Genomic DNA, 115,343 nt, shown 5'->3' with positions numbered 1-115,343 from the left:
GGGAGGGGCTGGAGTTCGGTGTACTCGGCCGGCAGGTGGCCGTCGGGGGGCAGATGATCACGCTGAAGGGGCTGGGCGGCACCTACGAGGAGATCTTCCTGCCGCTGCACGGCGCGCATCAGGCCCATAACGCGGCGGTCGCGCTGGCCGCGGTCGAGGCGTTCCTCGGCGGCGGGCGCAACCAACTCGACGTCGATGCGGTCCGCGCCGGTTTTGCCGAGGTGGACTCCCGGGGCCGGCTGGAGGTCGTCCGCCGGTCCCCGACGATCATTCTTGACGTGGCCGGCTCGCCTGTGGCGGCGGGCGCGCTGGCCGCGGCGCTCGACGAGGCGTTCACCTTCGACGTCCTTGTCGGGGTCATCGCCATCGAGCGCGAGGTCGAGAGTGCCGCCGCTCGGGACGGTGGTGGCGAGCGGGACGGTGCCGCCGAGCGGGACGGTGCCGCCGAGCGGGAGGCAGCGGAGCTCCTGGCCGTCCTGGAGCCGGTCCTGAACACGGTGGTGGTCACCGCCGGTGCTGGGCCCGGATGGCTGCCGGTCGACGGTCTCGCCGCGGTCGCCGTGGGTGTCTTCGGCTCCGACCGGGTGGAGGTCGTACCCCGGTTGGACGACGCGCTCGACGCCGGGGTGCGCCTCGCCGAGGAGGACGCCGATCTGGGTGGCGCCGGCGTGGTGGTCACCGGTTCGGCCTCCGTCGTGGGTCGGGCCCGGGCGTTGCTGCGTCCGTGACGTCCTCCTGGGTTTTCCGACATGTTCCCGACGCGTTNCTGATGCGGTTGCGGGGCGTTCCCGGGACGCCGCGGTCCCGTCACGGTGCGGACGTGGGCACCCTGTAAGTTGGCGAGGGATCCTTGGGTCCCTCGTCGAGGACGACGAAGTCGATGATCGAGAAGGAGTACCGTGTCCGTCGAGCGCACCCTCATCCTGGTCAAGCCCGATGGCGTCAGCCGTGGCCTCGTCGGTGAGGTCGTCGGCCGGCTCGAGCGCAAGGGGCTCACTCTGGTGGCGCTCGAACTGCGCACGTTGGAGCGGTCCGTCGCCGAGACGCACTACGGAGAGCATGCCAGCAAGCCGTTCTTCGGTGAACTGGTCGACTTCATCACCTCCGGGCCGCTGGTGGCCCTCGTGGCCGAGGGGCCGCGTGCGGTGGAGGCGTCGCGTGGGCTGATCGGCGCAACCGATCCGGTCAAGGCCGCGCCCGGCTCGCTGCGTGGGGACTACGCGCTGGAGATCGGCCAGAACCTCGTGCACGGCTCGGACTCGCCGGAGTCTGCCAAGCGGGAGATCGACCTCTTCTTCCCGGGCCTGAGCTGACCGCGTAGCCGTTCACACCGACCGGGGCGTTCCCGAGACGCATCGAGACGCCTCCGGTCGGATTTCGGGTGGCCTGGCCTGGCCTGGCCGGGCCGGGACCGTGGGCGTGTCGCCCTCGTGACTCATGGGTGTGCGCAGGGCGGTTCCGGCCCAAGGGTGACACGAAACCGGCCCATCACCGACCGGGGCGGCGAGGGGCCCGGTGTCGGTCTACCCTTCAAGTACTTGCCCGGAGCGTGTCCGGTGGGTCGCGGTAACCGACAGGGTCGTGGTCGGTGGCCGTGGTCGAATTCCCGGTGGGCGCCCGGGTCGTCTTGTCCGATCTACGAACTCTGTACGTGTTCCACGCGCTTCTCCGGCTCCTCGGTAGGCCGTGCCTGTCGGTCGCGCCGGAGGCGGCCAGGACCGCATCCCCCGGGAAGGTCGGTACCCGACGATGTCCAGTTCGCTGTCGTTCCTCGGTCGTGACATGGCCGTCGACCTCGGTACCGCCAACACGCTGGTGTACGTGCGTGGCCGCGGGATCGTCCTCAACGAACCGAGCGTGGTCGCGATCAATACCACCACCTCGGGCATCCTCGCCGTCGGAACCGACGCCAAGCGGATGATCGGCCGGACGCCCGGCAACGTGGTGGCCGTGCGGCCGCTGAAGGACGGCGTCATCGCCGACTTCGAGACGACCGAGCGGATGCTGCGCTACTTCATCCAGAAGGTGCACCGGCGGCGCCATTTCGCCAAGCCCAGGCTGGTCGTATGCGTGCCCTCCGGCATCACGGGCGTGGAACAGCGGGCCGTGAAGGACGCCGGCTATCAGGCCGGCGCCCGCAAGGTCTACATCATTGAGGAGCCGATGGCCGCGGCGATCGGCGCTGGTCTGCCGGTGCACGAGCCGACCGGCAACATGGTCGTGGACATCGGCGGGGGNACCACCNAGGNCGCCGTGATCTCACTGGGCGGCATCGTCACCAGCCAGTCGATCCGTACCGCCGGGGACGAACTCGACGTCGCGATCATCTCCTACGTCAAGAAGGAGTACTCGCTGATGCTCGGCGAACGCACCGCCGAGGAGATCAAGATGGCGATCGGGTCGGCGCACAAGGTTCCCGACGAGCCCAGCGCCGAGATCCGTGGGCGTGACCTGATCACCGGACTGCCGAAGACGATCGTGGTGACCGCGGAGGAGATCCGCAAGGCGATCGAGGATCCGGTCAACGCGGTCATCGACGCGGTGAAGGTGACCCTCGACCGCTGCCCGCCGGAGCTCTCCGGCGACATCATGGACCGCGGCATCGTCCTCACCGGCGGCGGGGCGCTGCTGCGCGGTCTCGACGAGCGGCTGCGGCAGGAGACCGGCATGCCGATCCACATCGCGGAGAATCCACTGCATTCGGTTGCAATGGGGTCGGGCAAGTGTGTGGAGGAGTTCGAGGCCCTACAGCAGGTACTGATCTCCGAGCCGCGGCGCTAGGCGCTTGCGCAGGGCCTTTGCCGATCCCTTCCCATTGNACCGATCCCTTCCCATTGGATATAGCCGGAGCGGTGCCTGGTGCCGCGTGGCCGTCGCCACGCGGCACCGGATCGCGTAAGAGTGTGTTCGGAGGGTGTTGTGGGCCGTGGCACGAGGCGATCTCGCCTGGTGATCGTCGCCNTGCTCATCATCGCCTTCACTCTGATCACCTTGGACTACCGGACCGGGAGATCGGNCACCGGAGCACGTGGGGTTCTGCACTCGATCTTCGGGGGGGTCGAGAACGGCGTCACGACGGTCACCCGCCCGATTGGCCGGACCGCCTCCTCCCTGACGCATCCGAACCGCTATCACGACCGGGCGGATCGACTCGCGGAGGAGAACGCCCGCCTGCGCCGCCAGATCGCCGACGACACCGAGATCGGCCGGATGTCGACCGAACTCGCCGACCTCCGGTTGTTGGCGGACAAGGGCCAGTACACCATCGTGCCGGCGAAGGTGATTGCGGTCGGTGACGTGACGGGGACGGACTGGACCGTCACCATCAACGCCGGCAGGGCCGACGGCATCGTGGTCGACAAGACCGTGCTCAATGCCGACGGGCTGGTCGGCACGGTGTCCGGCGTGACCGAGCACACCGCAATCGTCCGGCTGGCCTGCGACCCGGGTAGTCACATCGGAGCACGGCTCGAACGCACCCAGCTGCTCGGTGCCGTGGCCGGTGGGCAGGGACCGGGCACGTTGACCTTCACGCTGTACGACGCCTCATATCGGGTGCAGAAAGGTGATCGGCTGGTCACCTTCGGCAGTCTCGACTACGTCGCCGGCGTCCCGATCGGTATGGTCACCAAGGTCACTGACGTCGATGGTCTGTCGCGGACCGCCGAGGTCAAACCGTACGCGTCGGTCGGCACCCTGGACCTGGTCGGGGTGGTGGTCGGCAAGCCACCGGCCGACCCCGGCGACCGGGTGCTGACGCCCAGGCCGGTGCCGACCGAGCCGGCCGCGTCCGTTCCGCCGACCGCGTCCGTTCCGCCGGCCCCGCTGTCACCCACCGCTGGGTCGCCGGTGGGGGGATCATTGGCCGGGGCGGCATCCGGCGTCGGGGGCGGAGCGGGTTGAGCGTGATGTGGGGCATCGCCGGCCCTGAGGAGACCCTGCGCGGGCGCGCCGTCGTGGCCGCGGTCGTGCTCCTGACCGTCGCCCTGATCCTCCAGGTCTCCGTGATCGCCCGGCTGGGTCTGCCCGGTGGCCGGCTTGACCTCATGCTCGTTCTGTTGGCAGCGATCGCGCTGATCGAGGGGCCATTGCTCGGCGCGGTCGCCGGCTTCGTGGCGGGATTGCTGGCCGATCTGTCCTCCAGTCATGTCCTCGGTCAGACTGCTCTCGTTTTGTGTCTGATCGGTTACGCTGTCGGACTGGCGATGGATGCGGCGGAGCGGTCGGTGGTGGTTCCCCTGGCGGCGATCGGTGGGGCGAGTGTGCTGGGCACTCTCGGATACGCCGCCACCACCTCGATCCTCGGTGAGGCGGCGTTGACGGGAGGTCAGGCTGTGCTGCGGGCGTTGGTAGCCGGCGTCTACGCCCTCCTGCTCACCCCGTTCCTGTTCCCGTTGCTGCTCGCGGGCTCCCGGCGGCTGGCCGGCGGTCGACGGCGGGAGCCGCGGTGAACGACCGGATGCGGGTCCGCGTCCTGCTGCTGCGCGTGCTGGTCGTCTCCCTGCTCATCACACTCGGCGCGCGGCTGTGGGTGCTCCAGATCCTGGACGGTGACCGTTACCGCCGGGTTGCCGAGACCAACCGGGTCCGCGAGGTGGTGACGCCCGCGACCCGGGGGATGATCCTTGACGACAAGGGGCAGGCCCTCGTCCGAAACCGTACGTCGCTGGTCATCTCGGTGAACCGGTCGACCACGGATCGGCAGGCCGACCAGGGCAGGGCCGTCCTCGCCCGCCTCGCCGCGGTGATCGGCACCCCCGCGGACGAGCTCGCCCGGCGAATCCGGTTCTGTAGCGCCCAGGTGAAGCCGCCCTGCTGGAACGGATCGCCCTACCAGCCGGTACCGGTCGCCAAGGACGTCAGTCCGCGGCAGGCCCTCGCCGTCATCGAACATCCCGACCGCTTCCCCGGTGTCTCCGCCGACCTGCAGGCCGTCCGCGAGTACCCGCATGGCGCGCTGGCCGCGCACGAGCTGGGCTATCTCGCGCCGGTCAGTCAGGACCAGCTCGACAAGCAGGGGGATGAGAAGGGCTACCACCTCAACAGCCTGATCGGCGTCGCCGGTCTGGAGAGCACCTATGACGACGAGCTGCGCGGCACCGACGGGGTGGAACGCCTGGAGGTGGACCGGTTCGGCCGGGTGGCCGGTACCGCGTCGACCATCGCGCCGCTCAGCGGTGACCACCTGGTGCTCAACCTCGACCTCGACGTGCAGCAGGCGGTCGAGCAGGCGCTGACGGAAACGATCAAGAAGCTCGGGGGCGGCCCGCGCACCGCCTCCGCGGTTGTGCTGGACGTGCGCACCGGCGGGGTGATCGCGATGGCGAGCCTGCCGTCCTACGACCCGTCGGTCTTTAGCGGTGGGGTCTCGGAGAGCGATTACCGGGCGCTGTCCGATCCCGCGAACGGCATCCCGCTGCTCTCGCGGGCCTACCAGGGGTCGGGGCCGGCCGGCTCCACCTTCAAGGCCATCTCCACCGCCGTCGCGATGCAGAACCTGGGCGCCAAGGGGAACGACCGCTACGACTGCGCGCCCAGCCTGCAGATCGGTGACCAGGTCTTCCACAATTTCGACGGCGAGTCGGCCGGTCCGATCACCCTGCACCAGGCGCTGGTCATTTCCTGTGACGTCATCTTCGACAAGTTCGCCTACGACGCCTGGCTCGCGGACGGCGGGCTGCGTAACGGCCGTGGGCCCTACTCCCCCCCGAAAGAATACTTCGTCAAGATGGCCCAGGCGATGGGCTTCGGCCGGACCACCGGGCTGGATCTGCCCGGCGAGACGCGGGGCTCCGTCGTCGACCGCGCCGGCGCCAAGGCGATCTGGGCGGAGCTCAAGGACTCCTACTGCCGGCGGGCCAAGAACGGCTACCCGGAGGAACCCGACCCGGCCAAGGCCGAGCGGTACCGCAAGTACGCCGCCGAGGCGTGCGTTGACGGCTACCTGTACAACGCCGGTGCCGCCACCCAGTTCGCGATCGGCCAAGGCCAGTACCTGTCGCTGAGCCCGCTGCAGCTCGCCGTCGCCTACGCGGCCATCGCCAACGGCGGCACCCTGTACAAGCCCACCCTCGCCAAGGCCACCGTGTCTCCGGACGGCAAGGTCGTCAGGACCTTCGCGCCGCGCCGGGCCGGGACGCTGCCGGTCTCACCGGAGAACCTCGCCTACATCCGGGACAGCCTGCGCGGGGTGACGACGGAGGGCGGGGGCACCGCCACCGGCGTCTTCGCGGACTGGCCGAGCGACGTCGTCCCGATCGCGGCGAAGACCGGAACCGCCGAGGTTGAGGGTAAAGGGGACACCTCCTGGTTTGCCTCCTTCGCGCCGGCGAACGACCCCCAGTTCGCCGTCGTGGTCACCATCCCGGACTCCGGGACCGGCGCGGAGTTCGCGGCTCCGGTGGCCAAACAGATCTACCAGGCAATCTACGGTGTCGGCCGGCCGGCGGCGATGCCGGGTGGGAAACCGCCGGCCGGGCTGCCGAAGCTCAACCGGGACGGGACGATCGCGGCGGCGTCACCGCAGCCCGCCCCCGCGACGCTGGCCTCGCCGGCCGGATCGGCGCCGGGCCCGGCCGCCCCCCTGCCCGGCACCAGCGGCGCGGGCGTGACGGCGACGGGCCGGGCGCCGCCCTGACGGCCACCTCGTGCCGTGAGGACGGCGCCTCGGGATGGGGGCGGGGTCTCGGGGGATGGGGTGGGAGCCCAGGACGTGAATGTCGTGTCGGCGTGACGGTGGTGGCGGGAGGCGCAGTGGTAGACGAAGCGGGACCCACCGCACTTCGATCGTCTCCGGTGCCCATCCGGGGGCGGATCGGGCACCTGCGGGAGAGGGCTTCCGGGCCCCACTCGCCGCTGCGCCGGCTCGACTGGCCGCTGCAGCTCTGCGTCATCGCGTTGTCCGTTCTCGGTGCTCTGCTGGTCTGGTCGGCGACCCGCCAGCGGCTCAGCGAGGCGGGCAGTGATCCCAACACCTTCCTCGATCGGCACCTGCTGAACCTGGCCATCGGGCTGGTGCTCGGCGCGGTTGCGACCGTCATCGACTACCGGGCGGTGCGGGCCTACGCGCCCTTCGTCTATCTCGGCTCGCTCGTCGGGCTCGTCGCGGTACTCCTGTTCGGTTCGACGATCAACGGCGCACACTCGTGGATTGTGCTGCCTGCCGGCTTCCAGCTGCAGCCGTCCGAGTTCGCCAAGATGGCGCTCGTGGTCGGCGCGGCGATGATCCTCGGTGAGAAACACGAGGNCCGGCACACGGGAGTCCGGCGCGGCGCCCCTGGCCACGGTGACGTGCTGCTCGTGCTCGGGCTCGCCGTGGTCCCGATCGGCTTGATCATGTTGCAGCCGGACTTCGGTACCGTCATGGTTCTGGTCTTCACCACCCTCGGCATGCTGGCGGTCAGCGGCGCGCCGCGCCGATGGGTGCTGGGGCTGATCCTCTGCGGTGTGCTGTTCGGCGGCGCGATCCTCCAGTTCCATCTTCTGAAGCCGTACCAGGAGGCCCGGCTGACCTCGTTCGTCTCCGAGAACAAGGCATCGTCCGGCACGGGCTACAACGTCGACCAGGCGATGATCGCGATCGCCAACGGCGGAATCTCCGGACGGGGCCTGCTGCACGGCCAGCAGACCCAGGGCCAGTTCGTCCCGGAACAGCAGACGGACTTCGTGTTCAGTGTCGCGGGGGAGGAGTTGGGATATCTCGGGGGTGGCGGAATCATCGTGTTGCTCGGCGTGGTTCTGTGGCGGGCCCTGTCGATCGGCTTCGGCTCGCAGGACTCCTTCGGCGCGCTCGTCGCCACCGGGGNCGTCTCCTGGTTCACCTTCCAGGCGTTCGTCAACATCGGCATGTGCCTGGGCATCATGCCGGTCACCGGCCTGCCGTTGCCTTTTCTCTCCTACGGCGGTTCGTCGATGTTCGCAAACATGATTGCTGTCGGACTCCTGCAGAACGTGCGGCTGCGATCCCGATCGGACCCGTATGCCTCCTGAGCTCGCTCGGCGGCGCTTCCCGGGTCGGCGGCGCTTCCCGGGTCGGCCGCGCTTCCCGGGTCGGCCGAGCGTCGAGGTGGACCTGGCGCGTGCCGTAGGCTCGCATGCATGTCCGGACAGTCGCTGTTCGCTCGCCTGGAGCCGCTGCTCCCGCGGGTGCGAAGGCCCGTGCAGTACGTCGGAGGCGAAGGCAACTCCACGGTCAAACCCTGGGACTCCGCGGCCGTCCGCTGGTGCCTGATGTATCCGGACGCCTACGAGATCGGCCTGCCCAACCAGGGACTACAGATTCTGTACGAGATCCTCAACGAGCAGCCGGATGTGCTCGCCGAGCGCACCTACTCGGTGTGGCCGGACCTGGAAGCGTTGCTGCGCGAGCACGGGCTGCCGCAGTTCACGGTGGACGCCCACCGCGCGGTGGGCGATTTCGACCTGTTGGGCGTCAGCTTCGCCACCGAACTCGGGTATACCAACCTGCTGACGGCACTCGATCTTGCCGGGATCTCGTTGCACGCGGCCGAGCGCACCGACGCCGATCCGCTGGTCGTCGCGGGGGGGCATGCCGCCTTCAATCCCGAGCCGATCGCCACGTTCGTCGACGCCGTCGTGCTCGGCGACGGCGAGCAGGCCGTGCTGGGCATCACCGACGTGGTTCGCGCCTGGAAGGCGGCCGGGAGTCCCGGTGGCCGGGGCGAGCTGTTGCACCGGCTGGCCTGCCGGCGCCTGGTGTACGTGCCGGCGTTCTACGACGTCTCCTACCGGCCCGACGGCCGTATCCGGTCGGTCACCCGCAACCGGGACGACGTGCCGGCCCGGCCGAGCAAGCACACGCTGTCCGATCTCGACTCCTGGCCGTATCCGAAGGCTCCGCTGGTCCCGCTCGCCGAGACGGTGCACGAGCGGATGAGCGTGGAGATCTTCCGCGGCTGCACCCGGGGCTGCCGGTTCTGCCAGGCCGGGATGATCACCCGTCCGGTGCGTGAGCGCAACATCGCCACCATCGGTGCGATGGTCGACGCGGGGCTGCGCGCGACGGGCTTCTCCGAGGTCGGCCTGCTGTCGTTGTCGAGCGCGGACCACACCGAGATCGGCGAGATCGCCACCGGTCTCGCCGACCGGTACGAGGGCGCCAACGTCTCGTTGAGTCTGCCGTCCACTCGGGTGGACGCCTTCAACGTCACGCTCGCGAACGAATTCTCCCGTAACGGCCGGCGTAGCGGGCTGACCTTCGCCCCCGAGGGCGGCTCCGAGCGGCTGCGTCGGGTCATCAACAAGATGGTCAGTGCCGAGGACCTGGTCCGCACCGTTAGCACCGCTTACGCTCACGGCTGGCGGCAGGTGAAGCTCTATTTCATGTGCGGCCTGCCGACCGAGACCGACGAAGACGTGCTGGAGATCGCCGACCTCGCCAGGGAGGTCATCCGGGCCGGTCGGCGGGTCAGCGGGCAGCGCGACATCCGCTGCACCGTGTCGATCGGCGGGTTCGTGCCCAANCCGCACACCCCNTTTNAGTGGGNGGGGNAGGNGCCGCACGAGGNGACCGACGCCCGGCTGAAGCTGCTCCGTGATGCCGTGCGCGCCGATCGTGAGGTGGGTCGGGCGATCGGTTTCCGTTACCACGACGGTCGGCCTGGCATCATCGAGGGCCTGCTGGCCCGCGGTGACCGCCGGGTGGCTGCGGTGATCGAACGGGTCTGGCGAGACGGCGGCCGCTTCGACGGCTGGAACGAGTACTTCTCGTTCGAACGCTGGGAGTCCGCGTGCGCGGCGGAGCTCGAACCGCTGGGGGTGTCGCTGGACTGGTTCACCACCCGCGAGCGTGACGAACGCGAGGTGCTGGCCTGGGATCACCTCNACGCGGGCCTCGACCGGGACTGGCTGTGGGCTGATTGGCAGGATGCGCTGAGCGGGAATGAGCTCGATGACTGTCGCTGGACACCCTGCTACGACTGCGGGGTCTGTCCAACGATGGGCACCGACACCCAGATCGGCCCGACCGGACGTCGGCTGCTCCCCGTGCTTGCGGTGTCGAACCTCCAGGGCCCCGGGTCCGGGCAGGCCGAGCGACCGCAGCCGGCCATTCAACCCGATCCCGCGACCACGCCGCGGCTCGCCCCGGCTCCGGTGGGCAGTGGCGCGGCGACCTGAGGGGCCGCCGCCTCCGCCGGTGGTCGAACGGGTGCGACTTCGTTTCGCGAAGCGGGGCCGGCTGAGATTCCTCTCACATCGGGACGTGGCGCGAACGTTCGAGCGCGCATTGCGCCGCGCCGGGGTCCCGATGGCCTATTCGGCGGGATTCAGTCCGCATCCGCGGATCTCGTGGCTGGGTGCCGCGCCGACCGGGGCAGCCAGTGAGGCCGAATACGTCGAGCTGGCCCTGGCAGCCTCGGTCGATCCGGAGGCGCTGCGGGTCGGCCTGGACGCCGTTCTTCCGCCGGGGCTGGACGTGCTCGCGTGCCACCGGGCGGAAGGCGGCAGCCTCGCCGAGCGGATCGACGCCTCGCGGTGGTCGGTACGGTTGCCGGGTGCCTCCGGTCCGGAGGTCTCCGCCGCCGTGCGGGAGCTGTTGCGCCGCGACGTGGTCGAAGTTGAGCGGGCGACGAAGGACGGCAGGCGACGGTTCGATGTGCGCGCGGCAGTGGTCTCCGCCGTTTGCCGCGCAGAGAACGACACGTGTGCGATACTGGAGATGGTCGTGCGGCACACGACGCCCGCTGTACGACCAGACGACGTGCTGACCGCCCTAGGCGTGGTAGCCGGCCTGCGCTCGTCGGCGCCGCCCGAGTCCACCCGGCTCGAACAGGGCCGACTGTGTGAGGACGGCACTGTGGCGGACCCGCTGGCGCAGGACCGCAACGGCGCTGGCCGGCTGGTGGGTTGAACCTCAGCGTGTTGCAGGGCGTCGCAGGATTCCCCGGCGGTACCCGCGCCGGACCGAGACAGTGGCTTCTGCGCGGTCGCGACTGCATGAGCAGCGCGCCCGGGAGCCCGAGAGGCTTCTTAACCCGTGCCCGACGACGATCTGACCATCCAGACTGAATCCGAGCCCACCCGACCGGCGGCGCGTAGGCGCAGGGCCGCGGGACGAGCGGCAGGCCCACCCGCCGACGACCATGCCACCGCCGGGCCGAACGTGACCGATGTGGCGCCAGCCGGGAATCCGGTTCCGGACGACCCGGCCGTCGCACAGGTCCCGGGCGGGCCCCTTCGAGACGAGACCTCCGGCGACGCACCCTCGGCGCCGGCCGAGGGCCGGCGCCGTCGCCGGGACGCCGGTTCGACCACCCGCGCCCGGATGACCCGCGGCTCCGCCAGGGCCAGGATGGAACCGGCGGATACCACCGAAGCCGACGCTCCCTCGACCACCCCGGTCGGCGAACCAGGTCCGGTCGATAAACCCGCCACCGTCGAATCCGTCACTGTCGTCCCGGCCCGGGACGACACGGCCCGGGACGACACGGTGGAGGCCACCGAACCGGTGCCGGCGCGGCGCACCCGGGCGGCACGCAGCCGCCGCGCGGTGCGTGAGGTGACCGAGGTGCCGGTTGCCCCTCCCGCCGAGGACGCCCCTCCCGCCGAGGACGCCCCTCCCGCCGAGGACGCCCCTCCCACCGAGGACGCGCCGCGGGACGTCGTATCGCCGGACGTCGCTGCGAAGCCGAAACGGACCAGGGCCCGTCGTGCCATCTCCGGACTGATGACGCCCGCTGCCGCGGTGCCGGACCCGGCCGGGTCCGGCACCGCGGCGGCCGGGCCGGTCGCCGCCGGGCCTGGCGATGCGACCATCCTCGGTCCGGCGATGCCGGATGTCGGTGCGACCGGGTCCGTCGGTGTACCCGCGGGTTCGACCGCCGCCGTGGCGTCGGCTCCCGACACGCCCGGGCCTACGGACACATCCGGGCCTACGGACACGCCTGGGCCCACGGAACCGGAGTCCGCGCAGCCCGGGACCGACGAGCCCGGCGTCGCCGAGCCGGCGGCCCGGGAGTCGACCGCTGAGTCGAGATCTGCCGAGCCGAGCTCTGCCGAGCCGAGCTCTGCCGAGCCCGAGGCCGGCAGCACCCGGAGCGCGGCGACAAGGGCCAGGCGGGCGACCGCTCCGACCTGGGCCGGGATCCATAACGAGCCGGTCGTCGAGACGATGATCCGTCCCGTGCTCCGGCGACCGGCCGCCATGGTGACCTTCCAGGCTCCCGAACCGGCGGTCGTGGAGGCTCGCTGGCGGCGTGCCGCCGAACTCGGATCCGCCGCCACCGCGGTGGATGCCGTGGCGGGCACGGCGTTCCCGTCCGCCGAGCGGCGGCATGCCGAGGCACCGGCTCACCCCCGGGACGAGGCGGACGTGGCCACCGATCCCGACACGACCGATCCCGACACGATGGGCGACCTCACGGGCGGCGAGGAGGACAGCGAATTCGACGACGACCCGGATGGGGGCGGCTCGGCCTCCACCCGCCGTCGGCGCCGTGGTCGCCGTGGTCGTGGTCGGGCCCGGGGCGACGAGGACGGCGTGGAGTCCGGCCCGGAGGACGGCGCCGCGGCCGCGGACGACACGGGTCGCGAGGGTGTGGCACAGGACACGGACGGTGTGGACGGCTCGTCCGTGGCCGGGCAGGGAACCGGGTCGGTGCCCGCCGTCGCGTCGGATGAGGGCGCCGAGACGACCCCCGGCGCGGCGGAGGAAAGTGCCGAGCGTGACGGTGAGGACGAGGACGACCGGCTGGGAGGGGCCCGCCGTCGGCGGCGGCGGCGCCGTCGCGCCGGCGGCGACGAGCCGGCGCTCGCCGACGACCCGCCGAACACGGTCGTCCACGTCCGGGAGACCCGCAAGGACGAGGACCTGGTCCGGGGGCTGAGCGGGTCCACCCGTCTGGAGGCCAAGCGTCAGCGGCGCCGGGAGGGCCGCGACAGTGGTCGGCGTCGGCCACCGATCGTCACCGAGGCGGAGTTCCTGGCCCGGCGGGAGTCGGTCGAACGCCGGATGGTCGTCCGCCACGCGGGGGAGCGCACCCAGATCGCCGTGCTGGAGGACGGGGTACTCGTCGAGCACTTCGTGACCCGGGCGAGCTCGTCGTCCTATGCGGGCAACGTCTACCTCGGCCGAGTACAGAACGTGCTGGCCAGCATGGAGGCGGCCTTCGTCGACATCGGTAAGGGACGCAATGCCGTCCTCTACGCCGGCGAGGTCAACTACGACGCATCCGGGCTGGACGGTCGGCCTCGCAAGATCGAGCAGGTGCTCAAGTCCGGTCAGTCGGTCCTGGTCCAGGTGTCCAAGGATCCGATCGGGCACAAGGGCGCGCGGCTCACCAGCCAGATCAGTCTGCCGGGGCGGTACCTGGTGTTCGTCCCGGACGGACAGAACGCCGGGATCAGCCGCAAGTTGCCGGACACCGAACGAGCTCGGCTCAAGAGCATCCTGAAGAAAATCACGCCCGAGGACGGTGGGGTCATCGTGCGCACCGCAGCCGAGGGTGCCAGCGAGGCCGAGCTGGAACGCGACATCGAGCGGCTCGCCGCCCAATGGGAGGACATCGAGCGCAAGGCGAAGAAGGCGTCGGCGCCCTCGCTGCTCTACGGCGAGCCGGACCTGGTCGTCCGGGTGATCCGGGACATCTTCAACGAGGACTTCACCGAGCTGGTCGTCCAGGGCTCGGGTGAGGCCATCACGATCGAGGAGTACATCGACACAGTGGCTCCCGACCTGCGGTCGCGGATCCGCCGCTACACCGGAACCGGTGACGTCTTCGCCGAGTACCGGGTAGACGAGCAGCTCGCCAAGGCCCTCGACCGCAAGGTCTGGCTGCCCTCGGGTGGATCGCTCGTCATCGACCGGACCGAGGCGATGACGGTCATCGACGTCAACACGGGCAAGTTCACCGGCAAGGGCGGCAACCTCGAGGAGACGGTCACCAAGAACAACCTGGAAGCCGCCGAGGAGATCGTCCGTCAGCTGCGGCTGCGGGATATCGGTGGCATCATTGTCATCGACTTCATCGACATGGTTCTGGAGAGCAACCGAGAACTGGTCCTGCGCCGGCTCACCGAGTGCCTTGGCCGGGACCGTACCCGGCACCAGGTCGCCGAGGTGACCAGCCTCGGGCTGGTCCAGATGACCCGCAAGCGGGTGGGGCAGGGCCTGCTGGAGGCGTACAGCGAGCCGTGCGTGCACTGCAACGGCCGCGGGGTGGTCATCCACCTCGACGGCGGCAGCGGTGCACACGCCGCAGCCGGCGTGCCGAGCGGGACCATTGTGTCCGGTGCCGGTCAGCCGACTCCGGTGGCGGTGCCCGCGCCGGCGGAGGGGTCCGGGTCCGGTCGTCGGGTCCGCTCCTCGTCCGCGAGTGCCGTGTCCGCGAGTGCCGTGTCCACGAGTGCCGTCGACGGCCCCGCGATCATCGCCGCCGCGTCGGCCGAGCCTACGTCCGCATCCGAATCCGAGGCGTCCGGCGGACCTGGCGAACCCATCGGATCCGCCGCATCATCGACGCCCGACGCCGCGGAGAACGTCGCCGTGACGGCCGGCGAGGGTGCGATAGCCACCGCGGGCGTCACCGCCGCGGATACGGTGCCCGCGCCCGAGCCCGCGCATGCGGCCGACAGTGCGGCGGGGCCGGCGGGCGGGGCCGCAGCTGCCGCCGCCCCGGGACTCGGGGCAGCCGGTTCCCCAGCCGGGTCGAACGGGCATGTGCCCGCTGGCGGTGGCTCCGGCGCGGGCGGCCTCGAGGAGGCCCTGCCGCCGGTGTACGCCAACTCCGATGATCCCGACAGCCTCGCGACCGCGGACAACGCCTTGTCCACTGTGGGCAAACCGGCCCGGGGCCGACGACGGCGGGCCTCCCGGCCGGTGTCCAAGCCGGCCGAGTCGCTGGAGTCCGTGCCCTCGGCGGAACCCCCGAGCGCCTGACCCGCCAGAGATCCGGTGCCGCTGGTCCGTCAGCTTGTCTCTGGAGCGGAAGGACCCCGCGGCGTCCGGCGTGGGATGCTCGTCGTGGGCGCCCCCAGCTGATCGAGGCTTGGCGGAGAGCCGGACCGGCCGTTCAGGCGGCGGTCGGCCCGGCCCGACTCGGCCCGGCCCGACTCGGCCCGGCGGCCGGGCCCGGGCGCACGAGCCCGCGGCCGGCATTCTCCCGCAGTAGCAGGTCGAGGGTGGCCCGGGAACGGGACAAGGCTACCTCGATCGCCTGACGGGCCCGTCCTGGGTCGCCCATCTGCAGGGCATAGGAGGCGATGGTCAGCGACTGCACCAGATCGTCCTGATCGGCGAGGTTCGGGATCATCCGACCGCGTAGGACCGGCTCATCGGCCGCGTAGGCGGGATCGGCCGCCTCTCCCGGGTCTCCCGCCTCTCCCGCCTCTCCCGCCTCGAGACCACCGGACGGCCGGCCCTTCATCCCGGAATCGGGCAATCCCCACGCGGATGGACCCCGCCGGCGCAGCGCGATCCATCCGGCCGTGGCCGCGGTGCCCAGCGTCCAACAGGCGCCTGCCCAGGGCGGTAGGCCGGCGAAGGCCGTGAGGGTGAGACCGACGACGACCAGCACGGTCAGCGCGCCCGTCGCGGCGGGGACCGTGCCGGGAACCGAGCCGTAACGACGGGCGGCGGTGGCCGCCGGGCGGCAGACGACAGCCAGAGCGACGGCGGTACCGGCTCCCGCGGCCCAGATCACCAGCTGCCAGTACATCCTCGTCACCCCCGACGCGATCTCATTCCCGGCGCCGAAGCCTCACGATCCATCGTGGAACTCCGCCATGTGGACGATCCATGCTTCTCTCTCCTCAGTGGCCTACACCATGGCCCGTCCGGGTCATCCCTGGATATGACCCGGACGAGCGGGGCGAGGACCCGCGATGAGATCCGCCCGGCGGGCCCGTCGGGTGCGGGACACGCGACCGCCGTGCGGGGGATGCGCGGGACGGAATGCGCGGTATGCGGCGGGCGCTCCTTCGCTCCGCTCCCGATGACCTGTAAGGTGGAGTCCGCATGCTCATCCGGATGGGGCGATGCTCGCTAGCGGGCAATGCTCGCTGGATGACCGCTGATCGTCCGCGTTCCGGTCGATCGCGGCCCATGCGCACCCAAAGCTCCGCGGGGAACGCCGTTTCGGGTTCCGTGCGGTCACAGCGGCATAACAACAGCAGGGAGATCTGGTGTACGCGGTCGTTGCCAGCGGCGGCAAGCAGCACAGGGTCGCCGTCGGCGATGTCGTCGACGTCGAGCTCCTTTCCGGAGAGCCGGGCGCGGCCGTGAACCTTCCGGCGCTCCTGCTCGTCGATGGCGAGTCGGTCACCCACGACGCCGACGCTCTCGCGTCCGTCGCGGTCACCGCCGAGGTCGTCGGCGTCGTCAAGGGTCCGAAGATCCGGATCCACAAGTTCAAGAACAAGACCGGCTACCACAAGCGCCAGGGTCACCGCCAGAAGCTGACGCGTCTCAAGGTGACTGGCATCGAGACCGGGAAGGCCTGAGCGGGATGGCGCACAAGAAGGGCGCGAGTTCCTCGCGCAACGGGCGGGATTCGAACGCGCAGCGGCTGGGCGTGAAGCGCTTCGGCGGCCAGTACGTGAAGGCCGGCGAGATCATCGTCCGTCAGCGCGGGACCCATTTCCACCCGGGTGATCTGGTCGGGCGCGGCAAGGACGACACGCTGTTCGCGCTCTCGCCCGGGCACGTGCGGTTCGGCCATCGGCGGGGCCGTCGGGNCGTGAACGTGGNGGNCGAGGCGGCGGNACCCGCTTAATCTGATCGTCAAGGCCACGCCGTCGGTTCGACGGCGTGGCCTTGGTTGCCGTCAGATGGCGATCATCGGCGATCACTGGTGAGCCAGCAGCCGCGCGTACCACCGCCCTTCCGGGCGTGGTTGCGCGGCTTTGGCGCCTCTCTCGCGGGGAGGGATGTAGAGAGGAGGCGGTGATGCCGACGTTCGTCGACCGGGTGGTGCTGCACGCGACGGCCGGGGACGGCGGTCACGGCTGTGCCTCCATCCACCGGGAGAAGTTCAAGCCGCTGGGCGGGCCGGACGGCGGTGACGGCGGCCGGGGTGGTGACGTCCGCCTCGTGGTGGACCCGAGCGTGNCCACCCTGCTCGACTTCCACTTCCATCCGCATCAGCGCGCCTCTCGGGGACGCCCCGGCCAGGGGTCGAACCGGCACGGAGCGGACGGTGCGGACCTCGTCCTCCCGGTGCCGGACGGAACCGTCGTGCTGACAGAGGACGGCGAGCAGATCATCGACCTGGTCGGACCGGGCAGCGCGTTCGTACTGGCCCGCGGCGGCCGNGGGGGGNGGGGCAACGCGGCGCTCGCGTCGGCCCGCCGCAAGGCCCCCGGGTTCGCCGAACTCGGCGAGCCCGGCGAGCAGCTCGACGCCGTGCTGGAACTCAAGACCGTGGCCGACGTCGCGCTCGTCGGTTTTCCCAGCGCCGGCAAGTCCTCCCTGGTGTCGGTGCTCAGCGCGGCCAAGCCGAAGATCGCCGACTATCCCTTCACGACGCTGGTGCCCAATCTCGGCGTGGCGCAGGCGGGTGATCGTCCTCCTTACACGGTCGCGGACGTCCCCGGCCTGATTCCGGGCGCCAGCGAGGGACGCGGGCTGGGCTTGGAGTTCCTCCGGCACATCGAACGCTGCTCGGTGATCGTGCATGTGCTGGACTGCGCCACCCTGGAACCGGGTCGTGATCCGATGACCGACCTCGACGTCATCGAGGCCGAGCTCGCCGCCTACTCCGCCGATCTGTCCGACCGTCCCCGGCTGGTCGTCCTCAACAAGATCGACGTTCCGGACGCCGCGGAGCTCGCGGAGCTCGTCGCTCCCGAGCTGCGAGCCCGTGACCTCGCGGTCTTCGCGGTGAGTACCGCGACCCGACGTGGCGTGCACGCGCTGTCCCTGGCCTTGGCCNACCTCGTCGCCCAGCACCGGGCGGCCGCGCCGGCCCGGGCGGCGACCCGCATCGTGCTGCGTCCCCGCGCGGTGAACGAGCCCGACTTCACGGTGCGCCCCCTCGGCGACGGTTTCCTGATCACCGGGTCGAAGCCCGAGCGCTGGGTGCGGCAGACCGACTTCACCAACGACGAGGCGATCGGCTTTCTCGCCGACCGGCTCGCCCGCCTCGGCGTGGAGAAGGAGCTCGCTCGCCTCGGCGCCACCGCGGGAGCGGAGGTGACCATCGGCGAGGTCACGTTCGACTGGGAGCCGACGCTGAGCGGCGGCGGGCTGGGGAACGGTGGGCTGGGTGTTGATGATCATCCGGGTGGCGACGGGCTCGCCGAGACCGGTCCGGGTGGCCGCGGGCCGGCCGGCACCGCGGCCTCCGGTGCGGCACCGTCACCCGGCCGAGGTGGGGACACGGGTTCCTCGGTGTCCCTCGGACCGCGCGGGACCGACGACCGGTTGCGGGCCTCGGTGCGGTTGACCCGGGCCGAACGGATGGCTCGCCGCGCCGCCGCCGTCGTCGACCCGGCGGTACGAGGAGAACCGGCGGGTCGAGGNGAAGAAGAAGGATGAAGGCGTGCGTCCGTTCGTGACCGACGCGCGCCGGGTCGTCGTCAAGGTCGGTTCGTCCTCGCTGACGACGGCCGCCGGCGGTCTGGACGTCGACCGGCTTGAGGCGCTGGTGGCCGCGGTGCTGCCCCGGGCCGGACAACAACTGGTGCTGGTGTCCTNCGGGGCCATCGCCGCGGGTCTCGCCCCGCTCGGCCTGGCCCGGCGGCCGCGTGACCTCGCCACCCAGCAGGCGGCGGCGAGCGTCGGCCAGAGCTCGCTCGTACACAGCTACGCGGCGGCGTTCGGACGGGCCGGTCACCAGGTCGGCCAGGTGCTGCTGACGGCGACCGATGTGATCCGCCGCACCCACTACCGTAACGCCCGGACCGCGCTCGACCGGCTGCTTGAGCTCGACGTCATCCCGATCATCAACGAGAACGACGCGGTGGCCACCCAGGAGATCCGGGTCGGCGACAACGACCGGCTCGCCGCGATTGTCGCCCATCTCGTGTCGGCGGATCTGCTGGTGCTTCTGTCCGACGTGGACGGCCTGTACGACGCCAACCCCAGGCTGGGCCCGGCGACCATGGTGCGCGAGGTGCGTTCGGATACCGACCTGGACGGGCTGACCGCCCGGGGCACGGGCACCGCCGGTGTCGGGGTCGGCGGGATGGCTACCAAGATCGAGGCGGCCCGGATGGCGGCTTCCGGCGGCGTCACGGCGATCATCACCTCGGCCGCGAACGCCGCACCGGTGCTGCGGGGGGAGGAGGTCGGCACCGTCTTCCACCCCACCGGGTCGCGTCGGGCCTCCCGCCTGCTCTGGCTGGCGCACGCGACCGCACCCGAGGGCCGGCTGCACTTGGACTCCGGGGCGGTGGCCGCGGTGGTACGGCGGCGGGCGTCGCTGCTGCCCGCCGGGATAACCGGCGTGGAGGGGGACTTCGCCGCCGGGGACCCGGTGGACCTGGTCGACCCCGACGGGCGGTCCGTNGCGCGGGGGCTCGTCGCCTTCGACGCGGCGGAGCTGCCCGTGATGCTCGGGCGTTCGACGGCCGACCTCGCCATGGAACTCGGACCGTCGTACGAACGTGAGATCGTCCACCGCGACGACCTCGTGCTGCTGCTGCCGGCCCGCTGACCCGGCCGGCTACTCACCCGACCCGGGCTGAGGTGACAGCCAGGCGCGCCGGCCCGGGACAAGACCGTCCAGATAGCTATCCATATAATTAGACATATCGGATTGGGGATGGCTTTGACGACGATATTCCAGTGGAAACCGGCGTCTATCGCGCCTCGTGGCCCGGAATTCGAGAGAGCCCGTCAACAGTTCTTTCCCGGCATTTCACCCCGGCTACCCGGAAAGCCGCCGATAAAACTGAAGGGGTCTCGGCGCAAAAAATAGCGACGGCGGCGAATAGCGCTTCCGGAGTCGGGTAACCTTCCCTCGGCGGGCAAGAGGTCGAATCTGTTGAGAGAGGTTATTTCGTCATGAGAATGCGTAGGACCGTGGGTCTCCTCGCCTCGGCCGGAGCCGCCGGCGCGCTGACGCTGGCATCGGCCCTTCCCGCGAGCGCGGATTTGAACAGTTCGAATGTCTTGATCGGCGGCGTCGCCAGGTGCCCGGCCAGCGCCGCGGCGGGCGTGGCGGTCCGCACGACGGCCGGCGAGTTCGACTCGTCCGGCGTCGGCGCCGGCGGCTTCTACAGCCTGAGCCTCCAGCAGGTTCCGGTGGCCGGCACGAGCGCCACCTTCAGCGTCCAGTGTTCCGACAGCTCTGACAACTACAGCCGTANCTTCCCCCTCCAGAGACCGTTCAGTGGAAAGTCGGTCACCATAAACTTGTTCTCGTAACCGGACATCTCCGTTGAAGACTCGATGAAATGATCTGATCCCTGGTCCGCTCGGCAATGCCGAAATGGCCGCCACCGGAATCCGGTGGCGGCCATTTCCGATCCCGGGTCCTGGCCTGGGGGCGGTTTTCCCGGCTAGGCCAGCCGAGTAGTGGTGTGCCCGGGTCAGTGGNGCGTCCGGGTCAGGACGTGGTCTCGACCCGGCTGCCGCCGACCCCTTTGACGACCCGGATTTGGTTCGGGATGCGCTGGCGCAGCTCGGTGACATGGCTGACGACGCCGACGAGCCGGCCGCCGGAACGCAGTTCGTCGAGAACGGTCATCACCTCGTCGAGGCTGTCCGGGTCGAGCGTGCCGAAACCCTCGTCGATGAACAGCGCGTCCATCCGCCGGCCTCCCGCCTCGGCCGTCACGACGTCGGCGAGCCCGAGGGCCAGTGACAGCGCCGCCTGGAAGGTCTCCCCGCCGGACAGGGTGGCGGTGTCGCGCCGCCGGCCGGTCCAGGCGTCGTCGACCAGCAGCCCGAGGCCGGCGCGCCGACGCTTGTCGCGGCTTTCCCCCGCGTCGTGCACCAGGGTGAACCGACCGCTGCTCATCGCCGCGAGCCGATGGCTGGCGGCGGCGGCCACCTCTTCCAACCGAGCCGCCAGCACGAAGCTGGACAGCGGCATGCGCTCGGTGTTGGCACCCCGCCCGGCGGCCAGATCGGCGAGGCCCCGCAGCTCGTCCGCCGCCTCCCGCAGCGGATCCAGGGTAGTGAGCTTCTCGGTGAACTCCGTGACCAGCGAGGCCAGCCGTTCGGCCCGTTCCCGGGCGCGTGCGGCCGTGGCGAGCGCGCTCTCGTGGACCTCGCGGGCGTCGGTCACGGCCGTCTCGTGGTCGGCCAGCGGGACCTCGGTGTCCGGATCGACGGCGAGATCCTCGCCCGCCAGCCTGGCCCCGACGGCGACGAGCTCGTCCCGATGGGCCCGGGCCTCGTCCGCGGCGCGGCGCATCCAGTCGGAGTCCCGCACGGCCTCGGCGGCGTCGTCCAGGTCGGAGAACCCCGCCTGCCGCGCCTGGTCGAGGGCGGCCGTCCCGGCGCGGATGTGTTCGGCCCGGGCCTGCTCGGCAGCCAGGGCCGCGGCCTGCGCGGCCTCGTGATCGGCGGCGAGGGCGGTGACGGCACGGCGGCGCGCGGCCAGGGCGTCGGGGTCGCATAGCTCCGCCGGAACGCCGGCGAGCCGTCGGGCGGCGCGGTCCCGGGCGTCCGCCGCGCGTTCCCGGGCCGCCTGCGCCGCGGTCCGTGCGGCGGAATGGCGGGCCGCGGTCTCCTTCTCGTTCTCGTGGACCTCGCGCAACGCGGCCTCCGCCGCGGCGAGCTTCTTCGCCGTCCGGGTCCGGGCGCGGACCGCGTGGGTCAGCACGGCGGCGAGTTCATCGAGCCGATCCGCGACCGGCGCCCCGGAGCCGCCCAGCAGCGTCGCGACCGGAAGCGCGCGGATCTCGGCGAAGGCCGCCTCGACGCGGTCGTCCGGGTTCGCGCTGTGGTCCGGGTTCGCGCTGTGGTCCGGGTCCGTTGGGCCGACCAGGTCGGCGTGCAGCGCCCGGACCCGGGACTCCCAGTGGGCCACCGCCCGGCTCGCCCTCGTCGCGGCGTCGGCGAGCCGGTCCGCCTCCTGCCCGGCCGCGGTCTCGGCGTCCTTGCTCACATGGTCGGCCCGGGTCTCGGCCGGGTCGGGATGCTCCAGGGCCCCGCAGACCGGACAGGGCGTGTCATGGACAAGCGCGGCGGCGAGTTCGGCGGTGATGGCGTCGAATCGCTGCTGCCGGAGGTCGGATGCGTGGGTCCGGGCCGCGGATGCGTCTCGTTCGGCCTCGTCGGCCACGGTCCGCACCTGCCGCCCCTCCCGGACGGCGGAGGCCAGCTCCTTGGCCCACCGGGCCCGTTCGACCAGGCCGGGCAGAGCGGCGCCGGCCCGCCGGGCGACCTCCACCCGGGCCTCGGCCGCGACGCGGGCGCGGGGCAGCGTGACGCTGATCGCCTCGGCGAGTTCGGCGGCGGACCGGGTGTAGGCGGCCGTATCCTGGTCGGCCCCGGCGGCCTCCTCGGCGTCCCGCTCGGCGGCGGCGAGGGTGTCGGCCAACGTTCCCAGTCGCCCGGTCTCGGTGTGGGCGAGGCGGGCCAGGCGGGCGAGTTCCTCGGCAGGTGCTTCGGCAGGTGCCTCGGCAGGCCTCCCGGTGCCCTCCTCGGGCAGCGGTCCCGAGGGGGCGGGTTCCCCGGGAAGGAGCCCGGATGGATGGCGTCCGAGCCGGTCCCGGGCGTCGCGTTCGGCGGCCTCGGCCCGGTGGACCTCGGCGGCGCGGCGGTGGACCTCGCCCAGGGCGGGTGCGACGACGGCGGCCCGGCGGGCCGCGTCCAGCTCGGTGGCGAGCAGCTCGATCCGGGGCGCCTGTGCCGCGAGCTCCTCCTGCCGGGCGGCCAGTACCCGGCGCTGCCCGACGCGTCGGGCGAGGTCGCGTGCCTGGTCCAAGGCCTCCTCGGCCGCGGTGCGCCGCGCTGCCGCCGCGCCGGCCGCCTCGTCGGCCGAGATGGCCGCCGCCGCGGCGGTCCTGGCGAGGTCCGAGGCCCAGCCGGCGTCAGCCGTCGGATCCTCCGGCTCGTCGACGGCCGCCACCTGCGAGACCCGGGCGGTCACCCGGTCGAGCTCGGCGCGGGCCAGCGCCAGCCGTTCGGCGGCGATCTTTGCCTGGTCCAGCAGCCACTGCTCGGCGTATTCGAAGCGGTTGACGTGGAACAGCCGCTTCAGGAGCTTCTCGCGCGCACCGTGGTCGGCTTGGAGGAAGTCGGCGAAGCGTCCCTGCGGGNGCATGATGACCTGGAAGAACTGCTTGTCGCTCATGCCGACGAGCAGGTCGATCTCATGGCCGACGTCCTCCATGCGGGTGGCGACCGTCTCCCAGCCGCCGGCGCCGTCGAACCGTTCCAGCCGCGCCGTCGGATGGGCGCGGGTCGTCCCGCCGCCGCGTTTCGGCTTGTCCCAGGCGGGGCCGCGGGTGATCCGGAAACGTCCCGCCGCCACAGTGAACTCCAGCGTCACCTCCGGCCGTAGGGATGCCGCGGCGTGGTGCGAGCGCAGGTCCGGCGGCCCGGAGACCTCCCCGCGCATCCCCGGCACCCGGCCGAACAGCGCGAACCCGACCGCGTCGAGCAGCGTCGTCTTGCCGCCCCCGGTCTCCCCGCAGAGCAGGAGCAGGCCGCCGCTGCCGAGGACGTCGAAATCGATCTCGACGGTGCCGGGGAAGGCGCCGAACGCCGCCAGGGTCAGGTGGTGGGGACGCATCAGGCGACTTCCTCCTCGGCCCGGCGGGCGGCGCCGAGGGCTTCGGCGAGCAGAGCACGTTCCCGAGCCGAGGGAGCGCTGCGTACATGGGCGACGAAGGCCTCGGCGATCTCCAGCTCCGAGCGTCCCCGGGTCCGCCGGCCGAAGCTGAGTATCTCGTCTGGTTCCGTCTCCNGTTCGTGCGCGAGTCGTAGGGCGAAGGGGAACCGGTGCTGCAACCGGGCCATGGCGTCCATGGGGCGGACGGGGTCGGTCAGCACGGCGGAGACGAAGTCGGCCTCNTGCGGGGCATGGGCGGGGTCGGTGAGGAGGTCGGCAAGACTGCCGCGCAGCAGGGTCATCCGCCGCCGGGCGGGAACGCCGATGCGGGTCACGTTCCCCAGCCCGGTCGGACCGATCTCGACGAGCAGCGACGCTTTCGCGTCGCCGGACTCCGAGAAGGAGTAGGCCAGTGGCGATCCGCTGTAGCGGACGGACGGGGCGATCGCCTGTGGCCGGTGCAGATGGCCGAGCGCGGTATAGGTGATCCCCTCGAACANCCGGGCCGGCACATTGCCCNCCCCGCCGACGCTGATGTCGCGTTCGCTCTCGCTCGCCGCCCCGCCGGTGACCCAGGCGTGCGCCACCACGACGGACCGGGCATCCGGATACCGTGCGAGGTCGGCCCGCACCGCGTGCATCGCCCGGTGCATCGTCGCGGCGGGGNTCCCGGCGGCCGGGACGTCCGAGCCAGATGGCGCCTGCGCCGGTTCGGGAAGCTGGGAGTTCGCCGCCGACGGCTCCAGGTAGGGGATCGCGTACACCCGGACCGCCCCGGCGGGATCCTCGACGACGACCGGATCCCCGACCGCGGCCGGATCCGTCCGGATGCGGACGCGGGGGTCGAGCAGGCCGGCCTTGTCGCCGAGCCGGCGGGCCNCGNCGTGGNTGNCACTGATCACCACNACCCNGGCGCCGGCATCGCGCAGTCGGGAGAGCGCCTCGTCGAAGAGCTCCAGCGCGCCCACCGGCGGGATCGCCCGATCGTGCACGTCGCCGGCGATGAGCACGACGTCAACGCCCTCGGAACGGACGACGTCGACGAGATGATCGACGAAGGCCGCCTGGGCCGGCATCAGGTCGTGACCGTACAGGCCACGCCCGAGATGCCAGTCGGACGTGTGCAGCGCACGCATGCGAGCACGGTAGGCAATCCCGTCGAGATGATCGTCATGGGGGTCCGAACTGCGCGCCTTTCTGGCTGTTCCGGTTATCACCGTTCCGGGTCCCTNCCTGTCGCGGACCTGGCGGATCGCGGATCTGGATAACGGGATAAGGAGATGAGCTGGATAACGGGATAAGGAGATGAGTAGGTCGCGGATGCAGGGATGAGCAGGTGACGGATGCGGGTGTAGGTGACGGATGCGGGTGAGGAGCGATGAACGGCACGACCGCCGAGCCACCGGTAGCCTCGTAGCGGCGGGCAGCGCCGCGGCGCCCGCCTAACGGAGGACCCGAGATGAGCACCTCTGCGGAGGATGTCCGAGGCAGCGCCGTCCGTGCCAAGGCGGCGGCGGCCCTGCTGGCGCCGCGCAGCCGCGCCGAGAAGGACCGCGCGCTGCTCGCCATGGCCGACGCGTTGATCGCCCGTTCCGCTGAGATTCTCGCCGCGAACGCCGAGGACCTCGCCGCCGCGCGGGCGGCGGGCACCGCCGGGGCGATGGTCGATCGGCTCACCCTCACCCCGGCCCGGCTCGCCGGCATGGCCGACGGCCTGCGTCAGGTCGCGGCGTTGGAGGACCCGGTCGGCGAGGTCGTGCGCGGCCGGGTGTTGCCGAACGGGATGGAGCTGCGCCAGATCCGGGTCCCCCTCGGTGTCGTCGGGATCATCTATGAGGCCCGGCCGAACGTCACGGTGGACGCCGCGGGCCTGTGTCTCAAGAGCGGCAACGCCGCGTTGCTGCGCGGGAGCGCCTCCGCGGTACGTTCCAACACCGCGCTGGTGGCGGTGCTGCGCGGCGCCGCCGTCGCGAGCGGCCTGCCGGCGGACGCGGTGCAGCTCGTCCCCGGGATGGACCACGATGCGGTCAAGCACCTGATGCGGCTGCGCGGGCTCGTCGACGTGCTCATCCCGCGGGGTGGCGCGGGTCTGATCCGGGCGGTCGTCGAGGAGTCGACGGTGCCCGTCATCGAGACCGGGGTCGGCAACTGCCACGTGTATGTGGACGCCGAGGCCGACCTCGACCAGGCGCTCGCGATCACCGTCAACGCGAAGACCCAGCGGGTCTCGGTGTGCAACTCGGCGGAGACCCTGCTCGTGCACGCCGGCGTGGCCGGGGAGTTCCTGCCCCGGGTGCTGGCCGCTCTGCACGATGCCGGGGTCACCGTGCACGGCGACGAGACGGTGTGCGCCGTCGATCCTCGGGTGCTGCCCGCCACCGACGACGACTGGGCGGCCGAGTACCTGTCGTTGGATATGGCCGTCGCCGTCGTCGACTCCCTCGACGACGCGGTCGCGCACATCCGGCGCTGGGGCAGCGGGCACACCGAGGCGATCGTCACGCGGTCCCTGCCGGCGTCGCGGCGGTTCATCACGACCTGCGACAGCGCGGCCGTCATGGTGAACGCCTCGACCCGTTTCACCGACGGGGAGCGGTTCGGGATGGGCGCCGAGATCGGCATCTCGACCCAGAAGCTGCACGCCCGCGGCCCGATGGGGCTGCCCGAGCTGACCTCGACGACGTGGGTCGGCGTCGGCGACGGGCATCTGGTCACCTGAGGCCCGGGTCACCTGAGGCCCGGGTCACCTGAGGCCCGGGTCACCGGGCCCGCCGGATCGGGCCGTCCGGGACGCAACGGAACCGGGAAGGGAATAGGTATGGGCTCGTTGGACGGGGTGACGGTGCACGGGGTGTCCGCGGTGCGGACCGTGCCGGGGCTCACCGCGGAGCAGGTCGACGCGGTGCTCTCCGACAACGCGCTGGCCTTCGTCGCCGGGTTGCACCGCACGTTCGCCGGCCGGCGTGCCGAACTGCTCGCCGCCCGGGCCGCCCGCCGCGCCGCGATCGCAGCCGGGGCCACCCTGGATTTCCTGCCGCAGACCGCCGACATCCGGGCCGGGAACTGGCGGGTCGCGTCGCCGGCGCCGGGGCTGGTCGACCGTCGGGCCGAGATCACCGGCCCGACCGACGCCAAGATGCTCATCAACGCGCTCAACAGCGGTGCCCGGGTCTTCATGGCGGACCTCGAGGACGCCAACGTGCCGACCTGGTCGAACATGGTCGTCGGACAGCACAACCTGAGTGAGGCCGTCGCCGGCACGCTCGCCTTCACCTCGCCCGACGGCCGTCGTTACGAGCTCGACGAGTCCACGGCGACGCTCGTGGTGCGCCCGCGCGGCTGGCACCTGCCGGAGCGGCACGTCACCGTCGACGGGGAGCCGATCGTCGCCGCGCTCTTCGACGCCGGAATGTACCTGGTCCGCAACGCGCACGCCCTGCGGGCTACGGGCGTGGCGCCGTACTTCTACCTGCCGAAGCTGGAGAGTCATCTCGAGGCCCGGCTGTGGAACGACGTGTTCACCGCGGCGCAGGCCGAGCTCGGCCTGCCCGTCGGCACCATCCGGGCGACCGTTCTCATCGAGACGCTGCCCGCCGCCTTCGAGATGGAGGAGATCCTCTACGAGCTGCGGGAGCATTCCGCCGGACTCAACGCTGGCCGCTGGGACTACATGTTCTCCACCATCAAGACGTTCGCGTCCCGGCCGACTGAGTTCCTGCTGCCCGACCGCAACGGCGTGACGATGACGGTGCCGTTTCTGCGCGCCTACACCGAGCTGCTGGTCTCCACCTGTCATCGCCGCGGCGCGCACGCGATCGGCGGGATGGCGGCGTTCATCCCGTCGCGGCGCGACCCCGAGATCAACGCCGCGGCCCTGGCGAAGGTGCGCGCCGACAAGGAGCGGGAGTCCGCGGACGGGTTCGACGGGAGCTGGGTGGCGCACCCTGACCTGGTGCCGGTGTGCACCGAGGTCTTCGATGCGGTGCTCGGCGACGAGCCGAACCAGCTCACCCGGTTGCGTGACGACGTCAAGGTCGGCGCCGGCGACCTGCTGGCGGTGCGCGACACTCCGGGTTCCGTCACCGCGGCCGGGGTCCGCGGGAACATCAGCGTCGGGGTGCGCTACCTGGAGAGCTGGCTGCGCGGGATCGGGGCGGTCGGCATCGACAACCTGATGGAGGACGCCGCCACCGCTGAGATCTCCCGTAGTCAGATTTTCCAGTGGATAGCCGCCGGGGTCGTGCTCGACGACGGCCGTCCGGTCACGGCCGATCTGGTCCGGACCGCTCTGGCGGAGGTGCTGGACCAGATCCGGCTCTCCATCGGCGCCGCCGCCTTCGACAACGGTCGCTGGAAGGACGCGGCGGCGGTGTTCGAGGAGACGGCGCTCGGCGAGACCTTCGTCGAGTTCCTTACTCTTCCCGCCTACGAGCGGATCGACTGAACCGGCGAACACCTGGGCGAACACCTCGGGAGAATCCTCGGGTGAACCGGCGGCGAACAGGTCGATGAGCAGCCCGTGGATATCCACCCGGCGGACGGTGGCGCGCAAGGCGTAGTCACTCGTCTGCGGCGCCAGCCTGGCAGTATGGACGTGGCGATGCCTGACACGGGGACGGACGGAAGGTGGCCATGTCGCTGCAGGAACACGCTTTCGCCGACGTCGCTGATGTGCGGGAACGGCTTCGCGTGACCGGATACCTCGCGGACGAGGCGATTGCCACCACGGTCTTCCTCGCGGATCGGCTGCGTAAACCGCTGCTTGTGGAGGGGCCCGCGGGTGTCGGTAAAACCGAGCTCGCGAAGGCGCTGGCGACCGCGGTTGGCGCCGAGCTCATTCGGCTGCAGTGCTACGAAGGGCTTGATGAAGCTCGCGCACTGTACGAATGGAACTACAAGAAGCAACTGCTGCGCATTCAGGCCGGATCGGGAGACGGCGGCGCCGAGGGTTGGCAGCAGGCCCACGACGACATCTTCAGCGAGGAGTTCCTGCTCTCCCGGCCGCTGCTGACGGCGATCCGCCGCCAGCAGCCGACGGTGCTGCTCGTCGACGAGACCGACAAGGCCGACGTCGAGGTGGAAGGCCTGCTGCTGGAGGTGCTGTCCGACTTCCAGGTGACGATTCCGGAGCTCGGTACCATCAGCGCCACCCGCCGTCCCTTCGTCATCCTGACCTCCAACGCGACGCGGGAGCTGTCCGAGGCGCTCAAGCGGCGCTGCCTCTACCTCAACCTGGACTATCCCTCGGCCGAGCGGGAGAAGGAGATCGTGCTCTCCCGGGTGCCCGATCTCCCGGAGAGGCACGCCGAATCGTTGGTCCGGATCGTCCGCGCGTTGCGGGCGATGGAACTGAAGAAGGCGCCCTCCATCGCCGAGACCATCGACTGGGGTCAGACCGTGCTCGCGCTCGGATTCGACACGTTCGACGAGGCCGCCGTCGCCTCGACCCTCGGCGTCGTCCTCAAGCACGCCAGCGACCAGGCCCGAGCCATCAGTCACCTCAAGCTCGGCGCGAACTGAACAGCCCGAGCCGAACCCATCGAACTGATCGAATTCATCGAACCGATTGCCAGCTGACGGCCGTCGCCACGGCCGCACGTCCACGAGGGGGCGCCGGCATGAATCTGCTGGACCGCACCGTCGATTTCACCGCGGCGTTGCGCCGGGCCGGTGTCCCGGTGAGCAGCGCTGAGACCGTGGATGCCGCCAGGGCCGTCGGCGCGCTGGGCTGGGCCGAGCGGGACGCCGTCCGGGCGGCATTCGCGGCGACCCTGTGCAAGCGGCCACTGTACCGGCCGGCTTTCGACACTCTGTTCGACCTGTACTTCCCGCCCCGGATCGGGGACGGGGTGTCGCTGGACGACCTGGACGACCTGGACGACCTGGACGGCGACCCGGCCGGGGCGGCGAACGGCGCGGCGGCGAACGCCGGCGTCGACCCCGGCGAGCTGTCGCCCGAGCAGCTGGAGGAGCTGCGTCAGGCGCTGCGCGACCAGTTGCTCGACGCGCTGCGCGACGGCAACGACGAGGCGCTGCGCGCGCTCGCCCGGCAGGCGGTGAGCGCGTTCGGGTCGGCGCGCGGCAGCTCCGCCCGCTCGTGGTTCATCTACCGGGTGCTGCGGATGATGTCGGCGGAGACCCTCATCGTCGATCTGCTCGCGGCGATGCTGGCAGATTCCGAACGTGGCGGACTCGCCGAACGGGCCGCCCGGCAGACCATCACCGACCGGATCCGCGAGTTCGAGGAGATGGTGTCCACCGAGGTGCGGCGGCGGATGGCCGAGGAACGCGGCCTCGATGCGGTCGAGCGCACCGCGGTGAAGCCGCTCAGCGACCAGGTCGAGTTCCTGCGAGCCTCCCAGCGGGACCTGGTGGAGCTGCGCAGGCAGGTCTACCCGCTCGCCCGGCGGCTGGCGACCCGGCTGACCGCGCGGCGCCGGTTCGGCCGCATCGGCCGGCTGGACTTCCGGCGCACGGTGCGGGCATCGCTGGCCACCGGCGGCGTACCGGTGGAGACCAGGCACCGCCCGCACAAGCCGCACAAACCCGAGCTGGTCGTGCTGTGCGACGTCTCCGGCTCGGTGGCCTCGTTCGCGCATTTCACCCTGATGCTGACCCATGCGCTGCGCGAGCAGTTCGCCAAGGTCCGGGCGTTCGCCTTTATCGACACGACCGACGAGGTCACCAGGTACCTGCGTGGCCTCGACCTCGGCGACATGATGGCCCGCATCTCCGGAGAGGCGGACCTCGTCTGGTTCGACGGGCACAGCGACTACGGGCATGCCATCGAGGTCTTCGCCGAGAAGTACCCCGAGGCGGTCGGTCCCAAGACGTCGTTGCTGATCCTCGGCGACGCCCGGAACAACTACCGACCGACCTCGGCGACCATCTTCAGGCGACTGTGCTCGCGGGCCCGGCACTCCTACTGGCTCAACCCGGAGCCGCGCAGCTACTGGGGCTCGGGCGACTCGGCGACAAACGTGTACGCCGAGCTCGTTGACGAGATGGTGGAGTGCCGCAACATCGAGCAGCTCCAGGCGTTCATCGGGCGGCTTCTTCCGTCCTGACGGGTCCGGCAGGATCAGCCGCGGGCGAGGGCGGCGTCAACGATCGACTGTGCCTCCGTGATGACCTCGTCGAGATGTCCGGGGCCCCGGAAGCTCTCCGCGTAGACCTTGTAGACGTCCTCGGTGCCGGAGGGCCGGGCGGCGAACCAGGCGTCGTCAGTGACGACCTTCNCCCCGCCGATCGCCGCGCCGTTGCCCGGCGCGTGCGACAGCGCGGCGGTCACCGGCGAACCGGCGAGCGTCGTCGCGCTGAGGCTCTCCGGGGTGAGCGCGGCCAGGATCTTCTTCTGCGCNGGGGNGGCCGGCGCGTCGACCCGCCGGTAGGCCGGGGCACCGTGGACATTGGTGAGCTCCCGGTACAACTGCCCGGGGTCCCGGCCGGTGACCGCCGTCATCTCGGCGGCGAGCAGGCAGGCGATGATCCCGTCCTTGTCGGTCGTCCACACCGCGCCGTCGCGGCGCAGGAACGACGCGCCCGCGCTCTCCTCGCCGCCGAAGCCCAGGTTCCCGTCGGTCAGGCCGGCCACGAACCACTTGAAGCCCACCGGCACCTCGACCACGTCGCGGCCGAGGCCCACTCCGACCCTGTTGATCATGCTGGAGCTGACCAGCGTCTTGCCGATCGCCGTCCCGGTCGGCCAGCCCGGGCGGTGGCCGAACAGGTAGGCGATGGCCGCGGAGAGGTAGTGGTTCGGGTTTAACAGCCCGGCCGTGCCGGTGACGATGCCGTGCCGGTCGGCGTCGGCGTCGTTGGCGAGGGCGACGTCGAACGAGCCGGCCAGCCGCACCAGGGAGGCCATCGCGTACGGCGACGACGGATCCATCCGGATCCTGCCGTCCCAGTCGGTCGTCATGAAGGCGAAGGTCGGGTCGATCGTGGTGTTCACCACGTCGAGGTCCAGCTTGTACCGCTCGGCGACGGCCTGCCAGTACACGAGGCTCGCCCCACCGAGCGGGTCGACGCCGATGCGCACCCCGGCGCCGCGGATCGCGTCGAGATCGATGACGTCGCCGAGGTCCGCGACATAGGCGCCGACGTAGTCGTGGACCACGGCGGCGGCGCGCGCCTGCGGGTACGGCACCCGGGCCACGCCCGCGAGGCCACCGTCGAGCAGGGCGTTCGCGCGATCCTGGATGACCTTGGTGACGCCGGTGTCCGCCGGACCGCCGTGCGTCGGGTTGTACTTGAACCCGCCGTCGGCGGGCGGATTGTGCGACGGCGTGACGACGATGCCGTCGGCGAGGCCGCGCGCCGGGCCGGTCGCGCCGGTGGCGCCGGTGGTGTCCGTCCTGCCCGTCCTGTTGCTTGGCGTGCGCTCGCGGTTGTGGCGCAGGATCGCGTGCGAGATCACCGGGGTCGGGGTGGCCTCGCCGTCCGGGGCGATGCATACCGTGACGCCGTTCGCGGCGAGGACCTCCAGGGCGCTCGCGAGCGCGGGCGCCGACAGTGCGTGCGTGTCGATCCCGACGAACAGCGGTCCGTCGACGCCTGCCTCCTTCCGGTAGTCGCAGATCGCCTGGGTGGTGGCCAGGATGTGGTCGGCGTTGAAGGAGCCGCGCAGCGCCGAGCCACGATGACCGGACGTGCCGAACGACACCCGCTGGGTCGGATCGGCGGGATCGGGATGGATCTCGTGGNAGGNGGCGAGCAGGCCGTCAACGTCAACGAGATCCTCGGGGGCGGCGGGTTGCCCCGCACGCGGACTGGTCGGCATGGGCGGGGCCTCCTCGCGGGGGGACGGGGCCGGCCTGCGGCCTGTGGTCAGCCTAGCCGGGTGGGCCGTTCCGGGACTGGCCCGCTTGCGGCGGGCACGGCGGTGGGCGTGAGACCGATGAGCGTGAGGCGCCGGTGGGTGTGAGGCGCCGGTGGGTGTGAGGCGCCGGTGGGTGTGAGGCTTTGTGGCACATCTCCCGCCGGGCTGCGCCAGACGGGCACGTGCGGTGATGCGGGGTTAGTGTCCGGTCGTGCGCCTCGGTGTCATGGGTGGGACCTTCGACCCCGTCCACAACGGGCACCTCGTCGCAGCCAGTGAGGTGGCCGCCCTGTTCGATCTGGACGAGGTGGTCTTCGTGCCGAGCGGGCAACCCTGGCAGAAGATCCATCGCAAAGTCTCCGCCGCCGAGGACCGCTATCTGATGACCTTCCTCGCGACGGCGGGGAACCCGCAGTTCACGGTCAGCCGGATCGAGATCGACCGGGGTGGCGCCACCTACACCATCGACACCCTGCGAGACCTGCGTGCGGCGCGACCGGACGACGAGCTGTTCTTCATCACGGGGGCGGACGCGCTCGCGCAGATCTTCACCTGGCGTGACCACCGCGAGCTGTTCGAACTGGCCCACTTCGTCGGCGTGAACCGGCCCGGTTACCACCTCGCGCTGGACGCCGGCCTCCCGACCGGCGCCGTCAGCCTGCTGGAGGTCCCGGCGCTGGCGATCTCCTCGTCCGACATCCGGGAACGGGTTGGCCGCCGGGCGCCGATCTGGTNCCTCNCCCCAGACGGGGTCGTGCGCTACATCGCCAAGCGGCGTCTCTACCAGGGTGCTTCCTGACCCGCCGAGCCGTCCGGACGGGCCACCGGGCCAGGCGATATCTCGATTTTTCGGCCCGTCATGGACGCGAGGAGTGCCCTGCCCGCGCGTCGATGTGTCACGCTGGATGCAGCCGTCCGGCCCCGGACGGTGCGCGAGGTAGCCGAAGACGGATGCCTCCCGCCCGTCACCACCCTGGAGAACCCGAGCGTGACCGCTTCCCCGCGAGCCGTCGAACTCGCCCTCGCCGCCGCGCAGGNAGCCGCCGACAAGCTCGGCCATGACCTGCTCATCCTCGACGTGAGCGATCGGCTGGCCATCACCGACTGCTTCGTGCTCGCATCCGCGGGCAACGAGCGGCAGGTCAAGGGTATCGTCGACGAGATCGAGGAGCACCTGCGCCGGCTGGGAGCCAAGCCCGTCCGGCGGGAGGGAGAGCGGGAGGGCCGCTGGGTCCTGCTCGACTTCGTCGACGTGGTGGTGCACGTGCAGCGGGACGAGGAGCGGGTCTACTATGCCCTCGAACGGCTCTGGAAGGACTGCCNGGTGATCCCGTTCGTCGACGCGGCGGTCGGGGTCGCGGTCGGGGCCGGTGTCTCCTCGGGGTCCACCGCGGCGAGCGGCGGCTCGGGCTCGGGGGTGGCCGGGCCCGGTACGGCGACCCCACGGTGAGGCTGCTGCTCTGGCGGCACGGCAGGACCACCTGGAACGACGTCGGCCGCTTCCAGGGGCACGCGGATCCGCCCCTCGACGCCACCGGGCGTGCCCAGGTCGCCGCGGTGGCCCCGGTCATCCAGGCGATGCGCCCGGAACTCGTCGTGTCGTCCGACCTGCAACGTTGCCGGGACACCGCGGCGGCGCTCGGCGTGCCCTTCCGCTCCGACGCGCGGCTGCGCGAGATCGATCTCGGCGCGTGGTCCGGGCTGACCGCTGCCGAGGCGGCCCAACGCTTCCCCGCGGAGGATCGGGCCTGGCGGCGCGGGGATGACGTGCCCCGTGGCGGTGGCGAAACCTACCGGCAGGNGGCGGAGCGGGCCGGCACGGTCTTCGACGAGGTCCGGGCCGAGGGGTTTCCGGCCGAATGGGACGGTCTCGTCGTGTTTGTCCTGCACGGCGGTACTGCCCGGTCACTGATCGGTCATGTGCTCGGCCTTCCACCGGAGTTCTGGTGGCACTTCGGACCGCTCGCCAACTGCCGGTGGTCCGTCCTGCGGCTCGTCGAGGGNGGGTTCCGCCTGGTCGAGCACAACGCGGGGCCGCTGGCTGGTAAGGTCGGGACCGCCGGATCGGGGCTAACCGAGACGCTCCTGCCGAGCCAGGGGGCGCCGACAGCAGCCGACACGGAGCCTGTACACTTGCCGAAGTAGTCCATCAGGACAGGTTTGGTGCCCGGGTGGGGTACAAGACCGGATTTGCTCGGGTCTGATATAAAATGAATAGCAGTTGGGGCTGTGGCGCAGTCTGGTAGCGCATCACACTGGCAGTGTGAGGGTCAGGGGTTCGAATCCCCTCAGCTCCACCCTAGAGTTGTTGTTAGAACCCTTGCCCCAATGCCACTGACGCTAAGTCGATCGAGCTGCGGGTTCAGCGGGTTGGTGAACCTGATCGTGGGTGGCGCATTGTGCTGGGTGCCGCGTTGGCCGGGTGATGTCGGCGGCGAGTGGCCGCAGCACACGGTGATGCTGGTCATCAGGGGGGAAAAACCGGGTCGGTGACGACCCGGTCGCGGATGATCATTACGGTGCGCGGGAACTTGATCCGGTCGGGGTCGATCCCGGCGGCGGTTGCGGCCCGACACCTCAGGGCGCTGATCGCGTGGTGGGTGAGCAGGTAGCCCCAGATTTCCTGGTAGACGGTGTCGGGGTGCTTGGAGCGCAGGACCTTCCCTGGGCCGCGTAGGTAGGTCTTGGGCTGCTTGTTGCCGGTTTCGATGTGCCAGTGGCCGCGAGCAGCGCGGCCCCGGCCTGGGCGAAGCTGAGGCTGGTGAGGGCATAGACGCTCTCCCGGGAAGCCGGCCGTCCTTTCTCCCGGCGCCAGCGGTGCGGACGGATCGCCTGGACCGCGTGTCGAGATTCGCGCGGACCGTGTGCAGAGCATCGGCCGTGACCAGCACGTTCGTCAGGTCCAGCGGCCGCAGTAACCGACGGAACACCGCGGTCTCGTTGGTCTTGGCCTCGACCTCGACCTGGGCGAGTAGCCGTCCGTCGCCGTGGCTGGCCACGCCGACAAGGTGCACCTTGGACCCGTCAGCGCGCTTCGCGTGCCGGCTCGTCTTCCCGTCGAGGGCGACCGCCGACTCCACCGGCTGGCAGCCGTGGCCCGGATCCACCGGGGCAGCGGACGGTTCGGTTCGCTGGTCGGTATCGTCCCCCTGCTCGGCGGGCGGGTCCGGGTCCAACGGCGGATCGAGCAGAGCCACGGCGAGCTCACCGTCGTCCACGGCCTGAAGGAAGCAGTGGATCGTCGCCGTGCTCGGCAGCCGCCATCCGGCGAACGGGTCCCAGGGCAGCCGCAGCCGCGCACGTTCGGCGCCGCTGGTCCGCGCCAGCCACGCCCGGACCGCCGACACCCGGTGGTGCCCCGCAGCCGTCAGCGAGCACAGCCACACCGCGGCCAGGCACAGCCACGAATACACCCGCCCCCGCGTCGACCGTGGATCGGTCACCCGATCCAACCGCTCCCAGATTCCCTCACGCGACACCTCGCCAGCACCCGGCACACCGGCGGCATCGCGCGACAATGCGCCCACAGGCACGCCGCACTCCAGACCACGAGGACTTCAGACATCCCAGTGATCTACAAGCGGCGTGCCTGCTTCTTCGCCTACGACACGTGGCCCAGCCGTGCCCACAGCCCAGCGCAAAACCCCTCTACCGTCACCGATCACCCGAAACGGAAGGAACGCCTATTCCCGTCAAACCGCGTTCGTGCAAGAGTCCTGAACCGGACCCACGCCACCACCCGCTCACAAGGCGAACGAGGATTCGCGGTCCTCAAGAACTGGCACATATTCGACCGTTTCCGCGGCTGCCCACGCCGCGTCGGCACCTTCGCCCAGGCCGTCCTCGTCCTCGCTAGCGAGGGCCATTAGAACAACCAACTTTGAAAAGGCTCAATGACTCTGTCATGTCGGTTTCCACACGGTGGCGCCCGCAGCTGCGAGAACCCGAGCAGGCTCGGTGTCGATGCCGCGGGCGCCACCAGTGGCCAGCGCTGCCTGGCCGTTCAGACGAAATTGATCTTTGTCGCTTGTTCTTTGTTCTTTTTGGTGTTATGGCGTTATGGCCGTTGGCTCGGGGATGGAATCATCGGTGAACGTGCCACCATTTTCGACGTTGATGACGATTCCCATCGGCCTCTCCATTTACCTGCTCGGTGAACCGGATCGCAATCACCAATGTCGATTATGAATCTGATGGCAGGTGCAAGAAATTTTCATCAGTACGCGTCGGCCCGGCTATCTATGGCAATCGTATCGCGGCATGCTATCCGGAGATGACCGGCTTGCCGNGNGGCAGNCCCTNCCCGCCGGTCTCGGTGAACATGAGGTCGAGGTACAGGTAGACCGCGACCGCGATGAAGGCGAACACGACGTAGCCGCCGGCGTGGGTGAGGGCGGTGCTGGTGTTGATGGNGCCGAGTAGCAGCAGCACCAGCGCGACGTCAACGAGCCCGAGCAGCAGAGTGTAGCTGCTGGGCAGGCGCAGGGTGGCCACGGTGAACAGGACGATGGTGACCAGCCAGCTGATGAGCCACAGCTCGGTGCTCCTGGTGGCCTGATCGGCGGGGNTGTTGTACCAGTTGTGGCCGAGACCGAGGACGAACGCGGCGTAGCTGCCGTAGAACCCGAAGAACACTGCGAACAGGCTGGCCGCGGCGTTCTGCCCGAGCGCCGCCGCCCAGATCGCGGAGATCAGGAGACCGACGGTGGTGGCGGTCATGATAACGGGTATGGCTGCGCCGGCCGCGGCGGGCGGAAGCCACCCGGTGTCGACCAGCCCGAGGCCGACGGCCCCGGCGATGAAGGTGGGGATACCGATCACGCCCGGGTTGCCGCGCAGCGGGCTGAGGGGCGGCGGAGTGGGTAACGCCTCGGCTTCGTTTGGTAACGGCTGTGAGTGGGTGGCGACGGTGGCGCTGTCAGTGCTGGTGGTCATCGGGATCATCCTCCTGAAGGGGCCGTTTCCGAGGCGGCCCGCCGTGTGTACTGCGGGTGCAGGGGGTGGAGGAGGGCCGGACGTGCCGTGGGGGACTACGCCGTCCCCGTCCTATGTCGGTGAGGCAGTGTCCGGCCTTCCCAGTTTTGCTGGGGTTGCTTGCCGTCGTGTCACGCAGCGGGCTACGCGAAACGAACGCGGGGTTTAATAATGCCTTCCTCCTTGGTTTCCTTCAACCTGAAGGCGCATTCGACTTCGTCAAACCCGACATCTGGGTCGTCATCGCCAGTGTGATGTCCATAAACGTTTGCTGGGTCGGGAGGCGCCGGGTGGGGCTGGCGCTGCCCGGGGGCGGGATGTGCACTGTCGGTACCGACGTGTGTGACCGGTGCCGGGAGGTGGGCGTATGGCACAGCGTGTGCGGGCGCGGCGGCTGACCGGGGAGGAAAGCCGCCAGGTGCAGGCGATCGTGCGGCGGGGGACGCACTCCTCGGTCCGGGCCCGCCGGGCGACGATCATCATGGCATCGGCCGGCGGGACGACGGTGCCGGCGATCGCCCGGCTGGTTGCCGCTGACGAGGGCACGGTCCGGGATGTGATCCACCGGTTCAACGAGATCGGTCTGGCCTGCCTGGACCCTCGGTGGGCCGGAGGCCGTCCCCGCCGGATCAGCTGTGAAGACGAGGCGTTCATCATCGCGGTGGCCCGGACCCGTCCCACGAAACTGGGGCGGCCGTTCACGCACTGGAGCCTGCGTAAACTCGCCGACTACCTGGGCGACAACCCCGACCGGGTCGTCACCGTCGGCCGGGAACGGCTGCGTCAGCTCTTGGGCCACCACCGGATCTCCTTCCAACGGACGAGAACCTGGAAGGAGTTCACCGATCCGGACAAGGAGGGAAACTCGACCGGATCGAGTACCTGACCGCCACCTGCCCGAACCGCTGCTTCGCCTTCGACCAGTTCGGCCCGGTGCGCACCGTCGTCATCGCCAGCTCCGACCACCCCAACCACACCGTGCTCGCCCGCGAACCGCAGGCCTACCCGCGCGGGCGCAACGCCGACGGCCCGCTACCCCGCCCGTCTTGGCCGCGCAACGCCGCGAACGCGCCCGCGTCCGCTCTGAACGCCAGCAACGCTGGGGACGCCCCGCACCCAAGCCGCCTAACCCAACCCAGCGAACATTTATGGACACCGCGCTAACGGTCGGCGTGTGCTTGGTGCTCGTGGCGCCCCGGCCACAGTGGTCGGCGGGACATCTCTGAACGTATGGAGGAGATCCTTGCCAGCGAGGCGGCATCCATCAGAAACTCCCGAGGGGACTGACGCCTTCAGACGTCAGGGGAACTGGAGGACGCGCTGCGTACCCATTTCGCGCTCTGATGTCGTGACGCCGCCAAGGTGTGTCCGACAGGACGCGGCGGCACCCCGGACACCCCGGTCGACACCCCGACCACCGCGGCGAGCTCGTCGGCGGTCTCCGCACCATCGGCGATCACCTGGCTGCCGACGCCGTCGGCGAAGCGGACGAGGGCGTCGACTCGTTAGGCATGGTACCCTCTCGGACCCGTATGTCCGTCTACAGAGAGTAGAAACGATATTTCTCGGAGTTGTCTCGGTGATGTCGATGGCCGCTCCGCGGGCGGGTGGCGGGCCGCCGGGCTGATCCGGGTCGGCTGGAGCGCATCCGGTCCGGATCAGCCCGGATGCGTGCCGACGGTGTCGCGGAGCTCGGCACCGAGGCGGCCGTCCGAAACCCGGGCACAGTGGGCGCAGCAGAAGAACCGCCCGGATACCTCGACGCCGTGCCCGATAATGCGGCAGTCGCAATGTTCGCAGCGGGGGGCAAGTTTTGCCACAGCGCATTCAAAGCAGTCAAAGGTGTATTTCTCGCCACTTATAACCTGCACCTCGAACGACATCCAGTAGTCGTTACCGCAGGTGTCGCACCTGGCCATCGTCCCGCCCCCTCTCGCCGGTCCCGACGTTAGACCGGGTGGATGCTGATCGCATCTTCCGCCCTCGGTATGTTCATCATGTCGATCGATGGGAACGGCGGGCCGATCACCCGGNAGCTGCCCAGGTCGTCAGGACCGGTGGCGCCCGTCGCGGATGGTCGGGCGGNCTGCCGGCCGGCCGCGGCTGGCCTGCCTCATCGAAAACTGCGACCGGAGCGAGGCGACAGGAGCGGGATGGATCTTCAGCTGGCGGGCAAGGTGGTGCTGGTGACCGGCGGCTCGAACGGGCTGGGAGCCGCCCTGGTGCGGACGCTGGCCGCCGAGGGGGCGCGGGTGGCCTTCTGCGGGCGCGACGAGACGCGGCTGCGGGAGGTCGCCGGGCAGGCGCAGGCCGGCGGTGGCGAGGTTCTCGCCGTACCTGCCGATGTGACCAGCATCACTGACCTCGAACGTTTCGTCGCCACCGCCGTCGACCGCTGGAACGCCGTCGACGCCCTGGTGAACAACGCCGGCGCCAGCGCGGGCGGTACGTTCGAGAACCAGACCGACGAGGTCTGGAACGCCGATCTGGAGCTGAAGCTGCACGCGGCGATCCGGGCCTCCCGGCTGGTGTTGCCGTACCTGCGGCGCGCGGGCGGTGGCGGCATCGTGAACTCACTGTCCGTGGCGGCCAGAGCCCCCAGCGCCGGTTCCACCCCGACCTCCGTCACCCGGGCCGCGGGCCTCGCGCTCACCAAGGCCCTGTCCAAGGAGCTCGGCCCGGACCGGATCCGGGTCAACGCGGTGCTGATCGGCCTGGTGGAGAGCGGGCAGTGGGATCGGGCGGCGGCCCGAGAGAACATCACGGTCGACGAGCTGTACGAACGGATGGGGCGGACCTCCGGAATCCCGCTCGGTCGGGTGGGCCGGGCCCAGGAGTTCGCCGATCTGGTCGCGTTCCTGCTCTCCGCGCGGGCCGCCTACATCACGGGTGCGACGATCAACCTCGATGGCGGCCTCAGCCCGGTAGCCTGACGGCAGACGGCCGGCCGATCAACCGGCGCGCGGGGTTTCGACCGGGTCCACCGCCGGGTCCGCCGCCGGTGTGGTTGCCGGTGTGGTTGCCGTCCCGACATCGGGAATCGACGGTGTCGCGCAGGCGTCGCGGCGATGTATTCCTTCGGCCTGGTCTGGTCCGTACCGTGGGTGCGGTGTCCCGGAAACCGCCGCCAGCACGTTGGCATCTCGCCGTGCCGGGTGTCGTCGCGCTGACACTGGTCATTGTCGTCCAGCTGGTGCACGGTTTCGCGGGCTCGTCCGGCGTCTCCGGCAGCGTCTCTGACAAGGCAGTGCCGCGACGTTTCGCTGCCGGCTCGGGAATATCGACCGCGGGCTCCTCCTGCGTCTCACCGCGGCCGGCGGTCCCGCTGCTCTCGGGGGCACATTCCCTGGTTCTGGGTGGAGTCCGTCGCTACTACCGGTTGACACTGCCGGTGGGTCACGACGGGCGTCACGCCTATCCGTTGATCTTCGACTTCCACGGTTTCAAGGCCGATAAGGAGTTGGAAGAGCAGCGTTCCCGCATGGGCGCCCTGGGCAGCGACCGNGGTTTCATCGTGGTGACCCCGGACGCGTTGGGGACACCACGACGCTGGAACACCCTCGGGNAGCCGGGTAAGGCGGATGACTTTGGTTTCGTGAATGCTCTGCTGGATGATCTGGATGCGCGGTTCTGCCTGGACGACCGTGCTGTCTACGCCGCCGGGCATTCCAACGGTGCCGAGTTCGCCGCCGCGCTGGTGTGCAGATCCGGTCGATTCGCGGCCGTGGCGATGGTCTCCTCGACGTTCGAGGTCCGCTGCCCGCCCGGACGTNCCCCGGCGACCATGGCCGTGCACGGCACCGCCGATCCGTCCGTGCCCTATGCGGGTGGCGCGGTGGCGGGCGGACCCGCGCACATCTCGCCGGCTCCGGCGGTGATCCGCGCATACGCCGACCGTTACGGCTGCAATCCGACGCCGGTGCTGACCGAGCCCAGAGGCGAAGTGATCATCCTGCGGTACGTCGACTGCCTCGGGGGTGCCGAGGTTCGGCTCGACACGGTGACCGGGGGCACGCATCTGTGGCCGGCCAGCCCGGAGGCCCGCCGGGACCGGTCCGACTCGGCCGCCGGCCGGTCCTTCGACGCCACCGGCGCGATCCTGGACTTCTTCACCGTGCACCACATGGATCATTCACCCGTCATGCCGCCGCGGGTAGCCCTGGTGAGCAANTCGCCCCGCCGTGGGCCGGACCTTCGTAGGCTGGCGGGGTGACCGATCGCCTGTACTTCCGTCAACTGTTGTCCGGCCGCGACTTCGCCGTCGGCGATCCGGTCGGTACCCAGATGGTCAACTTCGTCTACCTCGTGGGTGACCGCGAGACCGGCGAGGCCTTGGTCGTCGATCCCGCCTACAAGGTCGACGACCTGCTCAACCTGCTGGCCGCCGACGGTATGCGGCTCACCGGCGCGCTCGTCACCCATTACCACGCCGATCACATCGGCGGAAACGCGTTCGGCCTGGAGATCGAGGGTGTCCGCCAGTTGCTCGGCCGGCAGAACGTCCCGATTCACGTGAACCGGGCCGAGGCGGAGTGGGTACGGCGGGCGACCGAGGNCTCCGCGGCCGATCTGGTCGAGCATGACGACGACGATGTGGTGACGGTCGGGGAGATCCCCGTGCGGCTGCTGCACACCCCCGGCCACACCCCCGGCAGCCAGTGTTTCCTCGTCGACGATCGGCTCGTTGCCGGAGACACCCTGTTCCTCGAGGGCTGCGGCCGGATGGACCTGCCCGGCGGCGACGCGGGACTGATGTACGACAGCCTGCGTCGGTTGGCCGCGTTGCCGGACACCACCACCGTCNTCCCCGGCCACCAGTACTCTCCGCAGGCGTCGGAGGACCTTGCGGTGGTCAAGCGGATGAACCACGTCTTCCGGCCGACGAGCGCCCAGCAGTGGAAGGCGATGCTGGGCCTGTCCTGAATCCCGCGGTCGACCGGGTCGCCGCCGGGAAGACCCTCGTGTTTGCGGAACCGCATGGTCGACAAGGCGAGGAGCCCCGTATGACAGCCCCGGTCCGTGCCGCCGTCCTGCAGCTCGGCTGTCCCGACGAGGAGAACGCGGCGGACCGGGTGCGCAGGGTGCTGGGGGAGATCCGGCAGACCCAGGCGGACCTGGTCGTCCTCCCCGAACTATGGGTCACCGGCTATTTTCACTTCGATCGGTACGAGGCGGAGGCGGAGGCGTTGACCGGGCCGACGGTCACCGCCCTGCGGGAGGCCGCCCGGGAACGCGGATGCCACCTGGTGGCCGGCAGCATCGTGGAACGGTCCGCCGACGGACGGCTTTTCAACACGACCGTGTTGATCGGTCCGGACGGGATGATCCGGCATNCGTACCGCAAGGTGCACCTGTTCGGCTACGGCTCCGCGGAGGCCCGGTTGCTGACGCCGGGTGCCACGGTCGGAACCGTCCCCACCGAACTCGGCATCGTCGGGCTGGCGACCTGTTACGACCTCCGGTTTCCCGAGCTGTTCCGGCTGCTGGCCGAGGGCGGTGCCGAGATCGTGGTGGTGGTATCGGCCTGGCCGTTGGCCAGGCTGGACCACTGGCGCGTGCTCACCCGGACCCGGGCCATCGAGAACCAGGTGTATCTCGTCGCCTGCAACGCCGCGGGCCGCCAGGCGGGCCGGGAGATGGCCGGGGCGAGCGTCGTCGTCGATCCGTGGGGAGAGGTGCTCGCCGAGGCCGGCCCGCGGCCCACCACGGTGCGCGCGGAGCTGGACCCGTCCCGACCGGCCGCCGTTCGTGCCGAGTTCCCGGTGCTCACGCATCGCCGGCTCGGGGTCGACCACCAGAACCGGCTTGACCCCGCGCATCTGCTCGACCTGGCCGGGCGTGGCAAGGCCTTTCTTGACTTCTGGCGAGAGCGGCACCTGTGCAGCCTGACCACCGTCCGGCCGGATGGCAGCCCGCACGTGGTCGCCGTCGGCGCGACACTTGATCCGGCGGCGGGCATCGCCCGGGTGATCACATCGGCCCGGTCCCGCAAGGCCCGTCTGATCGCGGCGGGNCCGGCCCACGGCACCCCCGTCGGGCTCTGCCAGATCGACGGCCGACGCTGGTCGACGCTGGAGGGACTGGCCGTGCTCCGGGATGATCCGGCGAGTGTGGCCGACGCCGAGTTCCGCTATGCGCAGCGTTACCGCGCGCCGCGGGCCAATCCCCGGCGTGTCGTCGTGGAGGTGCGGATCACCCGCGTGCTCGGCAGCGTCTGACCCTCAGGACTCGATCGCCGCGGTGATGCCGACCAGCAGCCATTCCAGCCCGTCGGCGAAGTCCTCCTGCGCGTCGTCACCCATGATCGTCATGTTGCCCGGACCCAACTGCGCGAGGAAGGGATAGTCGCCGGTGGCGATCAGGCCGCGGAGGTAGGTGGTCAGCTCGACCTTGTCGACGTCGGTCCGGGAGTGGAGGTCCCGCGCCCGCAGTTCGGCGAGAACGTGCCCGATCGTGTACGTGTCGACCGCGCGCAGAATCGCGATCTTCCGGCGAGGTGGCACGGGCAGCCTGGCGACCGCTGCGGCCGACTGCTCGGCGTGGCGCAGCGCGTTCGGTCCGTAGTGCGGCCGTCCGGCGAACGTGGTCAGCATCCAGGGATGGCGCAGGCAGCTGGCCCGGGTCTGATGGGAGATGGCACGCAGGGCGTCGCGCCAGTCGGCGGGCAGCGGGTCGGGGACGAGGATCTCGGCAGCGATCCGGTCGCTCATCAGATCGAGAAGATCGTCTTTGCGGGCGATGTGGGAGTACAGGCTCATCGGCCGGACGCCGAGAACTGCCGCGACCCGGCGGATAGAGACGGCGTCGAGTCCTTCCGTGTCGGCCAGGGTGATCGCCGCGTCGACGATGGCCTCCCGGCTCAGCCGGGGCTTCTGGCGCGCTACGGGCCGGGTCCACAACAGGCCCTTCATCGGGCTGTCGCATTCCTCGACGTGCGGCGGCGCCGTCGGGGGAGCGGTCGGTAGCGCCGTCGGGGGAGCGGCCGGGCGGGCGGGAGACGGGGCGAAGCCGGTCGCAGCCGCGGGCTTCAGGCGACGTTGGGGCGTGTGCGGCCCGCCCGGGTCGCCCGACCCGGCGGTTGTGACGGGCCCGTCCGGGTCGGTGCGGGAGATCAACTCCGGGGCGGGCGCGGCGGGTGGGCCGGCCGGAGTCGACGGGACGTTCCATGCTCCCCTCGATCCGCACATACAGCGAGGTTACGTGGTCAGCGAGATTACACGGTCGGGTCCGGCGGCTACACCGTACGGACAAAGGTACGGCGTAGCGAAAGCGATACGGTGTATCGTCGGCGGGGTGCGGCTCGACCAGGACTATTCCCGGGCGCCTGGTCCGACTCGCCCCAGTTCGCGGCGGATGATCCTGCTCGGGTCGTACGGAGGTTGTGATGGCAGCGCAGACCCAGGCGCCCGCCGCGGCGGGCGGGGGCATGACGGGCGGTAGCGGAGATCGGCTCGATCCGGCGCTGATCCGTCTCGCCGGGATCGTCCTCGTCGGTGCGGTCGTGGTGCAGCTCGATGCGACGATCACCTCCGTGGCGATCAACACCCTCGCCCGATCCTTCAACGTCGGAATCTCGACAATCCAGTGGGTGAGTACCGGTTACCTGCTCGCGCTCGCCATGGTGATCCCGGTGACCGGCTGGTCAGCCGAGCGGTTCGGCGCCAAGCGGATGTGGCTGCTGTCGCTGGTCCTGTTCCTCGTCGGCTCGGCGCTGTGTGGGGCGGCATGGTCGGCCGGCAGTCTCATCGCCTTCCGGATCGTGCAGGGCCTCGGCGGCGGCCTGCTTCTGCCTCTGATGCAGACGATCATCGCGCAGGCGGCCGGGCCGGAACGGCTGGGCCGCCTGATGGCGGCGGNGGGGGNGCCCGCGCTGGTCACTCCCGTGCTCGGGCCGGTCATCGGCGGGCTGATCGTCGACGATCTCGACTGGCGTTGGNTCTTTTTNATCAACGTGCCGGTCTGCCTGATCGGGCTGGTCCTGGCCTGGCTGGGGATGCCGGATGTGCGGACTCCCGGGCGGCATCGCTTCGACGCTCTCGGGTTCGCGTTGCTGTCCCCGGGGCTGGCCGCGATCGTCTACGGCTTCTCCGTGGCCGGCCGGCAGGGTGACTTCACGGGTGTGCGGGTGATCGTGCCGCTGGCCCTCGGCGCGGCCCTGCTCGTTCTGTTCACGGTGCATGCCCTGCGGACCGCCGTCGAACCGATCATCGACCTGCGGCTGTTCCGGTCCCGGGCCTTCGCCGGTTCATCGGGGATGATGTTCCTGTTCGGGATCTCGCTGTTCGGGGCGATGTTCCTGCTGCCCCTGTACGAGCAGCAGGCCCGTGGCCGCAGCGCCGCCGCCGCCGGCCTGCTCCTCGCCCCGCAGGGGTTGGGGATGATGATCGCCCTGATTGTGCTGGGCCGGGTGGCGGACCGGCGCAGCCCGCGGTTGTTCGTTCTGGTCGGCCTTCTGCTCAGCGCGCTGGGATCGGTTGCGTATACACAGGTCGCCGCCGACACCAGCGAGGTGCTGCTCGGGGTCTCCCTGACGGTCCGCGGCATCGGGCTGGCCATGGCGCTCATCCCGGTGATGTCCTCTGCCTACCACGGGCTGCGCCGGGAGGAGATTCCGCGCGCCACCTCCGCGGGGCGGATCTTCCAGCAGATCGGCGGCTCACTCGGGACGGCCATCCTCGCCGTGGTGCTGTCCCACCAGATCACCGNCCGNCCCGCNGGGNCCGGNCCCGCCGATCCGGTGGCGCTGGCCGGCGCCTTCGGTACGGCGTTCTGGTGGACCCTCGGGTCCACGGTCCTCGCCGCACCGTTCGCCTTTCTGCTGCCGGGACGGCCAGCCGGCGCGGAGCAGCCCGCCCCGTCAGGCCCGCCGGTCGAGCTCCCGCGGCCGGCCGGGGCCGTCCCCNCCCGTCGCCGGTCGGGCGACCACGGGGAGCTGAAGAGCCATGAAACTTCTCCCGGCCGCCGCGCCGCCGTCTCAGGGGCCGAGGGGAACCGCCACGATGGTCGGGAGTACCGGGTCCCCGCTCCCCGTGGCGGCCGAGGCGGTGGCCAGTGGCGCGGATGACGCCGGCAGGCCCGGCCGCGTGGACAGGGGAGCCGCCCCGGCGCGGCGCATCGCTCGCCGGCCCCGAGGAGTCTTNCCCCAAGGCTTCGCGATGGACAGCACCGTCGCCGTGATGAACAGGACGTTCATCACACTGGCGCCGAGGATGATCGCGACGGTCGGAGCCGCGTAGGCGACCTCCCCCCCATCCGTCGCATGTCCGGCCCGCACGACCAACGGGCGCATCATGGAGCTGCCGAGTATCACGGCAACGACGGTGATGACGAGTTTTGTCGCCACCCACCAGTGCCGCAGCAGTCCCCACCTCGTCTTTACCGAGATCACCACCCCGGTGGTCAGGGCGAGTAGAGCGAGCGGGATATTGAGGACCCGGTCAACGACGTGCATGAGCTCATATGCGGAGTGCCGAAGACCGGCATCGGCCGCTGCGGTCGAAGCCAGGACGAGCTGCGCGAACGCCACGCCATTCCAGCCGACACTCACCAGCACATGCACTGCCAACAGGGCGGTGCGCATTGGTTTACGCAGGTAGCGGTACCGCTCGCGCATGGTGGGTCCGGCCGCCGAGGCGCCGGCCGTCGGGGCCACGGCAGGTACGGGATTCCCGGAATCGGCTGTCTGCGCAGGATCGACCGTCGGCTCCGGATCGCGCGGTGACGCCGGGTTTGCCGGTGCCGCCGGACCGGCAGGCGTCGCGCTGGCGGCCGGGTCGGTGCCGGCAGCTGGGTCCGTGCTGTCCGCGGTCTCGAGCGGCGTCGAACCGGCCGCGGTGGGCACCGGTCCGGCGGGGGATGCGGTCATGCGGACGTCTCGGGCAGATTCATCGTCCGATTCTCTCCGTCACTGGATCATCAAGTGAGACGATTGTCAGGCGTCCTGGGCTGGCTCTCCGAGTAGCGGATCGAAATAGTACAGCCAATCGGTTGNCCCGGTCTGGCATAGGTGACCAGAAGCTACTTCCACAATTTAAATGCAACCACACCCGGACCGCGTTCGGANCATGGTATAGAAAGATTGATCATCGGCGGTGTGGGCTTCCCTGCGCCGCCACCTTCACGTCTGGTCGATCGACGGCTCGACCCGTGCGCAATCCACACGCACGGGACCGGTCCACTCCACGGCGGCCCGCGGAGGGCGGGCTGCGGCAGGTGACCTCGGTGGGGAGCGGGCCGGTCAGGCTGGTGGGATCCGAATCCCTGACCCGGGTCAGGGATTCGGGGTGGGACCGTCCGGTTCGGTCTGCTCGGCGAGGAAACGCTCCAAGGCATCGCCGAGTTCGTCGGCGGTCGGCAGCGGCTGGACGTCGTCCGCGGCCGGCAGGCTCGGCCCGCGCCGTCCGCGCTGGTAGGCGTCGTACTGCTCTTCCAGGGCGCTGACCAGCGCGGCGGCCTCACCGCCCCTGGCGATCTGGCTGTCGACCTCGTCCTGGATGGCAACCGCGGCGGAGCGCAGCCCGTCCAGCGGGAGCAGGAGCCCGGTCGCCTTCGACACCGAGGTCAGCAGGACCTCGGTGGCCGCCGGATAGGTCGTCTGCGCCAGGTAGTGCGGGACGTGAGCGGCGAAACCCATCGCATCCCGGCCTTCCCGCCCGAGCTCGAATTCCAGCAGGTGGCCGGCGCTGCCGGGGACCTGTAGCCGGCGCAGCCAGGGCTCGTACCCCACGATGAGGTCCTTACGGGTCGCGTGCGCGCTCACCACCAACGGGCGGGTGTGCGGCACCGCCATCGGAATCGCGTTCAGCCCGACCGTCAGACGGACGCCGAGCCGGGCCACGAGGCCTCGCAGCGCCACCGTGAACCGCTTCCACTGCAGATCTGGCTCAGGCCCGGCCAACAGCAGGAACGGAGTGCCTGCCTCGTCCCGCAACAGGTACAGCGCGAGGACGGGATCCTCGTAGCTCTCCCAGCGATCCTCGGAGAAGACCATGGTCGGCCGGCGGGACCGGTAGTCGAGCAACTGGTCGATGTCGAAGGTGGCGAGTAGCCGGTGGTCGAGCGCGGTCATCAGGTGCTCGCCGGCCAGGCTGACCGCGCTGCCAGCGTCAACCACCCCGGTCATCGCCTCCAGCATGACGGGACGGCCGAGATCGATCGAACCGCCGGCCAGGTCCTCGGCAAGATCGTAAAGTGCATCGGGATCAAGCACGGGTTGAGGTCCTCCTTACGCCACGGGTCGCGTCCGTCGTCAGGAAGAAGCGTGGCGCGCGCCTCCTCATTCCACCGGCTTATTCCACGGGCCTGTCGCGGCCCGGGGATGCCAGCGAGCCTCGTCACACAGGTGATGCGACAATTTTACCGGTAAGGAGCGATTCNCCGGTGGGTGGTGACGGGCTGTTATCTCAACCCCGCTAGGCTGCCAGGAACGCTCCAGGGCCGGATCTGCCGTGGTGGCCAGGCCCAGCGGCCTAAGGTGGCCTGACCCGACTGAGCAGGAACCCGACTGGACGAATCGGCGTGGTGTGTCCGGTCGTCATGCACATCCGCGCGGCGGAAGGTGGCACGGGATGATCGAAGCGCAGGGATTCACGGCCTCACCGGGGCATCCCGACCTCGGACGGCCTGGTAGCGGTCTGGACGTCGTCGACGTGCGCCGGATTGAGGCCGTGTGCGCGCCGCTGCGCGCGTTGCGCACCGAGGGTCTCCTCGCCGGCCTGTTCGACGGCCTTGACGAGGCGGCGGCCCTCGTCGATCTGGTGGCACGGTACTGCGTCTTGGACCACGCGGCGCTGCTGATCGCCGTGGACGACTTCGAGGCCGCGCTCGCGGCGTTGCCCGCTCTCGGCGTGCGGCCGAGCGCGCTGGTGCCCAGCGTCATCGTGAAGGCCCGGCTGGCCGAGCGCTACGCGGTGCGCGCGGAGCTGCTCGACGTGCGTCTCACCCACGCCGCGCTGCGGTCCGATGCGGGCGCGGACCGCACGTTGGAGATCTTCATGCTCCGGCGGACACCTGGACTACCGGCCGGGCTCATCGAGCAGGAACGCGTGTTCGAGCTCGAGCGGCACTTCGCGATGCGGTTGCCGGACCCAAATCCGATCATCATCGAGGGACTGCGCTGGGTGTTGCGGACCCGGGCCGAGTTCCACTGGGACGGTGGCGGCTACAACCCGCATGACCGGCCGGCTGCCGGAGGTACGAGCGTGCTGTACTTTCTGCGTCTCGCGCCGGACGGCAAGGGAGGTGTCTGTCGCGAGCGGCTGGAAATCAAGTTCTTCGGCGATTTCTCCGCCATCGCGGACACACATCTCGCCCCGTGCGCCGACGGCGCGCGCTCGTGGGAGGTGCCGCCCGGTGCGCCGCACGCATGGTCAACCCGCCCACGTGGGGTGTGATCAGCACGCCGGGCGCCCGCTACAGCGGTGACCCCACTGGAGGACGAGCACGACTCAGGCCCCCCACCTCCTCAGGCCCCGAGGAGCAGCGCCCAGACCACCAGGCTCACGAACGACAGCGGAACCCCGACTCCCACCAGCAGGCTCGGCAACGGTGTCGCGAGTTCGTGACGGGCGGCGATGAGTGCGCCGGCGACCATCGGGGGCATCGCCACCTCGAAGAGGGCCACCCGCACGTCGTGATCTCCGACGCTCCCCGTCAGCGCGTAGATCCCCACCACGAGCGCGGGCGCGGCGACCAGCTTGACGCCGAGGCCGAGGGCCAGCTCCCGCCACCACACCCGGACCGCACGCACCTGGAGTTGCAGACCGATGGAGAACAGGGCGAGCGGGGTGAGGGTGCCACCGAGCGACCCCAGCGCGGCGTTCAGCCAGCCCGGGAAGGTCACCGGCCGCAGGACGAGCGCGGCCACCAAGGCGATCAGCGCCGGAGCGGTGAGGACTCGACGGGCGAGCTCGGCGCGGGAAAGCGATGCGCCGGCACTGATCGTGACCGTCCCGAGGACCACCGTGTTTAGCAGTAGGAAGGAACCGAGCTGATCCACGAGCACGGCAACCGGGACCGACGACGCGCCGAAGAAGGCGGTCACCATCGGGATGCCGACGAAGCTCGTGTTCGCCACCGCGGTCGTGGCGATCAGGGCGACGACGACCTCCCGCGGCATCCGCAACGCTCGTCCGGCCAGCACGTAGCCGGCCGTCGTCAGGACGAAGAGCAGGTAGGGCGCGGCGATGACGAGCGCNAGGTTCGGCGGGAAGACGATGCCGTGCATGGCGCGCAGCGTCAGAGCGGGCAGGGCCACGTCCAGCAGCCAGAGGTTGATCACGTGGGCGGTGTCCGCAGGCAGTCGTCCGCGGTGCCGGACCCCGATGCCCGCCACCAGGCCGACCAAGAGCACGATCAGTGCGGACATTCGGCCATCGTGGCAGCCGGAGTTCCCGGAAGGCGCCGGGATGCGCCGGGCGTGGGACAGGCCACGTGGCCGGCCTGGGGCGGGGACCGGCGCGCGGATGGATCATGGCCGGTGGTTCCGGCGGCGCCGGTGCCATCGCAGGAGCCGGGGCAGCAGGATGTTGGCGGCGAACAGCACGGCGGCGAGGACGTAGTTGCCCGCACCCAGACGTTCCTGGCCGGGCAGGGGAAGCAGCGTATACGTGATCAGAACAACGGTGGACAGCAACAGAGTGCCGACCATCACCCCGCCGATCCAGGGGGGCGAGTCGGTCATCGAACGGGACCGCCGGCCCGCGGGCGACGGCGTCACGCCACCTGTTTGCACGGGTCCTGCTCCTCGATGTGACCGGCGTTCTGTTGTCACCGTATATGACACGTGGCAGGCTCACTGTCCAGTTATCGTGCGCCGTCAGGGGTTTTCGCCCCGCGGTGGCGGTCGGCGCCGGTCGGCGGTCCGGCCGGCAAATCGGAGGTACCGATGGCGGCACCTGTCCTCACCGCGCCCGGCGGCCTCGCCTGGCGGGACGGCAAGCGGTACATGTGGCTCACCGCGATCATCGTTCCGTTGCTGGCCATCGTGGGATACGGCCTGTGGCATCGGACGGGTGTCGAGCTGCACTGGTGGATCACCCCGCTCTTCGTCTTCGTCCTGGTTCCGCTGCTCGACATGACCACACCGCCGGATCCGGTCAATCCACCGGAGGAGATCCGGGCCGCGCTGGAGGCCGACCGTTACTACCGCCGGTGCACGTATCTCTACCCGCCGCTGGCGGGCGTCGGCCTGCTGCTGGGCGCCTCGGCCTGGACGAACGGCGACCTGTCGTGGTCCGCCCGGATCGGCGTGGTGGTGTCGGTCGGCACCGTGACCGGGGNGGGCATCACCACCGCGCACGAGCTCGGCCACAAGCGGGGGATTTTCGAGCGCTGGTTGGCGAGGTTGATGCTGGCGCCGGCCGCGTACGGTCACTTCTCCGTAGAGCACAACCGGGGCCATCACGTGCGGGTAGCGACGGCGGCGGACCCGGCGAGCGCCCGGTTGGGGGAGAGCTTCTGGCGGTTCTGGCCGCGGACCGTCGTCGGCAGCCTGCGTTCCGCCTGGTCGCTGGAGGCCGCCCGGCTACGGTTGCGCGGCCGACGGGTCTGGTCGGTGCGCAACGAGGTCGTGCTTGGCTGGTTGCTCACCGCGGTGTTGTTCCTGGCGCTGGCCGTCGAGTTCGGGCCGGCTGTACTCGTCTTCCTCGTCGCCCAGGCGGCCTTCGGGTTCACCTTGTTGGAGGGGGTCAACTACATCGAGCACTACGGCCTGGCCCGGGAGCTGACTCCGAGCGGGCGTTATGAGAAGGTCGACCCCCGGCACAGCTGGAACAGCGACGCCGTGATCAGCAATCTGGCGCTTTACCAGTTGCAGCGACACAGCGACCACCACGCCAACCCGACCCGGCGCTACCAGGCACTGCGGTCCTTCGAGGCCTCTCCCCAGCTACCGGCGGGGNACGCCACGCTCCTGCTCGCGGCGTATCTCCCGCCGGTGTGGTTTCGGGTGATGGACGACCGCGTCGTCGAGCATTACGGCGGGGACGTCAGCCGGGCGAACCTGCACCCCGCGCGCCGGGCCGCTTTGCTGACCCGGTACCGGTCGCCGTCCGGGCCGCCGCCGTCCGGTACCGAGGTCGACGGGTCTCCGTCCCGGGGCGGTGTTCGTGGGTGNGCACTTCCTTGAATAACGCACGGTAACAGCGCAGAGCCGTCCGCGAGATCGTCGGTCGGCAAGGATTCCGGCGGGGATGATCTGTCAGCTCTGGCCGGATTCCTCGGAGGTGCTCTGCTCGGCGGCGTCCTGATCGGCCGGCCGATCAGGAGCCGAGCCACCGAGATGCGCGGGCAGCCACCAGTCCGGCTCGCCCGGCGCGGGTCGCGGGTAGCGGCGCTGCGCGTCGTCGAGCAGCTCGTTCATCACCTTCTCCAGCAGCGCCGTGCCGTCGCGGCCCTTACCCAGTTCCGTGGGCTGGACGGGCCTGCCCACCGTGATCGAGACGCGGACACCGATCGCGTCCCGCAGTCTGAAGGGCCGCCCCTTGGTGAAAATGCGCTGGCTGCCCCAGAGGATCACCGGGATCACCGGCACCTTCGTGTGAGCGGCCATCCGGGCCGCCCCGGTCTTGAATGTCGCCAGACAGTAACTCGGACTGATTGTCGCCTCGGGGAAGACGCCCACGAGTTCCCCGGCGCGCAGTGCGTCGAGGGCGTGGCGCAGAGACGCTGCGCCGGCCTCCCGGTCGACCGGGATGTGGTGCATGCCGCGCATGAGCGGCCCGCTGATCCGGTGGTCGAAGACGGCCTTCTTGGCCATGAACCGGACCAGCCGACGCTCCGCGATCCAGAACGGCAGACCCGCGAGCGCGAAGTCCAGGTACGAGACGTGATTGATCAGGACGATGCCGCCACCCGATGCCGGGATGTTCTCCGTGCCCTGGATGTCGAGACGCAGGCGCAGTGCGCCGAAAAGTCCCCGCACCATGCTGACCACCGGCCGGTAGACGTACTCCGCCACGACGGGCCACTCCTCGATGTTCCTCGCGGTCTCCCCGGTGTGCCGAATGCGACACGACCTTACCCCCACCCCCTGACACCGGTCGTCGTGGATGTCCGGCGATACCGCGGTCCGGTTTCACCGGAAGGCAACGTCGCGTGGGGTGAGGGCAGGATCGATGATGTTCGTATCAGGCGTCTGTGGAGGAGCGGGACCAACCGCGCGGATGAGGGAGAGACGACGGAAATGGAGATTCTGCGCCGGAGCATTGCGGCGCAGCCGGCGGCGCCGCAGTGGGTGCTCGTCGTTGCCGCGATTCTGGCGGCCCTGACGGTACTCAGCGACCGCCTATGGCCGATATCCAGACATGTGATAACAATTGCACACGAAGGCGGCCATGCCCTGGCCGCGGTCGCGACGGGGCGCCGCCTGGCCGGCGTTCGGCTGCATTCGGACACCTCCGGAGTAACCGTGTCCTCCGGACGGCCGACCGGTGCGGGTGTCGTCGTGACCGTCGCCGCCGGCTACACGACACCGTCTCTGCTCGGTCTCGGAGCCGCGGGCCTGCTGGCCACCGGCCGGACGAGTCTGCTGCTGCAGCTGTGCGTGGCGCTGCTGCTGGCGATGCTGGTCGTGATCCGCAACGGTTTCGGGGCCCTGTCCGTGCTGGGGAGTACCGCGGGAATCCTGGCGGTCTCCTGGTTCGCGCCGCAGACCGTGCGCGCCGGATTCGCCGCGTACATCGCGTGCTTCCTGCTGCTGGGCGCGATCCGCCCGGTGATCGAGGTGCAGCGGGGGCGCCGTCGGCGCCGGGCCGGGGATTCCGACCCGGATCAGCTCGCGCGGTTGACCGGACTGCCCCCGACGCTCTGGGTCGGGTTCTTCGGCCTGGTCAACCTCGGTGCATTGGCCGGTGGCCTCGCCACGCTGTTCGGGTGACCTTCGCGTTCGGGTGACCTCCGCGCGGAACCTGGAACTGTCGGACCCGGGTGCCACACTGGCGCCATGTGCGGTCGGTACACCCAGAAGCTGAAGACCGACGACCTCGCCGCGGCGATGTCCGCTCGCGACGAGACTGCCGGCGGGGTGGCGGAGAACTACAACGTGGCGCCCACCTCGGCGATGCCGATCGTCATCGCCGAGCCGCGTGAGCTCCCGGACGGCGCTCTTCGGGGTGAGGCGCACCTCCCTCCGGCCGGCCGGCACCCGGCCGGGAAGCCGCCGGCTGCCGCCCGGACCGAGCGGGTCCTTCGCCTCGCGACCTGGGGGTTGGTGCCGTCCTGGGCCAAGGAGCGGACGATCGGGGCAAAGATGATCAATGCGCGGTCGGAGACGGCGGCGACCAAGCCGGCGNTCCGATCGGCCTTCGCCGCACGGCGCTGCCTCGTCCCGGCGACCGGTTTCTACGAGTGGTTTCATCCGGGTGGTGGCTCGCGGCGGGGGCAACCCTTCTACATCCGTCCCGCGGGCCATCCCGCGACCGGCGGGATCTTCGCGTTCGCGGGTCTCTACGAGGTCTGGCGCCGGGGTGAGGCCCCGCTGGTGACCTTCACGATCCTCACGACCGGGGCCGCCGCGGGGCTGGAGTTCCTGCACGACCGCTCGCCGGTGATCCTGCCCGAGGCCGCCTGGGATCGCTGGATGGATCCCTCGGTCCGCGATCCCGCCGCGTTCGCCTCGCTGCTGCGGCCGGCTCCGGCCGGGGTGGTCGCGGCGCATCCGGTCGCGGCCGAGGTGGGCAGTGTCCGGAACAAGGGTCGTCATCTCATCGATCCCGTCGAGATCGATCCGGTGGTCGCCGCGGCCGTCGCGCAGGCGGGCGGGCGGACGGCTCTCGCGGTGGACCCGGAGCGGTCCGGTGGTTCCGTCGGCGGTGGTACCGGTCCGTCCACGCGGGCGGGCGGCACCGTCGATCTGTCGTCGTTCGGCATCGACCCGGTCCATGACCCCGTCCATGACCCGGTCGATACCCCCGTCAATGCCCCGGGCAAAGGCACCGCCGCGGGGCCGGGAGGCGGGTGACTCGGCGGGCGCGCTCGGCAATCGCGGGTTGATCCGCCGGAAATCCGGAGAACGGATGGTCGCCGGAGGTCAGGAGTGACCGTGCGGGCGAAGCGCGAGCCCGAGCGCGATCTCGGTGACACCGGTGACGATCAGTTGGATTCCGAAGATCACCGCTAGTACCATGATCGTCGTTCCCGGCCAGGTCAGCGCCAGCACGCCGAGGACGACACTGAGCGCGGCCAAGGCGAGCGGACCGGCGATGCCGCGGCCGGTCCCGCGCGAGGATCTGCTCGCCCAGGTCACCAGGGCCCGGACGACCCCGGTGATGATCAGTATCGCGCCGACGAGCAGTGCGACGACTCGGAGGGTGACTCCCGGCCACAGCAGCACGATGACGCCGCCGAGCGCAAGCATGATCCCGAACAGGGCGGTCCCCGCAGTGTTCTCCGACCGGACCGCGGCGATCGTCTCGCTGATACCGGAGAGCACGAGTGCCNCCCCGGCGAGGACCGCCAGCGTGCGGGCTGTCGCGAAGGGGTTCGTGATCAGCAGAAGTCCCAGCACGGNGACCGCCGCACCGAGCAGGAGCAACGCCGGCCACAGCGCGCTGGGGGCTTGCTGACGTCGGTGCTGCCGGTAGATCGTGGCCATCGAGGCACCTCCCCGGGTCGGGGCTCCGCCCGGATACGCGCGGGCCGCTCTCGCCAGANGGTCTCTACCCGGTTCCGGCGAGTCGCTACCGCGACTCACTCTCCCGGCCGACCGCCACGTCGTGATCAGCTGTCGGAGATGCTGATCGCCTCGGTCGGGCAGGAGTCAACAGCCTCTTGGATGTCGTCCCACCTGGCGTCGTCGGGTTCCTCGTCGAGGAGGTAGAGGAAGCCGTCGTCGCGGATCTCGAACACGTTCGGGACGAGACGGACACAGGTTCCGCTGCTCGCGCAGCGGTCGTAGTCGACAGTCACGCGCATCGGCGCACCTCCCAGTGGTGCTCCCACAATCAGTGTCGAGCGGACCTTACCGCCGAGCCCGTGGCTGCGACAGAACCGGGACCCCGGCAGGCCACTGGGCGGGGGCTGTGGACGACGGGCGGCTGTCCACAGGACGGCGGCGAGCGGAGCGGGAGCCGCCGTGATCGATCTACGGTCCAGCCATGGTCGAATCCACCCCTGGTCCCGGGTACCCGCTGTCGGCCCCGTCGCCGCGTTTCCCCGTCCACGCATTTCCGCCTGAAACGTCCGTTTCGTCGCGATGGCCATCGCTGGACCTGCTGCCGTCGGACGACGCCACCGTGCCGCTGCGTCCGCCGGACCCCCCAGCGGACGGCTCAGCTGGTGGATCCCGCCGCGTTCGTGACGCCACGTTCACCGAGGACGAGCAGGAGATCGGTGGCGACGAGTCCGACCTGTTCGGGATTCGCGAGGGCGTGTTCCTTGATGAGGACCGGGCCGCCGGCGGATGGGTCGCGGACGAGCTCGCGGCGGAAGGGGCCGATCTTGGCCGGCTGGTCGCCGGCCGAACGGATCGGCGCCGTCCGGTCCACTCCCGTCTGGTCCACCCCCGTGCGGGGCGCGAGATGGACGATGGCGAGGACGAGGGCGGCCGGGGACCTGATCGCGGGCCATCGGCCGGCCGGCCGGCGCCGGGAGTTCCACGGGGCGATCTGGTCGGCGTCATCCGCAGGCGGCTTCCGGCTACGCTGCATGGCATCGTGGTGGCGCCGGCCGCCCGGGCCGCCCTCGTTCTCGCGTTGGTCGCCCTCGCCGCCGCGCTCATGACCGCCTGGTTCTCCTGGCAGCACCGCCCGGTGCCGCTCGCCTCCTCCGAGGTCGATACCCCCCGGACGGGGGAGTCGGCGGCGGCTGGCAACGCCCGGTCGGACCACTCGGACCACGGGGCCACCTCCGCCACGGATACGAGCGTGACTTCGGCACCGACGGCCAGGGCCGCCCGCACCGGGGCGAGCGGCGAGGTGGTGGTCGACGTCGCCGGCCGGGTGGCCCGGCCGGGGGTCGTCCGGCTCCCGGCGGGCGCGCGCGTGGTGGATGCGATCGAACGCGCCGGGGGAGTGCTCCCGGGCACCGACACGACCGGCCTCGCCCTGGCCCGGTTGCTGGTCGACGGAGAACAGGTCCTCGTCGACGGCAAGCCCGGCCCGGCGCGGCCCGGAACGGCGGCCGGGCAACCTGCGGGTACTGGCCTCGGGTCCGCCGGTTCCACCGCGGCGACCGGTCCGATCGACCTGAATGCCGCGACCGCCGAGGAGCTNGACGGTCTGCCCGGGGTGGGGCCTGTGCTGGCTCGCCGCATCGTCGAGTGGCGCACGGCGCACGGGCCCTTCCGGTCGCCCGAGCAGCTGGCGGAGGTGACCGGAGTCGGCGACAAGCGGCTGGCCGATCTGCTGCCATTGCTGAAGGTTTGACGTTCCAGTGGTCGACGTCGGGATGGAGACCGGACTCGCGCTGCCGGAACGGCCGTCCGGGGCTTCCCGTCCCATGGACGCCCGGCTGGTGGGCCCGGCGGTCATGGCCTGGGCTGGCGCGGCGGGTGCCGGCACCTGGCCGCCGTCCGTTCCGTTGCTGGGCGCCGCCGGTGCGGTGCTCGTCGCGGCTCCGATGTTCCTGCTGCTCCAGGTCCGTCCGCGGGGTGGTCGGCCGACTCGCCCGGGACCGGGCGGCGCTCGGGCCGAGGCGGCTACGGGCGCGTCTCGTCCGTCGCAGTCGCAGTCGCAGCCGCGCAGCGCGCCGCTCACCCGGGGCGTTGGGCGGTGCTCCGGCGGCACTGTCGTCGTGCTCACGGCCCTCGTCTTCCTGGCCGCCGGGTTTCTCGCGGGTGGACTGGCGGCTCGTCCGCGTGACAGCGGCCCGCTCGCCGATCTGGTCCGGCATGGCCGTCCGGTCACCGCCGAGGTCGTCGTCACCGACGATCCCCGCGCCACCTCCTCGTCCACCGCGGTCCGGACGGGAACCGGGCCCGGAGCCGGAGAGGGAAGAGGAGAGGGCGGCGGCGCCGATCGCGTGACCTTCGTGATCTCCGTCCGGGCGGAACGCCTTACCGCGTCACCGGCGGATCTGCGGGTCCGGGCCCCGATGGTCCTGCTCGCGCGGGGTGGCGGCTGGGGTGCTCTGCTGCCCAGCCAGCACCTGGTCGTCTCCGGCAGGCTCGCCGAACCCCGGGTCGGTGACACCGTGGCCGCCGTCCTGTTCGCCGACGGCCCACCGCGGACCCGCGGCGGACCCGCAATGATCCAACGAATCGCCGGGGGGCTGCGGGCCGGGCTGCGTCGAGCCGCTGGGGGACTGCCTGAACCGCGTCGCGGGCTGCTGCCCGGCCTCGTGGTCGGCGACGTCTCCGGGCTCGACGATGCGGTGCGCGCGGACTTCCGCGCCGCCGGAATGTCCCATCTAACGGCCGTGTCCGGTAGCAACGTCGCCATCGTGACGGCCTCGGCGCTCTACCTCATGGGATGGACCGGGCGTGGGTCACGGTCGCGCGCCGCGGTGGGAGCCCTCGCTCTCGTCGGGTTCGTCGTGCTCGCCCGGCCCTCGGCCAGCGTGCTGCGTGCCGGGGCGATGGGTCTGGTCGGCCTGCTCGGGCTCGCCGTTGGCCGTCCCAGGGCGGTGCTGCCCTCCCTGGCGGCGAGCGTGATCATCCTGATCCTGGCGGATCCCGCGCTCGCCCTCTCGGTCGGCTTCGCGCTGTCCGTCCTCGCCACGGCCGGAATGATCGTTCTCGCGCCGGGCTGGCGGGACGCGCTCGCTCGCCGGCTGCCGGCGCGAATCGCCGAGGTGCTCTCCGTCGCGGCCGCCGCCCAGCTGGCGTGCACCCCGGTGTTGGCCTGGACCGGCGGGGGGCTGAGCCTCGTGGCGGTGCCCGCGAACGTCCTGGCCGTGCCCGCCGTCGCACCGGCGACCGTGCTGGGAGTACTGACGCTGGTCGTGGCGGCGGTGTCGCCGTCAGCAGCCGGGCTGCTCGCGCACCTCGCCGATCTGCCGTGCTGGTGGCTGGTGACGGTCGCCGGCCGGTGCGCCGATCTTCCTGCCGCGACGCTGCCGTGGCCCACGGGGGTGATGGGAGCGGGCGTGGCCGCCGGTGTCGCCTGGCTCGTGGTGGCGACGCTGCGGCGGCGGGTGCCGCGGCGACTGGTCGCTGCGGCCCTGGTCGGCCTGCTCCTGGCGCGATGCGCCGTCGCCGGGCGGCTGGCGCCGTGGCCGCCGCCCGGCTGGCGCCTGGTCGCCTGCGACGTCGGTCAGGGCGACGCCCTCGTGCTGTCGGCGGGACCGGGCACCGCGGTGCTGGTCGACGCCGGCCCCGATCCGGCCCTGCTGACCCGCTGCCTCTCCGACCTCGGCGTGCGACGGATACCGGTGGTCATTCTCAGCCACTTCCACGCCGATCACGTCGAGGGGCTGCCGGCCGTGCTCGGCCGGCTTCCGGTGGGGGAGGTACTCGGCAGTCCGCNGGGGGANCCCGTTCTCCAGTGGCACCGGGTCCAACAGTGGACCCGGCGGGCCGGTGTGCCGCTGCGGACGGCCGTCATCGGCTCCCGGGCACAGGTGGGGGCGGTCTCTTGGACGGTCCTGGCTCCGCGCACCGTGTTGCACGGCACCGAGAGCGATCCCAACAACGCGAGCCTGGTGCTCTCCGCACGGGTGGGGGAGGTGACCATCCTGCTCACCGGGGATGTGGAGCCGCCGGCCCAGCGGNTGTTGACCGGCAGCCCGGAGGATCGGACGGCGCTACGAGCCGACGTGCTCAAGGTGCCCCATCACGGCGCCGCTGATCAGGACGCCACCTTCCTCGCGGCGACCGGGGCCCGATTCGCCCTGATCAGCGTCGGCACCGGGAACAGCTATGGTCATCCCGCGCCGTCCACCTTGCGGACGCTGCGCCGGTCCGGCATGGCCGTCGCCCGGACCGACCGCGACGGCGCGGTGGCGGTGGTCGCCACGGCGGCNCCCGCCGGGTCCGCCGAGTCCGGGTCGCTGGCGGGAGCCGCCTCCGGGTCGGGGGCGGGAGTCCGCGTCTCGGTGGTGCTCCGCCGGCCCGGGGGCGGATCGTGACATGCTCACCTGCGTGTCCTCCTCCGCACTGCCGCCGCTCGTGCTCGTCACCGGCGACGAGGATCTACTCGTCGGTCGAGCGGTGCGCGGGGTTCTCGACGCGGCTCGGGCCCGTGATCCCGATGTCGAGATCGTCGACCGGCCGGCCGGTGAGCTCAGCGAGGCCGATCTGATCGACCTCGGCGCCACCTCGATGTTCGGAGGTGGCCGGGTGATGGTCGTCCGCGGCGCGCAGGACCTCGCCGAGGATCTGCGTGACGCGTTGTTGGAGTACATCGCTCGTCCGCTCGACGACGTCGTGCTCGTCGTCGTCCACAGCGGCGTGGTGAAGAACCGCAAACTCGCGGACGTGCTGAAGACCGCGGGCGCGCGGGTCGTGCCGGCAGCGAAGATCACCAAGCCGCGGGAGCGTCACGATTTCGTCGTCGCCGAGGTGCGGCATCTCGGCGGCCGGGTCAGCGACGGCGCGGTGCGCGCCCTGCTCGACGCGGTCGGTGGTGATCTGCGTGAGCTCGCCGCCGTTTGCGATCAACTCGTGGCCGACACCGACGGGCTGATCGACGAGGCCGCGGTGGCCCGTTTCCACCGGGGCNGGGCCGAGGCCAGCGGGTTCGCCGTCGCGGACGCGATCATCGGCGGCGACCTGCCGCAGGCGTTGACGCTGCTGCGTCAGTCCCTGGAGGGGGGTACCGCGGCCGTACTGGTCTCCAGCGCCGTTGCCGGTGGTCTGCGTGACCTCGCCCGGGTGGCGTCCGCGGGTCCCGGCTCGAAGTGGGATCTCGCCCGAGCCCTGGGTATGCCGGACTGGAAGGTCGAGAAGGCGCAGCGCTCCGCCCGAGCATGGTCGGACCGGGGTCTCGGCCAGGCCCTGCGGGCGGCCGCCGAGGCCGACGCCGGCGTCAAGGGCGCTGCGGTTGACGCCGGTTACGCCTTGGAGAAACTGTTGCGCGAGGTCGCCGTGGCTAGGTTGGTCGGGCGGGCCCGGGCGGCCGGGAGCCGTGGATGACCGACGGTCCGGGGACGGCTGACGGTCCGGGGACGGCTGACGGTCCGGGGACGGCTGACGGTCCGGGAGCCGGTGCCGGCATCGTCGTGGCTCCTCAGCCGGCAGCCGACCCCGAGGCCCCGCCGCCGGGCGGCTGGTTCGGCCTGCGGGTGCTACCGGCGGGCTGGATGCGGGGGCTGCTCATGATCGTGACTGGGCTGGTCACGGTGGTGATCGCACTCGGTGATCTCGCGAGCGCCTGGGTGGTCGGTGTCCTCCCGCTGACCGTCGGCGCGATGGTTGCCTATCACGAAGTGCTTGAGCGGCTGATCCGGCCGGACGAGGTCTCGGCGGAACCGGCTCCACAGCAGCCCGGAGCCCGTTCCACGCCGTGCGGCGGGCTCTGACCGGGCGAGAGGCCCGACCGACGGGTGGGCACGCGGAAAAGCCGGGACGCCTGCGGCGCCCCGGCTGGAGGAAGACGACTCAGCTGGCGGCCAGGTTGGCGTGCGTGCGAGCCAGTGCCGACTTCTTATTGGCGGCCTGGTTGGCGTGAATGACACCCTTGCTGACGGCCTTGTCCAGCTTGCGGGACGCGATCCGCAGCGTCTCGCCGGCGCGCTCGACGTCACCGGCATCCACGGCGTCGCGGAAGCGACGCACGTGCGTCTTGAGTTCCGACTTCACAGCCTTGTTGCGCAGCCGCCGCTTCTCGTTGGTGAGGTTGCGCTTGATCTGCGACTTGATGTTGGCCACGCGGGAGAACCTCTGATTTGTCGAGTCGGGGTGGTGCGGACACGTCATAGTACGGGTACCGGCCGTGCCCGGTGATCCGGCATATCTCGCTGGCTCCTGGGAGCAGCAGGTACCGCGGAGAACCGGCTGCCTCCGGCGACCGGCGCCGCACGGAATGGCGACCAGATCATGACCGGACAGGTCATGATCGACCAGATCATGACCGGACGACGACGCGGCCCGTCACGGTGGCACTCAGATTATCAAACCCCCGCGCGGCGGCGCACCGGCGCAACGTTGCGCGCGGCTCCTGGCACGATGAAGGTGGTCGACCCAGATATCGGCACGGGCGGCTCCACCGTGATCACCGCGAGCGAAACGAGAACTCTCCGCGTGTCCACAGCCCCGCACCTGGCGCCCGGCGCCGACCCGACGATGATCCGCAACTTCTGCATCATCGCCCACATCGACCATGGCAAGTCGACTCTTGCCGATCGGATGCTTGGTGTGACCGGTGTCGTGGAGGCGCGCAACATGCGCGCGCAGTACCTCGACCGCATGGACATCGAGCGCGAGCGCGGGATCACCATCAAGGCCCAGAACGTGCGCCTGCCGTGGCGGGCCGACGATGGTCGGGACTACATCCTGCATCTCATCGACACACCGGGCCACGTCGACTTCAGTTACGAGGTGAGCCGTTCGCTCGCGGCCTGCGAGGGCGCGGTGCTGCTGGTCGACGCGGCCCAGGGCATCGAAGCGCAGACCCTGGCGAACCTGTACCTGGCGATCGAGAACGACCTGACCATCGTTCCNGTACTCAACAAGATCGATCTTCCGGCGGCCCAGCCGGAGAAGTACGCCGAGGAGATCGCGGCGATCATCGGCTGCGAGCCGGGCGAGGTGCTCCGCGTGTCCGGCAAGACCGGCCAGGGAGTGCCGGAGCTGCTCAACGAGATCGTGCGCCGGGTGCCCGCCCCGGTCGGCGATCCGGACGGTCCGGCTCGTGCGATGATCTTCGACAGCGTCTACGACATCTACCGCGGCGTCATCACCTATGTGCGGGTGGTCGATGGCACGCTGACCACCCGCGACCGGTGTCTGATGATGTCGACCAGCGCGAGCCACGAGACCCTCGAGGTAGGTGTCATCTCGCCGGACCCCCATCCGACCGGGTCGCTGTCGGTCGGCGAGGTCGGCTACGTCATCCCCGGGGTCAAGGACGTCCGGCAGGCCCGGGTCGGCGACACCATCACCACTACCCGGCGGCCGGCGACGGAGATGCTCGGTGGCTATCGGGATCCGTTGCCGATGGTGTACTCCGGGTTGTACCCGATCGACGGCAGCGAGTATCCAGCGTTGCGCGAGGCTCTCGACAAGCTTCAGCTCAACGACGCCGCCCTGACCTACGAACCGGAAACCTCCGCGGCATTGGGGTTCGGATTCCGGTGCGGCTTCCTGGGCCTGCTGCATCTGGAGATCGTCCGGGAGCGGCTGGAGCGCGAGTTCAACCTCACTCTCATCTCCACGGCCCCGAACGTCGTCTACCGGGTGGTCATGGAGGACCATTCCGAGATCATAGTGACCAACCCCAGTGACTGGCCGGGCGGGAAGATCGCCGAGGTGTACGAGCCCGTCGTCGAGGCGATGCTGCTGCTGCCGACCGACTTCGTCGGGGCGGTGATGGAACTGTGCCAGGGCCGGCGCGGTGTCCTGAAGGGGATGGACTATCTGTCGACCGACCGGGTGGAACTCAAGTACACGCTGCCTCTCGGTGAGATCATCTTCGACTTCTTCGACGCCCTGAAGTCCAGGACCCGGGGCTATGCCAGCCTCGACTACGAGCCGGCCGGGGAGCAGTTGGCCGATCTGGTGAAGGTCGACATCCTGTTGCAGGGGGAGACTGTCGATGCCTTCTCGGCGATCGTGCACCGTGAGAAGGCCTACGCCTACGGCGTGTCCATGACGACCAAGCTGCGCGAGCTGATTCCGCGCCAGCAGTTCGAGGTGCCGATCCAGGCTGCGATCGGCAGCCGGATCATCGCGCGGGAGAACATCCGCGCCATCCGCAAGGACGTGCTCGCCAAGTGCTACGGCGGCGACATCACCCGCAAGCGCAAGCTGCTCGAGAAGCAGAAGGAGGGCAAGAAGCGGATGAAGACGATCGGTCGGGTCGAGGTGCCGCAGGAGGCCTTCATCGCGGCGCTGTCCACGGACACCGGCAAACCGGCGGTGAAGTGAGTCCGGTGCGGGGCCGACGCGGGACCGTGGTGCCATCCGCCTGTTCAGTGAGTCGGCCGTTCAGCGGGTCGGCAGGGGGCTGGCCGGGAGGCGGATCGGTTCGGTGGCCGGTTCGGGGAACGACAGGTCCGCGACAGGGGCGGCGGCGCTGGAACGGTACACGGTGGTTCGGGGCGGGAGCAGTTCGAAGATCTCGTCGAGAACGGCCCTGGCGTCGTCGTCCATGACCGGATCTTTTCGCACCGACGTCGATCGGTCCATGGTGAACCACCCATATTTTCCCTTCTGTGCCCAACGATGACAAAATGTCATTACACCCGGCCAACATCGCCGAAGTGGGTATTCCGGCCTTATCCCTAGGTGGTCCTCGTGTGGCCACCCCTGGCCCGCCCGCGTGGTTGGCAAACGTAGCGTTGCCGCGAGAGCACACGTTGGGGGCACACTGGGGGCATGCCACAAAAGCCTCCCGACGGCTCGCTTCCGCCGGACGACGGTGCCCTCCCGGCGGCCGCGCTGGCCGAGGTGACCCGGCGGCCGTTCGGGGTCTACGTGCATGTGCCCTATTGCGCGGCGCGCTGCGGCTACTGCGACTTCAACACCTACACGGCGGCCGACCTAGGCGGCGCCCTGGTGTCGTCGGTGGGCCTCACGACGTTCGTCGACATCGCGACNGGCGAGGTCCGGCTCGCGCGTACCGTGCTTGGTGAGCAGGAGCTGGTGGTCTCCACGGTCTTCGTCGGTGGCGGCACGCCGACCCTGTTGACCGCGGACGATCTCGGGCGGCTGTTGCGGATCCTGGACGACGGGTTCGGGCTGGCGTCCGACGCGGAGATCACCACCGAGGCGAATCCGGAGTCGGTGGATCCGGCGCAACTGGAGCAGCTGCGCGCCGCCGGTTACACCCGGATCTCCTTCGGGATGCAGAGTAGCCGTCCGCACGTCCTCGCCGCCCTGGACCGGCGGCACACCCCTGGCCGCGTGCCCGAGGTGATGCGCTGGGCCCGCAAGGCGGGCTTTGACCAGGTCAGCCTGGACCTCATCTACGGGGCTCCGGGCGAGTCGGAGGCGGACTGGGCGGCGAGCCTGGACGCGGCGATCCAGCTCGGCCCGGACCACGTCAGTGCCTACGCGCTGACGGTTGAGGAGGGCACGAAACTGTCCCGCCGGGTCCGCCGGGGCGAGCTGCTCGAACCCGACGACGACCTGCTTGCCGACCGCTACCTGCAGGCCGATGACGCTCTGTGCGCGGCCGGCCTGACCAGCTACGNGGTCAGCAACTGGTCGCGGGGGACCGATACCCGGTGTCGGCACAATCTGGGGTACTGGCGCGGAGATCACTGGTGGGGGATCGGTCCGGGCGCGCACAGCCACGTCGGCGGGGTGCGATGGTGGAACGTGCGTCATCCGGCGGAGTACGCGGCCCGGCTGGGGGCCGGGCGCAGTCCCGCGGCCGCCCGGGAGGAGCTCGACGCGCAGGCCCGCCGGGTCGAGCGGGTCATGCTGGGCGTCCGGTTGGCCGAGGGACTGGCCGTCGGTGAGCTGGACGGGCCCGGCCGGGAGGCCACCGCCGGGCTCGCGAAGTCCGGCCTGGTGGAACCCGGTGCCCTGGAGTTCGGCCGGGTGCGTCTCACTCGTCGCGGTCGTCTGCTCACCGACACGGTCGTGCGAGCCCTGCTGCCCGACTGACGCCGCTGCCCGACCGGCGGCCGTCCGGTGGCCCGATCGGGCGGGACCGGAACCTGGGTACCGGCATGCTCGTTTCGTTACGAGGACGTCGCCGGGCCCTTACCGGTCATTCGCGGGGTGGCTCATGTTCTGTGCTTCGACCTGAGCAGGCGGCTACACTTGGCACTCACTGCGGCCGAGTGCCAAGCTGGGTGTCCGCCGCTGCACACACCGTGGCCCGGCCACGTCCCGCCTGGTGAAGGGGGTGCGACCGCGTGCTGGAGGATCGGCGGCTCGAAGTCCTTCGGGCGATTGTTGAGGACTTTGTGCTGAGCAACGAGCCGGTGGGTTCCAAGGCGCTGGCGGAGCGGCATAATCTCGGTGTATCGCCAGCTACTGTCCGTAATGACATGTCCGCCCTGGAGGAAGAGGGGTATATCACACAGCCTCATACCAGCGCAGGACGGATACCGACGGACAAGGGCTACCGGTTGTTCGTGGACCGGTTGTCGGGGGTGAAGCCGCTGTCCCGGGCCGAACGTCGGGCGATCCAGAGCTTCCTGGAGGGCGCCGTCGACCTGGACGACGTGGTGCGCCGCTCCGTGCGGCTACTCGCCCAGCTCACCCGGCAGGTGGCCGTCGTGCAGTACCCCTCCTTGTCGAGCAGCAGCATCCGGCACATCGAGGTTGTCACGCTCGGCCCGTACCGCCTGCTGATGGTCCTCATCACCGACACCGGCCGGGTCGAGCAGCGTATCGTCGACAGCCTCGTACCCGTTGACGACGAGGTCGCCGGCGAGCTGCGTTCCGTGCTCAACTGCGCGCTGGCCGGCCGGCGCTTGGTCGACGCCCCCGACATCGTCGCGGCCCTGCCCGACAGCACCCGCTCCGAGCTGCGCCCCTACCTGACCACGGTGGCCGGTGCCGTGCTGGAGTCGCTGGTCGAGCGGCAGGAGGAGCGCATCGCGATGGCTGGGACGGCGAATCTCACGCGGTCCCCGGTCGACTTCGCCGACTCGTTGCGGTCGATACTTGAGGCGTTAGAAGAACAGGTCGTGCTGATGAAACTCATCGGCTCGGCGCGGGAGACCGGTACTGTAACGGTACGGATCGGTCGCGAAACGGATGTGGACGCCCTCCGGTCCACCGCGGTGGTGGCCACGGGATACGGTCGTGGTCCCTTCGCGCTGGGTGGGATGGGGGTGCTCGGCCCGATGCGCATGGACTATCCGGGGACGATGGCGGCCGTCCGGGCCGTCGCCAAATACGTGGGTGAACTCTTGGGTGCCGACTGATGGCAGTGGATTATTACGCCGTTCTGGGCGTACGCCGGGAAGCGTCGAACGACGAGATCAAGCGGGCCTACCGCAAACTGGCCCGTGAGCTGCATCCGGATGTCAATCCAGATCCGGATGCACAGCAGCGCTTCCGGGGCGTCACGGCCGCGTACGAGGTGCTCTCCGACCCGGAGAAGCGCCAGATCGTCGACCTGGGCGGCGATCCGCTCGCGCCCGGTGGCAGCGGCGGTGGCGGTTCGCCGTTCGGCGCCGGTTTCGGCGGCCTCGGTGACATCATGGACGCCTTCTTCGGCGGCGGGTCGAGCCGTGGGCCCCGGTCCCGGGTCCGGCGCGGCAACGACGCGCTGCTGCGCATCGAGCTCGACCTGTCCGAGACCGCGTTCGGCGCCACGCGCGAGATCACCGTGGACACGGCGGCGGTGTGCTCGACGTGTACCGGTGCCGGTGCGGCTCCCGGCACGCACCCGTCGACCTGCGGCACCTGCGGCGGGCGGGGCGAGGTCCAGCAGGTCACCCGTTCCTTCCTCGGCCAGATGGTGACCTCCCGGCCCTGTCCGCGGTGTTCGGGTACCGGCACCGTGATCGAGCATCCCTGCCGGGACTGCGGCGGCGACGGCAGGGTGCGCAAGCGCCGGACGCTCACTGTGAAGATCCCCTCCGGGGTCGAGGACGGCATGCGCATCCGGCTGTCGGGCGAGGGCGAGGTCGGGCCCGGCGGTGGGCCGCCCGGTGACCTTTACGTCGAGGTCTCCGAGAAGCAGCACCCGGTTTTCACCCGGGAGGGCGACGATCTGCACTGTGAGCTGCCGCTGCCGATGACCTCGGCGGCGCTCGGCACCTCCGCCACGCTGGAGACCCTCGACGGCACCGAGACCATCGCCGTGAAGCCCGGCACCCAGCCCGGTGAGGTCATCAAGCTCGCCGGCCGCGGGGTTCCGCATCTGCGGGCCGCCGGGCGCGGTCATCTGCACATCCACATCAACGTCGAGACTCCGACGAAGCTGGACGGCGAGCAGGAGCGGCTGCTACGAGAGCTGGCGAAGCTGCGCGACGAGGAGGCACCGGCCGTCGTGGGCGGATCCGCCGGCGGCGCGGCGGGGCTATTCCGGCGGCGGGGCACGCGCCGCGGCCGTTAGCCCGGTCATCGGCCGTGACCGCTGCGGAGAGGATGCATCCTGACCAGCGCCCTGTTCCGGCTGTCGCCGCTGCCGATCGCGGACTCGTTCACCCTCGCCGGTCCGGAGGGTCGCCATGCGGCCATGGTGCGCCGGCTGCGGCCGGGGGAGCCGGTCGACGTGACCGACGGTCTCGGCCGTGCGGTGGAGTGCGAGGTCGTTGCCGCCCGGCGGGATGAGATCGACTGCGCGGTCCGGCGCCGGGTCGCCGCCGCGGCCCCGAGCCCCCGACTGGTTGTCGTGCAGGCCCTTGCCAAGGGGGATCGGGGCGAGCGGGCGGTGGAGATGCTGACCGAGGTCGGTGTCGACGAGATCGTCCCGTGGTCGGCGGCCCGGTCCGTGGCCCGCTGGGAGGGTGTCCGTGGCGTGCGGGCCCGGGAACGCTGGGTCAGAGCCGCGGAGGAGGCGTCGAAGCAGTCCCACCGACTGCACTGGCCGGTGGTGGGCGAGTTGGCCGGCCTGAAGGAGGTTGTCGAGCGGGTGCGGGCGGCGGCGCTTGCCGTCCTCCTGCACGAGGAGGCGACCATCCCGTTGGTTGGCCTGGCCCGCTCGGTTGAGGTGTCGGAGCGAGTGGCTCCGGCCGCCTCGGCGGCGGAGCTGGTGCTCGTCGTGGGCCCCGAGGGAGGGGTGTCCGAGTTGGAACTGGCCACGCTGGGCGAGGCCGGAGCGATCGTGTCGCGGCTCGGTTCGACGGTGCTGCGCACATCCACCGCCGGCGTCGTGGCCGCGGCGGTCGTGTTCGCGGACCTCGGTCGTTGGGACGGCCCGGCGCGATGATGGATAGACTGGTCAGGTAGCGTCCGTGGTCCGCCTCGCTGGGCGGTCCCTCCGGCTGGAGGGGTTCTGTCCGGTGTCGGCCGTCCGCGCCGCGCCACCCACCGCGATCATCAATCCTGAGAGGTGCCCCGGCCTCGCTGGCCGCTCTTTATGCCCGAATCCGTTACGCCACCCGTCGCGCCCGACACCAGGGTCCAGACGCGCATTGTCGTACCCGGTCCGCACAGCATGGTGAGTCTGCTCGGTCACCAGGATCAGCTGCTCCGTACCATCGAGAAGGCTTTCTCCTCGGATATCCACGTGCGTGGCAACGAGATCACCATTACCGGCGCTCCGGCTGAGAACGAGCTCGCCGCCAGGTTGTTCGCTGAGCTCATCGCGCTGCTCGACGCCGGGACGGAGCTCAGCCCGCAGCATGTCGACCATTCGCTGGCGATGCTGCGCAGCGGCGCCGAGGAGCGGCCGGCCGAGGTTCTCACCCTCAACATCCTCTCCAGCCGGGGCCGGACGATACGGCCGAAGACGCTGAACCAGAAGCGGTACGTCGACGCGATCGACCAGCACACCATCGTTTTCGGGATCGGGCCGGCCGGCACCGGCAAGACCTACCTCGCCATGGCGAAGGCCGTTCAGGCGTTGCAGGCCAAGAAGGTGAACCGGATCATTCTGACCCGCCCCGCGGTCGAGGCGGGGGNACGCCTCGGGNTCCTGCCGGGGNCCCTGTACGAGAAGATCGATCCCTACCTGCGGCCGCTCTACGACGCGCTGCATGACATGATCGATCCGGACTCGATCCCGCGGCTGATGCAGAGCGGCACGATCGAGGTGGCCCCACTGGCCTACATGCGCGGCCGGACGCTGAACGACGCCTTCATCATCCTCGACGAGGCCCAGAACACCTCGCCGGAACAGATGAAGATGTTCCTTACCCGGCTCGGCTTCGGCGCGAAGATCGTCGTTACCGGGGACGTGACCCAGGTCGNCCTCCCCAGCGGCACCCGCAGCGGGCTGCGGGTGGTCCGGGAGATCCTCGACGGCCTCGGCGACGTCCATTTTGCATCCCTGACCAGCTCCGATGTGGTTCGGCACCGGCTCGTGAGCGAGATCGTCGACGCCTACGCCCGCTGGGACGCGGCCAGTGCGCCGCCACCCGCTCCGGCCCGGTCTGCTCGTCGGGACCGACGGTGACCGTTGCCGCGGTCGGAGAGGACCGCTGATGGCCGTATTCGTTGCCAACGAGTCGGGCGCGAGTGACGTCGACGAGGTGAGGCTGGCCGCGCTCGCCCGGTTCGTGCTCGACGCCATGAAGGTGAACCCGCTCGCCGAGCTCTCGGTGATGCTGGTAGAGCCGAAGGCGATGACCGATCTGCACGTCCGGTACATGGGCGAGGAGGGTCCGACCGACGTCCTGTCCTTCCCGCAGGACGATGCCTTTGACGCCTCGTGGTCGGAGTCGGTCGACGACGATCCGACTACCCTGCTCGGCGACGTCGTGCTGTGCCCGGACGTCGCGCGGCGGCAGGCGGAGCAGGCCGGTCACTCCTTCGATCGCGAGCTGTCCCTGCTGTGCACCCACGGCATCCTGCACCTGCTCGGCTACGACCACGCCGAGCCGGACGAGGAACGCGAGATGTGGAAGGTACAGAGCCAGCTGCTCGCGTCGTGGGACGGCGCGGACGGCGCGGACGGCGCGGACGGCGCCCGCGGTGCCGCGGACGGTGCCGCGGACGGCGGCGAGGGCCGCCGTGGTGACCAGGGCCGCCGTGGTGACCAGGGCCGTGGCGGTGGCGCCGGAGAGCCCCCTGCCGCGCCCGCACGCTGACCCGGCACAAGGGGGTCCGCATGAGTTCCGGTGATCTTTTTCTCGTCTTCATCGCCGTGATGGGCTCGCTTGCCGCGGCGGGTCTCGGCGGCATCGACGCGGCCCTGACCCGGGTCTCCCGGGTGACGGTCGAGGGTTTCTCCCGCCAGGGCCGGGCCGGCGCCCGGAACCTGGCGACCGTCGTGGCCGATCCGGGCCGCTACCTCGCGCTGCTGCTGCTCCTGCGCATCGTCGCGGAGATGCTCGCCGCGGCCTGTATCACGGTGCTGTTCGTGCACGCCTACGGGGCCGGGTTCGCCGCGATCGGCCTCGGGACGCTGGCCTCGACCCTGGTCGCGTACATCCTCGTCGGGGTGATGTTCCGCACCCTGGGCCGCCAGCACGCCCCTGCGGTGGCGTTGGCCAGCGCCGGTCTCACGGTCCGGCTGGCGCGGATCTTCGGGCCGTTGCCCCGGCTGCTGATCGCGTTCGGCAACGCGGTCACCCCCGGTCCTGGTTTCCGGGATGGTCCCTTCGCATCCGAGGCCGAGCTGCGCGATCTCGTCGACCTCGCCGAGGAGAACGAGGTCATCGAGCGTGAGGAACGCGACATGATCGCGTCGGTGTTCGAGCTCGGGGACACCCTGGTGCGCGAGGTGATGGTGCCGCGTCCGGACATGGTCTTCATCGAGTCGACGAAGACCGTCCGGCAGGCTCTCGCGCTGGCCCTGCGCAGCGGCTTCTCGCGGATCCCCGTCATCGGGGAGAGCGTCGACGACGTGGTGGGGATCGCCTTCCTCAAGGACATGGTCCGCCGGGAACGGGAGGGGGGCGAGGATGGTGCGATCGCCGAGATCATGCGTTCACCCGCACTCGTGCCCGAGAGCAAGCCCGCGGACGACCTGCTCCGTGAGATGCAGGCGTCGCGTACCCACATGGCGATCGTCATCGACGAGTACGGTGGAACCGCCGGACTCGTCACCATCGAGGACATCCTTGAGGAGATCGTCGGTGAGATCACCGACGAGTACGACAACGAGGTTCCGCCGGTGGAGTGGATCGACGCCAACACCGCGCGGGTGACCGCCCGGCTCGACGTCGACGATCTGGCGAAGCTGTTTGACTTCGACGTGGACGACCTGCCCGGTGCGGATGACAGCCTCACCGTCGGTGGCCTGCTGGCCACGGCCCTGGGACGGGTGCCCATCCCGGGTGCGACGGTCACGGTCGGTGGGTTGCGGCTGTCGGCGGANCGGGCCGCCGGCCGGCGTAACCAGATTGGCACCGTGGTCGTCCAGCGGTTGCCGCATCCGTCGAACGGCGACGACGGCTCGCCGCCTCCCCGATCCGACGACGGCGGCGAACCCGTGCGCAGCTCGTCGTCGGACAGAAAGGTGAATTCGTGACCGCCGACGCGACCCGGTCGGGAACCGTGCCTGCCGATGGCAACTCGGCCGACGGCGCCCCGGCTCTCGACCTCGCCGCAGAGGACGCGAAGCTCGTGGTGCTGGCCAGGGCGGCGCGGCTGCGTGCCTACGCCCCCTCGGGCGACCCTGCGGAGGGTGCGGCGCTGCGCGACACCGACGGTCGCACCTACGCGGCGGCGACTCTCGGCCTGGGCCGGGCCGAGCTAGCGATCTCGGCGCTGCGCGCGGCGGTGGCCGCCGCGGTCTCCAGCGGCGCCCGCCGGTTCGAAGCCGCCGCGGTGGTCACGCAGAAGGACGAGCTCGACCGCGCCGACCTGGCGACGTTGGCCGAGTTCGGCGCCGGGATCCCGGTGTTCCTCGCCGGCTCGGACGGCGTCGCCCGGACCAGGGTGACCACCTAGCGTGTCGACAACGACCTCGGTGCCGTTCCGGGCCGGCTTCGCCTGCCTCGTCGGACGACCCAACGCCGGCAAGTCGACGCTGACGAACGCGCTGGTAGGGACGAAGGTCGCCATCACCAGCGGGCGACCACAGACCACTCGGCACGCCATCCGCGGCATCGTCCACCGCGACGACGCCCAGCTCGTCCTGGTCGACACCCCGGGGTTGCACCGGCCGCGCACGCTGCTCGGGCAGCGGCTCAATGACGTGGTGCGGGCCACGCTGTCCGAGGTCGACGTCGTCGGTTTCTGCATGCCCGCGGACGAGCCGGTCGGCCGGGGGGACCGCTTCATCGCCGAGGAGCTGTCCCGGCTGCCCAAGCGCACCCCGGTGGTCGCCATCCTCACCAAGACAGACCGGGTCGCCGATCCCGATCGGATCGGCGCCCGCCTGCTCGAGATCGCCGGGCTCGGCGAGTTCAGTGACATCGTTCCAGTCAGCGCGGTGCGCTCCTACCAGGTCGCCGTGCTTGCCGACGTGCTTGTCGCCCGGCTGCCCGCCGGGCCCGCGCTGTACCCCGGTGGGGAGCTGACCGACGAACCGGAACAGGTGATGGTCGCCGAACTCGTCCGTGAGGCCGCGTTGGAGGGGGTCCGCGACGAGTTGCCGCACTCGCTCGCCGTCGTGGTGGAGGAGATGGTCTCCCGGGAGGGCAGGCCGGCGCAGCGTCCTCTCCTCGACGTCCGGGTGAACGTCTTCGTCGAGCGGCCCAGCCAGAAGGCGATCGTCATCGGGACCGGCGGATCCCGCCTCAAGGAGGTCGGTTCCCGCGCCCGCACGCAGATCGAGGCGCTGCTCGGTACCCCGGTCTTCCTCGATCTACATGTCAAGGTCGCCAAGGACTGGCAGCGCGATCCGCGCCAGCTGCGTCGCCTGGGGTTCNGAGCCGGCTCGCCGCCGGCCCCACCGAGGCGCCGTCAGCACCGCATCCATGCCGCATCCATGCCGCAATGTACTGCCATACCTACCCCCCGGCTATGGACCGGGATGTCCTGCGGGTTCCTCAGGAGAACATCCGGCCGGTACCGGCCATCTGCCGGGCGACCTCGCTTCACCGCATGAACTCGGGACCGTGCAACCATGGGCGGGTGCCGGTGTATCGCGACGAAGGTGTCGTCCTACGCACGGCCCCCCTCGCCGAGGCCGACCGCATCATCACCGTGCTCACCCGTCGGACCGGTCGGGTGCGGGCCGTCGCCAAGGGTGTCCGCAAGACGTCCTCGCGGTTCGGGTCGCGGCTGGAGCCGGGCACGTACGTCGATCTGCTGCTGCATTCCGGCCGGGCGCTGGACACGGTCACCCAGGCGGACATCATCTCTCCCTACGGCGCCACGATCGCCGTTGACTACCCGAGGTACACTGCGGCCGCGGTGATGCTCGAGACCGCCGAGCGGTTGACCAGCGAGGAACGCCAGCCCGCCCTGCGGCTGTTCCTCCTGCTCGTGGGTGGTCTGCGTACGCTCGCCGGCGACGAGCGCCCACCCGCGCTCGTCCTCGACGCGTTCCTGTTGCGGGCGCTCGCGGTGTCCGGGTATGGGATGGCCCTGGACCACTGCGCGCGTTGCGGTGGGCCCGGGCTGCACCTGTCGTTGTCCGTGCCGGGCGGCGGCGTAGTGTGCCCGCAATGTCGCCCGCACGGTGCGGCGTCGGTGTCCGCGGGTGCGGTGCGGCTGCTCGCGGATCTGTTGCGCGGTGACTGGGACGGTGCACTGGTCAGTGACGCCCGCGCCCGGCGGGAGGCCGGTGGCATCGCCGCCGCCTATCTCCAGTGGCATCTCGAACGCGGGCTTCGCGCACTGCCTTATCTGGAGAGGGCGTGACGCGGCCGGGCGCCGTGGTGGAGGTCTTGCGTGTGGGCCGGGACGGTCATCCCGGCGAGGCGGGCCGGGCGGCCTGGGTGCGACCGCCGGGGAACGGGACCATGAGAGCGGGACGGCGGTGGGACGGGCCGTGGCGGAAGGACGAGGACGGACATGGTGAGGCGGAAAGCGGCGGTGGGTGCGTCCGGCGCGACCCGGCGCCGACGGGGGGACGATGTGGTGATGGCTGGGACCGGCAGGACGGATTGCGGCGTGAAGCCGCCCCGGACGGGTGCGGGGAGGTAGGCGGTGGCGCTGCGTAATGGTGTGAAGACGCGGTTTCGCGATCCGCATCCCCATCCCTCCGGCGCGCGACCTCCGGTCCTGCCGTCGCGTCTCGTCCCGCGGCATGTGGGCATCGTCATGGACGGCAACGGACGGTGGGCGAAGATGCGCGGGCTGGCGCGAACAAAAGGACACGAGGCCGGCGAGGACGCCCTGTTCGACTGCGTCGAGGGCGCGATCGAGCTCGGGGTCCGATGGTTGTCGGTGTTCGCTTTCTCCACGGAGAACTGGAAACGGTCACCGGACGAGGTGGCGTTCCTGATGCGCTTCACCGACGGGGTGTTCGGCCGGCGCATCGAGGACATGCACGCGCTCGGTGTGCGGGTTCGCTGGGCGGGTCGTCGTCCCCGGCTGTGGGGGAACGTGATCAGGCGGCTGGAGTCGTCCGAGGAACGTACCCGTGACAACGACCGGCTCACCTTGGTGATGTGCGTGAACTACGGCGGCCGGGCCGAGATCGCCGATGCCGCGGCGGCGATCGCCCGGGACGTGCGGGAGGGCCGGCTGCGCGTCGATCGGATCGATGAGGCGACCATCGGCCGTTACCTGGACGAGCCCGACATGCCCGATCTGGACCTCGTCATTCGGACTTCCGGGGAGCAGAGGCTCAGCAACTTCCTGCTCTGGCAGGCCGCCTATGCCGAGTTCTCGTTCGTCGAGACGCTCTGGCCGGACTTCGACCGGCGCGATCTGTGGTCCGCCTGTGAGGACTTCGCCCGACGGGACCGGCGCTACGGCGGAACCGTCGCCCATCACGTCTGATGCCCGTGCCCGACGTTCCGACCGGACCCGACGTTCCGACCGGACCCGACGCTTCCACCGTGCCCGACTGGGCGGCGCCGACGGCCGGTGCTCCGGTCGTCGCCCAGATCGCCTTCGCCGTGCCCGGGGACGCCGTACCGGGGGACGCCGTGCCGGGCGGGGCGGGGTTCGCCGCGGCGGCACGTCCGGCGCTTGACGCGCTCGCCCGGGCCCCGGGATTTCGTGGTGGGCGGATCGCCCAGGCGCTCGACGAACCCGGCTCGTGGCTGATGACCACCGAGTGGGACGGGCCGGGCGCGTGGCGTCGCGCGTTGTCCGCCTTCGAGGTGCGATACGCGCTGACGCCGCTGCTCGTCTTCGCGGTTGACGGGCCTGGCACCTTCGAGGTGCTGGTGTCGGTGGACGGGCCGGGCGGCTCGGCGCGGACCCATCGGTCCGACCGTACGCCGGACGCCGACACCGCGGCCCCCGGCGAGCCGCCGCGCTCCGTCGGTGCGCCGGGCGCCGGCCGGCCGTGACCAACCGCGGGATTGTCGGTGGGTACCGGTAGCCTCGACTCAGCATCATGGAATCTACGATCTATGGATTGTGGATCTATGATTTGCAGATCTATTGATCATGAATCTATGGATCATGGATTCGGAGTGTCGATGTCCCGTGGACAGTCCCCTCCCTGATCGCCTGACCGCTCTCTTCGGACACCGGTCGCCGGCGGACCGGNGTCCGGTCCCCGGAGCCGGGGTGTCCCGCACCACTCGTGACCGCGACAGCGAAATGCCGAGGCTCGCTCGATGTTGACCATGCAGGACGCGCTGCTGGCGCTGACCCGTTACTGGACCGACCGCGGCTGCATGATCGTACAGCCGTTCAACACCGAGGTCGGCGCCGGTACGCTCAACCCAGCCACGGTGCTGCGGGTGCTCGGACCGGAGCCGTGGCGGGTCGCGTACGTCGAACCTTCGGTCCGTCCCGACGACTCCCGCTACGGCCACAACCCGAACCGGCTGCAGACCCACACCCAGTTCCAGGTCATCCTCAAACCGGATCCGGGTAACCCCCAGGAGCTCTACCTGGGTAGCCTCGCGGCGCTCGGCATCGACACCGCCGCCCACGATGTCCGGTTCGTCGAGGACAACTGGGCCTCGCCCGCGTTCGGTGCCTGGGGGCTGGGCTGGGAGGTCTGGCTCGACGGCCTGGAGATCACCCAGTTCACCTACTTCCAGCAGGCCGGTGGCCAGACGCTCGACACCGTCAGCGTCGAGATCACCTATGGCGTGGAACGCATCCTCATGGCCCTGCAGGGCGTCCGCCACTTCAGCGAGATCGCTTACGCCCCCGGCATCTCCTACGGCGAGGTGTTCGGCCAGGCCGAGTACGAGATGTCCCGGTACTACCTCGACGACGCCGACATCGACACCGTGCGCCGGCTCTACGCCGACTACGCCGCCGAGGCCCGCCGGCTCATCGACGCCCGGCTGCCCGTCCCCGCGCACTCCTACGTGCTGAAGTGCTCGCACGCCTTCAACATCCTCGACTCCCGGGGCGCGGTCTCTACCACCGAGCGGGCCACCTCCTTCGCGCAGATGCGTGGACTGTCGCGGGAGGTCGCGACGCTGTGGCGGGACCGTCGCGAGGAGCTCGGCCATCCCCTCGGGGCGGCTTCCCCNCCACCNGCCGCGGNGCCCGCCGCGGTGACCACCCGGGCCGAGGAGCCGGCCACCCTGCTGTTCGAGATCGGGACGGAGGAGCTCCCGGCGGCCGAGGTGACCCGGACCGTCGAGGCGGTGCGCGCCGGCCTCGTTGAGCGGCTGGCGGCCACCCGCCTCACGCACGGTGCGGTCCGGGTGCTGGGCACTCCCCGGCGCATCGTGGCGATCGTTGACGAGGTGGCGCCCCGGGAGCCGGACGTCGAGCGGGTCGTCCGCGGCCCGCGCGTCTCGGCCGCCTACGACGCCGCCGGCGCGCCGACGAAGGCCGCCGTCGGGTTCGCGCGTGGTCAGGGTGCGGATCCCGCCGGCCTCCAGGTCGTCACCCACCGCGGTGTCGAGCATGTCGCGCTCGTGCGCACCGAGGCCGGCCGGGACGCCGCCCGGGTGCTGGCCGGGGTGCTCGGTGAGCTGGTGGTGGGGCTGCGCGCGGAGCGCAACATGCGCTGGAACGATCCGACCTTGTCGTTCAGCCGGCCGGTGCGCTGGCTGCTCGCCCTGCTCGGCGAGACCGTGGTGCCGGTGACGGTGTCGACGCTCGCGGCCGGTCGGACCACCCGCGGCCACCGGCGGGCCGGCTCCCCGCCGCTGGACGTGCCGAGCGCGTCCGGCTACCCAGAACTGCTCGCTGCCCGGTCGATCCTGCTCGACCCGGTGGTTCGCCGCGAGCTCGTCGTCGAGGAGGCGGCCAAGCTCACCGCGGACTCCGGCGGTCACATCGACCTCGTCGCCGAGGCGGACGTGCTCACCGAGGTGGCGAACCTCGTCGAGTTCCCGTGCCCGATCCTCGGGTCCTTCGAGGAACGCTTTCTGGACCTGCCGGCGGAGATCCTCACCACCGTCATGCGCAAGCACCAGCGCTACCTGCCGGTGCGTGACGCCGCCGGGCGGCTGCTGCCGTCGTTCGTAGCCGTCGCCGATGGTAAGGTCGACCAAGCGCTGGTCCGCGCCGGCAACGAGGACGTCATCCGGGCCCGGTTCACCGACGCCGCGTTCTTCTACGACGCCGACATCACGGTGCCACTCGAGACGTTCCGGGCGGAGCTCGCGAAGCTGACGTTCGAGCAGCGGCTCGGCTCCGTCGCGGACCGGGCCGACCGCATCGCGGCGCTGGCGCGTGACCTCGCCGAGGAGATCGACCTCGGTGAGGACGACCGGGCCACCCTGGACCGGGCGGCCGCGCTCGCCAAGTTCGATCTGGCCACCCAGATGGTCATCGAGCTGTCGAGCCTCGCCGGCACGATGGCGCGGGAGTATGCCCGCCGGGCCGGTGAGCCCGAGGCGGTCGCCGTCGCCCTCTTTGAGATGGAGCTGCCCCGCCGGGCCGGTGACCAGCTGCCCGATACCGCCCCCGGTGGCCTGCTGGCCCTCGCCGACCGGCTCGATCTGCTTGTCGGGCTGTTCGCGCTCGACGCGGCCCCCACGGGGAGTTCGGATCCGTTCGGGTTNCGCCGGGCCGCGCTCGGGGTCGCCGCGATCNTGGGCAGCCGGCCTGAGCTCGCCGGCCTCACCGTCACCGGCGCGCTGGCCCGCGCCGCCCGGCTCACCCCGGTGCCGGTGTCCGCCGAGGCGCTCGAGGCCGCCGAGACGTTTGTCCGTGGCCGCTACGTCCAGCAACTACTCGATACCGGAGTGGACCACCGCCTGGTCGGCGCGGTCGGGCCGCTCACCGGCACGCCGGCCCGCGCGGCCGCCACCTTGGTGACACTGCGGCAGCTCGTCCAGGGGGAGTCCGCACCCGCCGCCGGCTTCGCCGCCCTGGCCGCCGCGTTGCAGCGGGTCCGCCGGATCGTGCCGGCCGGGACCCCGGCGGTGCTCGACGCGCAGCGCCTCACCGAACCCGCCGAGATCGACCTGCTGGAGGTCGTGACGGCGCTCGTCCGGCGGCTCGCGTCCTCCGGCGCCGATTCGGCTGTCACCGCGGAGACGGCGGCCGGAGCGATCTCCCTTGATGAGCTGGTCGTCGCAGCCGGAGACCTGCCGGCCGCCGTCGACGCGTTCTTCGACGCGGTGATGGTGATGGCCGACGACCCGGCGGTGCGGGCGGCGCGGCTCGGTCTGCTGGCCTGGATCCGGGACCTGACGACCGGAGCTCTCGACTGGGAGGCTCTCGGCTCGCTGTCCGCCTCCGGTCGCTGATCATGGGCATTCTGGCTGCGCATACCGTTACCGCGGGTTAGCGTCTGGGTATCACTCCGGGGCGGAAGGGACGACCATGGCGCGCTACGTGTATGGCTTCCACCAGGGCAACAAGGACATGAAGGATCTTCTCGGTGGTAAGGGTGCGAACCTCGCCGAGATGACGAATCTCGGCCTGCCTGTCCCGCCCGGGTTCACTATCAGCACCCAGGCATGCCGGGAGTACCTTGCCGGCGGCGAACCGGTCGGGCTACGGGCGGAGATCGATCATCATCTTGCCACCCTGGAGACCGCCCGGGGACGGCGGCTCGGCCAGGCCGACGATCCGCTGCTGGTGTCGGTGCGTTCCGGCGCGAAGTTCTCCATGCCCGGGATGATGGACACCATTCTGAACATCGGCCTGACCGATCAGGCCGTCTTGGGCCTGGCCGAGCAGTCAGGTTCGCCGCGGTTCGCCTGGGACTCCTACCGCCGGCTGCTGGCCATGTTCGGCCGGACCGTCCTCGGCGTCGGCGAGCCGTCGTTCGACGCGGCCCTCGAGGCGGCGAAGCGGGCCAAGGGCACCAGTAGCGACCTCGACCTCGACGAGAACGACCTGCGGGCGCTCGTCGCGACCTACCAGCGGATCGTGCTCGAGCGCACCGGCCGCCCCTTCCCCCAGGATCCCCGCGAGCAGCTGGATCTCGCGATCCGAGCGGTGTTCGACTCCTGGAACGGGCCGCGGGCCCGGCTGTACCGCCGTACCGAGCGCATTCCGGACGATCTCGGGACGGCAGTGAGCGTCGTCGCGATGGTGTTCGGCAACCTTGGAACGGATTCGGGCACCGGGGTGGCCTTCACCCGGGATCCGGGCAGCGGCGAACCCGGCGTGTACGGAGACTATTTGCCCAATGCCCAGGGCGAGGATGTGGTGGCCGGGATCCGTAACCCGGTTCCCCTCGCCGAGCTGGAGCGGATCGACCCGGCATCCTTCACCGAACTGCGCGAGATCATGACGCGCCTGGAGAAGCACTACCGGGACCTGTGCGACATCGAGTTCACGATCGAACATGGCAGGTTGTGGATCCTGCAGACCCGCGTCGGCAAACGCACTGCCGCGGCGGCTTTCCGGATCGCCGCCATGCTCGCCGAAGGCGGTGTCATCGACGACGACGAGGCGCTGTGCCGGGTGAGCGGCGACCAGCTCGCCACCCTGATGTTCCCGCGCTTCGACGACACGGCCCGGCCCGCCCCGATCGCGACGGGAGTGAACGCCGCGCCCGGGGCGGCGGTGGGGGAGGCCGTCTTCGACGCCGCCGAGGCGGTGCGGGTGGCGGCCGAGGGCCGACCGGTCATCCTCGTCCGCCGCGAGACGAATCCCGATGACCTCGCGGGCATGCTCGCGGCGCGCGGAATCCTGACCTCCCGAGGCGGCCGGACGTCGCATGCCGCCGTCGTCGCCAGAGGATTGGGCCGGACCTGCGTGTGCGGGGCCGAGGAGATCGAGGTCGATCCCGCCGGTCGCCGCCTCACCACCGGGCGGGGCGTGGTCGTGCGGGAGGGGGACATCCTCTCCATCGACGGGACCATCGGCGCGGTATACCCCGGTTCCGTACCACTCGTCCCGTCACCAGTCGTCGAGTACTTCGAGGCCGGCCGTCCCGACCATCCCCGGCCGGGCGGGGACCTGGTCGCCGCCGTGGATCGGCTGATGCGGCACGCCGNCCGGTCCCGCCGGCTGCGGGTCCGCGCGAATGCCGACACCGGGCCGGACGCCGCGCGGGCCCGCCGGTTCGGCGCCGCGGGCATCGGGCTGTGCCGCACCGAGCACATGTTCCTCGGGGATCGTCGTACCCTGGTCGAGCAGATGATCCTCGCGGGAACGCCGGCTGAGCGGACCGAGGCGCTCAGCCGGCTGCTTCCCCCGCAACGGGAGGATTTCGTCGAGATCTTCACCGCGATGGACGGTCTGCCCGTCACGGTCCGGCTGCTCGATCCGCCGTTGCACGAGTTCCTCCCGGACCTCACCGAGCTGTCCGTGTCGATCGCCGCCGCGGACGCCGCCGGAAGGCCGGTCGACGACGCCGACCGGGAGAGGCTGGCGGTCCTGCGCAGCATGCACGAGACCAACCCGATGCTGGGTCGCCGCGGCGTCCGACTCGCTCTCACCGTCCCGGGGCTGGTGGAACTGCAGGCGCGGGCGATCGCCGAGGCGCTGGTGCGCTGCNGCCGCGTAGGCGGTGATCCCCGTCCCGAGATCATGGTTCCGTTCATCTCCACCGCGACGGAGCTGGATGCCATCCGGGACCGGGTGCGCGGGGTGCTGGCCGAGGTCGGCACCGAGAGCGGCCTGGAGATCGACCTGCCGATCGGCACGATGATCGAGGTTCCGCGGGCGGCGCTCACCGCGGACCAGATCGCCCGCCGCGCCGAGTTCTTCTCGTTCGGCACCAACGACCTCACCCAGCTGCTCTGGGGTTTCTCCCGGGATGACGTCGAGGCATCGTTGCTGCCGCGCTACCTCGACCTCGGCATCCTCGCCGGGTCGCCGTTCGCGTCGGTGGACCGCGACGGGGTGGGCGCCCTGATGAGGACGGCGGTCCGGGCTGGGCGGGGCGCTCGGCCCGATCTCGGCCTCGGCGTCTGTGGCGAGCACGGCGGCGATCCCGATTCCGTGCACTTCTTCGCCGAACTCGGGCTCGACTACGTCTCCTGTTCGCCGTTCCGGGTGCCGGTGGCCCGGCTGGAGGCCGGGCGTGCCGCGGTTCTCGGCCGGTCGACGGTCGGGTGAGTTTCCGCCTGGCCCGTTTCCTGCCCTTTCCGGGCCGGGATCCCGATCGGGGCTGGGCGGATGAAGGGGGCAGTTGCCCTGTGATGTCGGTCGTGTGCCCATAGGGACGCTACTGTTCGTTCGTGTGGGCCTGTCCCGTCCTCGTCTCATCGTCAACCCGTTTCGCGTGACCTGGTACCGCGTGCCATGGTGGCGTTGGATGATGCGGGCGGTGGCGGCTGTCCTCCTCGGCATCATGGTTCTCGCCGTGGTGACGTTTCTGCAGGTCTGGNGGGTGGGCAGGGAGGATCACCGGCCCCGGTCCGACGTCCTCGTGGTGCTCGGTGCTTCGCAGTACGACGGGCGTCCCTCGGCGGTCCTCGCCGCCCGTCTCGACCACGTGCTGGAGCTCTACCGGGAGGGAATCGCCCCTCAGGTGATCACAGTCGGTGGGAAGCAGCCGGGCGACCGTTACACCGAGGGCGAGGCCAGTGCGACCTATCTGCGGCAGCGGGGTATCCCCCCGGATCGGGTGCTCGTCCTACCCGAGGGTTCGAACACGCTCGGGTCGCTGACCGCCGTAGCCGGGTTGATGAACTCGCGGCACTGGCACACCGCCGTGCTGGTCACCGATCCCTGGCACAGCCTGCGTTCTCGGACGATGGCCCGTGACCTCGGTGTTGACGCCGTCACCTCCCCGGCCGACCGGGGGCCGGCCGTCCACGGCTTCGGCACGCAGGTCCGGTACATCATCCGCGAGGGGATCGGTTACCGGTGGTACCAGCTCTTCCGCCAGGCATCACCACCTTCGGCGACCACCCGGGCCGTCTGACACCGGGTCGACGTTCGTCGGCAGCAGCGGATACGAACCCGTGACGCCTCTGACATATCAAGGCCCGCTTCGGCCCTCTTTGCCGTCGGCCGCCGCTGATACGGTTCGGATCGCCGGGTGAGGGGGTAGTGCGACACGTGGTAGTGAGGCAAAGCGGCGGAGTCGGCTGCCCGCGGCGCGAGAGAACCCTCCGGAGATTACCTTCCGGGTGTGGAACGACACTGTAAGGAGACTGGTGTGGCAACTCCCGTATCCGAGAGCACGGTCGGGACGGCCGACCTGGAGACGGTTCGGGAACTCGCGCAGCAACTGCGGGTCGACTCGGTGCGCAGCAGCACCTCGGCGGGTTCCGGGCATCCCACCTCGTCGATGTCGGCCGCGGACGTGCTGGCGGTTCTCGTCGCGCGCCNCCTTCGGNACGACTGGGNCAACCCGGCGGACCCGGCGAACGATCATCTGATCTTTTCGAAGGGGCACGCATCCCCGCTGATCTACTCCATCTTCAAGGCGGTCGGGGTCGTCGGTGACGACGAGTTGATCAATGGTTACCGCCGTTTCGGTGAGCGGCTTCAGGGCCACCCGACGCCTGTCCTGCCGTGGGTCGACGTCGCGACCGGGTCGCTCGGGCAGGGCCTGCCCGACGGCGTGGGCGTCGCGCTCGCCGGTAAGTACCTGGACAAGGTGCCCTACCGGGTCTGGGTGATCTGCGGTGACAGCGAGATGGCGGAGGGCTCGGTCTGGGAGGCACTGGACAAGGCCTCCTACTACAACCTCTCCAACCTCATCGCGATCGTCGACGTCAACCGGCTCGGCCAGCGCGGCCCGACCGAGCTCGGCTGGGACCTCGACACCTACGCCAGGCGGGTGGAGTCCTTCGGCGCCCGCGCGGTCGTCGTTGACGGCCACGACATCGCCGCGATCGACGCGGTGCTCGCCGACGCCGAGGACGTCACCCGGCCGACCGTCATCCTCGCCCGCACCCGCAAGGGCGAGGGCTTCTCCGAGACCGCGGACGTCGAGGGCTGGCACGGCAAGCCGTTCCCCGCCGACATGGCCGACCGCGCCATCGCCGAGCTCGGCGGCCTGCGCGACCTGCGGGTTCGCGGTCCGGTGCCGCCCGCGGACCTCCCCCGACCGGCGCCGGTCGAGCGGCCCGTCATCACACTGCCCACCTACGATCTCGGCGCCAAGGTGGCGACTCGGCGCGCCTACGGCCAGGCGCTCGCCGCGCTCGGAGCCCGCACCGACGTGGTGGCGCTCGACGCGGAGGTCAGCAACTCGACCTACTCCGAGGACTTCGCCAAGATCTACCCGGACCGCTTCTTCGAGATCTTCATCGCCGAGCAGCAGCTCGTCGCGGCGGCGGTCGGGCTGTCGGTGCGTGGCTACGTGCCCTTCGCCTCCACGTTCGCGGCGTTCTTCTCCCGGGCCTACGACTTCATCCGGATGGCGGCGATCTCCCAGGCCGACATCCGGCTGTCCGGCAGCCACGCGGGAGTCGAGATCGGCGCCGACGGGCCGTCGCAGATGGCGCTCGAGGACATCGCCATGATGCGGGCGGTCGGCGGCTCGACGGTGCTCTACCCGAGCGATGCGACGTCCGCCGCGAAGCTCGTCGAGGCGATGGCGGATCTGCCCGGGGTCAGCTACCTGCGCACCACCCGTGGAGCCTACCCCGTGCTCTATGGCCCGGACGAGCCGTTTGCCCCCGGTGGTTCCAAGGTGCTCCGCCGATCGAATGCCGACACCGTCACGCTCATCGGTGCCGGTGTCACCCTGCACGNGTCGCTGGCCGCGGCGGACACCCTCGTGGCCGAGGGGATCGCGGCCCGCGTGATCGACCTGTATTCCGTGAAGCCGGTCGACGCGGCGACGCTCGCCGACGCCGCCCAGGCCACCGGCGGGCGCATCGTCGTCACCGAGGATCACTACCCGGAGGGNGGACTGGCCAGCGCGGTGCTGGAAGCGCTCAGCGACGGCGGCGTGCCGCTGTCGGTCCGTCATCTCGCGGTGCGGTCGCTGCCGGGTTCCGGGACGTCTCAGGAGCTCCTGGACGCGGCCGGCATCTCCGCGAGGCACATCGTCGAGGCCGCCCGCGACCTGCTGCGCTGACCCGTCCAGGGCCGGCGGCCGGCGGTCGAGAAGGCACGAGGCTGGGACATCCGGTGGGACCGGGGGAGATCCCCCCGGTCCCACCAGGCCGTCCCTCAGTCGTCTCCGGCTGGGGCGGGTGCTCCACCGAAGGTCATGTCGACCAGGGNGAGGTAGAGCCGGTCTGGACGCGGCAGAAACTGGATCTTGGAAAGCGCCTGGTCCTGGCCGGCGGACTCCACGACGAACTCGCCGTACCCGAGCAACCGGCCAAGCGGATCCCGGTTGTACGTGAGATCCGTGATCTTGGAAAGTGGCATCGTCTGGACCTTGCGGAAAAAGATCCCGGACACCTTCAGGAGCCGTTTGTCGGTGATCATAAGGTGCTCGAACTGCCAGTCGGCGACCCTCCACAGCATCCTCAAGATCATGAAGAGGGCGAAGTACCACAGCAGCGTGGTGATGATGCCGGCGTCGACGTCCTGCGAGGCGAACAGGATGTTCGCCACGAGCGCGAGCAGTACGGCCCCGACGGTCTGCAGGAAGATGGGCAGCAGGACCGCCCAGTGCAACCGCACCATCATCACCAGGCGTTCCTGGGATGCGAGGTACTTGGTGTCGCGCTGAGCCAGGTCCGGAAGCTGGAGTCTCACCACGCCGGCAGTGTCCCAGACATCAAGAGTGGCCGGGTAGCCATTACAGAGCGGTATCGGTTACGAACTGGGACACCCCGTTACCGACGGACTGCAGCCAGTCGAAGGCGCGGCCGACGATACTGGCCGCGCTGTTGGGCGCGGTCACCACGAAGAAGATGAGGAACGCGATCGCCCCATACCTAATGATCTTGTCCACGGCAGGCCTCCGGGCCGATTCGGGGAAGGGTGCGCACAAAGTATCGCCGCTGAGCTCGATGGAGGTCGCGGAATCGCGCCGATACTCTCAAACTCGTGGTCAGTGAGTGGTATGACACCTCGGACACGGCCCGTCGGATCGTGGAACGCCCGAAGGCCACACCGGCTCAGCGTCGTCCCTTCGCCCGGGACCGAGCCCGGGTGCTGCACTCCAGCGCGCTGCGCAGGCTGGCGGGAAAAACCCAGGTCGTGGGCCCGCTCGACGACGACTTCCCGCGTACCCGGCTGACCCACTCCCTGGAGACCGCCCAGGTGGGCCGGGAGCTCGCCGAGGAACTGGGAGCGGACCCCGACCTGGTCGAGGCGGCGTGCCTCGCGCATGATCTGGGTCATCCCCCTTTCGGGCATAACGGCGAGCTGGCGCTTGACGAGGCCGCAGCCGCCTGCGGTGGCTTCGAGGGCAACGCCCAGAGTCTGCGCGAGCTGACCAGGCTCGAAGTCAAGATCGTCGACTGTGACGGTCGCAGCGCGGGCCTGAACCTTACCCGGGCGACCCTGGACGCGGCGACGAAGTACCCGTGGCCGCGCCGCCCTGGGCCCCGGGCGGACAGCACGAAGTTCGGCGCCTACGCCGACGACCTGTCCGTGCTCCGCTGGGTCCGGGAGGGCGCACCGGCCGCCCGGCGCTGTATCGAGACGCAGATCATGGACTGGGCGGACGACGTGGCCTATTCGGTGCACGACCTCGAGGACGGGGTCGTTGCCGGACACATCGATCTGGCCGCCCTCGACGATTCCGGCCGCCGGGCGGAGCTCGCCGCCGCGACCGCCGTCCGCTACCCGGGGCCGTCCGCCGAGGCGGTGGCGGCCGCCCTGGGCACCCTGCGGTCCCAGCCCTGGTGGGTCCGCTCCGAGATCACCTCGGCCCGGGGCCAGGCCGCTCTGCGGGCGATGACCAGCGAGCTCATCGCCCGGTTCGCGCACAGCGCGGTCCGTGCCACCCGGGCGTGCCATCCCGACGGTCCGCTGTGGCGCTATGGCGCGGATCTGGTGGTGGATCCGGACACCGTGGCCGAGTGCGCGGCGCTCAAGGGGGTCACCGCCTGGTATGTGATGGAGCGGCCGGGTGCCCGCGCCCGGCAGTCCCGGCAGCGGGAGGTGGTCGCGGAGCTCGTGGCGATGCTCTCCCGGGGCGCGCCGGACGTGCTCGAGCCGTCGTTGCGCGCGGCCTACCGCATGGCCGCTGACGATGCGGCACGGCTACGGGTCGTCATCGACCAGGTGGCGCGTCTGACCGACGCCAGCGCCGAGCGGCGGTATGCGTTGCTGTGTGGACGACCGGCGCCGCGGGTCCTGTGAGCCACGAGCCCGGTGTGCGGGGGACCCGGTGCGAGAGGGGTTCGGTGCGTGCCGGATCCGTACGTGGTGGGTCCGTGTCCGCCGGATCCGTGCGTGGTGGGTTCGGTGGGTGTCCTCTGCTGGCCCGATGGCCCGACGGTGTTTCGGGTGTTCCCCCGTTCGGGGGGACACCCGCTCCCTCGGCTGGGGGAGCGAGCCGGCGCGCGGTCCGCGGCCCGACATCGCAGCTCGGCATGCACGTCACGGCCCCTGTCCCCAACATTCACGTGGCATGATCGGTACTGTCGTGCTTACGACACGTACCATCGCAGCGGTAGGACCGATGTGAGGGGCGCCGCGTCACTCGTCGACAGGCCGGGCAGGCCGGCGGGNGGNGGTCCTAGCATCGATCCGGCGGGAATGGACGTGGCAAACATATTGACGGGCACTCTGCCCCGGGCGAGCTACCTCTCGTTCGGGTACCCGCAGAGTCTCGACGCGGACTTGGGAGGGGNGGGNGGGGGGACGAATCCGTGACGCCGACGTCGCCCTGGTCCGGGAGCGCTCGCCGATTGCGGACGTCGTGGCCGAGCACGTACAACTGCGTCCGGCGGGGCGTAACGAGCTCGTCGGGCTGTGCCCGTTCCATGACGAGAAGTCACCCTCCTTCTACGTCAATGCGGCAACCGGCCTGTTCCACTGTTTCGGATGCCAGCAGGGTGGTGACGTCTACTCCTTCGTGCGGGAGATCGACGGGCTGACCTTCCGGGAGGCGGCGGAGCGCCTGGCGCGCCGGGCCGGGGTGGCGCTGACCTACGAGGGCGGTGGGACCACCGACCGTACGGTGTCCAGCCAGCGGCAGCGGCTGCTGGAGACGCACCGGGCGGCCGCCGAATTCTACGCCGAGCAGCTAGAGTCGCAGGCCTCCGCGCGCGCCGGCTGGGACTTCCTCGCTGCGCGGGGATTCGATCTCACCACGGCGGCGCGCTTCGAGGTCGGCTACGCCCCGACCGGCTGGGACACCCTCACTCGGCATCTGCTCGCCCGGCGCTTCACCGGCGAGGAGCTGGTGCTCGGGGGGCTGGCCAAACAGGGCGCCCGCGGGGGTCTGATCGACCGTTTCCATCATCGGCTGATGTGGCCGATCAGGGATCTCGCCGGTGAGGTGGTCGGCTTCGGTGGGAGGCGCCTCGCCGAGGACGACGCCCCGAACGCCGGGCCGAAGTACCTCAACACGCCGGACACGCCGTTGTTCAAGAAGGCGAACCTGCTCTACGGCGCCGATCTCGCCCGCCGTGACATCGCCCGCCGCTACCAGGTCGTGGTGGTCGAAGGCTATACCGACGTCATGGCCTGCCATCTCGCCGGGGTCACCACGGCCGTGGCGACCTGTGGCACCGCCTTCGGCTCCGAGCACGTCGCGGTGGTCCGCCGGCTGCTCATGGACTCCGACGAGCGTCGCGGTGAAGTGATTTTCACGTTCGACGGCGACGCGGCCGGGCAGAAGGCGGCGCTACGCGCCTTCGAGCACGAGGAGCGCTTCGCCACCCAGACCTTCGTGGCGGTGGAGCCCTCCGGCCGCGACCCCTGCGAGCTGTGGATGAGCGGTGGCGACGGCGCCGTGCGGGATCTGGTGGCCAGCCGGGTGCCGCTGGTCGAGTTCGCGATCCGCGGGGTGCTCGACCGCTACGACCTCAACACCACCGAGGGCCGGCTCGCAGCCTTGGACGCCGCCGCGCCGCTGGTCAACCGGCTCAAGGACGCCGCGTTGCGGCACCGGTACGCGGTGAACCTGGACCGCTGGCTGGGTTTCCTCGACGAGCGGTTCGTGGTGGGCCGGGTGGCCGAGCACCGGTCGAGGCAGGGGGGCGAGCGGGCTGGTGCCCGTTCCGCGCCGATGCGCCGGCGCGGGGCGGGGGCCGATGACGCGGCGGTCATCGTGGAGCGTGAGGCGCTCAAGCTGGCCGTTCAGTATCCCGGGCTGGCGGGCCCGATGTTCGACACGCTGGGTCCGGAGATGTTCACTGTTCCCGCGCACCGTGCCGTCCGTGACCTCATCGCCGAGGCCGGTGGGGTGTGCGCGGGGCTGGCGAGGTCCGGTGAGGTCACCACCTGGGTGACCGAGCTGGCCGCGGCGGCTTCGGAGGAGGAGCTGCGACGCTTCGTCACTGCCCTTGCAGTGGAGAGGGTGCTGTGCGACCACGATGTGGATGATCGTTATGTCGACGAACAGATGTCGCGGGTACAGGAGTTGCATGTGACCCGTCGGATCACGGACCTGAAGTCGCGTGTGCAGCGGCTCAACGGGGTGACCGACGCCGAGGCCCTTCGCCGTGCGTTCGGCNAGCTGATCGCTTTGGAGCAGCACAAGCATCAACTCCGGGAGCGGGGCGTAGGTGCCGCGTAACCTGGGTCGATCCCGAGAAGGAAGTGACGAGATTCCGCCCATGAGTCCTACCGTCCTACCCCGCGAAGCCCAGGTGGACGAGGTCAAGGACCTCATCACCCGGGGCAAGGAGATCGGGTTCCTCACCACCGAGGATGTCACGGTCGCCATCCAGGCCGCGGAGCTGCCCCCGGAGCAGGCCGAGACGGTGCTGCAGGTGCTGAACGACGAGGGCATCGAGGTACTCGAGGCGGGAGGTGAGAGCCCCGACGAGGCGGATCTGCTGGCCCGCCGTCGCCGCGAGGAGGAGGAGCTCGCCCTCAAGGCGCCGACCTCCGACCCGGTGCGCATGTACCTCAAGGAGATCGGCAAGGTCCCCCTGCTCACCGCCGAGGAGGAGGTTGATCTTGCCAAGCGGATCGAGGCGGGGCTGTTCGCCTCCGAGAAGCTGGCGGTGGCCACCAAGAAAACTTCCCCGCAGATGCGGCGGGACCTCGAGGCCATCGAACGCGACGGGCAGATCGCCAAGCGCAAGCTGGTCGAGGCGAACCTGCGTCTCGTCGTCTCGATCGCCAAGCGGTACGTCGGGCGCGGCATGCTGTTCCTGGACCTCATCCAGGAGGGCAACCTCGGCCTGATCCGGGCGGTCGAGAAGTTCGACTACACCAAGGGCTACAAGTTCTCGACCTACGCCACCTGGTGGATCCGGCAGGCGATCACGCGGGCCATCGCCGACCAGGCACGCACCATCCGCATCCCGGTGCACATGGTCGAGACCATCAACAAGCTGATCCGCATCCAGCGGCAGCTCCTGCAGGACCTCGGCCGGGAGCCGAGTCCGGAGGAGATCGCCAAGGAGATGGATCTCACCCCGGACAAGGTGCGTGAGATCCTCAAGGTCTCACAGGAGCCGGTGTCGCTGGAGACCCCCATCGGTGAGGAGGAGGACTCCCACCTTGGCGACTTCATCGAGGACTGCGACGCCGTCGTCCCGGTCGACGCGGCCAGCTTCATCCTGCTTCAGGAGCAGCTCGACTCGGTCCTGCACACCCTGTCCGACCGGGAGAAGAAGGTCATCCAGCTGCGCTTCGGGCTCACTGACGGGCACCCGCGTACGTTGGAGGAGGTCGGGCGCGAGTTCGGGGTCACCCGGGAGCGCATCCGCCAGATCGAGTCGAAGACGCTGTCCAAGCTTCGGCATCCCTCCCGGTCGCAGAAGCTGCGCGACTACCTGGAGTAGGAGCGACCGGCAACCATTTCCGGCTGTTGGCCGCCGATAGCGTTATGGTTACCTCTGGTCGATATTTGATATTCGTAATCCGGATCCGGGAGTCACGCCGATCCGGTGGGNGCATCGGCCCGTGGCGCCCCCCGCCGGGTTCCGGTGCCCGTGGGCTGGACCGGGATGTCCCGGCCCTCGCTGGTCGGTAGCCGTCCGGTCAGGGCGGTGAAAACCGTGCGGAGGTAGTCGTCGGGCCGAGTGGCGGCCTCGGCCCACTCCGCGGCGCGCCGGCCGACGCGGGCCAGTCGCGCTCGGTCGGCGAGCATGCCGTGCAGGACGTCCGCCAGCGCCTGCGCCGACTCGTCCATCGGCGTCTGCCCGGTCACGCCGTCCTGGTAGGCGTCGTGGCTACCGCCTGAGGCGGGTCCGACCACCNCGCACCCGGCGAGCTGCGCCTCGAGCAGCACGATGCCGTAGCCCTCACCGCTGATCCGTGGCCCGCGCGAGCGGGTGCGGGTGCACAGCGCGAACAGGTCGGCGGTGGCGTAGAGGCGTGCCAACGCGTCGTCGGTCGGGGACTCGTGCAGCTCGGTGTCGGGGTGCGCGGACACCAGCTCATGCAGGGCCCCGGGTGCCGGGCCCTGCCCGGCGAACACCAGCCGGACCGGGCCGAGGGTGGCCCGGACGGACTCCACGGCCTCCAGCAGGACCCCCGCACCCTTGCCCACCCAGTCACTGAGCCGGAACACGCTCAGCATGGTCGGTACGGGGGACAACGGCCGGCGGCGGTTCGCCTCGGCCAGCAGGGTCGCCCGCCACGTCGGTGAGATGCCCGGCCGGAGGATGGGGGCCAGACCCAGCGTCGACAGCGCGCCGGCGCTGTAGGAACTGATCGTGACCGGGCGCAGGAGCGGGTCGGCGCGCAGGATCGCGCGGTCGGTGCGGCGCATGCCCCAGATGTCGGTGCCGTAGAGCAGCACCGGGCCGAGACGGGCCCGGGACAGTCGGAGGGCCGCCGCCGCGACAGGGATGAGGTTGGCGTGCCCGGCGACCACGCTGTCGGCCTGGCCGAAGCGGCGCGCCGCGGCGAGCGCGCGCGATGTGAAGCGCGCCCTGATCGCCGGGGTCAGCTCGACGCCTGGCTCCAGCATGTCGACCCGCAGGAGATCGGCCCCACCGGCCCGCAGTGTCTCCTCGATCGTCGAGAGATAACGCTCGATCCCGCCACCGAGGCCGCGGGAACTGCTCAGCAGTAGAACCCGGGCGGGTCGATCGGTGAGGGAGGCGGTCGGGGCGGTGGATCGACGCGAGATCTGCACGGAGAGTGATTTTAATGTCTCTCCAGGTGCTAGTCCTGTGCTGCGGAGCGTGTCATAGTAACGTTTCGAGTTCTCTTGACTGCCTGTAGCTTCTCCGATGATGGCGACAAGGGGTCGTGTATGGAAGCCGATCTGCGGTACCGCAACGGTGGTAACCCGCCTCTCCTCGATCTGATCGACATACCGGCGGGTAAGGCGCTGGATTGTGGGTGCGGAGCCGGGGACAACGCGCGGCTGCTGCGGGCCCGGGGCTGGCGGGTGACGGGGGTGACGATTGATCCGTCCGAGCGGGCCGCCGCCACGGCCGAGTGCGACCACGTCGAACTCGCTGATCTGAACGCCGGGCTGCCCTTCGTCCCCGACGGAAGTCACCAGCTCGTGCTGCTTTCCCACATCCTCGAGCACCTGGCGGATCCGGTGCCGTTGCTCGTAGAGGCCCGGCGGGCGCTGGCACCCGGCGGCCGGGTCCTGGTGGCGCTGCCGAACGTGCTGCACTACCGGCAGCGCGCACTGTTCCTGCGGGGTCGGTTTGAGTACACCGAGACCGGTCTCATGGACGCTACCCACCTGCGGTTCTACACTGTCAACTCGGCCCGGCGGCTGTTGGAGGACAACGGACTGCGCATCGTCGCCACCGCCACCACCGGTGGTCTGCCGTGGTGGCGCACCCGTGAGCTGCTCCCCGGGGAGCTGGTGCGGCGGTGGGATCGTCGCGTTCTGGACCGGTGGCCGAACATGTTCGGCTGGCAGGCGCTGTTCCTCGCGGCGCCACAGGTGACGCGCCGGACCGGCGCATCCGGCGTTGCCGTGGTGCGGCAACGGTCCGCGCCGTCTGGTGACCAGCCCGACTACGGCCAGCTTGTCCAGTGAGCGGCGCGCGGCTCGTCGTCACGTGCCTCTCCCGGCGGGGGAAGCATCGAGAGACCGTCCAGCAGGCCGTGGAGGACGAGGGCCGAGGTCCGGGTGCCGTGCCCGAGGAGCATGTCCAGCGCGACGGCGCGGGGTAGCACGACGACCGCCGTCGCCAGAGCGATCAAGGCGGCCCGGGCTCGCCATCCGCGGACCCGGGCGAACCAGAGCCGGTTGCGCACCCCGTAGTAGGCGTCGCCATGCCGGGGGACGGTCGTGCTCCCGATGCGCTGTGCACGGTGCGGACTGACCACGACGCTCCATCCGGCGTCCCGGACGCGGTAACAGAAGTCGACATCCTCGAACCCGAGGTAGTAACGGCCGTCCAGGGGGATCCGCCGCAGGCAGTCCGCCTTGACGAACATGATCGTGCCTGCGACCCAGTCGGCCTCCAGGGGGCGGTCGCCGGGGGGACGCCGGGCCTTCGGCGCAGCCAGGACCGGGCTTAGCCGCGCCGGGCCCGAGCGCCGACCGTCGTTGTCGACCAGTGTGGGCGCGACCACGCCGATGTTCGTCCCGGCCAGCAGATCCAGGCAGGCGCGCAGCGCCAGGTCCGGGATCCTGACGTGGTTGCCTATCAGGAGATAGGCCTGCGCGGCGGGGTAGCCGTGGCTGGCGAGCCGGAAGCCTCCGCCGAGACCGAGGTCGCGGGGCGGCAGGATCCAGGCGACCGAGGCCGGCAGGTGGTCGGGTCGGTCCGACCGGTCGTTCGCGACCACCGCCACCTGGGCGATGACGGGGCTGCCGTCGAGCCATCTCGCAAGCTCCACGGTCGGCCGGTGCGGACCCCAGTGGACAATCACCGCCACGGTCTTCATCGGACCCCCTGCGTCGCTCGGGTAGAGCATCCGGTCCGGCGGGCGACGAGCCTCCACGGCTCGGAATGAGTATCGAGGGTAACAGAAGTGCCTCTGCATGTAACGGTGAGTGAGGTTCGGGGTGCTGGTGTGACCCGCCGGCGTGGTCCCCGCGCCCATCCGGCCTGCCGGTCCGGTGGACTCCCGGCGGCACGCGCCGGCGAGGGGCCGGCGATACTGAGTGCTCCACGATTCGGTGTGCTCCACGATTCGGTCCAAACCATTCGCCGGCCATTGTGAAAGGTGTCCCCGCCACCGTCCTGCGCCGGGGTCCCGGACATATGCCGGGGACCACCATGCCCGATGAGCTGGGGAATGTCGTGGTTTCCGGACATCGGACCGCATATAGAAAACCGTTTAGTCGTCTCGATGAGCTGAAGGTTGGGGATCCCTTCCCCGTCGAGGTGCGAGACCGTTACCACGCGTATCGCGTCACCGAATCTGAGGTGGTAGCGCCGACTCGGTTCGACGCCACCTGTCCGATGCCCGGAGAACCCGCTGAGGTGCCGGGCAAGGAGCTGATTACTGTAAGATCTCCGCCCCTGGCGGGGATTTCCCGGAACGGACACGGTGTGGTCCCGGGCGGCAACGGTTTGGATTTCGCCGGTGCCCTTCACGGTGATTAGTGTTACCCGGCGGTTGGCCAACGACGGTGTCGGCGGCCACGGACCGAGCCGATGCCGGTGGAAAGTCGGGCATCGGATACCCTGCGAACTGGCGAACGTTACGCTCGGATAGCGCGGGGATAAACCAGGCGCGTGATGCCGGCGGCGGTGACGTCGTGGGCGGCCATCCTCGACCGGCTGCGGCGGCTCACCCAAGGACGCAGCTCACTCAAGGACATTGCGGGATCGGCTTCGGGGGAATTCGATGAATGGGCGGGATCGGATACGGCGTGGCTCGACGATCCGGCACGGCGGTGCGGGCCGCCCGTCGGGTAGCCGCCGATGGTTGCGCCACGAGGTCGAGGCGGGGATGGCTGTCCCCGGGAGCACGCGGACCGGCGATGTCGGTCCGCGTGCTCGTCCAGGTCATGGATGCGCTGCGGGCGGAGCGACGATGGTCCAGTCAGTTTTGTTCCGGTCGGTGTTGCCCCGGTCGATGCTGGTCCGGCCGGTCTCGGGGGTCGCCGCCCTGATGGGGGGTGCGCTGGGTCTGCTTCTGGGACTGCTCTGTCTCATCGGCGGATGGGGCGGGCCCGCGCCGTCGCCGGTCGCGTTGTCGTGCGTGGTGCTCGCGGCCGCGGCGTTGTCGATCGCGGTGGCGATCCTCGCCGCGGCGGTCTGGCCGGGTCCGAACGGTCCGGCCGACGCGAACGGTCTGGCCGGTTCGGCCGGACCGGACATCCAGCCGTGGGATCCCCGGGGAGGCGTGGGCCGTGCGTGGCCGCGGCGCGGCGTGGTGGATGAGCTGACCGGGCTGCCGGGCCGACGGTACTTCCTCGACGTCGCCAGCCGTTGTCTCACGGGTGGTGAGCACCGGGCGCGTGGCGCGACGTCCGTGTCGGTGCTGCTCATCGATCTCGATCGGATGCGTGATGTCAACGGGGCGCTCGGGCATGAGCATGGGGACCGCCTGCTTGCCACGGTGGGTTGCCGGCTACGCGGAGCGCTGCCCGGATCGGATCTGCTCGCCCGGGTGGACGGCAACGCGTTCGCCGTGCTGTTGCGCGGCGCCGATGTGGCCCGGGCCGAACAGGTCGCTCGGCGGTTGCGGGAGGTGCTGGAACTGCCCGTTCCACTCGCGGGAACTCCGGTGCGGCCCGAGGCGAGCGTGGGGATCGCCCATGCCCCCGAGCACGGCCGTGGCGCGCTGGAGCTCTTTCGTCACGCGGAGGAGGCGATGTACCTGGCGAAGGGGGGCCGTCACGGGCAGACCGTCTACGCCCGCGACCATCCACCGATCAACCGTGCCCGCCTGCTGCTGCGGGCCGAGGTGCGCCATGCGCTGGACTCCGGCCAGATCGAACTGAGTTACCAGCCCAAGGCGGATCTGCGCAGCGGTCGGATCAGCGGTGTGGAGGCCCTCGTCCGCTGGCGCCATCCGGTCGACGGCGTGCGGCAGCCCGACGCCTTCCTGGCGGAGATCGAACGTGCCGGGTTGATGCCGAAGCTCACCGTGCAGGTCCTCGACCAGGCCTTGGCCGACTGCGCGCGCTGGCACGGCCGGGGTGCCCCGCTCGCGGTGTCGGTGAACGTCCCCGCGTCGGTCATCGTCGACCGCGCCTTCGTCGGCGTGGTGCGGGCCGCGCTCGCCCGGCACCGGCTCCCGCCCTCGGCGCTTGTCATCGAGGTCACCGAGGACTCCCTCATCGTGGCGCGGGAGCTGGCGCAGGGAACCCTGGCGGGGCTGCGCCGGTTCGGTGTGCGGGTCAGCCTGGACGACTACGGCACCGGCTTCTGTTCGCTGTCGTACCTGCGCGAACTGCCGGCCGACGAGGTGAAGCTGGACCGGACCTTCCTGCGTGACCTCGACCGCGATCCGGCCGCGGCCGAGATCGTGCGGTCCACGGTCTCCCTGGCACATGCGCTGCGGTTACGGATTGTCGCCGAGGGGGTCGAAACGCAGCGTTCCTGGACCTCTCTCGCCGCCTGGCAGTGTGACGAGGTCCAGGGGTACTTTGTGTCACGTCCGATGGCGGGGGAACGAGTCGTCGGCTGGTTGCGGGAATGGGGCAGCAGGCTTGCCGTCCATCCCGGGACCGCGCCGCGCGCCGTGGCGGGACCGGTCGACACCTGCGCGGCACAGTCCCCGATCTCCCCAATCGTGGCACCGGCGGTCGAGGCCGTCGCGCCCACGCGGCCGTCAGCGGCGGGACCGGCAACCCGGCGGGCGGNCGGGCGCCGGGTGCCGGCCGACCTTGCGGCGTCCTGATGGCGGGCGATGGCGTGGCGGTCGCACCGGGCCCGTGAGGGCGGTCCGATTCGGGGGTCCGGGCGCCGTCGGCACCAGGACCCCGATGTCCCCGATGTCCGTGATTCCGGTGATCAGGGTTCGGGCCCATCCCGGCCGGCTGCGGCGTCCAGCCGTAGCGTGAGCGCGGCGACGGCGGCGATCTGCCGTGCGTCCTCGCCCGGGGCGCCGGCCACGATGCCCGCGCAGATGTCGCGGTACATGGCCGGGTAGCTGTCGAGCCGGTTGACTCGCCGCCGCCGCAGGATGTGGGACCCGGCCTCCGCGGTGTACTGCGAACCGTCGACGATGGTGGCCGTCACGCCGTTCGCGCGCAGCTGGGACTGTTCCCGCAGACCGTGCCGGCTGCCCCCGGCACTGGTCAGCACGAGCGAGAGGACCGCGTCGTTCTCCAGCTCGACGTACACCGTGAAGGTGTCCGTGCGGGAGCGGGCCACCGTGCTCCGGCGGACCGGCGCGAAGTCGTTGAGCCAGAGGAAGTGGTCGATCCAGTGGCAGCCGTTACTGACCAGCCGGGTGCGTGAGGACGGCCAGCGGTACCAGTGCCGGCGGGGAAGCGGTTCCTCGTACACCACGGCACTGTAGATCAGCGGCTCGTTGCCGTCGGCCAGGCGCAGGTCGGAGCGCAGCCAGGCGTTCATCGGGCTGTGGCGTCGCTGGAAGCAGGCGAACAGGCGCCNGCCGGCGTGAAGGAGTTTCACCAGCCGGCCGAGATCCTCCTCTGTGGTGACAACGGGCTTCTCGACGACGGCCACCGAGCCGAGCCGCAGCGCATCCCGGGCCAGCGGCGCGTGCGTGTGGTGGTAGCCCGCGATGAGGACGACGTCGGCCCGCTCCCCGTCCCGGAGCAGCGCCGCGGTGTCCCAGGAACATCGGTCCGGTCGCCGGGTGCCCAGCTGGACGGGGTCGATCTCATGCACACCGACGAGGTCGAGGTGATCACGGACGTGCGGGACGATCTGCGTCTTGGCATAGTGTCCCAACCCGAACAGGACAGCGGTGGGTCGTCCGGACGCGGATGGCGGGCCATAGCGCCGGGTGCTCTCCGTGATCGGACTGACCCCGGCGAGTGGACGATCCCCGGGGCGGGCCCCGGTCCACTCGGTTGCAAGCCAGGCGACGAGACGGTCGACGGCGCCGGGGTCCACCGGTGCTCCCGACATCGGGGACCAGCCGATGAGCGTGTCGTCCACGGCCGGGAACGCGGTCGCCGGCCGGGCCCGGTAGACGACCGCGGATCGCGGTGGCGGCGGATCGGGGCTGACGAAGCCGAGTGGGTCGGCGGGAGCGCCGGTGGGGCCGCCCGGCCCCACCGGGCGGACGAGGTCCTGATGCAGGACGACGCGTTCCATGCACGCCGGGTGGCAGGGGGCGACGAAAGCGACGGTCGTTCCCGTCGGCGAAGCCGCCCCGCTGACGGGTGGGACCGCCTCGATCAGGGTGCCCAGGCCCATGCCGAAGTAACGCTGGTTGCGGTCGCGTTCCCGCAGCCGGCTGGCCGTTTTGCGGGCGACCGCGCGGATGCCGAACTCGCGGGTGTAGGCGGCGAGGGCCCGGCTGCTGCCCGCCCTGACGAAGAACTGACCGTCCACGGGGAACAGCGTCACCCAGATGTCCGGGCGGATCCGGCAGTGGCCGGGCAGGGGGGTCTCGTCGAGGAAGCCGGCCAGCCACCGGTTCCCGATCAGGATGTTCATCCCGGTGCCGGGGTCCGGTCGACCGGGACATCCGCGAGGCCTGCCGGGCCTGCCGGGTCTGCGGGGTCCGTAGGCGTGACCGCCAGTCGTTCGTGACACGCCTCCGCCAGCAGGGCCATCGGCCGTGACAGCGTCTCTTCGATCATTCGCGCGCAGTTCTCGAACGCATCCCGACCGCCGTCGAGGGGGTCGGCCAGGTCGTCGAGGGCAGCCGGTAGCGCGTGGCCGGCGGCCCGGATCCGCCGGGCCGTGGCGGCGAGATACTCCCCGGCCGCCCGTGTCCCGCCCGGGGGGATGTCGGCGGGGCGGACTCCGGAGGTCACCCGTCCGAACTCGCGCAGGGTGAAGGTACGGCGCATGGCCCGTGGCACAAGGCCCACCACCGTCGAGCGGTGTGCGCGGGTCGCGCACAGCACCAGATCGCTGGCCTGGACCAGATCCGGTGTCAGCAACCTTGCCCGGAAGCCGGACGGGTCGAGCCCCCGCGATGTCAGGATCGCCGCGGCCTGGGGGTACATCGCCTCACCTGCCCGGGCGCATACTCCCGCGCTGCTCACCAGAAGGTCCCCGGCGGGGCTGGGTGGATGCCATCCCTCGGATGAGGACTCGTTACCCCCGGTCCCACCGGATGCCTGCGCGCCGGCCGCGCCGAGGCTGATCTGGTCCAGCGCGGCGCTGAACCGGGCGGCGGCGAGATGCTCGGCCAGGGGCGAGCGGCAGACGTTTCCGGTACACACCATCAGTACTGCCCACGGTCGTTGCCGCACTGCCACCCCTTCCTCCGTCATCCCTTTCCTCCTCTCTCCGCCGGGGTCGGCGGGGCGCGGACCAGCTCAGCGCGACCGCGAGGGCTCGCTCCGGCGCCAGTAGACGCAGGTCCAGTCGACTTCGATGATCGGCTCGGTCACCCCGTGGGCGGCCCGGTAGTCCTCGACTGCCGCCCGGCAGCCAGGAACGGCTCCATAGTCGTCAACGATGCAGAAGCCGCCGTCGGAGAGCTTCGGGTAGAGCGCCGTCAGCGCGTCGGTGGTGCTCTCGTACATGTCGCCGTCGAGGCGCAGGACCGCGAGGCGCTCGATGGGCGCGGTGGGCAGGGTGTCCCGGAACCAGCCGCGCAGGAAACGGACCTGATCGTCGAGCAGGCCGTAGCGGCGGAAGTTGTCCCGCACCTGCTCGAGGGACACCGNCAGCTCCGCGTACTCGTGGTGGCGGTCGCCGGTGTCGGCGGCGTAGCGCCCCGGATTGGGCGCGGGCAGGCCGGCGAACGAGTCGGCGACCCAGACCGTGCGGTNGGGGACGCCGTAGGCGGCGAGCNCCCCGCGCATGAGGATGCACGCGCCGCCCCGCCATACCCCGGTCTCGATGAAGTCGCCTGGGACGCCGTCGACGATGACTCGTTCGGCGCACTCCTGGAGGTTGCGCATCCGGCGGTCGCCGGTCATCGTGAGCGCCAGCCGTGGCCAGTCCCGGCCGTCGGTCCGGGCGCCCGGTGCGCTCCTCTTGACGATTTCCATTCCCTGGCTGCGGAAGGCTCGTACCAGCATCCTCTTCGCGCCGGTGCGCGGCTCCCACGCACCGCCGTCCCGACCATCCCAGAGAGAGCAGGTCAGCGTCGCGCGAAGCAGATCGAGGTACCGCACCGAGGTATCGGAAAGATCGTGACGGGCGACGGTCGGGTCGTGCGGGGCGACGGTCGGCGTCGTGGTCATCGTGGCTCCTGATGAGAGGGGTGAGCGCGGAAAGGGGATGGGACCGTGGGCCGTCAGGCTCCGTTCGCTGTCGGGTGAGGCGCCGTCCAGGGGGACGCTGTCGGGTGAGGCGCCGTCCAGGGGGACGCTGTCGGGTGAGGCGCCTGCCGCGCGGGCGAGCAGGCGGGTACTGGCCAGGTGCAGCGACACGGCCGAGGCGGTGTAGGNGATCCCCGACACCGCGGCCACGATCGGCAGGCGGCCGTCGTGCAGCGCCGCCGCGAGGCCGAGCACGGTCGACAGCGCGACCGGGACCTGGATGGCAAGCACCGTGCGGGCGGCACGGAACCCGAGCAGCACATGGGTGAGCAGGTAGTCGACGGACTGCGGGATGGTCGCCAGCACGAGGACCTGGGCGGCCGGGGCGGCGGGGGCGAACCGCGTGCCGTAGACGATGCGGATGGCCGTCGGCGTGACGAGGGCGATCGTGCCCGCCACCGCGGCGGCGAGGGCGACGGTGGCGATGACCGCGCGGCGCACCACCCGGGCCCGCTGCCGGGGATCGACCAGGGTGCGGAGCCGGCTGAACATCACCATGCCGGTCGCCTGGCAGACGGTCGTGCAGGCGCCGGCGACAGCGACGGCGACGGCGTAGAAGGCCACCTGCTCGGCGGCCAGGAAGGTGGCGACGAGCAGCATGTCCAGCTTGTAGATGAGCTGGGCCCCGACGACGGTGCCGTAGGCCCCCAGGGCGGACCGCNTGAAACGGCGCCGGGGCAGCAGGCGTCCCGGCCGCGCGAGGGCGGGAAGGCCGCCGAGCACCGCCACGTGGTACCCGAGTGGGGGTAGCAGGGCCGTCACGCCGAGGGTCAGCATCCACAAGCCTGGATCGCGGACTCCCCTGCCGGCGNGCGCGGCGAACGCGGCCAGTGTCGCCGCCGCCGGTAGCAACCGGACGAGCTGGAACTCGCCGGTCATCCGACCGCGGCGCTGCGCGAGCCCGGCGGCGTTGGAGGCGGCCACGGCCGCGGCGGTGAAGCAGGTCGCGCCCAGCACGGCGACGGCGTCCCAGGCGGCTCCCCGCCCGGCTCCCGTGCCGCCCGAACGGCCCGGGCCCACAGTGATCAGCATCGGCACCACGGTGAACAGCACCGCGGCGAGCAGCGCCGACGCGACGGTCTGGGTGAGCAGCGGGCCGAGCAGCGCGCGGTCCTCACCGTCATCGGTGACCAGCGTCTGGGAAACACCCAGGGCGAACACCATCGCGAGCATGCCCGCCCAGGTCTGCAGCGCGACGAACTCGCCGCGGGCCACCGGCCCCAGAGCGCGGGTGGCCAGGACGCCGGTCGCGGTCCCGACGACCAGCGTGCCCGCGTTGCCGGCGAGTACGGCGACGGTGGAGCGGGGAAGCCGGCTCGCGAGCGGGCCGGTCATGACGGCCCGGCGGCTGACGGCTCTGGTCATCCGCGCCGAGCGGTGTCGCGCACATGGGCAACGGCGCGCAGGAAGCCGTCCACGGACGCGGCGAGCTCGATGTCGCCGATCACCTTCTCCGACTCCTGGGCCATCCTGGCCAGGACGTCGGGGCGCGCGCGCAGCTCCCCGAGGATCCGTGCGAGCGCGTCCACATCGCCGACCGGGTGAACCCGGCCGTTGCGGCCGGGACGGACGTCGTCGGTCGGGCCGGTGGAGCCCACCCGGTCGCTGACCACCACCGGCAGGCCGCAGAGCACCGCCTCCTTGACCGCCAGCGGATGCGGATCCCGCTCGGCGGGGTGCAGGTAGAGGTCGCTGGCCGCGTACAGGCGGGGGAGCCGTTCCTGGTCGGCGAATCCGACCATCCGCAACGCGCCGCCGAGCTCGGCGGCCACCGCATCGAGAGTGGCGCGCAGCACTCCGTCCCCAGCCATGATCACGATGATTTCCCGGTCGACCGGACCCCGGGGCGTGCGGGTGAGGATGCGCAGTGCGTCCGCGATGTCGAGGGGGCGCTTCCGAGAGATCATCTTTCCGGCGAACAAGGCGACAAGGGCGTCCGGGGCGATGCCCAGCTCGGCGCGGATCGCCGTTCGATGCTTGTCCCGATGCGCCAGTACGGCCCGCAGCGCCGTCTCATCGGTGGGATACGGCGTGCGGAACATGCGGGTGGCGGGGACTCCATAGTGGGCCAGGTACGCCTCGTTGTTGTCGCCGATCGTGAGGAATGCGCTCACTGAACGCATCAGGTGGGGCAGCGTGAGCCGTTTGACGGCGCGGACGGCTGGGGTTCGCTGGCCGAGGAGCTCGCTGTCACTGATCATGAGGGCGGGTACGCCTCGTCGCCGGCACCAGGCGAGCGCCGCGAGGGAATGGGCGTACCGGTATCCGTAGACGAGCACGCATGCGGGGCGCAGTCGGTCCAGGGCCGCCCAGGTCCGGGTAACCATCTGCCGGGTGACGTCGGGCTGCCGCCAGCCAGGGCGCAGCGGCAGGTCCGCGATGAACTCGTGGTGATAACCGGTTACGACGTCCGATTTCCACTGCACGTCGAGGCCGAAATCCGCGTCGAAGTAGCGTTCCAGGCCCGATCGGGACAGGAAGAGCACCCGAAGATCCACCTCGTGTTCGGTCAACGCCCGGTACAGCGGCGCGAAATGCTGGATCGCGTGCGATACGACGACTGCCACCGTCGTCGACCTGGGGACGGAGGTCATGAGCCGGCTGTTCCTCCTCGCAATGACCGCTGATCGGACCGGGTGGGCCGTGCGCCAGTACGAATCGATCCGACTCTGTCACTCAAAGTATTAATCGAGCAACTGTCTGTAGATGCGTGTCGTGGGTCGCGGATCGCGGGTGCCGAGTGGCGGTGGGGCCTGAGTGGCGGTGGGGCCTGAGTGGCGGTGGGGCCTGAGTGGCGGTGGGGCCTGAGTGGCGGTGGGTGGCGGTTGCGGCGTCATCGGGTGGAGACACGCGGGTTCCCCGCCGTGGTCGTCCTCCTTCTATCACTGTCAGTGATAGAAGGGGGGCTGTCCGAGGGGCGCGCAGTGTCGTTGTCGACCGATGGCGGTACGTGACGCCCATGGCCCGGCTTTCCTTACTCACGGGTGGTGGTTGGAGTGACCAGGCGGGTCGTCGTCGCCGGCGGGGCCGGCTTCCTCGGAAGCCATCTCTGTGACCGCCTGCTGGCTCGGGGNGCCGAGGNGATCTGCGTCGACAACTTCCTCACCGGCCGGCCGGGCAACATCGACCATCTTCGGAGGCATGGCGGGTTCCGCCTGCTGCGGCGGGACGTGACCGAGCCGATCGACGTCACTGGCCCGGTCGACGCCGTGCTGAACTTCGCCTCCCCCGCGTCCCCGGTGGACTATCGGGCCCTGCCCCTGGAGACTCTGTCGGTCGGTGCGTCGGGTACCGCGAACCTGCTGGATCTGGCATATCGCAAGAACGCCCGGTTCCTTCTGGCCTCCACCTCGGAGGTCTATGGCGACCCCCGGGTCCACCCCCAGCCGGAGGAGTACTGGGGCCACGTCAATCCGATCGGTCCGAGGAGCATGTACGACGAGGCCAAGCGCTTCGCCGAGGCGTTGACCACCGCCCACCGCGCCACCCACGGCACGTCCACCGGGATCATCCGGATCTTCAACACCTATGGGCCGAGGATGCGCGCCGACGACGGGCGTGCCATCCCGACCTTCATTGCGCAGGCCCTGCGTGGCCAAGCCGTCACCGTTGCGGGCGAGGGTCGCCAGACCCGGTCGCTGTGCTACGTCGACGATCTGGTGGAGGGGGTCGTGCGCATGCTGGACAGCGACCTTCCCGGTCCGGTGAATCTCGGCAGTCCCCAGGAGATGACGATCATTGATGCGGCGCGGCTCGTCGTGGAGGTATGCGGGGCTGACGTCCCGATCACCTTCGTTCCGCGACCGCAGGACGATCCCACCGTGCGCTGCCCCGACATCACGCTGGCGCGGGAGGCGCTTGGATGGCGACCCCTGGTGGACGTACGGGACGGGCTTGCCCGCACCGTGGCCTGGTTCCACGGACGTGTCGAGCGGCCGCGGTCCCCGTGGCTGGTGCCCCGTCAGGAGCCGCCGGCAGGCTCGGACGTGCTGGGCGGTGACCGCGACGGGTTCACCGTGCGGACTGGTGAACCGGGGCTGGCGGTCAAGGTGGGTGAGGACGACGCGACGGATTCGTGACCTCAATCCATTGCTCTTTGTAAGACGTCGACTACTTTAAGTATGTGACCCAGGATGGCTCTGGAAACCTCGCGGCGATCTCCGGGCATCGTGCCGGTCCGCTGCGCTGGCGGCTGGCGGGACGTCTGGCCGCGGGCCTTCCCAGCCTGCGCGGTCGTGGCTGGCCGACCCGATGGATGCAGGACCCTGCGAACACCTACAGCGGTCCCCGCTATCGGCCACCAGCGCTCGCGCCGGTGTTCGACGCGGTTCTGCGCCCCGGTGACTGTTGCTATGACGTCGCTGCTGGCCTCGGGATCTACACCCTGTGGGCGGCCGGGGTAGTGGGAGCGGCCGGCGAGGTGCATGCCTTCGAGGAAGCACCGCGCACCGGGGCGACGCTCGCGGCACTGGTCGAGCGCAACCGGCTCTCGAGTGTCCACCTGTCCAGTGCCGCGGTGGGTGCCAGTGCCGCGGTGGGTGCCAGTGCCGCGGTGGGTGCCAGTGCCGCGGTGGGTGCCAGTGCCGCGGTGGGCGTCGCGCCCATCCCGGGCGCGACGCCCATCACCCTCGATGCCCACGCCGCGCGGCACCGACCGCCCGCCCTGGTCAGGATCGGTGGTGAGGCCGAGAGCCTCGACGTGCTGCGCGGCGCCGGTGAGCTCCTACGGGCGCATCGGCCGGCCCTCCTGCTGGCGATGCCGCCCCGCCCCGCCCGCCGCGGCGGAGACCGTTCCGGCGAGAACAGCCACCGCGGCGAAGGGGATCGGCGGGCTGCCGGGGAGAATCCCGGTGAGCTGGTCTCGCTGCTGGCCGCCGCCGGCTACCGGATCCTCAATCTGAGCCGGCGCGGGCTGACCGGGCAGGGCGTCTTCTCGCCGAACGTGCTCGCGCTCCACGACGGCTGGGAGCGTTTCGAACAGGTCGCCGTCACCCTGCGGCGTACGCCGCTGCCCCGCGACCGGACGGCGTGAGGTTCGGGCATGCCTGATCTTCTCTGTTGGCGAACTCTCTGCTGGCGGACGTCCCGGGCCGCCTGCCCGCTCGCGGGATGTCCGCGGCGCCACTCAGGTACGCCTGCCGGCGACGCCTCGCCGATCCCCTCGGGTGCGCCGTGGTGATCGCCCCGGCCGTGCCGGGTGGGAGGGTTGCCCACGCCGTCCGCCGTCCGCCGCTGCTGTGGCTGATGATCGTGATGGTCGGCGTGGTGCCGTGGTTCGTCGAGGCGCTCCGGCTGCCGTCCGAGCCCGACCGGGTGGTCCTGCGCTCGGTGGCGTTCACGTTCGAATGCCTCGCCGCGCTGCTCCTGGTCGGTGCGCGAGCGGGGCGTGGTTACGGGCTGGGGTTGTTCCGTCTCGGCCCCTGGTACCTGCTGTGGACCGGGATGTCGTTCGGGCTGGTGTCACTGGTCTGGCACACCCCCCAGCTGGACACTCCGCAGATCCATCTCGACGGCGTGCTGCGGGCACTCGCCCTGGCGAGCCTCGCCCTGCCGCTGTGGACCTGCGGATACCTGCTCGGCCCGGGCCGGCTGGTGACGCGCGCGGCCACCCGGTTTGCCACCGCGGCGGCGCCCGGGACCGGTACCCGGCTGCGCGACCGGAGCGTGCTGTGGATCCTGTGCGGGATCTCGGTGGCGGCCCGGGTCCTGCAGATTCTCCTGGGCCAGTATGCCTACCTGGGCGACGCGTCCCAGAAGGTCTCCGAGGCGAGTGCCTACGCCCAGCCGCTCACCCTGCTCGGCGGCCTCGGGATGTCCGCCCTGCTCATCGCCGCCGTCGATCTGGCCCGGGGCAGGGAAGACGGGGGCGGGGGGCGTCGGCGGACCTTCGTCGCCCTGCTGTCCGTCGAGATCCTCTTCGCTGTCGCCAGCGGGATGAAGGGGGTGTTCGCGACCAGCGTGTGGGGAGTGCTGATCGCGTTCTCCGTCGCCCGCGGCCGGCTTCCGATGCGGTGGATCGTCGCGGCCGCCGCCATCTTCGTCCTCGTGCTGATTCCCTACAACGCCTCCTACCGGGCCCAGGTACGCGGCCAGAGCCACACCATGGACGCTCGGTCGGCGGTGTCCATGGCGCCGACCGTGCTGGGCCGGACGCTGTCCGGGGACGCCCCCGCGGGGGAAGGCCCCGGGGAGTCACCGTTGGAGTACCTGACCTCGCGGATGCGAGGCATCGACAGTCTGGCCATCGTCGTCCAGCTGTCTCCCGACATCGTTCCCTACCGGGACATCAACGAGCTGTTCCTGGCTCCCGTCCTGACCGCCGTGCCCCGGGCGGTCTGGCCCGACAAACCGATCAGGGCCACCGGCTACGAGTTCAAACAGCAGTACCTCTCGGGGAACGCCCGGATCTACTCCGCGGCCGCTGTCTCCCCCCAGGCCGACCTCTATCTGCACGGGGGCTTGCTTCCCCTGCTGGTCGGCATGGCACTACTGGGCGCCGGTTTCCGACTGATCGACGAGGCGTGGGACCCGATGAAGGATCTACGCTACATCGTGATCTTCGTTCCGCTCTTCCTCCAACTGGTCAACTCCGAGAGCAGCGTGGGGGACCTCCTCGCGGCGTTGCCCATCCAGCTGGCCGTGCTGTTCCTGACGGCACGCTTCGCCTACGGTGGCGCCCGGCCCGCAACGAAGGGAAAAAATCTTGCTTATGGACGCCAGTGATGTTCTTTACCGAACCAAGATCTCGATCGCCGGTGCCCTGACGTCCCCGGCGGTGGGAACGGTCATCGCGGCGGCCACCCGCAACCGGGTCCCCAACCACGGGCTGCGTTTCGACGTGGCTGACCGCGACTTCACCCCGCAGGCGCGGGCGGCGCTGTTCTGGCGGCTGTACGAAGGGGCCGAGATCCGGATGATCCGCCGTCATCTCACGACCTCGGGCACCGTCGTGGAACTTGGTGCGAGTCTGGGCATCACCAGCGCGCATATCGCCTCGCGGCTGGCACCCGGCTCGCGGCTGGTGTGTGTGGAGGCCAATCCCCACCTCATCGAGGGCCTCACGCGACGCCTGGCCGCGTACGCCGGGCACATCACCCTGGACGTGGAGAACAGGGCGATCACGCAGGCCGTGGGTCCGGTGGCGTTCGCCCTCGTCGGGAACAACCTCGGTTCCCGGTTGTGGGACGACGCGTCACGGCGGACCGTCACCATTCCGGCGGCCACGCTTCGGGACCTGCTGGTACGCAAGAGGATCGCTGAGTTCGACCTCGTCAGCGACATCGAGGGTGCGGAGGCGTCGTTTCTGCTGGGGGATCCGGGCGCGCTGGACCGGTGCCGTCGAGCGGTGTTCGAGATGCACGACACGACCTTCGAGGGACGGCCCGTCACCGCGGCGGACCTGCTCGACGCCGCGCGTGGACTGGGCTTCCAGGTGGTCGACCGCCACGGAGTGGTGGTCACGCTCAGCCGGGACGGGTGAGCTCCCCCGTGCCGGCAGCCTTCTCCCGCCGGTCGACTCCCCCCGCGGGGTCCGACGGACCGATCGGCCGGTCCTGGGCCGGGCGAGGACGCGGGACGGAGCGGGCCTCGCGTGTCCACGTACTCCACCGGGACGCCCGGGGTTCCCCGGGCAGGGTCTGGTCGATGTCGGGGATGCGGGCGAGACCGTCCACGACGCCGCGCAGGCCGCAGTGGACGCGGACGATTCCGCGCCGGCGCACCAGCTCGGACACGGCGACCCGGGGCAGCACCGCCAGGAGCAGCCAGGCGGTCACCAGCGCCACCTGCCGCGGGCGGCCGTGGATGCGGGCGAACCACAGCCGGTTGCGCACCGTGTAGTAGGTGTAGCCGTTGCCGGGTACCGTCCCCCCACCGGTGTGCCAGGCCTGGGCCGGACTGACGAGGACACGCCACCCGGCCGCCCGAGCGCGCTGGCAGAGATCCACGTCCTCGTAGTACAGGAAGTACCGAACGGCCATCGGCACCTGCCGATGACACTCGGCCTTGACAAAGGTGATCGCGCCGGTGACCCACGGCACGTCATCGGCGTGGTCCGTGGGGGTCCGGCGGGCGCGCGGCACGGTGAAGACGCGGGTGAGCCCGGCGAAGCCCGGATGCAGACCGTCGGCGTTGACCAGAGTGGGTCCGACGATGCCCACGCCCGGGCGGGACAGTAGTTCCAGACAGGCGTCGACGGTGGCCGGCACGAGCTGGACGTCATTGTTGAGCAGGAGATAGCAGTCGGTGGCCGGATAGGCGTCACACGCGTGCCGGAAGCCGCCGCCGAAACCGAGGTTGCCGGGGGGGACGAGCCAGGCCGTCTCCTCCCCGAGGCCGTCGGGTCGTCCTCGCAGGTCGTTCGCCACCACGACGACCTCGCTGATCTGAGGCATCGCCGCCAGCTGCGCGGCCAGATCCATCGTCGGCCCGGTCGGCCCCCAGTGGACGATGACCGCCGTGGTCCTCATGCGCGCACCAGGGGCTCGGGAACCTGCCCGGACGCGGGTCGCGGAGTGGAGGGCGGGACGTCTGGCACGGCCAACGTGGACCAGGGTGCCGCCGTCAGGGGCCGCCGGGCCGGCGGCGGAACCTCCGCGTCGACGATGCGGTACCCGTGCCCGCGCAGCAGGTCGCCGACGGCCTCGGCGTTGCGTCCGGTGACCTCGCAGATCACGGTCGGGCGGATGTCGCCCAGAAGCCGGCGCCCACCGCTGAGGACCGCGTGCTCGGCCCCCTCCACGTCGATTTTCACGACGTCCGGTGCCGGGAAATGGGTGAGCAGGCCGTCCAGGGTGAAGGTCGGCACGAGCTGTGCCGCGCGGGTGCCGCCGGTCTGGCTGCTGCCGAATCCGTCCAGATGGCTGGTCGCGCGGTTGCGACTCGCGATGTGGAACGTGCTGATCCCCGGGGCCGCACCGACCGCGGCGGGCAGGATCTTCACCGTGGCGCGGCCATCGGTGGCCGATGATCCGCCGTGGCGTGGTGACCGTGTCTGCGACCGGCGCAACATCCCGACCAGCCAGGTGTCGGGCTCGACCGCGACGACTGTGCCGGACGACGTCGCGGCGGACGCGGCGGCGAAGGCGNACAGTCCCACGTTCGCGCCGATGTCCCAGACCACGTGGCCGGGGCGCACGACCTCGCCGACCAGGTCGGNCAGGACCGGATCGACGGCGGCGAGACTGGGGCGCAGATACTTCAGACCCGCCTCGGAAGAGACGTAGATGCGCGTCGCCTGGAAGGGAGGCGGCAGGCGGCGGGCCACCACCAGATGGTGGGTGAGCCGTTCCGCGAGAGGGCGTAGGACGGACAGGGTCGGCACGGTGTTCTCCCGTCGGGAAGTTTGTTCGGTTTCGTGGTGATTCGGTGCGACCGGGGCGGGTCAGGTCCGGGTGTGCGTCAGAGGCGGGCGGGNGNCGATTNCGTGTCGCCGGAGCGCAGGTTGCCGGAGCGCGGGCCGCCGGAGCGGACTTCGTGGACGACCGTGGTGCGTACCGCGACAGGCAGCTCGGCATCGATCACGTACGCGGCGGTGTACGCCGGCACCGTACGGCTCCATCCGACCGCCCGGCGGGTGGAGCGCACCACCCACCGCCCCGGTCCGCCGGCCCGCAGGACCAGCCGCCCCTGGGAGGTGGTCACCGTGAGCGCATCCGTGGCCCCGCTCCGGGTGGCCGCGTTCCGGCTGGTCCCGATCGAGGTGGTCCCGATCGAGGTGGTACTGGTTCGCCTGGTATCGGCCGCCGCGGCGGTGACGGACACCCCGGGGGCGAAGTGGAACAGCACCTCGACGTGGTGGCGGCCCTCCCCGGTGATCNGATCGTCGACGGACAACCCACTCGGGTCGAGTCGCCACGTCCGCCAGTGCACGGGTCGCCCGGGAAGGTGGCGGTAGCCGTCATGGCCGGCGGCCAACGTCGCCACGTTTTCGTGGTGGCACATCGTGACAAGAGTGGGACGGGCCCGGCGGCCCGCCCGGAACGCGCCCCAGACCTCGGTCGAGTCGGCGTGATCGACGATGACGGTCGAGTGGGCGGCGGTACCGCGTTCGGCGTCCCGATCCGGTCCGGGGGCGTAGGTCGAGGTCCCGGTATCCACCAGGAGCGGCCGGCCGTCGTGCCAGAGCAGAAACGCGAGGGTGTCGGCGTGGGCGTGGGCCGGAAGGTCCTCGGGACAGGGCAGGCCCACGTCGGCGAGCAGATGCCACGGTCCAGCCGTCAGCACGGCGAGACCGCTGTCGACCAGCAGAAGGGCGTCGGCCCGGTCAGATGCGGGCGTCCGCGGACGGGGCACGGTCCCCACGGTCGACTGCGACGTCGAGGTGGGCATCTCGGCCAGGCGCGGTGCCGGGATCGGAACGGGACCCGGACCCTGGACTGCGATCGGCGTCGGTCTTACCGGAGCCGGGAGAAGCAGCCGCAGGGCCTCGGCGGGCACCGCGAACCCGTCGTTGAGCGTGGGAACCACGCCGTCCGGTCCGAGTACGGCCGTCAGCCAGGCCCGCATCCTGCCGGCCGCGTCGAGCAGGGCGCCGGACACCACGTGGCCCGCCGCGGTGAGCAGCCCGGCGACGTCGTCGAGGTCGGCCAGCACCTGACAGTGATAGGTGGGGGAGCGCTCGTAGTGTCCACCGTCGCTGAGGACCTGCCGATCGAGCTCGCGCAGCAGCGCGTCGACCCATCGTCGGCGGCCGCGGGCGTCGTCATCGGCGACCGCCAGCCCGATCAGCGCCTTGTAGTTCTTCAGCAGGTGGTTCCCGCCGACGTCGGTCTCCAGATGAGTGCGCAGGAAGGACCGGCAGACGCCGAGGTCGGCGAGGACCGCCATCTCGGCGGGCGTTCCCCGCGCGAGCCGGGGCCACAAGGCACACAGCGTCCAGGCCCGGAGTGACACGACGTAGGGCGACCAGGCAACCGGATCGCCCAGGGCCACCGAGGTCCGCCAGGCCAGATACAGCCGGGCGAACATCGCGGGCCCCTGGACAGCCTCGGTGGTGAATGCCCATGCCCAGTCCCAGTAGTGCAGATGGTAGCGCCACAGCAGCGGAGCGTCGGCCTGCCTCCAGTCCCATCGGGCGGGGGCCGCGGCGGCGCCGGCCCCCGCGGGGGTGCCGGTCGTGGGGGTGGGGGGTACGGGGGTTCCAGTAGCGGGAGTGTTGGAGTCCCGGGGACACAGATCGCGGGAGTGACCGAGCAGGGTTAGGCGGCCCGCGACGATCTCGTCGAACATCGGCCGAGCCGGCGGGCATCTGCCGTCGAACGGCAGGAACCCGATCGGCCAGGATTCCGCTGGCGGCCTGCCGCGCAGCAGCATCTCGCCCAGGCCCGGGTGGCGACTCAGGACGGCCCGTTGCCCGCGCAGCCGGACACGGGCACCGAGCTGGACCGGTCGCAGTCCCGCGGTGGTGCGCAGGTAGCGACCGAGCGGAACCGACGCGGTCACCGGTGAACGGACCGAGTCAGTGCGCCGATCGTGAGCTCATACCAGGCGTAGTAGAGACAGAACAGCAGCCCCTGCCGCCCATCCCGCCATCCGCTCCGTAGCAGGTACATGTAGCAGAAGAGGACCGCCGGCTTGGCCGGAACCAGCGGGAAGATCACGTCCCTCGCGATGGTCCGGGTGAGCGGTCGGGTCGACCCGGTGGGCCGGCGCACCTCCTCGCGGACCCGCGCCAACCGCTCCCGGACAGCGGGCTGCGTCACGCGGCGCGCCGCCTCCAGTTCGGCGTAGCGCACGTGCTTGCGTAGCCAGGCGGCGAGTCCCTTGTGGTCCTCGTCGATCAGGTCGGCGGACAGCCGTCCGACCTCACCAGTGACCACGGCCCGTTCGCTGTAGGTGACGGCGGCGTCGAAGTACGCCACCCGCCGATCGAGCAGCCGCGCCTGCCAGCTGTTCGCGTACCACCCGCAATGCGCGATCCAGCGGCCTTCGAACACCAGCCGGCGTCGTTGGCTGTAGGCCGCGCAGTCCGCCGTCCCCAGCCGGGCGGCGATCTCGGCGGCGAGCGCGGTCGACACCCATTCGTCGCTGTCGAGGAAGTACACCCAGTCGTGGGCGATCCCCGGGTTGGTCATCGCCCACTGCCGCTGGCCGGCGAACCCACGCCAGGGCTCGTGCCAGACGGTCGCACCGATGGCGCGGGCCAGATCCGCGGTGCCGTCGGTGGAACCCGAGTCCACGACGACGACCTGTCGACACCAACCGGCGGACCTGATCGCCCGGACGATGTTTGGTGCCTCGTTGTGGGCGAGGATGATCGCGGTGACGGGAACCGATCCCGGCGCCGGCTGTGGCTGTGTCGATCCGGCGGGGGCGGCGGTGTCATAGGGGGTCGGCCAGTTCGCTCGGCGCGGGGTTCGCGTCGTTGCTGGTTCTGGCGCGGCTGGTTCTGGCGCGGCCGGTGCTGGCGTTGCCGGTTCTGGTGCGGCCGGTGGTGCCGCGGGGAACGACGGGCCCTGGCGCGGCGGGATTCGGTGGGTCTGCGTCGTCACGGTGAGCTCTCTCCTGCGTCGAGCAACCAGTCGAAGTAACGCGTCGGATCGAAGGGGTTTCCCGTCTCGGGCCGTGGTGTGAACGTGAGCGCCGTGCGCAGCGCCACGGCGAGATCATCCGCCGACTCCCGGGAGTACGGCACCAGAACCGGGCCGGCCACCTCGCGGTTGTGTGAGGTGTCGCGGGCGATGACGGGTATCCCGGCGAGCCGTGCCTCGGCGAGCGGGTAGCCGAAGGACTCCATCGTCGTCGGCTGCAGCAACGCGCCGGCATCGCGTTGGTGGGCCCGCAGCTCGGCCGGCGTCAGCCGGCCCACGAACCGCAGCGTCCGACAGTGGGACAGGCCGTGTTCGTGGGCCTCGCGATCGGTCGCGGTGACCGTGATCGCGAGGTGGGCTCCGATCTCCTCCTGAAGCCGGGTCGCGGCGGCATCGACCATGCGGAGCAAGTGCCCCATCGGTTTGAACGGCGCGAACAACACGGGACACAGAAACCGGCCCGGCGTACGGGCCTGGGGAGGGGTCGGATCGGGGGACAGCGGATGGGGCCGGACCACCAGCCTGGCGGACAGGCTAGGAAGTATGGTGAGAACCCGGTCCGCCATCGTGGTCGTCGGTACGACGACCACGTCCGCACGACGGGCGAACAGCCGCACGAGACGTGCTGTCCGTGCCACGCCGTCGGGCAGGCCGCCGGGTAGCCGCCGGGCCTCCTCCGCCGGCAGGAAGTGCAGCACGTTGCGCAGCAGGACCCACCGTTCGCCGCGGGTCGCGAGGAAGCCGACGTTGTTGAGGGCGATCGCGCGCGCGTACCGCCCAGGCCGCTCCCGGCGGGCGAGCCAGCCCGGTCCGATCCGGCGATCTCGGCCGACCAGATGGACCTGCAGGCCCGGCCGAAAACTCAGGTAACCGTCCAGTTCGGTCAGGAACCGCAATGCCCCGCCCATCCGGGCACCGGCACAGTCGACCAGGATCGGGTGGGTGCTGGACATCGGCCTCACGCCGAGACACCCCGCGGTGCGGGGTNGTCGACGAAACCGGGCTCGGATGACGGGCGGCTGCCGGGTACCGACACCGGGCGACCGTCGGGCTGCGCGGACCCGCGGATGGCCCGGGTCGTCGATCGGGTCCGGCGGGCGTAGAGGTAGCCCGACGCCGCGTCGCCCAGATGGGCAGTCGGCACCAGGTCGTTACCGAGCAGAGTGACCTCGAAGCCGTGCCGGACCAGCAGGTCGTCGAGCGTACGGGGATCGCCGAACCCGGTGTGCACCTCCATCACGATCCGACCAACCGCGTCCAGCCATCCAGGCTCGTCGAACAGGGCGAACTCGGAGCCTTCGATGTCCAGCTTGACGAGGTCGNCCTGGTCGNCCCCGCCAGCCTCGAACACCTCTGCCATGGTGAGGACGTCGACGTCCCCGTCCCAGTGTGTCGCGTTCCGGCGGGCCCGCGGATCGGCGAACACGCCGGCGGTCGGACCGACCAGGGCGTGGAGCAGCTGGATGTGGTTCGACACACCGTTGCCGGCGGCATGGTTGATGAAGGCGGGGGCGAACCCGCGCTGCGCCTCGACGGCAATCACATCGGCGCCCGCTCGCGCCGCGAGCACCGAGAACAGGCCCTGGTTTGCGCCGAGGTCGACGACGACCTCGCCGGCCGCCGGCGCGTACCCGGGGAGGGCGTGGTAGACCCCGCGGCAGTACATCTCGCGCGCGCCGCCGAACGCGGTGCCGGGCAACATGACCGTCACCCCGGGCAGCGGCCGGTAGGTGTGGCCGCCGGTGGCCATCGCCCGGTCGGCGGCATCCAGGTTGCCCGCCCGGCGGATGGTCGGAGCATGCCGGGCCACGGCGGCACCGAAGCGCAGCGCCGTCGGGGGACCAGCCACCCTGGCGATCCGTTGGAGGTCCTGGAGCAGCTGGGTGGCCTGGTCGATCCGGAACATCCGGGTCTCCGTTCGGTCGGGAGAGCGGCTTGGGGTCACCCGATAGGGTGATGAGGTGGCCTGCGCCGCGATACCGGCCGCGAACGGCCGCGGACGATGGTCCAGGTCGCGGCGGGCCGCGTCGATCGCGAACGCCTTGTCCTCGATGAGCCGGGCGATCTGTTCGGCCTTCANCCT

92 protein-coding genes, 1 tRNA gene and 4 pseudogenes (2 of these 97 only partly in view) are annotated in these 115,343 nt (G+C 70.7%); 64 read left to right on the top strand and 33 right to left on the bottom strand.

Going from position 1 to position 115,343, the window contains the following annotated elements; genetic code table 11:
• From CED_RS08935 to CED_RS08890, 10 genes are all read left to right on the top strand, one after another.
• A protein-coding gene (locus tag CED_RS08935) for a dihydrofolate synthase (protein WP_011435653.1) crosses the window boundary here: on the top strand, window positions 1–728 show its 3' portion. The gene continues 703 nt to the left of window position 1, outside the view; the window shows 728 of its 1,431 coding nt (coding positions 704–1,431); its start codon lies off the left edge, out of view; the stop codon is at window positions 726–728.
• Window positions 729–899: 171 nt separating this feature from the next.
• A complete protein-coding gene (gene ndk / locus CED_RS08930; protein WP_011435654.1) occupies window positions 900–1,313 on the top strand; it encodes a nucleoside-diphosphate kinase in 414 nt (137 codons plus the stop codon).
• Window positions 1,314–1,749: 436 nt separating this feature from the next.
• On the top strand, window positions 1,750–2,781 hold the full coding sequence (locus CED_RS08925) for a rod shape-determining protein (RefSeq protein ID WP_035730168.1): 1,032 nt from the start codon (window positions 1,750–1,752) through the stop codon (window positions 2,779–2,781).
• Between the two features lie 138 nt (window positions 2,782–2,919).
• Complete coding sequence (mreC, locus tag CED_RS08920; protein WP_035909786.1) at window positions 2,920–3,903, top strand: rod shape-determining protein MreC; 984 nt, start codon at window positions 2,920–2,922, stop codon at window positions 3,901–3,903.
• Between the two features lie 5 nt (window positions 3,904–3,908).
• Entirely contained in the window at window positions 3,909–4,451 is a 543-nt protein-coding gene (gene mreD / locus CED_RS08915; RefSeq protein WP_011435657.1) for a rod shape-determining protein MreD, read from the top strand.
• Complete coding sequence (gene mrdA, locus CED_RS08910; protein WP_011435658.1) at window positions 4,448–6,637, top strand: penicillin-binding protein 2; 2,190 nt, start codon at window positions 4,448–4,450, stop codon at window positions 6,635–6,637. The genes mreD and mrdA overlap by 4 nt, the downstream gene beginning before the upstream one ends.
• A 116-nt stretch (window positions 6,638–6,753) precedes the next feature.
• Window positions 6,754–7,989 carry a rod shape-determining protein RodA gene (gene rodA, locus CED_RS08905; protein WP_035909785.1) on the top strand — a complete coding sequence of 412 codons (1,236 nt, stop codon included), beginning with the start codon at window positions 6,754–6,756 and terminating at the stop codon, window positions 7,987–7,989.
• 108 nt (window positions 7,990–8,097) lie between these two features.
• Window positions 8,098–10,137 (top strand): TIGR03960 family B12-binding radical SAM protein, encoded by a 2,040-nt coding sequence (locus tag CED_RS08900; RefSeq protein WP_035909782.1) that lies wholly within the window; start codon window positions 8,098–8,100, stop codon window positions 10,135–10,137.
• Window positions 10,121–10,870 carry a TIGR03936 family radical SAM-associated protein gene (locus CED_RS08895; protein ID WP_011435661.1) on the top strand — a complete coding sequence of 250 codons (750 nt, stop codon included), beginning with the start codon at window positions 10,121–10,123 and terminating at the stop codon, window positions 10,868–10,870. Before CED_RS08900 ends, CED_RS08895 begins: the two co-directional genes overlap by 17 nt.
• 441 nt (window positions 10,871–11,311) lie before the next feature.
• Window positions 11,312–14,896 (top strand): ribonuclease E/G, encoded by a 3,585-nt coding sequence (locus tag CED_RS08890; RefSeq protein WP_011435662.1) that lies wholly within the window; start codon window positions 11,312–11,314, stop codon window positions 14,894–14,896.
• A gap of 133 nt (window positions 14,897–15,029) precedes the next feature.
• Here the strand turns inward: CED_RS08890 and CED_RS08885 are convergent, their stop codons facing one another.
• Window positions 15,030–15,674, bottom strand: coding sequence for a hypothetical protein (locus CED_RS08885; protein ID WP_011435663.1), 645 nt, complete (start codon window positions 15,672–15,674; stop codon window positions 15,030–15,032).
• Between the two features lie 466 nt (window positions 15,675–16,140).
• On the opposite strand from CED_RS08885, the gene rplU reads away from it, so the two are divergent.
• The 5 genes from rplU (at window position 16,141) to CED_RS08860 (ending at window position 20,326) form a co-directional block, all read left to right on the top strand.
• Window positions 16,141–16,458, top strand: a complete 318-nt coding sequence (rplU, locus tag CED_RS08880; RefSeq protein ID WP_011435664.1) for a 50S ribosomal protein L21 — start codon at window positions 16,141–16,143, stop codon at window positions 16,456–16,458.
• A gap of 5 nt (window positions 16,459–16,463) precedes the next feature.
• Entirely contained in the window at window positions 16,464–16,730 is a 267-nt protein-coding gene (rpmA, locus tag CED_RS08875; RefSeq protein ID WP_035909780.1) for a 50S ribosomal protein L27, read from the top strand.
• A gap of 173 nt (window positions 16,731–16,903) precedes the next feature.
• Entirely contained in the window at window positions 16,904–18,493 is a 1,590-nt protein-coding gene (obgE, locus tag CED_RS08870) for a GTPase ObgE (RefSeq protein ID WP_035909779.1), read from the top strand.
• A 4-nt stretch (window positions 18,494–18,497) separates the two neighbouring features.
• A complete protein-coding gene (gene proB, locus CED_RS08865) occupies window positions 18,498–19,613 on the top strand; it encodes a glutamate 5-kinase (protein WP_084680745.1) in 1,116 nt (371 codons plus the stop codon).
• Window positions 19,614–19,963: 350 nt separating this feature from the next.
• The gene (locus CED_RS08860; protein WP_035909778.1) at window positions 19,964–20,326 is read left to right on the top strand and encodes a hypothetical protein; all 363 of its coding nucleotides are present in this window, start codon (window positions 19,964–19,966) and stop codon (window positions 20,324–20,326) included.
• A gap of 181 nt (window positions 20,327–20,507) precedes the next feature.
• Here the strand turns inward: CED_RS08860 and CED_RS08855 are convergent, their stop codons facing one another.
• Together CED_RS08855 and CED_RS08850 are read right to left on the bottom strand one after the other, a co-directional pair.
• Entirely contained in the window at window positions 20,508–23,648 is a 3,141-nt protein-coding gene (locus tag CED_RS08855; RefSeq protein WP_035909777.1) for an AAA family ATPase, read from the bottom strand.
• Window positions 23,648–24,823: an exonuclease SbcCD subunit D gene (locus CED_RS08850; protein ID WP_035909776.1), complete on the bottom strand. Its 1,176-nt coding sequence runs from the start codon at window positions 24,821–24,823 to the stop codon at window positions 23,648–23,650. The genes CED_RS08855 and CED_RS08850 overlap by 1 nt, the downstream gene beginning before the upstream one ends.
• Before the next feature lie 323 nt (window positions 24,824–25,146).
• On the opposite strand from CED_RS08850, the gene CED_RS08845 reads away from it, so the two are divergent.
• The 4 genes from CED_RS08845 to CED_RS08830 all read left to right on the top strand — a co-directional run bounded on the left by CED_RS08845 (window position 25,147) and on the right by CED_RS08830 (window position 30,754).
• Window positions 25,147–26,406: a glutamate-5-semialdehyde dehydrogenase gene (locus tag CED_RS08845; RefSeq protein ID WP_011435671.1), complete on the top strand. Its 1,260-nt coding sequence runs from the start codon at window positions 25,147–25,149 to the stop codon at window positions 26,404–26,406.
• A 99-nt stretch (window positions 26,407–26,505) separates the two neighbouring features.
• Window positions 26,506–28,131, top strand: coding sequence for a malate synthase A (gene aceB / locus CED_RS08840; RefSeq protein ID WP_011435672.1), 1,626 nt, complete (start codon window positions 26,506–26,508; stop codon window positions 28,129–28,131).
• A 188-nt stretch (window positions 28,132–28,319) separates the two neighbouring features.
• A complete protein-coding gene (locus CED_RS08835; protein WP_023840545.1) occupies window positions 28,320–29,207 on the top strand; it encodes a MoxR family ATPase in 888 nt (295 codons plus the stop codon).
• 98 nt (window positions 29,208–29,305) lie between these two features.
• Window positions 29,306–30,754 carry a VWA domain-containing protein gene (locus CED_RS08830; protein ID WP_011435674.1) on the top strand — a complete coding sequence of 483 codons (1,449 nt, stop codon included), beginning with the start codon at window positions 29,306–29,308 and terminating at the stop codon, window positions 30,752–30,754.
• A gap of 14 nt (window positions 30,755–30,768) precedes the next feature.
• Here CED_RS08830 and pgm read toward each other — a convergent pair whose 3' ends face one another.
• A complete protein-coding gene (gene pgm / locus CED_RS08825) occupies window positions 30,769–32,469 on the bottom strand; it encodes a phosphoglucomutase (alpha-D-glucose-1,6-bisphosphate-dependent) (RefSeq protein ID WP_035909775.1) in 1,701 nt (566 codons plus the stop codon).
• A 250-nt stretch (window positions 32,470–32,719) separates the two neighbouring features.
• On the opposite strand from pgm, the gene nadD reads away from it, so the two are divergent.
• The 4 genes from nadD to CED_RS08805 all read left to right on the top strand — a co-directional run bounded on the left by nadD (window position 32,720) and on the right by CED_RS08805 (window position 34,805).
• Complete coding sequence (gene nadD / locus CED_RS08820) at window positions 32,720–33,307, top strand: nicotinate-nucleotide adenylyltransferase (protein ID WP_035909773.1); 588 nt, start codon at window positions 32,720–32,722, stop codon at window positions 33,305–33,307.
• A gap of 189 nt (window positions 33,308–33,496) precedes the next feature.
• The gene (gene rsfS / locus CED_RS08815) at window positions 33,497–33,958 is read left to right on the top strand and encodes a ribosome silencing factor (protein WP_035909811.1); all 462 of its coding nucleotides are present in this window, start codon (window positions 33,497–33,499) and stop codon (window positions 33,956–33,958) included.
• The gene (locus CED_RS08810) at window positions 33,955–34,653 is read left to right on the top strand and encodes a histidine phosphatase family protein (RefSeq protein WP_035909771.1); all 699 of its coding nucleotides are present in this window, start codon (window positions 33,955–33,957) and stop codon (window positions 34,651–34,653) included. Before rsfS ends, CED_RS08810 begins: the two co-directional genes overlap by 4 nt.
• Window positions 34,654–34,731: 78 nt before the next feature.
• A tRNA-Ala gene (locus CED_RS08805) sits at window positions 34,732–34,805 on the top strand.
• Between the two features lie 170 nt (window positions 34,806–34,975).
• Here the strand turns inward: CED_RS08805 and CED_RS25185 are convergent.
• The 3 genes and pseudogenes from CED_RS25185 to CED_RS08795 form a co-directional block, all read right to left on the bottom strand.
• Window positions 34,976–35,383 (bottom strand): hypothetical protein, encoded by a 408-nt coding sequence (locus CED_RS25185; protein WP_035730048.1) that lies wholly within the window; start codon window positions 35,381–35,383, stop codon window positions 34,976–34,978.
• A 370-nt stretch (window positions 35,384–35,753) separates the two neighbouring features.
• Window positions 35,754–35,921: pseudogene (locus CED_RS25180) on the bottom strand (ISAs1 family transposase); the annotation flags it as partial.
• 850 nt (window positions 35,922–36,771) lie between these two features.
• Window positions 36,772–37,443, bottom strand: coding sequence for a GPR1/FUN34/YaaH family transporter (locus CED_RS08795; RefSeq protein ID WP_035909769.1), 672 nt, complete (start codon window positions 37,441–37,443; stop codon window positions 36,772–36,774).
• Window positions 37,444–37,849: 406 nt separating this feature from the next.
• On the opposite strand from CED_RS08795, the pseudogene CED_RS08790 reads away from it, so the two are divergent.
• Window positions 37,850–38,603, top strand: a pseudogene (locus CED_RS08790) (helix-turn-helix domain-containing protein); the annotation flags it as partial.
• A gap of 171 nt (window positions 38,604–38,774) precedes the next feature.
• Here the strand turns inward: CED_RS08790 and CED_RS24670 are convergent.
• Entirely contained in the window at window positions 38,775–38,942 is a 168-nt protein-coding gene (locus tag CED_RS24670) for a hypothetical protein (RefSeq protein ID WP_157902431.1), read from the bottom strand.
• A 198-nt stretch (window positions 38,943–39,140) separates the two neighbouring features.
• Window positions 39,141–39,401 carry a hypothetical protein gene (locus CED_RS22385; RefSeq protein ID WP_023840550.1) on the bottom strand — a complete coding sequence of 87 codons (261 nt, stop codon included), beginning with the start codon at window positions 39,399–39,401 and terminating at the stop codon, window positions 39,141–39,143.
• A gap of 234 nt (window positions 39,402–39,635) precedes the next feature.
• On the opposite strand from CED_RS22385, the gene CED_RS08785 reads away from it, so the two are divergent.
• The 4 genes from CED_RS08785 (at window position 39,636) to CED_RS26115 (ending at window position 43,700) form a co-directional block, all read left to right on the top strand.
• Window positions 39,636–40,415 carry an SDR family oxidoreductase gene (locus CED_RS08785; protein ID WP_011435683.1) on the top strand — a complete coding sequence of 260 codons (780 nt, stop codon included), beginning with the start codon at window positions 39,636–39,638 and terminating at the stop codon, window positions 40,413–40,415.
• Between the two features lie 176 nt (window positions 40,416–40,591).
• Window positions 40,592–41,695: a PHB depolymerase family esterase gene (locus CED_RS08780; protein WP_369807803.1), complete on the top strand. Its 1,104-nt coding sequence runs from the start codon at window positions 40,592–40,594 to the stop codon at window positions 41,693–41,695.
• Window positions 41,692–42,405 (top strand): MBL fold metallo-hydrolase, encoded by a 714-nt coding sequence (locus tag CED_RS08775; RefSeq protein WP_035909764.1) that lies wholly within the window; start codon window positions 41,692–41,694, stop codon window positions 42,403–42,405. The genes CED_RS08780 and CED_RS08775 overlap by 4 nt, the downstream gene beginning before the upstream one ends.
• Before the next feature lie 80 nt (window positions 42,406–42,485).
• Entirely contained in the window at window positions 42,486–43,700 is a 1,215-nt protein-coding gene (locus CED_RS26115) for a nitrilase-related carbon-nitrogen hydrolase (RefSeq protein ID WP_369807802.1), read from the top strand.
• A 3-nt stretch (window positions 43,701–43,703) separates the two neighbouring features.
• Here the strand turns inward: CED_RS26115 and CED_RS08765 are convergent, their stop codons facing one another.
• Window positions 43,704–44,393 (bottom strand): TetR/AcrR family transcriptional regulator, encoded by a 690-nt coding sequence (locus CED_RS08765; RefSeq protein ID WP_011435687.1) that lies wholly within the window; start codon window positions 44,391–44,393, stop codon window positions 43,704–43,706.
• 473 nt (window positions 44,394–44,866) lie between these two features.
• Between CED_RS08765 and CED_RS08760 the strand changes: the two genes are divergently transcribed.
• Window positions 44,867–46,546, top strand: coding sequence for a DHA2 family efflux MFS transporter permease subunit (locus CED_RS08760; protein ID WP_035909762.1), 1,680 nt, complete (start codon window positions 44,867–44,869; stop codon window positions 46,544–46,546).
• 1,206 nt (window positions 46,547–47,752) lie between these two features.
• Here the strand turns inward: CED_RS08760 and CED_RS08750 are convergent.
• The gene (locus tag CED_RS08750; protein ID WP_011435691.1) at window positions 47,753–48,691 is read right to left on the bottom strand and encodes a proteasome assembly chaperone family protein; all 939 of its coding nucleotides are present in this window, start codon (window positions 48,689–48,691) and stop codon (window positions 47,753–47,755) included.
• A 358-nt stretch (window positions 48,692–49,049) separates the two neighbouring features.
• Here CED_RS08750 and CED_RS08745 point away from each other — a divergent pair, with 358 nt between their 5' ends.
• Window positions 49,050–49,874, top strand: coding sequence for a hypothetical protein (locus CED_RS08745; protein WP_011435692.1), 825 nt, complete (start codon window positions 49,050–49,052; stop codon window positions 49,872–49,874).
• Window positions 49,875–49,945: 71 nt separating this feature from the next.
• Here CED_RS08745 and CED_RS08740 read toward each other — a convergent pair whose 3' ends face one another.
• Both CED_RS08740 and CED_RS08735 read right to left on the bottom strand, forming a co-directional pair.
• Entirely contained in the window at window positions 49,946–50,848 is a 903-nt protein-coding gene (locus tag CED_RS08740) for an AEC family transporter (protein ID WP_011435693.1), read from the bottom strand.
• A gap of 102 nt (window positions 50,849–50,950) precedes the next feature.
• The gene (locus CED_RS08735; RefSeq protein WP_049760855.1) at window positions 50,951–51,163 is read right to left on the bottom strand and encodes a hypothetical protein; all 213 of its coding nucleotides are present in this window, start codon (window positions 51,161–51,163) and stop codon (window positions 50,951–50,953) included.
• 204 nt (window positions 51,164–51,367) lie between these two features.
• Here CED_RS08735 and CED_RS08730 point away from each other — a divergent pair, with 204 nt between their 5' ends.
• Entirely contained in the window at window positions 51,368–52,609 is a 1,242-nt protein-coding gene (locus CED_RS08730; protein WP_035909759.1) for an alkane 1-monooxygenase, read from the top strand.
• Window positions 52,610–52,681: 72 nt separating this feature from the next.
• Here CED_RS08730 and CED_RS08725 read toward each other — a convergent pair whose 3' ends face one another.
• On the bottom strand, window positions 52,682–53,440 hold the full coding sequence (locus CED_RS08725; protein WP_023840554.1) for a 1-acyl-sn-glycerol-3-phosphate acyltransferase: 759 nt from the start codon (window positions 53,438–53,440) through the stop codon (window positions 52,682–52,684).
• A gap of 225 nt (window positions 53,441–53,665) precedes the next feature.
• On the opposite strand from CED_RS08725, the gene CED_RS08720 reads away from it, so the two are divergent.
• The gene (locus tag CED_RS08720; RefSeq protein ID WP_011435697.1) at window positions 53,666–54,358 is read left to right on the top strand and encodes a M50 family metallopeptidase; all 693 of its coding nucleotides are present in this window, start codon (window positions 53,666–53,668) and stop codon (window positions 54,356–54,358) included.
• A 66-nt stretch (window positions 54,359–54,424) separates the two neighbouring features.
• Window positions 54,425–55,441 carry an SOS response-associated peptidase gene (locus CED_RS08715; protein WP_035909756.1) on the top strand — a complete coding sequence of 339 codons (1,017 nt, stop codon included), beginning with the start codon at window positions 54,425–54,427 and terminating at the stop codon, window positions 55,439–55,441.
• Window positions 55,442–55,510: 69 nt separating this feature from the next.
• Here CED_RS08715 and CED_RS08710 read toward each other — a convergent pair whose 3' ends face one another.
• The 3 genes from CED_RS08710 to CED_RS25175 form a co-directional block, all read right to left on the bottom strand.
• Window positions 55,511–56,074, bottom strand: a complete 564-nt coding sequence (locus CED_RS08710; protein ID WP_035909754.1) for an HdeD family acid-resistance protein — start codon at window positions 56,072–56,074, stop codon at window positions 55,511–55,513.
• Window positions 56,075–56,199: 125 nt separating this feature from the next.
• On the bottom strand, window positions 56,200–56,394 hold the full coding sequence (locus CED_RS08705) for a ferredoxin (RefSeq protein WP_011435700.1): 195 nt from the start codon (window positions 56,392–56,394) through the stop codon (window positions 56,200–56,202).
• A gap of 356 nt (window positions 56,395–56,750) precedes the next feature.
• Window positions 56,751–57,128 (bottom strand): hypothetical protein, encoded by a 378-nt coding sequence (locus CED_RS25175; protein ID WP_035730063.1) that lies wholly within the window; start codon window positions 57,126–57,128, stop codon window positions 56,751–56,753.
• 6 nt (window positions 57,129–57,134) lie between these two features.
• Here CED_RS25175 and CED_RS08695 point away from each other — a divergent pair, with 6 nt between their 5' ends.
• The 4 genes from CED_RS08695 to CED_RS08680 all read left to right on the top strand — a co-directional run bounded on the left by CED_RS08695 (window position 57,135) and on the right by CED_RS08680 (window position 61,878).
• Window positions 57,135–57,845: a ComEA family DNA-binding protein gene (locus CED_RS08695; protein ID WP_051569444.1), complete on the top strand. Its 711-nt coding sequence runs from the start codon at window positions 57,135–57,137 to the stop codon at window positions 57,843–57,845.
• 7 nt (window positions 57,846–57,852) lie between these two features.
• Window positions 57,853–60,486: a ComEC/Rec2 family competence protein gene (locus CED_RS08690; RefSeq protein WP_235186973.1), complete on the top strand. Its 2,634-nt coding sequence runs from the start codon at window positions 57,853–57,855 to the stop codon at window positions 60,484–60,486.
• Between the two features lies 1 nt (window position 60,487).
• A complete protein-coding gene (gene holA / locus CED_RS08685; RefSeq protein ID WP_035909752.1) occupies window positions 60,488–61,492 on the top strand; it encodes a DNA polymerase III subunit delta in 1,005 nt (334 codons plus the stop codon).
• Complete coding sequence (locus CED_RS08680; RefSeq protein WP_035909750.1) at window positions 61,489–61,878, top strand: hypothetical protein; 390 nt, start codon at window positions 61,489–61,491, stop codon at window positions 61,876–61,878. Before holA ends, CED_RS08680 begins: the two co-directional genes overlap by 4 nt.
• 79 nt (window positions 61,879–61,957) lie before the next feature.
• Here CED_RS08680 and rpsT read toward each other — a convergent pair whose 3' ends face one another.
• Window positions 61,958–62,227, bottom strand: coding sequence for a 30S ribosomal protein S20 (gene rpsT / locus CED_RS08675; RefSeq protein WP_011435705.1), 270 nt, complete (start codon window positions 62,225–62,227; stop codon window positions 61,958–61,960).
• Window positions 62,228–62,599: 372 nt separating this feature from the next.
• On the opposite strand from rpsT, the gene lepA reads away from it, so the two are divergent.
• A complete protein-coding gene (lepA, locus tag CED_RS08670) occupies window positions 62,600–64,444 on the top strand; it encodes a translation elongation factor 4 (protein ID WP_035730196.1) in 1,845 nt (614 codons plus the stop codon).
• A gap of 60 nt (window positions 64,445–64,504) precedes the next feature.
• Here the strand turns inward: lepA and CED_RS08665 are convergent, their stop codons facing one another.
• Window positions 64,505–64,669: a hypothetical protein gene (locus tag CED_RS08665; protein WP_232234895.1), complete on the bottom strand. Its 165-nt coding sequence runs from the start codon at window positions 64,667–64,669 to the stop codon at window positions 64,505–64,507.
• 225 nt (window positions 64,670–64,894) lie between these two features.
• Here CED_RS08665 and hemW point away from each other — a divergent pair, with 225 nt between their 5' ends.
• The 16 genes and pseudogenes from hemW (at window position 64,895) to CED_RS08585 (ending at window position 85,472) form a co-directional block, all read left to right on the top strand.
• Entirely contained in the window at window positions 64,895–66,130 is a 1,236-nt protein-coding gene (gene hemW / locus CED_RS08660) for a radical SAM family heme chaperone HemW (RefSeq protein WP_035909748.1), read from the top strand.
• Window positions 66,131–66,384: 254 nt separating this feature from the next.
• A complete protein-coding gene (gene hrcA / locus CED_RS08655) occupies window positions 66,385–67,404 on the top strand; it encodes a heat-inducible transcriptional repressor HrcA (RefSeq protein WP_011435708.1) in 1,020 nt (339 codons plus the stop codon).
• Entirely contained in the window at window positions 67,404–68,543 is a 1,140-nt protein-coding gene (gene dnaJ / locus CED_RS08650) for a molecular chaperone DnaJ (protein ID WP_011435709.1), read from the top strand. The genes hrcA and dnaJ overlap by 1 nt, the downstream gene beginning before the upstream one ends.
• Before the next feature lie 123 nt (window positions 68,544–68,666).
• A complete protein-coding gene (locus tag CED_RS08645; protein ID WP_011435710.1) occupies window positions 68,667–69,359 on the top strand; it encodes a 16S rRNA (uracil(1498)-N(3))-methyltransferase in 693 nt (230 codons plus the stop codon).
• A 150-nt stretch (window positions 69,360–69,509) separates the two neighbouring features.
• A complete protein-coding gene (locus CED_RS08640) occupies window positions 69,510–70,547 on the top strand; it encodes a PhoH family protein (RefSeq protein ID WP_035909745.1) in 1,038 nt (345 codons plus the stop codon).
• Between the two features lie 28 nt (window positions 70,548–70,575).
• Window positions 70,576–71,181, top strand: a complete 606-nt coding sequence (ybeY, locus tag CED_RS08635; RefSeq protein ID WP_011435712.1) for an rRNA maturation RNase YbeY — start codon at window positions 70,576–70,578, stop codon at window positions 71,179–71,181.
• Between the two features lie 20 nt (window positions 71,182–71,201).
• Window positions 71,202–72,566 carry a hemolysin family protein gene (locus CED_RS08630; RefSeq protein WP_035909743.1) on the top strand — a complete coding sequence of 455 codons (1,365 nt, stop codon included), beginning with the start codon at window positions 71,202–71,204 and terminating at the stop codon, window positions 72,564–72,566.
• Window positions 72,563–72,988, top strand: coding sequence for a hypothetical protein (locus CED_RS08625; protein ID WP_011435714.1), 426 nt, complete (start codon window positions 72,563–72,565; stop codon window positions 72,986–72,988). Before CED_RS08630 ends, CED_RS08625 begins: the two co-directional genes overlap by 4 nt.
• Window position 72,989: 1 nt before the next feature.
• Window positions 72,990–73,910 (top strand): annotated as a pseudogene (gene era / locus CED_RS08620) (GTPase Era); the annotation flags it as partial.
• 206 nt (window positions 73,911–74,116) lie between these two features.
• A complete protein-coding gene (gene recO / locus CED_RS08615; RefSeq protein ID WP_011435716.1) occupies window positions 74,117–74,848 on the top strand; it encodes a DNA repair protein RecO in 732 nt (243 codons plus the stop codon).
• 288 nt (window positions 74,849–75,136) lie between these two features.
• The gene (locus tag CED_RS08610; protein WP_011435717.1) at window positions 75,137–75,934 is read left to right on the top strand and encodes an isoprenyl transferase; all 798 of its coding nucleotides are present in this window, start codon (window positions 75,137–75,139) and stop codon (window positions 75,932–75,934) included.
• A gap of 59 nt (window positions 75,935–75,993) precedes the next feature.
• Window positions 75,994–76,452, top strand: a complete 459-nt coding sequence (locus CED_RS08605) for an antibiotic biosynthesis monooxygenase (RefSeq protein ID WP_051623796.1) — start codon at window positions 75,994–75,996, stop codon at window positions 76,450–76,452.
• Between the two features lie 273 nt (window positions 76,453–76,725).
• A complete protein-coding gene (locus CED_RS08600; RefSeq protein ID WP_035909740.1) occupies window positions 76,726–79,779 on the top strand; it encodes a glycine--tRNA ligase in 3,054 nt (1,017 codons plus the stop codon).
• Between the two features lie 76 nt (window positions 79,780–79,855).
• Window positions 79,856–82,549, top strand: coding sequence for a pyruvate, phosphate dikinase (gene ppdK, locus CED_RS08595; RefSeq protein WP_035909737.1), 2,694 nt, complete (start codon window positions 79,856–79,858; stop codon window positions 82,547–82,549).
• Window positions 82,550–82,673: 124 nt separating this feature from the next.
• Window positions 82,674–83,360 carry a YdcF family protein gene (locus CED_RS08590; protein ID WP_035909735.1) on the top strand — a complete coding sequence of 229 codons (687 nt, stop codon included), beginning with the start codon at window positions 82,674–82,676 and terminating at the stop codon, window positions 83,358–83,360.
• A gap of 237 nt (window positions 83,361–83,597) precedes the next feature.
• Window positions 83,598–85,472, top strand: coding sequence for a transketolase (locus tag CED_RS08585; protein ID WP_035909733.1), 1,875 nt, complete (start codon window positions 83,598–83,600; stop codon window positions 85,470–85,472).
• Between the two features lie 95 nt (window positions 85,473–85,567).
• Here the strand turns inward: CED_RS08585 and CED_RS08580 are convergent, their stop codons facing one another.
• Window positions 85,568–86,107, bottom strand: a complete 540-nt coding sequence (locus CED_RS08580; protein WP_035909731.1) for a PH domain-containing protein — start codon at window positions 86,105–86,107, stop codon at window positions 85,568–85,570.
• A gap of 40 nt (window positions 86,108–86,147) precedes the next feature.
• Complete coding sequence (locus CED_RS24660) at window positions 86,148–86,303, bottom strand: hypothetical protein (protein ID WP_011435724.1); 156 nt, start codon at window positions 86,301–86,303, stop codon at window positions 86,148–86,150.
• 95 nt (window positions 86,304–86,398) lie between these two features.
• Between CED_RS24660 and CED_RS08575 the strand changes: the two genes are divergently transcribed.
• From CED_RS08575 to CED_RS08565, 3 genes are all read left to right on the top strand, one after another.
• A complete protein-coding gene (locus CED_RS08575; RefSeq protein WP_011435725.1) occupies window positions 86,399–87,661 on the top strand; it encodes a deoxyguanosinetriphosphate triphosphohydrolase in 1,263 nt (420 codons plus the stop codon).
• A gap of 562 nt (window positions 87,662–88,223) precedes the next feature.
• The gene (dnaG, locus tag CED_RS08570) at window positions 88,224–90,047 is read left to right on the top strand and encodes a DNA primase (RefSeq protein ID WP_235186971.1); all 1,824 of its coding nucleotides are present in this window, start codon (window positions 88,224–88,226) and stop codon (window positions 90,045–90,047) included.
• A 40-nt stretch (window positions 90,048–90,087) separates the two neighbouring features.
• On the top strand, window positions 90,088–91,266 hold the full coding sequence (locus CED_RS08565; RefSeq protein WP_035730083.1) for an RNA polymerase sigma factor: 1,179 nt from the start codon (window positions 90,088–90,090) through the stop codon (window positions 91,264–91,266).
• 92 nt (window positions 91,267–91,358) lie between these two features.
• Here the strand turns inward: CED_RS08565 and CED_RS08560 are convergent, their stop codons facing one another.
• Window positions 91,359–92,567 carry a glycosyltransferase family 4 protein gene (locus tag CED_RS08560; protein WP_035909730.1) on the bottom strand — a complete coding sequence of 403 codons (1,209 nt, stop codon included), beginning with the start codon at window positions 92,565–92,567 and terminating at the stop codon, window positions 91,359–91,361.
• 120 nt (window positions 92,568–92,687) lie between these two features.
• On the opposite strand from CED_RS08560, the gene CED_RS21455 reads away from it, so the two are divergent.
• Window positions 92,688–93,437, top strand: coding sequence for a bifunctional 2-polyprenyl-6-hydroxyphenol methylase/3-demethylubiquinol 3-O-methyltransferase UbiG (locus tag CED_RS21455; protein WP_011435729.1), 750 nt, complete (start codon window positions 92,688–92,690; stop codon window positions 93,435–93,437).
• On the opposite strand, the gene CED_RS08550 is transcribed toward CED_RS21455, so the two are convergent.
• A complete protein-coding gene (locus CED_RS08550) occupies window positions 93,416–94,294 on the bottom strand; it encodes a glycosyltransferase family 2 protein (protein WP_011435730.1) in 879 nt (292 codons plus the stop codon). The two genes, CED_RS21455 and CED_RS08550, sit on opposite strands and share 22 nt — an antisense overlap.
• Before the next feature lie 275 nt (window positions 94,295–94,569).
• Between CED_RS08550 and CED_RS22375 the strand changes: the two genes are divergently transcribed.
• Together CED_RS22375 and CED_RS08545 are read left to right on the top strand one after the other, a co-directional pair.
• Window positions 94,570–94,959 carry a class E sortase gene (locus CED_RS22375; protein WP_255361097.1) on the top strand — a complete coding sequence of 130 codons (390 nt, stop codon included), beginning with the start codon at window positions 94,570–94,572 and terminating at the stop codon, window positions 94,957–94,959.
• A gap of 433 nt (window positions 94,960–95,392) precedes the next feature.
• On the top strand, window positions 95,393–97,207 hold the full coding sequence (locus CED_RS08545; protein WP_035730098.1) for a bifunctional diguanylate cyclase/phosphodiesterase: 1,815 nt from the start codon (window positions 95,393–95,395) through the stop codon (window positions 97,205–97,207).
• A 113-nt stretch (window positions 97,208–97,320) separates the two neighbouring features.
• Here the strand turns inward: CED_RS08545 and CED_RS08540 are convergent, their stop codons facing one another.
• From CED_RS08540 to CED_RS08520, 4 genes are all read right to left on the bottom strand, one after another.
• On the bottom strand, window positions 97,321–98,943 hold the full coding sequence (locus CED_RS08540) for a Gfo/Idh/MocA family oxidoreductase (protein WP_035909729.1): 1,623 nt from the start codon (window positions 98,941–98,943) through the stop codon (window positions 97,321–97,323).
• On the bottom strand, window positions 98,940–99,731 hold the full coding sequence (locus CED_RS08535; RefSeq protein WP_011435733.1) for a protein-tyrosine-phosphatase: 792 nt from the start codon (window positions 99,729–99,731) through the stop codon (window positions 98,940–98,942). The genes CED_RS08540 and CED_RS08535 overlap by 4 nt, the downstream gene beginning before the upstream one ends.
• 45 nt (window positions 99,732–99,776) lie before the next feature.
• A complete protein-coding gene (locus tag CED_RS08530; RefSeq protein ID WP_035909797.1) occupies window positions 99,777–100,652 on the bottom strand; it encodes a TylF/MycF family methyltransferase in 876 nt (291 codons plus the stop codon).
• 1,439 nt (window positions 100,653–102,091) lie between these two features.
• Window positions 102,092–103,297: a glycosyltransferase family 4 protein gene (locus CED_RS08520; RefSeq protein ID WP_235186969.1), complete on the bottom strand. Its 1,206-nt coding sequence runs from the start codon at window positions 103,295–103,297 to the stop codon at window positions 102,092–102,094.
• A gap of 429 nt (window positions 103,298–103,726) precedes the next feature.
• On the opposite strand from CED_RS08520, the gene CED_RS08515 reads away from it, so the two are divergent.
• From CED_RS08515 to CED_RS08500, 4 genes are read left to right on the top strand one after another with little or no spacing between them, the layout of a single operon-like run.
• The gene (locus CED_RS08515; protein WP_035909727.1) at window positions 103,727–104,809 is read left to right on the top strand and encodes a UDP-glucuronic acid decarboxylase family protein; all 1,083 of its coding nucleotides are present in this window, start codon (window positions 103,727–103,729) and stop codon (window positions 104,807–104,809) included.
• A gap of 44 nt (window positions 104,810–104,853) precedes the next feature.
• Window positions 104,854–105,762 (top strand): hypothetical protein, encoded by a 909-nt coding sequence (locus CED_RS23560; RefSeq protein ID WP_051569445.1) that lies wholly within the window; start codon window positions 104,854–104,856, stop codon window positions 105,760–105,762.
• Between the two features lie 26 nt (window positions 105,763–105,788).
• On the top strand, window positions 105,789–107,453 hold the full coding sequence (locus tag CED_RS08505) for a hypothetical protein (RefSeq protein WP_049760858.1): 1,665 nt from the start codon (window positions 105,789–105,791) through the stop codon (window positions 107,451–107,453).
• Complete coding sequence (locus CED_RS08500) at window positions 107,440–108,210, top strand: FkbM family methyltransferase (RefSeq protein WP_023840571.1); 771 nt, start codon at window positions 107,440–107,442, stop codon at window positions 108,208–108,210. The genes CED_RS08505 and CED_RS08500 overlap by 14 nt, the downstream gene beginning before the upstream one ends.
• On the opposite strand, the gene CED_RS08495 is transcribed toward CED_RS08500, so the two are convergent.
• From CED_RS08495 to CED_RS08470, 6 genes and pseudogenes are all read right to left on the bottom strand, one after another.
• Window positions 108,194–109,198, bottom strand: a complete 1,005-nt coding sequence (locus CED_RS08495; protein WP_011435741.1) for a glycosyltransferase — start codon at window positions 109,196–109,198, stop codon at window positions 108,194–108,196. The genes CED_RS08500 and CED_RS08495 overlap by 17 nt on opposite strands.
• Window positions 109,195–110,052, bottom strand: a complete 858-nt coding sequence (locus CED_RS08490; RefSeq protein ID WP_035909725.1) for an FkbM family methyltransferase — start codon at window positions 110,050–110,052, stop codon at window positions 109,195–109,197. Before CED_RS08490 ends, CED_RS08495 begins: the two co-directional genes overlap by 4 nt.
• Before the next feature lie 77 nt (window positions 110,053–110,129).
• Entirely contained in the window at window positions 110,130–112,172 is a 2,043-nt protein-coding gene (locus CED_RS08485; protein WP_035909720.1) for a heparinase II/III family protein, read from the bottom strand.
• The gene (locus CED_RS08480; protein ID WP_011435744.1) at window positions 112,169–113,221 is read right to left on the bottom strand and encodes a glycosyltransferase family 2 protein; all 1,053 of its coding nucleotides are present in this window, start codon (window positions 113,219–113,221) and stop codon (window positions 112,169–112,171) included. The genes CED_RS08485 and CED_RS08480 overlap by 4 nt, the downstream gene beginning before the upstream one ends.
• The gene (locus tag CED_RS08475) at window positions 113,218–114,213 is read right to left on the bottom strand and encodes a glycosyltransferase (protein ID WP_023840573.1); all 996 of its coding nucleotides are present in this window, start codon (window positions 114,211–114,213) and stop codon (window positions 113,218–113,220) included. The genes CED_RS08480 and CED_RS08475 overlap by 4 nt, the downstream gene beginning before the upstream one ends.
• 5 nt (window positions 114,214–114,218) lie before the next feature.
• Window positions 114,219–115,343 (bottom strand): annotated as a pseudogene (locus CED_RS08470) (FkbM family methyltransferase) (it continues 735 nt past the right edge of the window).

The organism is Frankia sp. CeD, assembly GCF_000732115.1.
Classification (GTDB): domain Bacteria; phylum Actinomycetota; class Actinomycetes; order Frankiales; family Frankiaceae; genus Frankia; species Frankia casuarinae.
The sequence above is the reverse complement of the archived record's forward strand: the minus strand, read 5'-3'. Positions and strand labels throughout refer to the sequence as shown.

Bases quoted from the DNA above. Each gene is read 5' to 3' on its own strand.
- mreD (WP_011435657.1), top strand. From the start codon at position 3,909: ATGTGGGGCATCGCCGGCCCTGAGGAGACCCTGCGCGGGCGCGCCGTC.
- CED_RS08890 (WP_011435662.1), top strand. From the start codon at position 11,312: ATGGAACCGGCGGATACCACCGAAGCCGACGCTCCCTCGACCACCCCG.
- CED_RS08885 (WP_011435663.1), bottom strand. From the start codon at position 15,674: ATGTACTGGCAGCTGGTGATCTGGGCCGCGGGAGCCGGTACCGCCGTC.
- CED_RS08845 (WP_011435671.1), top strand. From the start codon at position 25,147: ATGAGCACCTCTGCGGAGGATGTCCGAGGCAGCGCCGTCCGTGCCAAG.
- aceB (WP_011435672.1), top strand. From the start codon at position 26,506: ATGGGCTCGTTGGACGGGGTGACGGTGCACGGGGTGTCCGCGGTGCGG.
- CED_RS08835 (WP_023840545.1), top strand. From the start codon at position 28,320: ATGTCGCTGCAGGAACACGCTTTCGCCGACGTCGCTGATGTGCGGGAA.
- CED_RS08830 (WP_011435674.1), top strand. From the start codon at position 29,306: ATGAATCTGCTGGACCGCACCGTCGATTTCACCGCGGCGTTGCGCCGG.
- CED_RS25185 (WP_035730048.1), bottom strand. From the start codon at position 35,383: ATGCTCTGCACACGGTCCGCGCGAATCTCGACACGCGGTCCAGGCGAT.
- CED_RS22385 (WP_023840550.1), bottom strand. From the start codon at position 39,401: ATGGCCAGGTGCGACACCTGCGGTAACGACTACTGGATGTCGTTCGAG.
- CED_RS08785 (WP_011435683.1), top strand. From the start codon at position 39,636: ATGGATCTTCAGCTGGCGGGCAAGGTGGTGCTGGTGACCGGCGGCTCG.
- CED_RS08765 (WP_011435687.1), bottom strand. From the start codon at position 44,393: ATGAAGGGCCTGTTGTGGACCCGGCCCGTAGCGCGCCAGAAGCCCCGG.
- CED_RS08745 (WP_011435692.1), top strand. From the start codon at position 49,050: ATGATCGAAGCGCAGGGATTCACGGCCTCACCGGGGCATCCCGACCTC.
- CED_RS08735 (WP_049760855.1), bottom strand. From the start codon at position 51,163: ATGACCGACTCGCCCCCCTGGATCGGCGGGGTGATGGTCGGCACTCTG.
- CED_RS08720 (WP_011435697.1), top strand. From the start codon at position 53,666: ATGGAGATTCTGCGCCGGAGCATTGCGGCGCAGCCGGCGGCGCCGCAG.
- CED_RS08705 (WP_011435700.1), bottom strand. From the start codon at position 56,394: ATGCGCGTGACTGTCGACTACGACCGCTGCGCGAGCAGCGGAACCTGT.
- CED_RS25175 (WP_035730063.1), bottom strand. From the start codon at position 57,128: ATGCAGCGTAGCCGGAAGCCGCCTGCGGATGACGCCGACCAGATCGCC.
- CED_RS08680 (WP_035909750.1), top strand. From the start codon at position 61,489: ATGACCGACGGTCCGGGGACGGCTGACGGTCCGGGGACGGCTGACGGT.
- CED_RS08665 (WP_232234895.1), bottom strand. From the start codon at position 64,669: ATGGACGACGACGCCAGGGCCGTTCTCGACGAGATCTTCGAACTGCTC.
- dnaJ (WP_011435709.1), top strand. From the start codon at position 67,404: ATGGCAGTGGATTATTACGCCGTTCTGGGCGTACGCCGGGAAGCGTCG.
- CED_RS08645 (WP_011435710.1), top strand. From the start codon at position 68,667: ATGGTGCGCCGGCTGCGGCCGGGGGAGCCGGTCGACGTGACCGACGGT.
- ybeY (WP_011435712.1), top strand. From the start codon at position 70,576: ATGGCCGTATTCGTTGCCAACGAGTCGGGCGCGAGTGACGTCGACGAG.
- CED_RS08565 (WP_035730083.1), top strand. From the start codon at position 90,088: ATGAGTCCTACCGTCCTACCCCGCGAAGCCCAGGTGGACGAGGTCAAG.
- CED_RS21455 (WP_011435729.1), top strand. From the start codon at position 92,688: ATGGAAGCCGATCTGCGGTACCGCAACGGTGGTAACCCGCCTCTCCTC.
- CED_RS08550 (WP_011435730.1), bottom strand. From the start codon at position 94,294: ATGAAGACCGTGGCGGTGATTGTCCACTGGGGTCCGCACCGGCCGACC.
- CED_RS08535 (WP_011435733.1), bottom strand. From the start codon at position 99,731: ATGACGGAGGAAGGGGTGGCAGTGCGGCAACGACCGTGGGCAGTACTG.
- CED_RS08500 (WP_023840571.1), top strand. From the start codon at position 107,440: ATGGACGCCAGTGATGTTCTTTACCGAACCAAGATCTCGATCGCCGGT.
- CED_RS08495 (WP_011435741.1), bottom strand. From the start codon at position 109,198: ATGAGGACCACGGCGGTCATCGTCCACTGGGGGCCGACCGGGCCGACG.
- CED_RS08475 (WP_023840573.1), bottom strand. From the start codon at position 114,213: ATGTCCAGCACCCACCCGATCCTGGTCGACTGTGCCGGTGCCCGGATG.